The 115,343-nt window shown below is 49.9% G+C and carries 101 protein-coding genes and 1 rRNA gene (1 of these 102 running past the window's edge); 45 read left to right on the forward strand and 57 right to left on the reverse strand.

The annotated features are described in order from the left end of the window. Nucleotides 1–107: ribosomal RNA gene (locus KD147_RS09915) — 16S ribosomal RNA — on the reverse strand; the annotation flags it as partial. A 688-nt stretch (nt 108–795) separates the two neighbouring features. Then, nucleotides 796–1,653, reverse strand: coding sequence for a tetratricopeptide repeat protein (locus KD147_RS09920; protein WP_105255626.1), 858 nt, complete (start codon nt 1,651–1,653; stop codon nt 796–798). Nucleotides 1,654–1,728: 75 nt separating this feature from the next. Here KD147_RS09920 and KD147_RS09925 point away from each other — a divergent pair, with 75 nt between their 5' ends. Beyond that, nucleotides 1,729–3,048: a M20 metallopeptidase family protein gene (locus tag KD147_RS09925; protein ID WP_502710227.1), complete on the forward strand. Its 1,320-nt coding sequence runs from the start codon at nt 1,729–1,731 to the stop codon at nt 3,046–3,048. On the opposite strand, the gene KD147_RS09930 is transcribed toward KD147_RS09925, so the two are convergent. The 4 genes from KD147_RS09930 to pomA all read right to left on the reverse strand — a co-directional run bounded on the left by KD147_RS09930 (nt 3,045) and on the right by pomA (nt 7,485). Continuing rightward, nucleotides 3,045–4,991, reverse strand: a complete 1,947-nt coding sequence (locus KD147_RS09930; RefSeq protein WP_212547738.1) for a DNA topoisomerase III — start codon at nt 4,989–4,991, stop codon at nt 3,045–3,047. The two genes, KD147_RS09925 and KD147_RS09930, sit on opposite strands and share 4 nt — an antisense overlap. 66 nt (nt 4,992–5,057) lie before the next feature. After that, the gene (locus tag KD147_RS09935) at nt 5,058–5,546 is read right to left on the reverse strand and encodes a hypothetical protein (RefSeq protein WP_212547739.1); all 489 of its coding nucleotides are present in this window, start codon (nt 5,544–5,546) and stop codon (nt 5,058–5,060) included. Nucleotides 5,547–5,783: 237 nt separating this feature from the next. Beyond that, a complete protein-coding gene (locus KD147_RS09940) occupies nt 5,784–6,710 on the reverse strand; it encodes a flagellar motor protein MotB (protein ID WP_212547740.1) in 927 nt (308 codons plus the stop codon). A 13-nt stretch (nt 6,711–6,723) separates the two neighbouring features. Next, entirely contained in the window at nt 6,724–7,485 is a 762-nt protein-coding gene (gene pomA, locus KD147_RS09945) for a flagellar motor protein PomA (protein WP_212547741.1), read from the reverse strand. Nucleotides 7,486–7,884: 399 nt separating this feature from the next. Between pomA and KD147_RS09950 the strand changes: the two genes are divergently transcribed. The 3 genes from KD147_RS09950 to dxs all read left to right on the forward strand — a co-directional run bounded on the left by KD147_RS09950 (nt 7,885) and on the right by dxs (nt 10,951). Further along, the gene (locus KD147_RS09950; protein ID WP_212547742.1) at nt 7,885–8,124 is read left to right on the forward strand and encodes an exodeoxyribonuclease VII small subunit; all 240 of its coding nucleotides are present in this window, start codon (nt 7,885–7,887) and stop codon (nt 8,122–8,124) included. An 8-nt stretch (nt 8,125–8,132) separates the two neighbouring features. Then, nucleotides 8,133–9,020: a (2E,6E)-farnesyl diphosphate synthase gene (ispA, locus tag KD147_RS09955; RefSeq protein ID WP_212547743.1), complete on the forward strand. Its 888-nt coding sequence runs from the start codon at nt 8,133–8,135 to the stop codon at nt 9,018–9,020. Between the two features lie 68 nt (nt 9,021–9,088). Further along, nucleotides 9,089–10,951 carry a 1-deoxy-D-xylulose-5-phosphate synthase gene (gene dxs, locus KD147_RS09960; RefSeq protein WP_212547744.1) on the forward strand — a complete coding sequence of 621 codons (1,863 nt, stop codon included), beginning with the start codon at nt 9,089–9,091 and terminating at the stop codon, nt 10,949–10,951. 71 nt (nt 10,952–11,022) lie between these two features. On the opposite strand, the gene KD147_RS09965 is transcribed toward dxs, so the two are convergent. The 15 genes from KD147_RS09965 to cobO all read right to left on the reverse strand — a co-directional run bounded on the left by KD147_RS09965 (nt 11,023) and on the right by cobO (nt 28,395). Continuing rightward, on the reverse strand, nt 11,023–14,136 hold the full coding sequence (locus tag KD147_RS09965) for a diguanylate cyclase domain-containing protein (RefSeq protein WP_212547745.1): 3,114 nt from the start codon (nt 14,134–14,136) through the stop codon (nt 11,023–11,025). Nucleotides 14,137–14,145: 9 nt separating this feature from the next. Continuing rightward, nucleotides 14,146–14,631, reverse strand: a complete 486-nt coding sequence (locus tag KD147_RS09970; RefSeq protein WP_212548054.1) for a phosphatidylglycerophosphatase A family protein — start codon at nt 14,629–14,631, stop codon at nt 14,146–14,148. A gap of 2 nt (nt 14,632–14,633) precedes the next feature. Then, nucleotides 14,634–15,611, reverse strand: a complete 978-nt coding sequence (gene thiL, locus KD147_RS09975; protein WP_212547746.1) for a thiamine-phosphate kinase — start codon at nt 15,609–15,611, stop codon at nt 14,634–14,636. Between the two features lie 45 nt (nt 15,612–15,656). After that, complete coding sequence (gene nusB / locus KD147_RS09980; protein WP_105188119.1) at nt 15,657–16,067, reverse strand: transcription antitermination factor NusB; 411 nt, start codon at nt 16,065–16,067, stop codon at nt 15,657–15,659. A 9-nt stretch (nt 16,068–16,076) separates the two neighbouring features. Further along, nucleotides 16,077–16,541, reverse strand: a complete 465-nt coding sequence (ribH, locus tag KD147_RS09985) for a 6,7-dimethyl-8-ribityllumazine synthase (protein WP_105188120.1) — start codon at nt 16,539–16,541, stop codon at nt 16,077–16,079. Nucleotides 16,542–16,641: 100 nt separating this feature from the next. After that, nucleotides 16,642–17,748 carry a bifunctional 3,4-dihydroxy-2-butanone-4-phosphate synthase/GTP cyclohydrolase II gene (ribBA, locus tag KD147_RS09990; RefSeq protein ID WP_212547747.1) on the reverse strand — a complete coding sequence of 369 codons (1,107 nt, stop codon included), beginning with the start codon at nt 17,746–17,748 and terminating at the stop codon, nt 16,642–16,644. A gap of 17 nt (nt 17,749–17,765) precedes the next feature. Further along, nucleotides 17,766–18,422, reverse strand: coding sequence for a riboflavin synthase (locus tag KD147_RS09995; RefSeq protein WP_105188122.1), 657 nt, complete (start codon nt 18,420–18,422; stop codon nt 17,766–17,768). 2 nt (nt 18,423–18,424) lie between these two features. Beyond that, nucleotides 18,425–19,570: a bifunctional diaminohydroxyphosphoribosylaminopyrimidine deaminase/5-amino-6-(5-phosphoribosylamino)uracil reductase RibD gene (gene ribD / locus KD147_RS10000; RefSeq protein WP_212547748.1), complete on the reverse strand. Its 1,146-nt coding sequence runs from the start codon at nt 19,568–19,570 to the stop codon at nt 18,425–18,427. A gap of 1 nt (nt 19,571) precedes the next feature. Next, complete coding sequence (gene nrdR / locus KD147_RS10005; protein WP_212547749.1) at nt 19,572–20,021, reverse strand: transcriptional regulator NrdR; 450 nt, start codon at nt 20,019–20,021, stop codon at nt 19,572–19,574. A gap of 91 nt (nt 20,022–20,112) precedes the next feature. After that, nucleotides 20,113–21,369 (reverse strand): serine hydroxymethyltransferase, encoded by a 1,257-nt coding sequence (gene glyA / locus KD147_RS10010; RefSeq protein WP_105188125.1) that lies wholly within the window; start codon nt 21,367–21,369, stop codon nt 20,113–20,115. 194 nt (nt 21,370–21,563) lie between these two features. Further along, entirely contained in the window at nt 21,564–24,665 is a 3,102-nt protein-coding gene (locus KD147_RS10015) for an error-prone DNA polymerase (protein WP_212547750.1), read from the reverse strand. Further along, nucleotides 24,665–26,074 (reverse strand): Y-family DNA polymerase, encoded by a 1,410-nt coding sequence (locus KD147_RS10020; RefSeq protein ID WP_212547751.1) that lies wholly within the window; start codon nt 26,072–26,074, stop codon nt 24,665–24,667. Before KD147_RS10020 ends, KD147_RS10015 begins: the two co-directional genes overlap by 1 nt. Further along, complete coding sequence (locus KD147_RS10025) at nt 26,075–26,782, reverse strand: hypothetical protein (protein ID WP_212547752.1); 708 nt, start codon at nt 26,780–26,782, stop codon at nt 26,075–26,077. Between the two features lie 180 nt (nt 26,783–26,962). Next, nucleotides 26,963–27,799, reverse strand: coding sequence for a cobalamin-binding protein (locus tag KD147_RS10030; protein WP_212547753.1), 837 nt, complete (start codon nt 27,797–27,799; stop codon nt 26,963–26,965). Beyond that, nucleotides 27,799–28,395, reverse strand: a complete 597-nt coding sequence (gene cobO, locus KD147_RS10035; protein WP_105199726.1) for a cob(I)yrinic acid a,c-diamide adenosyltransferase — start codon at nt 28,393–28,395, stop codon at nt 27,799–27,801. Before cobO ends, KD147_RS10030 begins: the two co-directional genes overlap by 1 nt. Nucleotides 28,396–28,688: 293 nt before the next feature. Between cobO and KD147_RS10040 the strand changes: the two genes are divergently transcribed. From KD147_RS10040 to KD147_RS10060, 5 genes are all read left to right on the forward strand, one after another. Next, entirely contained in the window at nt 28,689–29,945 is a 1,257-nt protein-coding gene (locus tag KD147_RS10040; protein WP_212547754.1) for an SAM-dependent methyltransferase, read from the forward strand. Between the two features lie 3 nt (nt 29,946–29,948). Beyond that, nucleotides 29,949–30,917 (forward strand): methionyl-tRNA formyltransferase, encoded by a 969-nt coding sequence (locus KD147_RS10045; RefSeq protein WP_105255643.1) that lies wholly within the window; start codon nt 29,949–29,951, stop codon nt 30,915–30,917. An 11-nt stretch (nt 30,918–30,928) separates the two neighbouring features. Then, nucleotides 30,929–31,522 carry a phage tail protein gene (locus KD147_RS10050; protein WP_105255644.1) on the forward strand — a complete coding sequence of 198 codons (594 nt, stop codon included), beginning with the start codon at nt 30,929–30,931 and terminating at the stop codon, nt 31,520–31,522. Between the two features lie 77 nt (nt 31,523–31,599). Continuing rightward, nucleotides 31,600–32,445, forward strand: a complete 846-nt coding sequence (locus KD147_RS10055) for a sulfotransferase family protein (protein ID WP_105213193.1) — start codon at nt 31,600–31,602, stop codon at nt 32,443–32,445. After that, entirely contained in the window at nt 32,432–38,974 is a 6,543-nt protein-coding gene (locus KD147_RS10060) for an Ig-like domain-containing protein (RefSeq protein WP_212547755.1), read from the forward strand. The genes KD147_RS10055 and KD147_RS10060 overlap by 14 nt, the downstream gene beginning before the upstream one ends. A 40-nt stretch (nt 38,975–39,014) precedes the next feature. On the opposite strand, the gene KD147_RS10065 is transcribed toward KD147_RS10060, so the two are convergent. The 8 genes from KD147_RS10065 to KD147_RS10100 form a co-directional block, all read right to left on the reverse strand. Beyond that, nucleotides 39,015–40,010, reverse strand: coding sequence for a FecCD family ABC transporter permease (locus KD147_RS10065; protein WP_105255648.1), 996 nt, complete (start codon nt 40,008–40,010; stop codon nt 39,015–39,017). After that, the gene (locus KD147_RS10070; protein ID WP_349304690.1) at nt 40,007–40,822 is read right to left on the reverse strand and encodes an ABC transporter ATP-binding protein; all 816 of its coding nucleotides are present in this window, start codon (nt 40,820–40,822) and stop codon (nt 40,007–40,009) included. Before KD147_RS10070 ends, KD147_RS10065 begins: the two co-directional genes overlap by 4 nt. A 67-nt stretch (nt 40,823–40,889) precedes the next feature. Next, the gene (locus KD147_RS10075) at nt 40,890–43,715 is read right to left on the reverse strand and encodes a DUF2339 domain-containing protein (RefSeq protein WP_212547757.1); all 2,826 of its coding nucleotides are present in this window, start codon (nt 43,713–43,715) and stop codon (nt 40,890–40,892) included. Nucleotides 43,716–43,799: 84 nt separating this feature from the next. Further along, nucleotides 43,800–46,214, reverse strand: coding sequence for an ATP-dependent helicase HrpB (gene hrpB / locus KD147_RS10080; protein ID WP_212548055.1), 2,415 nt, complete (start codon nt 46,212–46,214; stop codon nt 43,800–43,802). A gap of 63 nt (nt 46,215–46,277) precedes the next feature. After that, on the reverse strand, nt 46,278–47,309 hold the full coding sequence (locus KD147_RS17020; RefSeq protein WP_212547758.1) for a GGDEF domain-containing protein: 1,032 nt from the start codon (nt 47,307–47,309) through the stop codon (nt 46,278–46,280). Nucleotides 47,310–47,461: 152 nt separating this feature from the next. Next, nucleotides 47,462–50,086, reverse strand: a complete 2,625-nt coding sequence (metH, locus tag KD147_RS10090) for a methionine synthase (RefSeq protein ID WP_212547759.1) — start codon at nt 50,084–50,086, stop codon at nt 47,462–47,464. Nucleotides 50,087–50,098: 12 nt separating this feature from the next. Then, entirely contained in the window at nt 50,099–51,154 is a 1,056-nt protein-coding gene (locus tag KD147_RS10095; protein WP_105199715.1) for a homocysteine S-methyltransferase family protein, read from the reverse strand. Further along, entirely contained in the window at nt 51,144–52,091 is a 948-nt protein-coding gene (locus KD147_RS10100; RefSeq protein ID WP_212547760.1) for a homoserine O-succinyltransferase, read from the reverse strand. The genes KD147_RS10095 and KD147_RS10100 overlap by 11 nt, the downstream gene beginning before the upstream one ends. Nucleotides 52,092–52,241: 150 nt before the next feature. Here KD147_RS10100 and KD147_RS10105 point away from each other — a divergent pair, with 150 nt between their 5' ends. Further along, a complete protein-coding gene (locus KD147_RS10105) occupies nt 52,242–53,129 on the forward strand; it encodes a DMT family transporter (RefSeq protein WP_349304691.1) in 888 nt (295 codons plus the stop codon). 294 nt (nt 53,130–53,423) lie between these two features. Here KD147_RS10105 and KD147_RS10110 read toward each other — a convergent pair whose 3' ends face one another. Together KD147_RS10110 and KD147_RS10115 are read right to left on the reverse strand one after the other, a co-directional pair. Continuing rightward, complete coding sequence (locus KD147_RS10110) at nt 53,424–53,855, reverse strand: anaerobic carbon-monoxide dehydrogenase catalytic subunit (protein ID WP_212547762.1); 432 nt, start codon at nt 53,853–53,855, stop codon at nt 53,424–53,426. A 111-nt stretch (nt 53,856–53,966) separates the two neighbouring features. Further along, complete coding sequence (locus tag KD147_RS10115; RefSeq protein WP_212547763.1) at nt 53,967–54,617, reverse strand: response regulator transcription factor; 651 nt, start codon at nt 54,615–54,617, stop codon at nt 53,967–53,969. Between the two features lie 187 nt (nt 54,618–54,804). Here KD147_RS10115 and KD147_RS10120 point away from each other — a divergent pair, with 187 nt between their 5' ends. The 3 genes from KD147_RS10120 (at nt 54,805) to KD147_RS10130 (ending at nt 58,487) form a co-directional block, all read left to right on the forward strand. Further along, nucleotides 54,805–56,451: an MASE1 domain-containing protein gene (locus KD147_RS10120; protein ID WP_212547764.1), complete on the forward strand. Its 1,647-nt coding sequence runs from the start codon at nt 54,805–54,807 to the stop codon at nt 56,449–56,451. A gap of 150 nt (nt 56,452–56,601) precedes the next feature. Beyond that, entirely contained in the window at nt 56,602–57,756 is a 1,155-nt protein-coding gene (locus KD147_RS10125; RefSeq protein ID WP_212547765.1) for a hypothetical protein, read from the forward strand. A 68-nt stretch (nt 57,757–57,824) separates the two neighbouring features. Then, complete coding sequence (locus tag KD147_RS10130) at nt 57,825–58,487, forward strand: hypothetical protein (RefSeq protein WP_212547766.1); 663 nt, start codon at nt 57,825–57,827, stop codon at nt 58,485–58,487. A 49-nt stretch (nt 58,488–58,536) separates the two neighbouring features. Here KD147_RS10130 and KD147_RS10135 read toward each other — a convergent pair whose 3' ends face one another. Continuing rightward, on the reverse strand, nt 58,537–58,845 hold the full coding sequence (locus KD147_RS10135; RefSeq protein WP_212547767.1) for a DUF6626 family protein: 309 nt from the start codon (nt 58,843–58,845) through the stop codon (nt 58,537–58,539). A 227-nt stretch (nt 58,846–59,072) separates the two neighbouring features. Between KD147_RS10135 and KD147_RS10140 the strand changes: the two genes are divergently transcribed. Further along, complete coding sequence (locus KD147_RS10140) at nt 59,073–59,594, forward strand: hypothetical protein (protein WP_212547768.1); 522 nt, start codon at nt 59,073–59,075, stop codon at nt 59,592–59,594. Between the two features lie 338 nt (nt 59,595–59,932). Here the strand turns inward: KD147_RS10140 and KD147_RS10145 are convergent, their stop codons facing one another. Continuing rightward, nucleotides 59,933–62,527 carry a DEAD/DEAH box helicase gene (locus KD147_RS10145; RefSeq protein ID WP_212547769.1) on the reverse strand — a complete coding sequence of 865 codons (2,595 nt, stop codon included), beginning with the start codon at nt 62,525–62,527 and terminating at the stop codon, nt 59,933–59,935. Between the two features lie 5 nt (nt 62,528–62,532). After that, a complete protein-coding gene (locus tag KD147_RS10150) occupies nt 62,533–63,480 on the reverse strand; it encodes a Hachiman antiphage defense system protein HamA (protein WP_212547770.1) in 948 nt (315 codons plus the stop codon). A 548-nt stretch (nt 63,481–64,028) separates the two neighbouring features. Here KD147_RS10150 and KD147_RS10155 point away from each other — a divergent pair. After that, nucleotides 64,029–64,616 (forward strand): hypothetical protein, encoded by a 588-nt coding sequence (locus KD147_RS10155; protein WP_212547771.1) that lies wholly within the window; start codon nt 64,029–64,031, stop codon nt 64,614–64,616. Between the two features lie 92 nt (nt 64,617–64,708). On the opposite strand, the gene KD147_RS10160 is transcribed toward KD147_RS10155, so the two are convergent. Next, nucleotides 64,709–65,281: a tyrosine-type recombinase/integrase gene (locus tag KD147_RS10160; RefSeq protein ID WP_212547772.1), complete on the reverse strand. Its 573-nt coding sequence runs from the start codon at nt 65,279–65,281 to the stop codon at nt 64,709–64,711. Between the two features lie 191 nt (nt 65,282–65,472). Here KD147_RS10160 and KD147_RS10165 point away from each other — a divergent pair, with 191 nt between their 5' ends. After that, nucleotides 65,473–65,760, forward strand: a complete 288-nt coding sequence (locus KD147_RS10165; protein ID WP_212547773.1) for a hypothetical protein — start codon at nt 65,473–65,475, stop codon at nt 65,758–65,760. A gap of 130 nt (nt 65,761–65,890) precedes the next feature. On the opposite strand, the gene KD147_RS10170 is transcribed toward KD147_RS10165, so the two are convergent. After that, on the reverse strand, nt 65,891–66,793 hold the full coding sequence (locus KD147_RS10170) for a hypothetical protein (RefSeq protein ID WP_212547774.1): 903 nt from the start codon (nt 66,791–66,793) through the stop codon (nt 65,891–65,893). A gap of 149 nt (nt 66,794–66,942) precedes the next feature. Further along, the gene (locus KD147_RS10175; RefSeq protein ID WP_212547775.1) at nt 66,943–68,673 is read right to left on the reverse strand and encodes a recombinase family protein; all 1,731 of its coding nucleotides are present in this window, start codon (nt 68,671–68,673) and stop codon (nt 66,943–66,945) included. A gap of 17 nt (nt 68,674–68,690) precedes the next feature. Here KD147_RS10175 and ettA point away from each other — a divergent pair, with 17 nt between their 5' ends. From ettA to KD147_RS10200, 5 genes are all read left to right on the forward strand, one after another. Further along, on the forward strand, nt 68,691–70,367 hold the full coding sequence (gene ettA / locus KD147_RS10180) for an energy-dependent translational throttle protein EttA (protein WP_212547776.1): 1,677 nt from the start codon (nt 68,691–68,693) through the stop codon (nt 70,365–70,367). A 112-nt stretch (nt 70,368–70,479) separates the two neighbouring features. After that, nucleotides 70,480–70,848 carry a PilZ domain-containing protein gene (locus tag KD147_RS10185; RefSeq protein ID WP_212547777.1) on the forward strand — a complete coding sequence of 123 codons (369 nt, stop codon included), beginning with the start codon at nt 70,480–70,482 and terminating at the stop codon, nt 70,846–70,848. 25 nt (nt 70,849–70,873) lie between these two features. Beyond that, nucleotides 70,874–71,278 (forward strand): DUF350 domain-containing protein, encoded by a 405-nt coding sequence (locus KD147_RS10190; protein ID WP_105188148.1) that lies wholly within the window; start codon nt 70,874–70,876, stop codon nt 71,276–71,278. 12 nt (nt 71,279–71,290) lie between these two features. Continuing rightward, the gene (locus tag KD147_RS10195; protein ID WP_212547778.1) at nt 71,291–71,878 is read left to right on the forward strand and encodes a DUF1190 domain-containing protein; all 588 of its coding nucleotides are present in this window, start codon (nt 71,291–71,293) and stop codon (nt 71,876–71,878) included. Next, nucleotides 71,879–73,036 carry a glutathionylspermidine synthase family protein gene (locus KD147_RS10200; protein WP_212547779.1) on the forward strand — a complete coding sequence of 386 codons (1,158 nt, stop codon included), beginning with the start codon at nt 71,879–71,881 and terminating at the stop codon, nt 73,034–73,036. Between the two features lie 48 nt (nt 73,037–73,084). Here the strand turns inward: KD147_RS10200 and nqrM are convergent, their stop codons facing one another. The 11 genes from nqrM to KD147_RS10255 all read right to left on the reverse strand — a co-directional run bounded on the left by nqrM (nt 73,085) and on the right by KD147_RS10255 (nt 82,916). Next, complete coding sequence (nqrM, locus tag KD147_RS10205) at nt 73,085–73,297, reverse strand: (Na+)-NQR maturation NqrM (RefSeq protein WP_105199703.1); 213 nt, start codon at nt 73,295–73,297, stop codon at nt 73,085–73,087. Nucleotides 73,298–73,372: 75 nt separating this feature from the next. Next, a complete protein-coding gene (locus KD147_RS10210; protein ID WP_442792669.1) occupies nt 73,373–74,404 on the reverse strand; it encodes an FAD:protein FMN transferase in 1,032 nt (343 codons plus the stop codon). A gap of 89 nt (nt 74,405–74,493) precedes the next feature. Then, a complete protein-coding gene (nqrF, locus tag KD147_RS10215; protein ID WP_212547780.1) occupies nt 74,494–75,720 on the reverse strand; it encodes an NADH:ubiquinone reductase (Na(+)-transporting) subunit F in 1,227 nt (408 codons plus the stop codon). A gap of 17 nt (nt 75,721–75,737) precedes the next feature. After that, nucleotides 75,738–76,346, reverse strand: a complete 609-nt coding sequence (nqrE, locus tag KD147_RS10220; protein WP_105188154.1) for an NADH:ubiquinone reductase (Na(+)-transporting) subunit E — start codon at nt 76,344–76,346, stop codon at nt 75,738–75,740. 10 nt (nt 76,347–76,356) lie between these two features. Then, nucleotides 76,357–76,986, reverse strand: coding sequence for an NADH:ubiquinone reductase (Na(+)-transporting) subunit D (locus tag KD147_RS10225; RefSeq protein WP_105199699.1), 630 nt, complete (start codon nt 76,984–76,986; stop codon nt 76,357–76,359). Then, nucleotides 76,986–77,753 (reverse strand): Na(+)-translocating NADH-quinone reductase subunit C, encoded by a 768-nt coding sequence (locus tag KD147_RS10230; protein ID WP_212547781.1) that lies wholly within the window; start codon nt 77,751–77,753, stop codon nt 76,986–76,988. The genes KD147_RS10225 and KD147_RS10230 overlap by 1 nt, the downstream gene beginning before the upstream one ends. After that, on the reverse strand, nt 77,746–78,945 hold the full coding sequence (locus KD147_RS10235) for an NADH:ubiquinone reductase (Na(+)-transporting) subunit B (RefSeq protein ID WP_212547782.1): 1,200 nt from the start codon (nt 78,943–78,945) through the stop codon (nt 77,746–77,748). Before KD147_RS10235 ends, KD147_RS10230 begins: the two co-directional genes overlap by 8 nt. Nucleotide 78,946: 1 nt before the next feature. Then, nucleotides 78,947–80,290 (reverse strand): Na(+)-translocating NADH-quinone reductase subunit A, encoded by a 1,344-nt coding sequence (locus tag KD147_RS10240; RefSeq protein ID WP_212547783.1) that lies wholly within the window; start codon nt 80,288–80,290, stop codon nt 78,947–78,949. A 437-nt stretch (nt 80,291–80,727) separates the two neighbouring features. Beyond that, nucleotides 80,728–81,918 (reverse strand): enoyl-ACP reductase FabV, encoded by a 1,191-nt coding sequence (gene fabV / locus KD147_RS10245; RefSeq protein WP_212547784.1) that lies wholly within the window; start codon nt 81,916–81,918, stop codon nt 80,728–80,730. 87 nt (nt 81,919–82,005) lie between these two features. Continuing rightward, nucleotides 82,006–82,320, reverse strand: coding sequence for a BolA family protein (locus KD147_RS10250; RefSeq protein ID WP_212547785.1), 315 nt, complete (start codon nt 82,318–82,320; stop codon nt 82,006–82,008). 35 nt (nt 82,321–82,355) lie between these two features. Next, on the reverse strand, nt 82,356–82,916 hold the full coding sequence (locus tag KD147_RS10255) for an alpha-ketoglutarate-dependent dioxygenase AlkB family protein (RefSeq protein WP_502710229.1): 561 nt from the start codon (nt 82,914–82,916) through the stop codon (nt 82,356–82,358). A 125-nt stretch (nt 82,917–83,041) separates the two neighbouring features. Here KD147_RS10255 and KD147_RS10260 point away from each other — a divergent pair, with 125 nt between their 5' ends. The 4 genes from KD147_RS10260 to KD147_RS10275 are packed head-to-tail and all read left to right on the forward strand — an operon-like array spanning nt 83,042 to nt 86,848. Then, nucleotides 83,042–84,178: a methyltransferase gene (locus tag KD147_RS10260; protein WP_212547787.1), complete on the forward strand. Its 1,137-nt coding sequence runs from the start codon at nt 83,042–83,044 to the stop codon at nt 84,176–84,178. A gap of 2 nt (nt 84,179–84,180) precedes the next feature. Then, the gene (locus KD147_RS10265) at nt 84,181–84,753 is read left to right on the forward strand and encodes a YajG family lipoprotein (protein WP_212547788.1); all 573 of its coding nucleotides are present in this window, start codon (nt 84,181–84,183) and stop codon (nt 84,751–84,753) included. After that, nucleotides 84,750–85,379: a peptidylprolyl isomerase gene (locus tag KD147_RS10270; protein ID WP_212547789.1), complete on the forward strand. Its 630-nt coding sequence runs from the start codon at nt 84,750–84,752 to the stop codon at nt 85,377–85,379. The genes KD147_RS10265 and KD147_RS10270 overlap by 4 nt, the downstream gene beginning before the upstream one ends. A gap of 56 nt (nt 85,380–85,435) precedes the next feature. Beyond that, entirely contained in the window at nt 85,436–86,848 is a 1,413-nt protein-coding gene (locus KD147_RS10275) for an AmpG family muropeptide MFS transporter (protein ID WP_212547790.1), read from the forward strand. 45 nt (nt 86,849–86,893) lie between these two features. Here KD147_RS10275 and KD147_RS10280 read toward each other — a convergent pair whose 3' ends face one another. Beyond that, nucleotides 86,894–87,127, reverse strand: a complete 234-nt coding sequence (locus KD147_RS10280; protein ID WP_105188164.1) for a helix-turn-helix domain-containing protein — start codon at nt 87,125–87,127, stop codon at nt 86,894–86,896. A 301-nt stretch (nt 87,128–87,428) separates the two neighbouring features. Here KD147_RS10280 and KD147_RS16865 point away from each other — a divergent pair, with 301 nt between their 5' ends. Next, nucleotides 87,429–87,608 carry a hypothetical protein gene (locus KD147_RS16865; protein ID WP_105255675.1) on the forward strand — a complete coding sequence of 60 codons (180 nt, stop codon included), beginning with the start codon at nt 87,429–87,431 and terminating at the stop codon, nt 87,606–87,608. A gap of 59 nt (nt 87,609–87,667) precedes the next feature. Here the strand turns inward: KD147_RS16865 and erpA are convergent, their stop codons facing one another. Beyond that, a complete protein-coding gene (gene erpA, locus KD147_RS10285) occupies nt 87,668–88,006 on the reverse strand; it encodes an iron-sulfur cluster insertion protein ErpA (protein WP_105255676.1) in 339 nt (112 codons plus the stop codon). Nucleotides 88,007–88,211: 205 nt separating this feature from the next. Between erpA and KD147_RS10290 the strand changes: the two genes are divergently transcribed. The 7 genes from KD147_RS10290 to KD147_RS10320 all read left to right on the forward strand — a co-directional run bounded on the left by KD147_RS10290 (nt 88,212) and on the right by KD147_RS10320 (nt 97,363). Beyond that, nucleotides 88,212–89,894: a chloride channel protein gene (locus KD147_RS10290; RefSeq protein ID WP_212547791.1), complete on the forward strand. Its 1,683-nt coding sequence runs from the start codon at nt 88,212–88,214 to the stop codon at nt 89,892–89,894. A 12-nt stretch (nt 89,895–89,906) separates the two neighbouring features. Continuing rightward, nucleotides 89,907–90,341, forward strand: a complete 435-nt coding sequence (locus KD147_RS10295; protein ID WP_212547792.1) for a CopD family protein — start codon at nt 89,907–89,909, stop codon at nt 90,339–90,341. Between the two features lie 126 nt (nt 90,342–90,467). Then, the gene (locus KD147_RS10300; RefSeq protein ID WP_212547793.1) at nt 90,468–91,484 is read left to right on the forward strand and encodes an aspartate carbamoyltransferase; all 1,017 of its coding nucleotides are present in this window, start codon (nt 90,468–90,470) and stop codon (nt 91,482–91,484) included. A 24-nt stretch (nt 91,485–91,508) separates the two neighbouring features. Next, nucleotides 91,509–92,789: a glutamate-1-semialdehyde 2,1-aminomutase gene (hemL, locus tag KD147_RS10305; RefSeq protein WP_212547794.1), complete on the forward strand. Its 1,281-nt coding sequence runs from the start codon at nt 91,509–91,511 to the stop codon at nt 92,787–92,789. 410 nt (nt 92,790–93,199) lie between these two features. Continuing rightward, on the forward strand, nt 93,200–94,567 hold the full coding sequence (locus KD147_RS10310) for an agmatine deiminase family protein (protein WP_212547795.1): 1,368 nt from the start codon (nt 93,200–93,202) through the stop codon (nt 94,565–94,567). 29 nt (nt 94,568–94,596) lie between these two features. Further along, nucleotides 94,597–95,904, forward strand: a complete 1,308-nt coding sequence (locus KD147_RS10315; protein WP_212547796.1) for a phosphatidylserine decarboxylase family protein — start codon at nt 94,597–94,599, stop codon at nt 95,902–95,904. Between the two features lie 52 nt (nt 95,905–95,956). Further along, a complete protein-coding gene (locus KD147_RS10320) occupies nt 95,957–97,363 on the forward strand; it encodes a C69 family dipeptidase (RefSeq protein ID WP_212547797.1) in 1,407 nt (468 codons plus the stop codon). Between the two features lie 98 nt (nt 97,364–97,461). On the opposite strand, the gene mrcB is transcribed toward KD147_RS10320, so the two are convergent. From mrcB to KD147_RS10340, 4 genes are all read right to left on the reverse strand, one after another. Then, nucleotides 97,462–99,756: a penicillin-binding protein 1B gene (gene mrcB / locus KD147_RS10325; protein WP_212547798.1), complete on the reverse strand. Its 2,295-nt coding sequence runs from the start codon at nt 99,754–99,756 to the stop codon at nt 97,462–97,464. A gap of 174 nt (nt 99,757–99,930) precedes the next feature. Continuing rightward, nucleotides 99,931–100,092, reverse strand: coding sequence for a YqaE/Pmp3 family membrane protein (locus KD147_RS10330; RefSeq protein WP_105199678.1), 162 nt, complete (start codon nt 100,090–100,092; stop codon nt 99,931–99,933). 89 nt (nt 100,093–100,181) lie between these two features. After that, on the reverse strand, nt 100,182–101,411 hold the full coding sequence (locus KD147_RS10335; RefSeq protein WP_105255684.1) for an ammonium transporter AmtB: 1,230 nt from the start codon (nt 101,409–101,411) through the stop codon (nt 100,182–100,184). Nucleotides 101,412–101,423: 12 nt separating this feature from the next. Further along, entirely contained in the window at nt 101,424–101,762 is a 339-nt protein-coding gene (locus tag KD147_RS10340) for a P-II family nitrogen regulator (protein WP_105188177.1), read from the reverse strand. Nucleotides 101,763–102,159: 397 nt separating this feature from the next. On the opposite strand from KD147_RS10340, the gene KD147_RS10345 reads away from it, so the two are divergent. The 6 genes from KD147_RS10345 (at nt 102,160) to serA (ending at nt 107,919) form a co-directional block, all read left to right on the forward strand. Beyond that, the gene (locus tag KD147_RS10345) at nt 102,160–103,041 is read left to right on the forward strand and encodes a dTDP-4-dehydrorhamnose reductase family protein (RefSeq protein WP_212547799.1); all 882 of its coding nucleotides are present in this window, start codon (nt 102,160–102,162) and stop codon (nt 103,039–103,041) included. Between the two features lie 60 nt (nt 103,042–103,101). Further along, entirely contained in the window at nt 103,102–104,640 is a 1,539-nt protein-coding gene (locus KD147_RS10350) for a S10 family peptidase (protein WP_212547800.1), read from the forward strand. Nucleotides 104,641–104,815: 175 nt separating this feature from the next. Next, nucleotides 104,816–105,361: a hypothetical protein gene (locus KD147_RS10355; protein WP_212547801.1), complete on the forward strand. Its 546-nt coding sequence runs from the start codon at nt 104,816–104,818 to the stop codon at nt 105,359–105,361. 12 nt (nt 105,362–105,373) lie between these two features. Continuing rightward, nucleotides 105,374–105,973: a 5-formyltetrahydrofolate cyclo-ligase gene (locus KD147_RS10360; protein ID WP_212547802.1), complete on the forward strand. Its 600-nt coding sequence runs from the start codon at nt 105,374–105,376 to the stop codon at nt 105,971–105,973. Nucleotides 105,974–106,022: 49 nt separating this feature from the next. After that, nucleotides 106,023–106,676, forward strand: a complete 654-nt coding sequence (gene rpiA, locus KD147_RS10365) for a ribose-5-phosphate isomerase RpiA (protein ID WP_212547803.1) — start codon at nt 106,023–106,025, stop codon at nt 106,674–106,676. A 13-nt stretch (nt 106,677–106,689) separates the two neighbouring features. After that, nucleotides 106,690–107,919, forward strand: coding sequence for a phosphoglycerate dehydrogenase (gene serA / locus KD147_RS10370; protein ID WP_212547804.1), 1,230 nt, complete (start codon nt 106,690–106,692; stop codon nt 107,917–107,919). A gap of 68 nt (nt 107,920–107,987) precedes the next feature. On the opposite strand, the gene yghU is transcribed toward serA, so the two are convergent. After that, nucleotides 107,988–108,827, reverse strand: coding sequence for a glutathione-dependent disulfide-bond oxidoreductase (yghU, locus tag KD147_RS10375; protein ID WP_212547805.1), 840 nt, complete (start codon nt 108,825–108,827; stop codon nt 107,988–107,990). A gap of 210 nt (nt 108,828–109,037) precedes the next feature. Here yghU and KD147_RS10380 point away from each other — a divergent pair, with 210 nt between their 5' ends. The 5 genes from KD147_RS10380 to KD147_RS10400 all read left to right on the forward strand — a co-directional run bounded on the left by KD147_RS10380 (nt 109,038) and on the right by KD147_RS10400 (nt 111,382). Next, nucleotides 109,038–109,418 (forward strand): VOC family protein, encoded by a 381-nt coding sequence (locus tag KD147_RS10380; protein ID WP_105255692.1) that lies wholly within the window; start codon nt 109,038–109,040, stop codon nt 109,416–109,418. Nucleotides 109,419–109,459: 41 nt separating this feature from the next. Continuing rightward, entirely contained in the window at nt 109,460–109,750 is a 291-nt protein-coding gene (locus KD147_RS10385; RefSeq protein ID WP_212547806.1) for a helix-hairpin-helix domain-containing protein, read from the forward strand. Between the two features lie 63 nt (nt 109,751–109,813). Continuing rightward, nucleotides 109,814–110,074 carry a hypothetical protein gene (locus tag KD147_RS10390; protein WP_212547807.1) on the forward strand — a complete coding sequence of 87 codons (261 nt, stop codon included), beginning with the start codon at nt 109,814–109,816 and terminating at the stop codon, nt 110,072–110,074. Nucleotides 110,075–110,160: 86 nt separating this feature from the next. Then, nucleotides 110,161–110,520, forward strand: coding sequence for a hypothetical protein (locus KD147_RS10395; protein ID WP_105255694.1), 360 nt, complete (start codon nt 110,161–110,163; stop codon nt 110,518–110,520). A gap of 100 nt (nt 110,521–110,620) precedes the next feature. After that, nucleotides 110,621–111,382 carry an NYN domain-containing protein gene (locus KD147_RS10400; RefSeq protein ID WP_212547808.1) on the forward strand — a complete coding sequence of 254 codons (762 nt, stop codon included), beginning with the start codon at nt 110,621–110,623 and terminating at the stop codon, nt 111,380–111,382. A 99-nt stretch (nt 111,383–111,481) separates the two neighbouring features. Here the strand turns inward: KD147_RS10400 and KD147_RS10405 are convergent, their stop codons facing one another. Together KD147_RS10405 and radA are read right to left on the reverse strand one after the other, a co-directional pair. Next, nucleotides 111,482–112,390: an aq_1923 C-terminal domain gene (locus KD147_RS10405; RefSeq protein WP_212547809.1), complete on the reverse strand. Its 909-nt coding sequence runs from the start codon at nt 112,388–112,390 to the stop codon at nt 111,482–111,484. Between the two features lie 51 nt (nt 112,391–112,441). Continuing rightward, nucleotides 112,442–113,812, reverse strand: coding sequence for a DNA repair protein RadA (gene radA / locus KD147_RS10410; RefSeq protein WP_105255696.1), 1,371 nt, complete (start codon nt 113,810–113,812; stop codon nt 112,442–112,444). 125 nt (nt 113,813–113,937) lie between these two features. Between radA and KD147_RS10415 the strand changes: the two genes are divergently transcribed. Then, a protein-coding gene (locus KD147_RS10415; protein WP_212547810.1) for a PilZ domain-containing protein crosses the window boundary here: on the forward strand, nt 113,938–115,343 show its 5' portion. The gene runs 1,072 nt beyond the window's last position; the window shows 1,406 of its 2,478 coding nt (coding positions 1–1,406); it begins with the start codon at nt 113,938–113,940; its stop codon lies off the right edge, out of view.

Genomic DNA, 115,343 nt, shown 5'->3' on the forward strand with positions numbered 1-115,343 from the left:
TCCGCCGCTCGTCATCTTCTAGCAAGCTAGAAATGTTACCGCTCGACTTGCATGTGTTAGGCCTGCCGCCAGCGTTCAATCTGAGCCATGATCAAACTCTTCAATTAAAAGTTTTTTGAAACCGAAGATTCGGCGCTCAATGAATACTGTGATGATATCTTTCGATATCGAATTGACTGTGCTGAAACAAGTAAACTTGTTTCCGTTGGTCACTCACTTTCCATTTAAGGAAAAAACATTGAGACTCTAAATTTGTTTGCCTCATCTAGCGAACTAGAATCGGCTGTTAGAACTCAATCTGTACGAGTGCCCACACAGATGATTGCTTCATATTTTTAAAGAACAGTCCGGTTACCCGGTTTCGAGCTGCTTTCGCGTCTCGAGGGCTGTGCATTTTACTCAACCCTGATTTGTTGTCAACACTTAATTTTGAGAAAGTTTAAAGCTTCTTAAAACTCAGTTTTACTTGACTCCCTGAGTCGCTAGCGCCTCGCTATGCGTTGCTGCCTGCCGTCTCAGTGGGGTCGCATTATAGGGAGAAACGATTTCAGCGCAACCCCTTTTTTAAAGAAAATTGCGAAAAATAGCCTTTTGCGTATCAATTGATTAATAAGCACCCAAAACCGGATGTTAAGTAGCCAAATTCTGGCCTTGTTATGATTCTTCCGTGGCAGGACTACTAAGTATTGAACAACTGCGGTAAAGATCAAGGTAGGAATCTAAAAATAATAACGGCGAGTCTAAGCTCGCCGTAGTCATATCTATACCTATATATGTAGGCACTCAAAAATAGCCCTAGTAAAGAATGCTATATAGTTTTCTACGCGATGCCGCCGCCAAGGCATCCCCCTCTGGTAGGCTGGCGATAATATCAAGATAGAACTTCTTCGCATCGGCAAAGTTAAGATCTTTCTTTAGCACTAAAAATAAAGTTTCGAGCGCTTCAGCTTTACGGCCGGCATCATTAAAAGCCACCGCCAGTTTCACCTTAAGCTCTAAATTATCGCCTTGCTGCTCAATTTCCTGCTGCAACGTGCGGATCTCTGGAGAGTCTTGTGCTTGCTCTGCTTGCTCTAGCTTTGCTTTGATATTGTTGTAGTAGGCATCCTGCTCCGCCAGCGCTATGGTATCAAGCAAGGCTTTTGCATCCTCTAACTTATGTATTTGAATACAGATATCGGTCAGCACCAGCTTGATTCGGGCGTTCTGAGGATCTATTTCATAGGCTTGCTTCGCATATTTAAAGGCATCATTCAGGTTGTCTGCCGCTAACGCCGCTTTAGCCTGCTGTAATAACGCATCTTCCGGCTGTGGCAGGTGCTTTTGCAATGCTTCTTTTATTTGTTGCTCACTTTGCGCTCCTGGCAACATATCTACCGGGGCCCCACCTTTTAATAGCACTAGGGTAGGTAATGCCTGCAGACCAATTTGCTGTGCCAACTGGCTGGCCAATGCTTGCTGAACGTCACAATCCAGGGTAGCAACAATAAGGTGCTGCTGATATTGCTGCGCTAAGCCGTCTAAGATACGTGCCTGCTCTTGGCATTCGGGGCTCTGCGCCGAGTAGAAGCTCAAGGCAACGATATTATCTTCGGAAGTTTGTCCTAAAACCTGCTGAATATTTTCCGCAGTAAGTTGAATTTGATTCGTCATGGTTAAGTTGCCATCTATTTAGAATTAGGCTTTGATATGGAGTCAAAGATCACAATTACAAGTGTAAGGAATATTATGGGTTTTCTGCAAAATATGACAATAGCCAGCACGGCCTTATTATTAACCACGGCATTACCCGCCAACGCCGCAATTGAGGTTAGCAAGCGCCTACCCGAGTTGGAGAAGCTCTACTTAGACTTACACCAATCCCCAGAGCTATCCTTACAAGAACAACAAACCGGTAAAAAAATCGCAAAACAATTAAAGCGCCTAGGCTTTGAGGTCACCTCTGAGGTGGGTGGGTATGGCGTGGTTGGACTGCTGAAAAATGGTGATGGCACTACTATTATGATCCGCACCGACACCGACGGTTTACCCATTACCGAACAAACCGGTGTTTCCTATGCTTCTAAGGTGAAGGTACTAAATGAAGACGGCACTCAGGTCGGCGTGATGCACGGCTGTGGTCACGATATTCACATGACCAGCTTTATTGGCACCGCCGAGCACCTGGTCGCCCACAAAGACCAATGGCAAGGCACCCTAATGATGGTGGCTCAACCCGCTGAGGAGGTCGGTGCCGGCGCCAAAGCCATGTTAAACGAAGGACTCTTTAGCCAATTTGCCAAGCCGGATCATATTTTGGCCTTGCATGTCAGCGCGAGTGTTCCTGCTGGCAAAGTGGCGCTGAAGCCCGAATACACCATGGCCAGCGTCGACTCCGTTGATATTCATGTCAAAGGCAAAGGCGGCCACGGTGCTTACCCGCATACCACTATCGACCCTGTGGTGCTCGCTTCTCGTATCGTGCTGGCCTTACAAACCATCACCAGCCGCGAGCTCTCTCCTCTTGAGCCTTCGGTAGTCACCGTAGGTTCAATTCACGGTGGTAGTAAACACAATGTTATTTCCAACGAGGTCAAACTCCAGCTGACATTACGCAGCTATAACCCAGCGGTACGTGAACAACAGATTGCGGCGATTAAGCGCATTACCGCGGGTATTGCCGCCAGTGCTGGGCTTGAAGAATCACTTTACCCCGAGGTGGTGGTTCATGAGGCCGAATCCATCCCTTCGACCTACAACAATCCGGAGCAAACCGCGCGCGTCACCCAGGCCATTAAAGCGGCCATTGGCACCGATAATGTCGAGTTGACCGAGCCGGTCATGGCCGGTGAAGACTTTGGTTTGTATGGCCGTACCGAAGACGACTTACCCATCACCCTATTCTGGTTGGGGGGTGTCAACCCGGATACATACAAGGAGGCAATGAAAAACAATACGCAGTTACCGTCATTACATTCAAGTAAGTTTGCCCCGGATTACCAAAAGGCAATTCCAACCGGGGTGCGCGCCATGAGTAATGCGGCATTGGCCTTGTTTAACGAAAACTAAGCCTTGGCTTTGCCGGAGGCTGTGCCATAGGCTTTACCGCTTTTGGGGCGCGGGCTTTTTCTTCTCGCGCCCTTAAACTTCCTTTTCACCTGACTCTTGATATGCGAAAACTGGCGACTGTCGCAGGTTTTTGCTTCCTCAATTAACGACCCTAACTGTCCAACAAGTGGTTGCATAAAATCATCATATTTCAGCTGCTTCTCTGCAATTTGCGCCAAGGCCATTTCCCAATGGGCGGTCATATCCGGTGTCGCTAAGGTCGCAGGCAAGGCATTGATCAGCGCTGCTCCCGCCTCGGTGGCAACGATAGTCTTGCCAGTGCGCGCTAAAAATCCCCGGGTAAACAATAACTCGATAATGCTGGCGCGCGTCGCTTCCGTGCCCAGGCCATCGGTTTCCCGCAGGACCTTGCGTATCTCCGGGTCTGTTACAAAGCGGGAAATGGCGGTCATCGCCGCAAGCAAGGTGGCATCGGTAAAGTGCGCCGGCGGGGTGGTGTTTTTATCTAAGCGACGCGCATTCTCACACAATACCTGCTGACCAAGAGTTAATGGCGGCAAAGTCTGCACTTCTTTATCTTCTTTATTGGGCAATAATACCTTAAAGCCGCGTTCGAGTTCCTCTTTGGCCTTGGTAGTGAACTTGCCGCCGGCTATCTCTGCTTCCACATCGGTTTGATGGTAGCGGTAGGCCGGCATAAATTGCATCACGTACTGGCGACAGATCAGCTCATAAACACGGCGCTCCGTCTCGGAGAGCTGCGCCGACGTCTTTTTATTGGTCGGCACTATGGCATGGTGAGCGGCGACCTTGGCATCGTTAAAGCAACGCGCTTTTCTAAACGGATCCACTGTGGCCAGCTGCTCTTTAGAAAATACGCCATTGGCAATCACGCTATCGATAATGTGCGGCGCCTGCTGAAAATGATCCTTAGGCAAATACCTATTATCCGAGCGTGGATAGGTGATCAAGGTGTGTTTTTCATAAAGACTTTGGCACGTATCAAGTACCGCTTTGGCTGGCAACCCGAAACGCTTGGCGGCATCGATTTGCAGTGCCGACAGGTTATAAGGCAAGGGCGCCTGCTCTTGTTTTTCAGCCCTTTTGACCTGAGTGATCAATCCATGCTGCCCCTTGATACGGGAAACAACGTTATCGGCCAAGGCCTTGACTAATACCCGACCCTGTTCGTCCTGATAAGGTTGGCAGGCTTCGCTGGGTTGCCACTTTAAGGTAAAGCCTTGTTGCTCTTGAGTGCGCATCAGGGCTTCTACTTCATAGAAGGGCTTGCTGACAAATTCTTTAATTTCTTGATCCCGCGCTACCACCAAGCCAAGGATGGGCGTTTGCACCCGACCAACGGAGAGCACCCCCTTATAGCCACCTTTTTGACCCGCCAGGGTATAGGCCCGGGTGAGGTTCATGCCAAACAACCAATCGGCTCGGGAGCGCGCCAAGGCCGAAACGCTGAGTGGAATAAATTCCGCGATGGCACGCAATTGCCCAAGGGCTTTTTTCACCGCAGGTAAGTTTAAGTCGCTGATCAACAAACGCTGGATGCTTTGCTTTTGAGCCGCGCTCAATTTAACTTGAGAAATGACCTCATCGACTAAGAGTTGCCCTTCCCTGTCGGGGTCGCCGGCATGAACAATTTGCGAAGCTTGCTTGATCAGCTTTTTAACCAAGGTAAGTTGTTTGCGGGTTTTGCTCTTGGCCTTGAGTTGCCATTGCTGTGGCACTATGGGTAGATGCTGTACTTGCCACTTTTTATAGGCGGCATCATAGTCATCGGGCTCTGCCTGCTCGAGTAAGTGGCCAATGCACCAGGTTACGCAATCGCCGTTGCCCAGCTCAATATAGCCGTCTTTTTTGTTATGAGGTTTAGGCAAGGCGGCGGCAATGGCACGCCCCAGGGAAGGTTTTTCAGCGATATAAAGCTTCATAGCAAAAATAACTGTTCATCCATACAGTGAAGAACAGTGTAGTGCAAAACCCTTGCTGAAGAAAGCTTAATTGGCGACGGGAGGCTTAGCGCGAGCTTTTAACCAATAAACGATAGGTAAATAGCAAAGCACTATGGTGGCAATATTGATTACGGGGATAATCGTTTTGAACAGGTAAGCACTGTTGTAACTTAAATCCCAAAGGTGTCGGTCGGCTAATCGCCACATTTGCAAAAAAGGCACCGCAACAACAATCAGCTGGCCCATGATGCTTTGCCACAAGTGGACCTTACCGCGTACGCCCCAATAAGCAATGATGGCCATCCAGGTTATGTCATTACCTGCCCAAATAACATAGCGCCAGAACTTTTGCGTATCCCAGGAGAATATCCATTCGTGGATCAGCGCGCCGTATAAGAAAAAGCCAGCGGTCAGCAGCGCAAAGCGTATGCCTCTGACATCTTTAATAATGGCAAGAACAACAATCGCCGGCACTATCAGTGCCGCCGAACTGTTATTGAGAAGCAGAAGAAAGTCTTCGAACCAATCTGGCATAGTTAGGCCTTAGGTAAACCTTAGGTACACCTTAGGTACACCTTTGTTAACCCTGAGGCTGCTTTTGTTCTTGATCCTGGCCCTGACCGTCTTCGTGGTCGGTTTTGTCATCAGAGCCACCGCCATTACCCGGCATATAAGCAAACTTGTTTAAAATAGTCATTCCTTCTCCTACTGTTTGTTTCTAAATCGTAAACTAGGCATAAAATAACGAATTTTTTCAACAAGTGCCAATACTTACTGCACAACTTCTATCGGCTCCGACTCTTTCGCCTTACCCTGCATAATGGATATTTCTACGCGACGGTTACGCTTACGGTCTTCATCAGTTTCATTGGGCACCAAGGGCCGGGTATCGGCATGACCGACCACCACCATGCGGTTTTTATCAAAGCCCTCTACCTTTTGCATCTCGGTGGCAACGGCTACCGCCCGCTTGGCACTGAGATCCCAGTTATTGGTATAAAGCTCATTAGCGACCTGAAAATCATCGGTGTGGCCGGAGACGGTGATCTCCCCGGGCACATCTTTGAGCAAGCGGGCAATGTCATGCACTATGGGCTTAAATTGCGGCTGCAAAAACGCACTGCCGGATGGGAAAGAACCATTTTCACGAATACGAATGATGATCTGTTGACCAAGGGATTCCAGCTCGATGGCACCATCGATAATTTGTTGCTCCAGCTGCTGGGCTATTTTCTTCACCAGCTCATTGACCCTTTCTTGATCCGCCGTGGCAATCGCCTGCTGTTGTTCTTGTTGCTCTTCTGTGCTCGAAGATTCACCGCCACGCTGATCGCCGCGTTGTTCCTGGCGACCACCGGCCGAGTCTTCATCACCGGCCTGGAACTCCAGCATTTGCTGGGTCATCTCCGTGGTTTGCTGCTGAATGGTCTCAATGGGGGTAGGTTCCGGTCGCCCGGGCTTAAACTCCATGGCGATCACACTGGTGCCCTTGGGGATATCTTTGACTTCCAGCTTGTTTTGCACCCCGAAGGCAAACTTCATCGAGCCGGCAATCTGCTTAAATTTCAGTACATCCATTTCCGAGAAGGCCAGCAGCAGCACGAAGAAGCACATCAACAGCGACATCAAATCGGCAAAGGTCCCCATCCACTGGGGTAACCCGGGAGGAGGACATTTACAAGGTTGCTCGTCGGACATACTCATTCCTCGCTCATGCCTCTGTATCTAACTGACGCTTAGACTCGGCAAGGTAATTCTTTAAAATGCCCTCGATCACCTTGGGGTTTTGACCGTCTTGAATTCCCAAAATCGCATCGAGGATCAGGCGCTGATTCAGCTCTTCTTCGTCTTTACGCAGCTCCAGCTTAGACTGGATGGGGATGGCTATGACGTTCGCTAAAAAGGCACCATACAGGGTTGTTAACAAGGCCACCGCCATGGCCGGGCCAATGGCCTTGGGGTCATCCATATTCGAAAGCATGGCCACCAGACCGATAAGCGTACCTATCATGCCCATGGCGGGGGCGATATCCCCGAGTGCTTTAAATAAACCGGCGCCCTGCTGATGGCGCGCCGAGGTCAGCATAATGTCTTTTTGTAAGGTGGCACGCACCACGTCGGCATCGTGACCGTCAACCAGCATGTCGATGCCCTTACGCATAAACTTATTGCGGATATCCGCTTCTTCCAACGCCAAGAAGCCACCTTTACGGGCCGAATCCGCCAGCTCTACGGCTTTTTCAATCAACTCATCCGGCGACTCTATCTTAAACATAAAGGCCTTGCCGGCCACCTTACCTATGGCAAAGAACTGCCCCATGGTGTAATTAGCAAGAACGATAAACAGCGAGCCACCAAAAACAATCAGTACCGATGGGGTGTTGTAAAACATACTTACATCGCCACCAAGTACCATAGACATGACTACAAAGCCTATCGCGCCGAGAATACCAATAATGGTTGCTAAATCCACACGTCCTCCACCCACAGTTACTGCATTTCGCACCTCTTTGAGCCTGGCTCGGGTGCTTAATACCAATTTTATTAATGCCTTGCCCAATCTAGCGAACCAAACACCGGACTATCTGCGTTAAAAATCATTCATACAGAGCGACTGTATGTCATCATTTTCGCCTTGTTATCCCGAGTGTTTATCTGTCGCTATCATTGCTCATTTCATCAATGCAATTGGTATAAAAATTTGCCGCTATTATAAATACTCTTAGGCTATCGGCAACTGATGCAATTACTTAACCCTTTTATTTAAAATTCTGCGCATTAGAGCAGGCTAAAATCATCACCTCCTTTGACCTAGTCACGGAATACCCCTAAAATTGGCGCTCTTAGCAATTCAGTAACGAGAGCGCAGGCAATGGCACAAAAAAAACCAGAAAACCTCACCTTTGAGGACGCAATCAACGAACTGAGCCAAATTGTCACCGAGATGGAACAAGGCGATATGCCGCTTGAACATTCTTTAAAGCAGTTTGAACGCGGTATCAGCCTGGCCAATGCCTCGGCGCAAAAACTGGATCATGCGCAGCAAAAGGTGAGCATGCTGATGAGCAATGATCTCGACGGCGAATTAACGCCTATGGACCCTCAAGAGTAATAGTCACTGTGGAATTAAAACAAGCCTTAGCACAAGCGCAACAAGACGTAGTACACACCCTAGAAAGCTATTTCCACAGCCAGCAAGACGCTCAACCTCGGATCCTCGCGGCCAGCCAGTACAGCGTACAAAATGGCGGCAAACGATTGCGCCCATTTTTGGTTTATTGCGTCGGCACCATGCTCGGTGCCAACAAGAGCGATCTCGATAAGGCCGCCGCGGCCATCGAGTGTATCCACAGCTATTCTCTTGTGCATGATGACCTACCGGCCATGGACGACGATGAATTACGTCGCGGTCGACCCACTTGCCATATTGCCTATGATGAAGCCCATGCTATTTTGGCCGGTGACGCACTGCAAAGCATCGCCTTTGAATTACTGAGCGCTAACGACTTTAACATTGAGGCGGGCGCACAAATCCGCCTGGTACAAAGCTTAAGCCGCGCAGCCGGTCTACTCGGTATGGTGGGTGGCCAGGCCTTAGATATCGCCGCCACCGGCAAAAGCATCAGTCTCAATGAGCTTGAGCAGATACATAATGCCAAAACTGGGGCCCTCTTGAGCTGCGCCATCGAACTTGGCTATTTATGCGCCCCTAAAGGCGACAATAAGACCGAAACGGCATTACAACAGTACGGTAAGGCCATTGGCCTGGCGTTCCAGGTGCAGGACGACATTCTGGATATTGAAGGCGATACCCAGACCTTAGGCAAACCGCAAGGCTCGGATGTGGCCGCCAACAAAGCAACCTACCCGGCTCTGCTCGGTTTAGATGGCGCTAAAGCCAAACTGAAGCAGCTCTATGACGAGGCCATTGCGGCCCTCGACAGCCTGCCCTATGACACCAAGATGCTGGCGCAACTGGCGCAATACATCATCGCCCGAGATCATTAAAAATTACTACAGATGGCCGTGCCCATTTTGATATACTCGGGCCATCGCAGTGAAGGATAATAAAACGCATGAATTTGGATAGTAGCAAGTATCCCCTTTTAAATCAGGTTGATGAACCTGCACAACTGCGCGACCTAGCACAAGATAAGCTCGGCGCGTTTAGCTATGAATTGCGGGATTACCTACTGAACTCCGTATCACAAAGCAGTGGTCACTTTGCCTCGGGTTTAGGCACGGTGGAACTGACTGTGGCGTTGCATTATGTCTATAACACGCCGTTCGACCGCTTGATTTGGGATGTGGGTCACCAGGCGTACCCGCATAAATTGATCACCGGTCGCCGCGAGCAAATGCACACCATCCGCCAAAAAGATGGCCTACACCCCTTCCCTTACCGAGGTGAAAGCGAGTACGACACCTTTAGCGTCGGTCACTCAAGTACCTCTATCTCTGCGGCACTGGGCATGTCCATTGCCGCGCAAAAAGAAGGGAAAGGACGTAAAACCGTGGCCGTAATCGGCGATGGCGCCATTACCGCTGGCATGGCATTCGAAGCCATGAACCACGCCGGTGATGTAAAATCGGATATGCTGGTTATCCTCAATGACAATGAGATGTCTATCTCGGAAAACGTCGGCGCCTTGAACAATCAATTCGCCCGTATTCTTTCCGGTAGCTTTTACACCAATATTCGTGAAGGCGGCAAAAAATTGCTCTCCGGACTGCCACCGGTAAAAGAGCTGGCCAGTCGCATGGAAGAACACCTCAAGGGCATGGTGATCCCAGGTACCTTCTTTGAAGAATTAGGTTTTAACTACATCGGTCCTATCGATGGTCATGATGTTAACATGCTGGTCGACACCCTGCGCAATATGCGCAACCTTAAAGGACCCCAGTTACTGCACGTAAAAACGCAAAAAGGTAAGGGTTATAAGCCCGCCGAAGCCGATCCCATCGGCTATCATGCGGTGCCTAAATTCGATCCCAGCGAAAGCGAGCTGCCCAAGTCTAAACCCGGTGCGCCAACCTTTTCCAAGGTCTTTGGCGACTGGCTATGCGACATGGCCGCCGAGGACAGCCGCTTAATGGCCATCACTCCGGCAATGCGTGAGGGCTCGGGCATGGTGCGCTTCTCGAAGGAGTACCCACAGCAATATTTTGATGTTGCCATTGCCGAACAGCATGCGGTGACCCTGGCCGCCGGTTTTGCCTGCGAGCAGTTAACCCCCGTGGTGGCGATTTATTCGTCCTTCTTACAGCGCGCCTATGATCAGCTGATCCATGACGTGGCACTGCAAGAGTTACCGGTTTTATTCGCCATCGACCGTGCCGGTGTGGTCGGCGCCGATGGTGAAACTCACCAGGGCACCTATGATTTAAGCTTCTTGCGCTGCATTCCCAATATGGTGATCATGGCTCCGGCCAACGCCAATGAATGCCGTAATATGCTTTATACCGGCCATAAGCTAGATAAACCCGCCGCGGTGCGCTACCCCCGTGGCAGTGCCGGAGAGGGTGAATTCGATGCGCAAATGCAGCAGCTGGAAATAGGGAAAGGTCGTGTTCTGCGTCAAGGCAAGGGCGTGGCCATACTGTCTTTCGGTACCCTGTTGGAATATGCCGAGCCGGCCGCGGAAGCCCTCGATGCCACCTTGGTGGACATGCGCTTTGTTAAGCCGCTGGATACGGCGCTTATCGATGAACTCGCGGCCACCCATGAGCACCTGGTGACTCTGGAAGACAACGTTATTGCCGGTGGTGCAGGCTCCGCAGTGAGCGAGTACCTGGCGCAAAGTAAGCAGCTTAAGCCGGTACTGCACTTAGGCCTGCCCGATGTCTTTATCAAGCATGGGACGCAGCAGGAAATGCATGCCGAGCTCGGCCTGGATAGCGCCGGCATAGAGCGACAAATTAAAGCCTGGTTGGCTTAACTAATACAAAGTCGAAAAAGGAGCGATATCGCTCCTTTTTTATGTCTTTTTCTAGAACTAGCTAAACCTAGCTAGCGCATCCAAATCTTTATATCCGCCAACGAGGTACTTTGCAGGGTCGCTATCTGCTCATCGAGGTTCTCGCTTTGCTCGAACTCGAAGGCATCAAGCTGATCATCGAACTCGATATAGGCACAGCCATCACCGCCGCGCTTTTTAACCTGGTGTAAGGCGATATCGGCAAGATTTACCGATGTTTCCCAACCGATCACCTGGCCGCCCAGTAAAGGCATGGGGTAGCAAGACCAGCCCAGCGAGGCGCTGAGGTTAATCTTTTTCCCATTGGGGAGCAAAAAGCCCTTGTTAGCGATAGACTTACACAAGTTTCGAGCAAACAGATTGACCTGATCCAGTTCGAAGTCACGAAGCAGCAATAAGAACTCATCGCCGCTCCAGCGCGCCACATAGTCCGATCCTTGCGTACAGGAGTTAAGCAAGGTAGCCATTTGCTGCAGGCAGCTATCACCGCTCAGTGGCCCATAGGCATCGTTGATCCGCGAGAAGTTGTCGATATTGACGATGACCAGTACCAAGGCTCGGCCCTGCTGTTGCAAGGATTCCGCATTGCGCTGATAGTGCTCAATATCCTTAGGCAGCTGGTCGAATAAGAAACGACGGCTGCGCAGTCCGGTAAGCTCGTCGGAGTGGCTCACCAGCTTTAACTGAGAGTTCACCTGATTCAGCTTGTCGTTGGCTTCGCGCAGCTCTATGGTGCGCTCTTCAACCAGGCTTTCCAACGCCGCCTGCTTACGGCGCTCCTGCGCCCTAAAGACCCACAGCAGCAGATACAAGATAAAGAAGAAGCAGGAAACGATCAGCAAACGGAAATAAATGGTTTCATCGAAACGACGCGGCACGGTAAAGGCGTACTCGGCGCTGCTGGCCTCTTGCCAATTGCTACTGGTGCGCTTGGCCTCGAGCTTAAAGGTAAAGGGCCCGGGTGGTAAATTGGTATAAATGGCCTCGCGACGATGGTTAGCATAGCGCCAGTCATTGTCCAAACCCTGCAACTGATAGCGAAATTCCACTTCCGCCGGCGCATAAAAATCGATGGCGGTGTAACTGATGGTCAGGTCGCGCTCATCGGTATCAAGCACGGGGTTTTTACCCAAGGCACCGGTAAACAGAGTGCGTCGTGGCGTGGCGATGCTTTCCACCTGAGGCGCCAATGCATCCTGGCCAAACAACTGCACGTTCTTCGGAATTTCCACCACCCCTTGCAGGCTGGGGTACCAAATCGAGCTGCCGTTGTCGGCGACCGCATCATGACCTAAACCGGCACAACACTGACTGGCCTTACCGTCTAATTGGCGGTCATAAGAAGAGATCACCTGCTCCACCTGCAAGTTGCCAATCTCATCGGAGAATTGGCCCACCGGCATGCGGTACACCCCTTTCATGGTGCTGACCCAGACCCTTTCTAGGTCTTTATCGTAGTGCAAACTAAAGATGGAACCGTAGGGTAAACCGTTGGAGACATCAAGCTGATGCCAGCGCCCCTTGGTACTGCGGTAGAACAAGCCGTCATTGAGTGAACCAACCAAGGTGCCCACCCCATCGATTTCCAGGATACTGGTGACATAAGCGCTCTCCAGGGCAGTATTATCACCGGCACGCTCTATGCCTTTATCGGAGAAGATATAACCGCCCTGACTGGTACCAATCAAGCCATACTTCCCCTTATCTACGACAAAGGTAATAAATTTACTGTCGAGTACCGCATTATAAGTAAAGGGAGTCAGGCCATTGTAGCCGAGGCGATACATGCCCCGACCGGTACCAAACCAAAGCCCACCGGCGCTGGCCTCGCTAATGGCGAACACTGGATTAAGGCGCAGCTCACGGGCATCTATATTGAAGAGTTCTTCATTTTCAAAATACAACACGCCGCGGTCGGTGGCGATATACAGGCGATCGCCGACAAAGTGCAAATCGTGCACGGCACTGCGTCTGAGCTTGGCGCGGGGGATGCGATTGACGAAGTTATTGTCCTGATCGAAATAGCCAACCCCGGAGCGGTTGGCGACCCAAAGTTGCCCCTTGGGAGAGAGCGTCAGCGCCATCACCGCTTCGGTCATGCTTGACAGTGCATTGTGGCGCTCTACCCGTCCGGCATGAGCTAACCACAGGCCTTCGCTAAAACTGGCGAGCCAAATATTGTTTTGATCGTCGCGGTAAATATCGGAAAACCAGATACTCTGATCCAACGCCGCCGGCTCCACCCACTGCCACTCTTTGGAATTATCCCGATACAAAAGTCGGCCATAGGTGGAGATCCAAAGCGCCCCATCGGAGTCGCTCATAAACTTATAAACGGCTGCGTTACTGGCGTTTGGCAAAGCAAAAGGACGTAATTCGTCATCGATATCGAGGAAGTAAGCACCGAGCTCGGACGCCAGATAAAGGGTGCCTTCAAGCCAGGCCATATCATGAATAATGGTTTGTGCCAGGCGCTCGGGCAAGGTCACCCGGGCGGTGATTTTTAAGCGCAGTCGAGATGACGAGGACGACATATTGGTTAAACGTAACAGGTAGTTTTCACTGACCAGCCAGACCCCTTGCGGCGCCAGCGCCATCTTGCTCACCGAAATCTGATTGATGGCGGTTAGGCGGCTTTGCATACGGCCGCTGCGGCGGCGCTGCTCTTCATCAAGGTGAAAGGCAATTTGGTTACGTTCGATATAAAACAGTTCATTGGCGGCGACCCAAATATTGCCCTTGTCGTCTTGCAATATGTCGCGCACCGGACCGCCGATACCAAACTGAAAGTAGTTCATGGAATCCGGATCCAGTACCGAAACCCCTTTTTTGGTGCCGATCCACAGCAGACCTTCTTTATCTATCAGCAGCTTGTTAATGGCATTGCTGTTTAAAAAGTTACTGTTTTGTTCGTTAAAGTTGGTGAAATGATCGCCATCAAAGCGGCTGAGACCGAATTGGGTGCCGACCCAGATATAACCCTGGTTATCCTGGGTCACACTCTTTAAGGATTGCGACGGCAAACCATTACGGGTATTCCACTGTTTAACGACATAATCGGTAATCGATGCCGACGCCGTTGACGTGATCAGCGTCGCCGCCAGCAGCAAAAGTGACTGTAAAAACCGCAGCAATGTCACACCCATGTTCAAAACTTATAGTCCAGGCAAATAACCTACTTTAATTAACGCCTGTAGGCAAATGAGAGAGCAGATCCCGGCCAAAATATCATCGGCCATGATCCCCAATCCGCCATGCAAGCGCTTATCCAGCATGCGAATAGGGCCAGGCTTGGCAATATCAAAGAAGCGGAACAATAAAAAGCCAACCACCAGGGTTTGCCAATTCAGCGCCGCGCCTATCATGGTGATATAAAAACCGGCCACTTCATCCCAAACGATCGCCGGGTGATCGTGTACACCCAAGTCATCGGCGGTTTTACCACAGGCCCAGATTCCCAGCACAGAAATGACCACGGCAAAGACCAGCTGTAGCCACAGCGGAAAGTTCATGGTCATAAATATAAACGGCAAGGCGGCAAAGGTGCCTACCGTGCCCGGCGCCTTCGGGCTTAAGCCAAGACCAAAGCCAAGACCAAAGAACTGGTGGCCGCGGCGCAGATTATAGGTGTTACTGGTCATGCTTAACATGCGTCTTCCTCGGCAAAGTGTTCAAACCCCATGGCGCTGATATCGAGCTTGTGCTCGCCATCAAAGACGTCGATTTTCCCTTCGCCACCGCGGATCTGACCTATGCACACGGCATCGATACCATATTGATTGAGCTTGTTATCAAGCATGGCCTTGTGGTTTTCCGGTACCGTATACAGAAGTTCATAATCGTCGCCGTACGCCAATAGATAAGGCCACTTAGCCTCGCCTTGGATACTTTGACGGAACGCTTCCGTGGTCGGGATCTTATCGGCCTGTATGGTGGCACTGACTTGTGACATCTCGAGGATGTGTTTTAAGTCCGCCAGCAAACCATCAGAGATATCGATGGCGGCACTGGCATAACCGCGCAATACCTGCCCCGCGGCAACGCGCGGCGTTGGGTACTCAAGCTTATGAGTTAATTTTTTTTGCCACTCGGGGTCGATGTCGAGGTGTTGCTTACGCGCTTCCACCGCCAGCCCAGCATCTCCGAGCGGACCGGTGACATAAATCCAGTCACCCGGTTTGGCACCGCTGCGAGTAATGGCCTTACCTTTAGGAACCGTACCCTTGGCGCAGACGGTCACCGTAAGTGGCCCTTGGGTGGTATCGCCACCTATTATCTGCACGTTGAAATACTCGGCAATTTCATGCATACCCGCGGTGAACTCTTCCAGCCATTGCATATCGGCATGGGGCAAGGTTAAAGCCACCGAGACCCAAGCCGGCTCGGCGCCCATGGCGGCCAAGTCGCTGAGGTTCACGGCGATGGCGCGATGCCCTAAAGCCCGTGGAGGAATGTCCTCAAAGAAGTGTACGCCACAAACCATGGTGTCTGTGGTCACCGCTAATTGGCTGTTCTCCGGTACGGTGACGATAGCGCAATCATCCCCTATCCCCAAATTGACGTCGCGACGAGTGATGCCACGGCCTTTGAAGTAGCGATTAATTAATTCAAATTCTTGCATACACAAAAAAGCCGGCCTGGGCCGGCTCTCCTTGTTGTCAGGTACTTAACTACGCAGTTCCTTGACCGCCTTATCAAGCACGCCATTAACGAATTTATGGCTGTCATCGGCACCAAATGTTTTTGCCAATTCAATGCCTTCGTTAATCGCCACTTTATAAGGTACGTCTTCACGGAATTTTAACTCGTAAGCGCTCAGACGTAGAATGGCTTTCTCTACCATATCAATGTCTTCGTATGGACGTGTTAGGTGCGGAGCTAAAATGGTGTCCAACTGTTTAAAGTTAACGGCCACGCCACGTGCGAGATCTTTAAAATACTCCACATCGACCTTAGATACGTCGTTCTCAATCAACATATTCTGTTCGATGTCGGCAATGGCATTGCCACTCATTTGCCAAGAGTAAACGGCCTGGAGGGCCAATACGCGCGCTTTGCGTCTAGCTGCTGGTTTCACTGTGAACCCTTAAATTTTGTCTAAAACATTAACCATTTCTAGGGCACTTAGTGCAGCTTCGCCACCCTTGTTGCCCATTTTTGTACCGGCACGCTCAATGGCCTGCTCGATGCTTTCCGTGGTTAATACCCCAAAAGCAACCGGTACATCGTATTCTAGCGATACTTGCGCCAGACCCTTGTTCGACTCACCGGCAACCAGGTCGAAATGTGGTGTGCCACCACGAATAATTACGCCCAGAGCGATAATGGCATCGTGCTCGCCTTTAGCGGCAAGGCGTTTAGCCACAAGCGGTAACTCAACGGCGCCCGGTACATAAACCACGGTGATGTCGTCGTCACTGACGTTGCCAGTGCGCTTTAACTCATCCACCGCGCCATCAAGTAGGCTGCTGCCAATGAAGTCATTAAAACGTGAAATCACGATGGCAAATTTTTTGCCCGGTGCAAACTTGTTACCTTCAATAATTTTCATCTATAAACCTTAATTGATATTGCCAACGCGTGATGCGGGGCGAACTAGGGGTATCGCAAAATTGCCGCGCATCATACCATAACTGAAAAAAAATAGCTGCTTATTCTGGCTGTACGTAATCAACCACTTCAAGGTGGAAGCCCGACAGCGCGTGATACTTCTTCGGCATACTCATCAAGCGCATCTTGGTAATGCCCAAATCCGCTAAGATTTGTGAGCCAATACCTACGGTACGCGATGTGCCTTGAATCTTACGATGATTCGCCTGCTTACCCTCGTCTTCCATAGCAAACGCCTTCACCATGGCTTCGATGTCTTCGCTGCACTCTTGTTTGCCTAAGATCACCAAGACCCCGCCCTGCTCGGCGATATACTTCATGGCCTTGGAAAGCGTCCAGCTGCGATCGGCACCGCGATCGGAAAGCAGAATATCGTTAAAGGTGCTTTGCAGATGTACACGCACCAGAGTTGGGTCGGTAATTTCGCCCTTCACCATAGCGTAGTGCAACTGGCCGTCGATGGTGTCCTTGTAAGTCACCAGCTCAAACTCGCCATGTTCAGTCGGCAGCTTACACTGCGCCACCTTCTCTATGGTGGTTTCATTAAGGTTACGGTATTCAATCAGATCGGCAATGGTGCCCATCTTAATGCCGTGCTCTTTGGCGAACACTTCCAGTTCCGGGCGACGAGCCATGGTGCCATCCGGATTAAGGATTTCCACAATCACGGACGAAGGCTCAAGACCCGCAAGACGAGCTAGATCACAGCCTGCTTCGGTGTGACCGGCTCGAGTTAATACGCCACCCGGCTGCGCCATAATCGGGAAAATATGACCTGGCTGAACTATGTCTTCAGCAACCGCGCCTTTGGCCACGGCGGCCTGTACGGTACGGGCACGGTCGGCGGCGGAAATACCGGTTGTCACACCCTTGGCTGCCTCGATAGACATGGTGAAGTTAGTAGAGAACTGAGCGCCATTGTTTTTAACCATCAGCGGCAGGGCCAATTGCTCGCAACGCTCCTGTGTCAGCGTCAAGCAAATCAGGCCTCGGCCATAGGTCGCCATAAAGTTAATCGCATCAGCACTGATGTGCTCGGCGGCAATAATCAGGTCGCCTTCGTTTTCACGATCTTCATCGTCCATCAAGATGACCATTTTGCCATTTTTAATGTCTTCGATGATCTCCGCTGCGCTATTCAAACTCATATATTGCCCATTATGTGTTATTTGATAAATCCAGCCTGAATGAGCAGGCTTTCGGATACTGTTGATTCTGCTTTCGGAGCTTGCGCTCCTTGAATAAGGCGCTCCAAGTAACGCGCTATTTGATCGACCTCGAGATTGACCTTAGTGCCAACCTGAAATTCGGCGATCGTTGTTTGTGCCAGCGTGTGCGGCACAATCGTTAATTTAAACTGGTTACCGTCGATTTCATTGACGGTCAAACTGGCGCCGTCGATGCACACCGAGCCCTTGTAGGGAATGTACTTCATCAGCGCTTCTGGCGCCGCCAGCCAATATTCGATGGCGCGGGCATTAGGGCTGACCTTAACCACCTCGGCGATGCCATCCACATGGCCGGAAACCAAGTGTCCACCCAAGCGCGAAATCGGCTGTAGAGCCTTTTCTAAATTGACCCGCTGGCCACGCTGATAGTGCGCAAAACGGGTCAGTGACAATGTCTCTTTTGACACATCGGCACTAAAGCCATCGCTGAATTTTTCGGTGACCGTTAAGCAGACGCCATTGGTGGCGATGCTATCGCCAAGCGCCACATCACTCATGTCTAAGTTGTCACTTTGTACGCGCACGCTAAGGTCGCCATCAACCAAGGTGAGGGAGCTGAGTGTGCCCGTTGCTTCAATAATGCCTGTAAACATGGCTATTCTACTCTAAGTTGCTCTAAGGTAAGGCGAATATCCTCACCAATTGGGGTCATATCGCTAAAGTGCATGGTCGGCACCTGCGCCATTGCCGTAAATGGGCCCATATTTAACAGCCCTTTGGCATCGCTGCCCATTAATTTTGGCGCAATATAAACAATGTAGCTATCAATGAGTTGCTGCTGTGCCATGGCACCAGCCAGGGTCGCGCCCGCCTCTAGCCAGACGGAGTTAATTTCGCTCTGCGCCAGCTGTGCAAGCAAGGCATCGAGATTGACCTGGCCATTTTCAAGGCCATCGCACACCAACTCGGTTACATTGTTGGGCCACACGGGCGGTTTATCAAGCTCTTTGGGGTTAACACCTGCTGTGCTTGAGCGCACTAATAATATCTTGCCTGGCTGTTGAAAAAGCGCAAGATCCGGAGTCAGCCGATAACGGCTATCTAAGATCACCCGCAGCGGTTGACGCACCTGTGGCAACACATATTCGCTACGCTGGCTGTCGTCTAGGCGCACATTAAGCTTGGCATCGTCCATCAACACGGTATCGGCACCACTTAAGATGGCACAGTGCTGGGCACGCAATAGGTGAACATCTTTACGCGCCTCGGGGCCGGTGATCCATTTACTCTCACCATTGGCCAGAGCGGTTTTACCATCGAGGCTGGCGGCCAGCTTACAGGTGACATAGGGACGTCCGCTGCGCATGCGTTTTAAAAAGCCCAGGTTTAACTTCTCGGCTTCTTCACCAAGCAAACCGGATGCGACCTCTATGCCCGCCTCGGCGAGCATCTTCATGCCGCGGCCACTGACCTGCGGATTAGGGTCTTGCATGGCGCAGATCACTTTCGCGACCTTGGCCTTGATCAGGGCGCCGGCACAGGGGCCGGTGCGACCGGTATGACTACAGGGCTCAAGCGTAACATAGGCGGTGGCGCCTTGGGCATTATCACCCGCCGCCGCCAAGGCGTGCACTTCGGCGTGTGGAGTACCCGCCTGTTGGTGAAAACCTTCCCCTATTACTTGGCCATTTTTAACCAGAACACAGCCGACATTGGGATTGGGTGTGGTGGTGAATCGACCTTGATAAGCAAGCTCAATGGCTCGGCGCATATAGCGCTTATCGTCCGCACTGAAGGTCATCTTAATCTCCTAGGCGGGCGATTTCTTCACCGAATTCACGGATATCTTCAAACGAGCGATAGACGGAGGCAAAGCGCACATAAGCAACCTTATCTAAACCTTTCAGCGCTTCCATAATGCACTCGCCAATCAGTTGTGAACTGACTTCACGTTCACCGGTGGCGCGAATTTGTGACTTGATTTGATGCACCACTTCATCGACTTGTTCTGTTTTTACTGGTCGACGCTCTAACGCGCGGTGCAGGCCATTTTGCAGCTTGTCTTCATTAAAAGGCTCACGGGAACCATCACGCTTGATCACGCGCGGCATCACCAACTCGGCTCCTTCGAAGGTGGTAAAACGTTCGTGACACTCATTGCATTCGCGACGACGACGAACTTGGTGGCCACCACCGACCAGGCGTGAATCAATAACCTTGGTGTCTTTAGCGCTGCAGAAAGGACAATGCATAGTGAATGGGATTCCTGTAGATAACAAAAAGGCCGCAAAAATTGCGGCCTTTATCATACACAAATGTTTGTGTAATAGCTATTTCACACTGTTATGCGTAAACAGGGAACTTAGCGCAAATCGCTTTCACTTTTTCTTTCACTTGTGCCTGAACATCTGTGTTGTCGATGTTATCAAGTACGTCACAGATCCAGCCCGCTAGCTCTTTCGCTTCGGCTTCTTTGAAACCACGACGAGTGATAGCCGGAGAACCGATACGTAGACCCGAGGTTACAAACGGTGAACGTGGATCGTTTGGTACCGAGTTTTTGTTTACCGTGATGTTGGCATTGCCAAGAGCGGCATCGGCATCTTTACCCGTGATGTCTTTATCGATCAAATCAAGAAGGAACAGGTGGTTGTCGGTTTTACCCGATACTACCTTGTAGCCGCGCTCTTGTAGTACTTCAACCATGGCTTGAGCATTAGCAACAACTTGCTGCTGGTATGCTTTAAATTCAGGCTGCAGTGCTTCTTTGAAAGCAACCGCTTTAGCTGCGATTACGTGACATAGAGGACCACCCTGGCCACCTGGGAATACGGCGCTGTTTAGCTTTTTGTAGATCTCTTCATCGCCACAGTTAGACACGATTAGACCACCACGAGGACCGGCTAGCGTCTTGTGCGTTGTGGTTGTTACCACGTGTGCGTAAGGCACTGGGCTTGGGTATACGCCAGCGGCAATAAGACCGGCAACGTGAGCCATATCAACAAACAGGTAAGCACCTACTTTGTCGGCGATTTCACGGAAACGTTTCCAGTCAACGATACCTGAGTAAGCAGAGAAACCACCGATGATCATTTTCGGCTTATGCTCAAGCGCTAGCGCTTCAACCTGATCGTAATCGATTTCGCCGGTTGCTTCGTTAAGACCGTACTGGATTGCATTGTACATCTTACCTGAGAAGTTTACGTGTGCACCGTGAGTAAGGTGACCACCGTGCGCCAGGCTCATGCCTAGTACCGTATCGTGTGGCTGAAGAAGTGCCTGGAAAACAGCAGCATTTGCTTGCGAACCGGCGTGCGGTTGTACGTTTGCGTACTCGGTGCCGAATAGCTCGTTAGCACGGTCAATGGCCAGTTGCTCAACCACGTCAACATGCTCACAACCACCGTAGTAACGCTTACCAGGGTAGCCTTCTGCATATTTGTTGGTTAGTTGTGAACCCTGCGCTTCAAGTACGCGTGGGCTACAGTAGTTCTCAGAGGCGATTAGCTCGATGTGCTCTTCTTGGCGAGCTACTTCTGCGTTCATCGCATTGGCTAATTCTGGGTCAAAGTCTGCAATGTTCATGTTACGTTCTAACATGCTGTCTCCTAGGTGCAACGTGATTGTCGATATGAAAGGCCGCTATTGTACGCGTAAACGGCGCGTTTGCCTATTGGCTAAGGGTGAGGTTATTTAAACAGGGATTGAATTTTTTTCACAGCCCTAAAAGAATGATATTTTTTAATCTCACACATAAATATTTTAAATAAAAAATAAGAAGTCCATTTTTATTACTAATGAAAAAAGCGACTCTTTAGAATTAAAGCCGGTAATTTATCGCTGTGATCGATTAAGCGCCCGGCAATCACATGGACTACCCCCTGATGATGCTCCACCACCCCTTTGACCTCCAACAGACGCGCCGTTAAAAACGCCTTCTGCTGTGCCTTGGCGGTGGCCAGCCAAACCACCACATTAATATTACCGGTATCGTCTTCCAGGGTTAAAAAGGTCACCCCCGCGGCACTGCCCGGCGACTGGCGTCCGGTAACCAAACCGGCGATGGTGACACTGGCGCCATTGCGACATTGGCTTAATTCGGTGGCCTTCTTAGCATTGATAAACATCCCTTGTTGGCGTAAATAGGTTAACGGGTGCGCTCCCATGTTCACGCCCATGCTGGCGTAATCTTCCAGGGTATCCTGTATGCCACTGGGCGCCGCTAAGGCAGCCTGTGTTTCTTTCCCTTCGACGGCTTCCTGCTCAGCAAAAAGAGGTAAACGCTGCTGCTTATCCATTATGTGCCAGCGGCTGTTAAACCTGTCCTTGGCAATGGCCGCCAGGGCATTGCTGCTGGCGAGCGTTTCCAGCTCCCCTTCGAGTAAGCCATGGTGATACAGCTCGCTAATGCTGTGATAGCCCGACTTGGGGCGCTGCGCAATCAACTTGGCTGCACTTTGCGCACTGAACCCCTTGATACAGCAAAAACCCAAACGCACGGCGAAGTGCTCGCCCTGGCGTATTACCTGGTGCTCCCAGGCGGAGTGATTTACATCCACTGCCAGTATGTTTATATCGTGACGCCGAGCATCCTGCACCAGTTGGTCGAGAGAATAAAAGCCCATGGGTAAACTGTTGGCCAAGGCGCAAAAAAACACCTCAGGATAGTAGTATTTAAGATAGGCCGATACATAGGCCAAGACCGCAAAACTGGCGGAGTGGGATTCGGGAAAGCCATACTCGCCAAAGCCGCAAATTTGCTGGTAGATGCGCTCGGCAAATTGATAATCATAACCGCGCTGCAGCATGCCATCGATCAGTTTTTGTTTGAACTGGGTGAGCTCGCCGTCACGTTTCCATTTGGCCATGGCGCGGCGAAGTTGATCGGCTTCGCCGCCACTGAATCCGGCGGCGACCATGGCCACCTTGATCACCTGCTCCTGGAAAATAGGCACCCCGAGGGTGCGTTTTAACACCTGCTCCACCTGCTTGGAGGGATATTCCACCGCTTCATCACCATCGCGTCGGCGTAAATAGGGATGCACCATGTCCCCTTGAATCGGCCCGGGACGGACGATGGCAATTTGGATCACCAGGTCGTAATAACAGCATGGCTTTAAGCGCGGCAGCATACTCATTTGCGCCCGCGATTCGATTTGAAACACGCCAACGGTGTCGGCCTTTTGCAGCATTGCAAACACCTGAGGATCATCCCCTAGGCGGGTAATATCGGCAATGCTCAGTGTATGCTGATAGTGCTTTTCTAATAGCTTAAAGCTACGTTGAATGGCGCTCAACATGCCCAAGGCCAGCACATCAACCTTAAGCAGCTTCAGGCTTTCTAAATCGTTTTTATCCCACTGGATCACGGTCCGTTCGGCCATGGCGGCATTCTCAACGGGCACCAGCTCATGCAGTGGTCCTTCGGAGATCACAAAGCCACCCACATGCTGCGACAGGTGCCGAGGAAACCCTTTGATTTCATCCACTAAACGGAAAAAGTGTTGATTGATGGTCGCCTCCGGGTCGAGACCAAGCTGGATCAGCTGCGCCTGCCATTGCTCGCCACCATGGCGGCGATTGAGCTGCTTAATGTAGTAATCGAGCTGAGTATCACTAAAACCAAGGGCCTTACCCACATCGCGCATGGCACTTTTTAAGCGATAGGTGATCACGGTCGCGGCCAGGGCGGCGCGCTGACGACCATATTTTTGATAAATGTATTGGAACACTTCCTCTCGCCTTTGGTGTTCAAAGTCGACATCAATATCCGGCGGCTCGTTACGCTCTTTGGAAATAAAGCGTTCGAACAAAACATCTATCTGCCTTGGGTCGACGGCGGTAATTTCCAGGCAATAGCACACCACAGAATTCGCCGCCGAGCCGCGCCCCTGATACAAGATGTCACGGCTTTTGGCGAATTGCACTATATCGGCAATGGTCAGAAAAAAAGGCTCATACCCCTGCTCGGCGATAAGCGTTAGCTCTTTATCTATGGTGGCTTGAATCGCCGCCGGCGGCGCGCCATTGAAGCGTTGCCGTGCCCCTTGCTCAACCAAAGATTTGAGATGTTCGCTGGCACTGATGCCTGAGGGCACCAATTCGTAAGGGTACTGATAACTGAGTTCATCCAGGTTAAAGGTGCAACTTTTAGCGATTTGTTCGCTCACTGCCAACTGGGCCGGACTAAAGAGCTTCGCCAACTTGTCCTGAGTGCGCAAAGCCCGCTCGGCATTGGCCAATAACGCCTGACCTAACGAGGATACGGTTTGCCCTTGCTTAATGGCACTGAGCACATGCTGCAAAGGCAGACGCTCTGGCGTGTGCATTAACACGGCACCAAGCGCCACTTCCTTGATCTGCCATTGCCGGCTCAGGGTTCGTACATAGGCCAATTGCTCAGGTTCAAAGCCATTGAGCTCGCGGCGCACGCCTAAGTAGAGGTGTTCGCCGTAATGACGTTGCAGCCAGGGTCCCCACTTTTTATCCGCCGCTTTCGCTGCTTCACTGCGCCCGTGTACAAGCCAGATCAGGATGCAGCCCTTCAGGGTTTTTAAATCCCATTCACTGAGTTGGTAGCGGCCTTTTTCACAGCGCCTGCGAGCATTGGTGATCACCCGACAGAGCTGGCTGTACGCCGACTTGCTGGGGCACAGCACCACGAGCTCTAATTGCTCATAACAAAGGTAACTGCCAACAATCAGCTTAATGGGCAATTGATGCGCTTTGATGTGACTGTGTGCCCTGACCACCCCCGCGACCGAGCATTCATCGCATAAGGCCAGGGCACTGTAACCCAGCTCTGCCGCCCTGCCTACCAGCTCTTCCGGGTGTGAGGCACCGGTTAAAAAGCTAAAGTTGCTTTGACAAAATAGTTCACTATACGAGCCAGCCATCAGGCAAAGTACCCCTGTATAAACCAGTCCTTGTGTTTATCCCTAAACACCCAGCACAACTGGCCGCGACTGTTTTCAGCGATATAATAATCGCGCTCTAACTGCTCCCGCTGCCACCAATGACTTTGAATCCGCTCCGGGCCGCGTAATAAACATAATTGCTCCTGCAAAGGCGTGGGCGTGATCATAAAATTGGGTCGCAATAGGGCCTGCGCCGATGCCGCCATATCTTCTTGATAAGGATGCAAGGTGTCCTCCTGCACCTGAGTAAATTCGGGAATATGAGCGCGTCCCGGTTGCAGACGATAGCAGTGCTGCTGCCCTAAACGGGCATTGAGCATATTCAGCAATTGCTGTTTAGCCAGCCCTTGCTGGCGTTTGGCAAAAAGGTTTTCGCTGTGGCCGTCGGCGCTGACTAATTCCTCGCACTGTAAACGGGTGGCGATGACCGGCGCTGCTAAGTGTAAAGCCGCCAACTTAATGTCCAGCAAGGCCAGCCAGGGAGCCAATTGCCCTTGAGGCTCAACACTGTCTAACAATAATTGCTGTGTTGGTTGCTCACGAAAAAACAAGCTAAAAGTGAGGCGTTGAGTATGCAATTGATGCTGACGCAAATAGCGACACAGGCGCTCGCATAACTGAGTTAACGGCAGCAATAACCGCGCACAGTCATCGATTTCAAAATTCAGCTCCTGACTCTCGCTAAAGCTCTGTGTCGGTTGGTACAAGCGATAATAGCCCGACTTTTTCGCCAGGCTCGCATGGGGCAACTGCCCCTGTAGGCGAGTTAAATAATCCACCACTTCATAATGAAAGCGCTGACGCAACTGATGTATGGGTAAGGCCTGAAGCTGCTGTACTTGCTCAATTCCTAGGCGCGCCAATTGCTGTTTATACTCGGCTCCAAGCAAGAGACTCGATATCCCAACCCGAGCCAGGTGCTGCTGGCAAACGCTTGCATCATCACTAATAAAGTTCAACCTTTCGCGGGCCAGCACCTCAGCCGCCTCCATGCTCGCCCCCGAGGCATAATAAAAGTGCGGTACAAAAGCACGAATGACTGGCTCTAAGGCGCGAAAAAGCTGTTCACTGCTAGGGTAGAGCGCCCGCATACTGGTGGCCACAAAGATCAGGCAATCACTGCTGGCAAATATAATATCGCCACAGACTTGATAGCAGTGCGCCGCGAGCTCTTGCAATAATTGCCGCTCCAACTCAGGCTCATAGGGATACACTTGCAAGGTGGCGCACAGCGCTGCGGCACTGGCCAGCCCCATGCCCAGGCGCACACCCAGACGCTGCGCCGCAGCATTTACTTGCACCACATGCTCTTTGGCCACCAAGACCGCCGGCTCCTGCAACTGCCGACGCTGCAATTGCAAGTGCGCACAATACACAGCCAAATACATTTACCCTACCTCACAGTGCTGGGCAGCCGGTTGCAGCTGTGCCATAGATGATGCCATTTTTTTGTGGCTATGGCGGAGAAAGGGCCAGAGTTGCACCTTGCTCAGGGTCACCTCGCCACGGGCAAAACGACCCTGTTGACGCAATAAGGTAATCTGTAACCCTTGTTGCTGCTGTTGTAAACGCATGCTTAATTGCACCGGTAAGGCCGAGCTTTGACATTGATAATCCACCAGCACCAAGAGCGCCTGCGAGCGCTGGCACGCCAGGCTAAAACGACGCGCCTGAGTAAAAGACAAGCCCTGATGCCACAGCCAGACCAAGGCGCAACTGCTGCTGCGGCTACATTGTTCGGCGGCCCACAGCGCGTGCGCCGTGCTTTGCGGGCGTAAAATCAGTAAGCGAGCAGGAGCAACACCTTGGGCAAGCAACCATTGGATACAGGGCTCCGCCGGCGGATTAATGAGCACCACTAGGCCTTGCTCACGCGCCTTCACCAGTGCCCCCTGTAGCAGGGTAAACTCACCGATGGCCGGCTCACTGCTCAGATGGATCACCCCACTGTGCGGCCACCCGCCGCCGAGCAGCCGATCCAGGGCCGAAAAGCCACTGCTCAGGCACGGCTCATCTTTCTCCGACACACAGCCACGCTCTTGATTAGCGCTGAAGATCAGTCCTTGATGGTGCATCGCTGCTAAAGTTGTGTTCATCCACACCACCTGAAAAATACTGTATATAAATACAGTATAAATGATTTTCGCGGATGCACAAAGGATCGATTTTATTCGAGCAAAAAGACAGGTGCAGAGGCTTGCCAGGAGGAGGAAAACAAAAAAGCCCAGCGTGTTGGGCTGGGCTTGTAAGAAACTGAAGAAGCTAAAAACACCTTATTACGAATTAATAGCCAGGCATAGTTTGCTAATACCGTCGAGTATTCGGGTGCTGTAGCGATGCAGCAAATCAGCGTCGATGGCGCGGATCGCTTTATTTTGTACCGCCGGGATCATGCCCCATTGTTGCCAATGCTGGGTCTGTTCAGCGGCATTTTTTTCACTGCTTAAAACAATAATATCCGGCTTTGCCAGAGCGACATTTTCGACGCTTACCTGCGGATAGTCGGTGCTGTTATCGGCAAACACATTCTCGCCGCCACACAGGGTAATCGCCTTGCCAATCAAGGTGTTGTTATTGACCGTCATCATGGGCGCCGACCAAAGCTGATAAAACACCTTGGGTCTTTGTTCCTCGGAGCGCTGATAATCGTGTTGCAAGCGCTCATAACCTTGCTCGAATTGTGCGGCCACCCACTCGCTCTGGGCCACATTACCGGTGAGCTTTCCTAGTTGTCGCAACTCGGTGGCAATGTCCTCCACCCCTTGTATGTTACTGATATACAAGGGCACCCCTAAGCGTTCCAGGGTTTCCACATCGGCGGCCTTATTGCCGCCTTGCCACACCACTACCAAGGTGGGTTTTAATGCCAGTATTTTCTCTATTTGCACCCCGTAATAGCCGCCGACACGAGGCAAGGCCTTGGCTTGCTCCGGGTAGTCGGCATGATCGACGCTGGCCACTAGGTGCTCGCCGGCGCCTATGGCATAGAGGTTTTCCACTATATGGGGAGAAAGGGCGACAATACGCTGCTGTACCGCCGTAGGCTCTTCACTTGCAGCCGTACTGGCAAAAAAGAACACCGTAAAGGTCGCTAACCAGCGAGAAATGGCCATTAGTAATCAAACCCTGCGCGTGCCTTAATCCCGGCATCGAAGGCGTGTTTCACATTGCGCACCTCACTGACGGTGTCGGCAAGCTCCACTAAACGACGATGGGCACCGCGCCCGGTGACGATCACAGATTGCATTTTCGGTCGATTTGCCAGCGCCTCCAGTACCTCATCTAAATCGATATAGTCGTAGGTCAACATATAGGTGAGCTCATCAAGCAGGACCAGATCTAGGCTCTCATCGGCAAGAAATTGCTTGGCCTGTTGCCAGGTTGCCTGCGCCGCCTGAGTGTCGGCCTCACGGTTTTGCGTCTCCCAGGTAAAACCGGTTTTCATCACCGCGAAGGGCACCCCCACCTGCTCCAGCAGGTTGCGCTCGCCACACTCCCACAGGCCCTTAATAAACTGTACTACCGCCGCTTTTTGCCCATGACCGACACAGCGTGCCACGGTACCAAAGCCCGAGGTCGACTTGCCCTTGCCATTGCCGGTGATCACCTGCAATATGCCCTGCTCCGTTTGCGCCTGCTCAATACGCTTATCCACTTCGGCCTTTACTTTTTGTTGGCGCTTTTGATGCTGCGCATTTTTATCCGTCATGCTACGACTCCATGAACTAAATTATATTACTGATATCAAGGTGCTACTCTCACCTGCTCGACACCGCCATGCAACCGATTCACCCCACGCATAGTTAATTGCGGGAATAATGACAATATCGCAATGGCCAAGGTGCCCATATTCTACCCCGTTTTATGAATGCGGGCGGCAAATATCAAAAAATGGCAACTAAGTCTTTATTATTAGGTGAAATATTTCATCTGATTACAAATAGTGGTAATCCCGCAACTCGCGACTAGGCTTGATTAAAGGGCAATAAACGGAACCTTGTCATGCACGCCTATAAAGATCAACAATCCACAGCCAATAGTAATCAATCTCCCCTGTCAGACGGCAGTATTGCCGGCTTGTTCGCCCACCAGCAACAACGCAGTTTACTAAAGCAACAGCTCAGCACCCAAGTTTTACCAACACTCACAAAAAAAGAACTACAAACACTTAACGCCGGCACCGCTGCCACCATTTTGCAAGCACATAAACCAAGCCGCGAGTTGGTTACCCCGCTTTTTAATTCGCTTTTTACGGCCTATAACGCCGTCTATCAACACGCCGATATTGCCAAGGCCGAGCGCAGCCAGCAGTTTATCAGTAAGCACGGCCTGGTGATGGCGCCGGATCACTGTATTCACACCATTAAAGATGGCTTACGGGTGAGCGCCTATATGCGCGCCATTGACAAGGCCATCACCGCCTTATTTGGTGGCGGCCAGGAAAAAATCTTTATCGCCTACCCCGCCTGCGGCCCCTTTGCTCCTTTATTGTTGCCGCTGTTAAGTCACTATCAACGCCAAGGCATAAGTGGCGAGCGGCTGCGCATCACTCTTATCGATATTCAACCCGGGGCCATCGCCTCACTGCATAAGCTGATCACCGAGTTGGGGCTGCAAGAATACATACAGCAAATGTATTGTGGTGATGCCTGTGCTTACAACGCCCCAATGCTCTTCGATCTGGTCATTGTCGAGGCCATGCAACATGGCTTTAGTCGGGAAGGACACTTCGCCATTGCCCATCATTTTGCTCAGCAGTTAAGTAACAATGGTTACCTTATTCCGCAGCAGGTCGATGTTCACGCCATGCTCAATATAGCCCAGCTTGAGTATGTGGAGCAGTGGCGCAATGAGGGTCTCAGTGCCCAGCAACTCAGTGAAAAATTGGCGGCCATTAGCCAACAACGCACCGAGCTCGGCGTGGTCATGTCGATCACGGCACAAAGCCTCAGGGCCATAGCTCCTAGCCAGATTGAACAACAAGCACTGCTTGGTGCCGCTACCTTGGTTCTGCCTCAGCTCGCCGAGCATGCCAATAAACAAACCCTGAGTCTGTACACCCAGATCAGCTTATTCGCCGATGAGCGACTCGGGCTGTATGACTCGGGGATCACCCATCCGCTTCCAGATCTCAGTGTCTGCATCAACTTTATCCCACGCGATCCGCAGGCGGATGACACCTTGGCAAATTCTGGCGACACCCTGAAGTTTTACTACAGTTTAAGCGGTCTTCCCGGCTTTTTGGTCATTAAGGAATAGGCAATGAAGGAACAACCCAGGACTCTTGTGTATGCCAGCAGCCTGTTTGCCTGGCCCTGTATTGAGGCGCTATTTGCCACTGAGCAGCTTGTCGGGGTGATCACCCCGGACCCGCAAACATTGGGGCACAGACAAGAGCCTTTGCTGCAGCTGTTGAATCAACTGCAAGCCAATGGCATTCCCTTTGAAGTGGTATGCAAGGAGAAGCTGCATTTAATTCCCAGCCACTTACCGCACTTTAACGCCGATCTTGCCCTGTGCCTGGGCTTTAGTCATTTATTACCGCAACCGGTACTCGAACATTACCGGTTAGGAATTTATAACTGCCATGCCTCTCCATTGCCCGCTTACGGGGGAAGCGACCCCATCTATTGGCAGCTGCGCAACCAAGAAACCCACAGCGCCCTGACCTGGCATGCCATGAACGAGCACTTCGATAGCGGCGACATTCTGCTGCAGCTGCCGCTGCCCCTTAGCAATCAAGATACCTATGCCAGTTTGGTTCAGCGCTTCGCTTATTTGGCTCTTAGCAGCCTGGAACAGCTTTTTCACCAGCTCACAACCGCTATGGTCGCACCGCCGCCACAGGGACAAAGAGCAGACCAAACAAGTGCTGTGCCGGAATTTATCGCACTGGATTTTAGTGCCCTCACCGCGGCGCAAATTGAGGCGCTCACACGCGCTCATAATGGTCACTATGGTCGGGTGCTGCTCAATATTAAAGGTATGGCGGTCGAGCTTATTCAAGTCAGCCTGGCCGATTACCCGGGCTATGGCACGGCACCGGGCACCATAGTGATGATTTCCTCGACGCAGGGACTGGTCGTTAATACGCAGGATGGTTGTATCCGCCTGGATATTGTCGCCTGCGAATTAGGCGTTATGAGCGCCGAACGTTTAGCACAATTAATTTACCTCGATGCCGGTGAGCAGCTGCAACGCCCACCGCACCCAATACAACAGCAAGTATAAGGACAACTACCATGGACCCCTTTATCGCTCAAATTCAGCCCTTTGGTTTTAACTTTGCACCAAGAAACTGGGCCACCTGTGATGGGCAATTGCTGCCTATCACCGAGTACACTGCGCTCTTCTCGTTAGTAGGCACCAACTTTGGCGGCGATGGTCGCACTAACTTTGCACTGCCCGACCTGCGCGGCAGAACCGCGGTGAGCCAAGGCTCTGGACCGGGTCTTACGCCTTGGACCATGGGCCAAAAGCGCGGTGCGGAAACACATATCTTATCGGTGAACGAGCTTCCAGCTCATACCGCCGAGGCTAACCTTAACGGCGTAACGGGAACCCTGAGCGCCACCACGGATGGCGGCACCACGGAAACGCCGCAAGCTGGCTATGTACTTGCAACGACCGTAGCCGGAGATAGCCGCAGTGATACCCCGGAAAAAATCTATGCCCCCAGCAACAGCGCTACCGAGGTCGCACTAGGGGGGGTCACCCTCAGCGGCAGCGCCCCGGTACAGAGCCCGGGCAATAGCCAGGCCTTTAATATCAGCCAACCCAGCCTTGGAGTGAATTACTCCATGGCGTTAGAGGGTATTTATCCATCCAGAAGCTAGACTGTTTTATCAACAGGAAGTAACTCGGTGGCGTCACAAGGCGCCACCCTTTTGCGTTTATAAAGGTAGGAACAACAATGACGCAGTATCATTTTATTTCAGGCTTGCCCCGCTCCGGCTCCACGCTGCTGGCCGGTTTATTAAGACAAAATCCCGCCTATCACGCCGCCATGAGTAGCCCGGTGGCCCCACTGATGGCCGGATGTTTGGAGCAAATCGGTGCCGGCAGTGAATTCGCTCCTTTTTTTAGCGAGCAAAAACGCCGCGCCCTGTGCCAAAGCCTGGTGAATAGTTACTACAGCGAACACGCCGATAAGCAGGTGATCTTCGATACCAATCGTATCTGGACGGCACGCATGCATCAGCTGGTAGAGCTGTTTGACGATTTTAAGGTGATCTGCTGTGTTCGCAACCCTGCCTGGGTGATGGACAGTTTTGAGTGCATCTATCGTAAAAACCCCTTTGACTACAGTCGCATGTATTCCCCGCAAAGCCGGCAAACCGTATATACCCGCTGCGAGTCCATGGCCCATCATCAGGGGGTGTTCGGCAGTGCCTGGACGGCCTTGAAAGAAGCTTACTATGGCGAATATTCGCAGCGCTTATTGCTAGTGGATTACGACTTACTTACCCAGCATCCGGCGCGCACCATGGAGCTGCTCTACCAGTTTTTAGACTTGCCGACGTTCGATCACGACTTTAATCATGTGGAATATGAAGAGGGTGAATTCGATAGCAATATTGGCGTCAAAGGCCTGCATACGGTCAAAAAAGAAGTCAAATTCACCCCAAGGCGCAGCATTCTTCCGCCCGAGTTATTCAACAAATACAGTGACATGGCATTTTGGCAAGACACGTCGGGCACACAAGCCAGTCTTATCTGCGCCACAGCCCCCCAAGGAGACACCTATGCATCATTTTAAACTCAATAAGGCCGCCGCCTTGCTGATGCCCTTGGGCTTGAGCGCACTCCCCGCCTTAGCCGGGGCCTACGGCGGTTATATTCGTACGCAACAACAGCGGCACACGCCACCGGTATCAAAAACGCATGGTCTGAATGACGATAACGCCTTATTGATCAACACCATGCAGGGCAAACAAAAGCCGGCGACACCAACGACCTTAAAGCTGCAAAAAGGCATCCTCCTTCCCGAGCCCAGTGCACAGCCCTCCTACGCCAAGGTCGAGCTAGAAAAAGGAACAATTAGCCATGAGGTGATGATCATTGACGCCTCGCTGACCGACAAGTCCACCTTTTACAAGGCCCTCAAACCGGGCATAGAAGTGATCGAAATTGATGATCAGACGCCGATTTTTGCCCAGCTCAATCTCAAGCTGGCTGCCTATAAAAGCCTCGATGCCTTACATTGGGTAAGCCATGGCTCACAGGGAAGCATTCATGTTGGCCAACAACAAATCAGTGCCGCCAGCCTCAATGATTATGTGGCCGATATAAAACGCCTCGGCGCAAAACTGAGCGCCGGCGCCGACATTCGTTTTTATAACTGTAATCTGGCCCAAGGCGAACAAGGTATTGAATTTATAGAACTCCTCAGCGCCCAGACCGGTGCCGACATCGCAGCATCAAATGACCTAACCGGAGCCAGCGATAAGGGTGGCGACTGGCAACTGGAAATCGTTCAGGGCGATATCGACAGCGAATCGCCCTTTGATGCCCTGGCCTTGCGGGATTTTAGCGATGTGCTGGCCGCCTATGATGCGGACAGCTTTTGCCCTAATGTCGACCCAGATGACTCCGAGTGCAATAAGCCGGCTCTCTCCAGTAATGGTAACCTGGCAGCCACGGGGTCGGGACCTTATATCAACCAGTTTGGCGCAACCAAGTCCCTTTATTCCCCTTCCAACCCGGCATTGGCAACGGCCTACATAGAATTTACCAAGGCCGCCAGTTACACCAACTTTGACCTGGATAACCTGACCTTGGAGGTAGATGGCACCTGCGATGTAGTGGTGACCAATAACGCTGGCAATACCCTGTTCTCGGGCAATATTTCCACCGGTGTGGTGCCAATCACACTCTCTGGTAACACAAGCAATCTGACTTCTTTTAGAGTCACCAGCAGCAATTGCTCAAACAATACCAATTATCTGGGGGTGTATGCGTTCAATACTACGCCCTCCAATAGCGCGCCAAGCATCGCCAACCTAAATGGCGATAGCCTCAATACTTTTTCAGGCAGTACGGTACTCTTGGATCAGGGCACTAATGCCACGGTCAGCGACAGTGACAGTGCGGATTTTAATGGCGGCAACCTTACTGCCACCATTACCTCGGGTGAAGATGCCGCCGAAGATCTGCTCAGTGTCGATACCTCGGGCGCAGTATCCCTGTCGGGCACAACGGCGGGCAGTAACCTGTCGGTGTCGGGAACGGTGATCGGCACGCTCGCGAATAATATCGCCGCCGGCAACGACTTTGTCACCAACTTCAACGCCAACGCCACCCCGGCTAGAGTACAAACCCTGTTACGGGCCCTCAACTATGAAAATACCGACTCAGTCAGCCCCACCACGGGAGCTCGAAATGTACGTGTGACGATCAATGACGGCGATGGTGGCACCTCGGCGAACCAGGATATAACCGTTACCGTATTAGCGGCAAATAGCGATGGTAATTTAAGCGCCGCGACTGGCGTCATTGAACCGGTCGCCCTGTCCAGCACGGTCGACACCAGCGGCGAAGCGGCTAACCTCTTTGACTTTACCTTAAGTGATGGCGGCAGTGGCGATAACCTGGCCATGGCTGTGTCGGCTATCCGGGTGCATGTCATGGGCACATCCACCGACAATGATCGCGCTAAAGTGACCTGGCGATTAAATGGGCCCGATGCCCCCAATGTTTCCGGCGTATACAATGCCGCTACGGATGTGATTACCTTCCCCGGTTTGAGCATTTCCATCGCCGATGGCGGCAGTGAAGTCTATACCATCAACGGCTATTTCAATGACAATACTAACCTGGTGGAAAAGCGGAACTATGTGCTCACTATCGATGGCGATACCGATGTCACCTTAGGTGCCGGTACACGCATGGGGGTAACCAGCCCAATCAACAATGGTACCGGGTCACCCATAGAGGTCTCGGCCACCCGGCTGCGCTTCAGTACTCAGCCGTCGGGCAGTGTCTCGGGCAGTGCGCTTATGACACAGCCCGTTGTGACAGCCACCGACGCATTTGGAAATACGGATACCGACTTTAGTGAAACCATTACCCTGAGCGAAGGCTCGGCCGGTGTACTCACTAATGCCAGCGCCAGCGCCAGCAGTGGTATCGCTACCTTCAGTGGCCTGACCTATACCGCCACCGCCGACCAGCAAGCCTTTACGTTAACGGCCAATGACCAAGACGGCGTTGGCAGTGACCTGCCCAGTGTCAACGCCAATGCCGTTACTGCTGATGTGGTGGCCACTAAACTGGTGTTTAGTACCGAGCCCGCCCCCACCTCAATACCCGCATGGCAAAGCACCAGTTTTACCACTGTGCCCGTGGTGCAGGCGGTGGATGCAATTAACGTGGTGGATCAGGGCTATAGCACCGACATCACGCTCAGTGAGGTCAATGGCCCAGGCACCGCCATAATGACGGCAACTGGCGATAACGATGCCAATGGCAGCACGGTTTCCCTCACCCCGAGCTCAGGGACGGCCACCTTCACCTCTTTGCAATTAACCTACAGCCCCGCCGGAGCGGATTCGGAGGTCTTTAACCTGCAGGCCTCATCGGGGAGCTTGGCCAGTGCCAACAGCACCGCGCTCACCGCCTTGGATACCATACCGCCGCGAGTCACCGGTATTGCACTTGTTGGTACTCCCCCAGCTAATGCCACGCAAATCAGCTACCTAGTAAACTTTGACAGTCACGTCCAAAATATTTCCAGCGATGATTTCGCCCTGACCACCCTCAGTGGCGATGCCAGCGGCTCCGTGGCCATGGTGTCGGCATCAAGTGGTAGCAGCGTTACGGTTACGGTCAACAATATGGCGGGCAGTGGCACTTTACGCTTGGACCTGAAAGCCAATACAGACATAACCGATGATTTGGGCAATGGGAATGGCAACAACGGTTATACCCCGGCCTTTACCGGGGGCGAGGTGCATCAGCTTGACCTAGCTGGGCCCACCATCAACACCCTGAGTATTGCCGATACCGCGCATAAGGTCGGTGATACGGTCAGCGTCAGTATTAACGCCTCCGAACCCGGCGCCAGCCTGGTTTCGGGTACGGTGAACGGCTATGCCCTAAGCGGCTTTAGCGATTTAGGCGGTGGTAACTACAGCGCCGAGTTTACTGTTGTTGATGGCGGTCAGGATATTGCCGCCTCTGCCGACGTGCCCGTAAATCTGGTGCTGGCCGACGGCTTAAATAACCAAAGCAGCTATACCACCCCAATCAGCCAGGCCAATGATGCCATTTATGCCAACCTGCCAGCCATTAGCCTAAGCAGCGATACCAACAGTATAGATGAGGCCGGGGGCGTGGCGCAGTTGACCGCCACTATAGGCAATAGCCTGAATAATCAGTGGCCGGAAGATATTGTCGTCTCCTTAAGTTACAGCGGCACCGCGGCTGTGGACACGGATTACAGTCGCTCGCCGAGTATCACCATTGGAGCCTTAACAAGCTCGGCAGATATCGCCATTACCGCCATCGACGATGCCATCACCGAGGACGAAGAAACCATTATTGTCGATATCGCCTCCGTCGGTGGCGGGGGCGTTGAGGACGCAACGCAACAAGTCATTATTAGTATCATGGATGATGAGAACCTGGCACCTGTCATCAATACCACCAGCCTGAGCACCGAAGAAGACACCACGCTCACGATGGAGCTTGATATTAGTGATGAAACTCCCGAAGCCATAGAATTAAGCGTCAGTACCGAGCCCGCACACGGCCAGATCACCATTAATGGCATAACGCTCAGCTATACGCCGGATGCCAATTTTAATGGCCAGGACAGTGTCACCCTGATCGCCAGTGACGGTCAGCTGCAAAGTCAGCCAACCAGCATACTGATCACTGTCACCGGCGAAAATGATGCGCCCGTGGCCGAAGATGACGTTATTTCCTTGGCCCGCGCCGAATCCGGAAGTTATTTCCTCGATGTATTGGCTAATGACAGCGACCCGGATAGCGAGGATCAACTGACCATCACCTCGGCCAATGCCGAACTCGGCGAGGTCAGCATCAATGATAACGGCCTGCTTTACACCCCAATCGCCGGACTCAATGAAACCGTCACCCTGAACTATCGCGTGGTCGACAAAGCCGGGGCGGCAGACAGCGCCACGGTGCGCTTTACCCTCTCGGGAGAGTTACCTGCGGATACGCCGCAACTAACGGTGCCCGCCGATGTGGAGACCAATGCCACCGGTCTCTATACCAAGGTGAATCTAGGCATTGCCACGGCGGTGGACAGCACGGGGCAGTCAATTCCGGTCCAGCTGCTTGAGAACCCGATGTATTTTACCTCCGGTGAGCACAAGGTGTATTGGCAAGCCACGGACAGTGAGGGCCGCAGCGCCCTGGCCGCCCAGCATATTCGAGTCCATCCGCAGATCAGTTTTGCCGCCGACAGCACCGCCAGCGAGGGCGGCAGCCATAAGGTTCATGCCTATCTGAGCGGCTCTGCGCCCAGTTACCCCCTGGTGATCCCTTATAGCGTCGGTGGTAGCAGTGACAACAGCGATCATTCCCTGATCGATGGCGAGCTGGTATTTCATTCCGAGCACAGCACCCTGAGCATGGATATTTACGATGACAACCTGGATGAAGGCGATGAAACCATCATTATCAGCCTTTCAGAGCAAAGTAACCTTGGTGCCCGCGGTGAACACAGGGTCACCATCAGCGAAGCCAATCTTGCCCCTGGGGTCACCATAAAGGCGCAGCAAGGGCAGCAAGCCCGCACCCTGTATCGCCAGGATGAGGATATTCAGTTACATGCTCAGGTGACAGATGCCAATCACGACGATAGTCATACCTACTCCTGGCAGGTGGAGCCGGCTCTGACCCTGAGCGATACCCATAGCGCCGAGGTGACCCTGGCCGCCAACAACCTTGTCGAAGGGGTGTATAAAATCACGGTGACGGTCAGTGACAATGGCAGTCCAGCCTTGAGCACCACAGTACTGGGGCAACTGGATATTCGCGCAACTGTGCCGCCACTCGATGAGGGCGACAGCGATGGGGATTTACTGCCGGATCAGGAGGAAGGTTTTATCGACCTCGATGGCGATGGCGTCAGTGACCACCTCGATGCCCTGACGCCATGTCATCTAATGGCGGCGGTGGCGGGTCAGGAGCAAGACTTTATCCTCGCCAGCGAGCCGGGAACCTGTCTGCATACTAGCCCCTATGCCGACAGTGCCCAGGCCGGTGCTCGGTTAAACCCAGAAGCTCTCAGCCCGGACCCAGATGGGCGTCATGTAGGTACCCTCTATGGCGTAGTGGTGTCTGCATTAGCCACGCAGGGCAGCAGTGTCCAATTGGTCTTGCCCCAGCATCAGCCGGTGCCGGGCAATGCCCAGTACCGCAAATTCGTCTCCTCGCAATGGCAGGACTTACACCTCGATGAGCGCAATGCGGTGGCCTCGGCCTTAGGGAGTCGCGGTTATTGTCCGGCGCCAGGCAGCGAGCAATGGCAAGCCGGGCTTAACCTTGGCCACTGGTGCGTGCAACTCACCCTTGAAGACGGGGGCGCCAACGACGGTGACGGCATGGTTAACGGCTATATAGACGACCCCGGGGTGATAGCCCTGAGCGTACAGGGTAACCAAGCACCGGTAGCCAATGATGATGCCTATCGGGTACCGCAAGACAGCGATACGTCATTGAATGTACTGAGTAACGACACCGATGCCGATGGCGACGAACTGCAACTACTCAATGTGGAAAGCACTCTGGGTCAGGCGGAGATCCTCGATAATCAGATACTCTATCGCACTCCAAGTCAGTACCTGGGCATGGATACCCTGCTCTACAGCATTGCAGACAGCCAAGGCAATACACACAGCGCCAAGGTACAGGTGAACATAGCCGCCAATCAGGCGCCAATTGCCAATGATGACGAGGCCGAAACCTGGTATCGCACCACGGTGACCCTGGATGTGCTTAGCAACGACAGCGATCCGGAAGGGCGCGCCATCAGGGTGGTCGAGGCCAGCAGCGAACAGGGCGAGGTCAGCATCAATGCCGACTACAGCCTGAGCTTTACGCCTATGGATCAATTTAGTGGCACCGCCACCGTCGACTATGTGATTGCCGATGAATTTGGCGCCCAAGCAGCGGCCAAGGTCATGGTGAAGGTGGCCGAGCCACAACCGCCCGTCGAGCCGCCCAAGCGCAAGCTTAGTAGCGGCACGGTCAATCTTTATTGGCTGCTGTTACTAGCTGGACTGCTGGCCACTCGCCGCACTAAACGCAGTTGAGCCCTGGTGCCCCGCCTAACCGCGGGGCCCTATTAAGTCTCTACTGACGTTGACGTTGCTGTATGTATAGCAGGGCAAAGAAAAACGCACTGCCAAGGGCCGCGGTGATCACCCCTATGGGCAACTCCTGATTGGTCAAGGTGGTCCGAGCCAAGACATCCACCCAGAGCATAAACAAGCCTCCGCAAATAAAGCTCAGCGGATAGACTTGGGTGCTGCTAAAGCGCCCGCTAAGACGCACCAGATGGGGGATCATCAAACCGACAAAACCGATACCGCCGCAGACACTCACCAGCACGGCGGTGATTAATGCGCTCAGCAACAACATAATAATCCGCAGCATGGGCACATTCACGCCCAGGGTATGGGCACTTTCATCGCCCAACAAGAGGGCGTTTAGGGCACGGCGCAGCACCATCACCAGCGCCAACACCAGCGCCAACAACAGGGCAAGAGGTAACAGCATGGCAAGGTTGGCGCGGGAAAAACTGCCCAAGGTCCAAAACACCACGGCGCTGATCGCCTGCGGATCGCTAAAGTACAGCAGTAAGCTGGTGAGGGCGCTAAAACCAAAGGACAGAGCCACGCCGCACAGCACCATGATGGAGTTTTGCATATAGCGCAGCGATAAGGCCACGGACAGCAACAAGGCGGTGGCCAACATAGCCCCCACAAAGGCACTGAAGGTCAGCATAATACCGGCACTGATCCCAAGCAAGGTCATGGCCACCACCACACCCAAGGCCGCACCGGAGGAGATGCCAAACAAATAGGGATCGGCCAAGGGATTACGGGTTACCGTTTGCAACATGGCGCCGGCCAAGGCTAATCCGGCCCCGGCCATAAAGGCCAAGGCCACCCGCGGCACCCTGAGCTGCCAGATAATCTGCTGCCACAGGGGGTCGCCCTCACCGCCGAGCACCGCCAGTAACTGCGACCAGCTGATATTAACTGCGCCCAGTTTCAGGGCCCACAAAGCGCTCAGCGGCACAATAAAGATGAGCGCGGCGATAACGAAATTACGCTGCCTGTTCATGACTTCTGACGCTCATATCTGTTGTGCCTGTCACTGTAGTAATAATGCACCAGGGGCCAGTGCTCGGGGTTTTGCGGATGGACGCCAACCTGGGTACAGACGCCGAACACCTCGCTCAATAATGACTCGGTGATCACCGTTTTCGGCGTGCCATTGGCAACAAGCTGGCCACCATTGAGGACCAGCAGCTTGTCACACATGGCGGCTGCGAGATTTAAATCATGGAACGAGGCCAATACGGTTAAATTTAATGAGCGCACCAGCTCCATCAGTTCGATTTGATATTTGATGTCTAAATGACTGGTGGGCTCGTCCATTATCAACAATTTGGGCTGCTGTACCAAGGCCCGGGCAATATGCACCCGTTGCTGCTCACCACCGGACAGTTGCGCCAGCAATTTGTGCTGCTGCGTCGCCAACCCCACATCGGCAATGGCCTGCTGGACCCGCGCCTGTGCCTCAGCGCCCGGCCCCTGCCACGGCGCCAGTGCGGGCAACAGACCCAAGGCGACGACCTCGAGCACAGTCAGTGACATATCGCTTGGCGCTTGCTGCAACACCACGGCGATATCCTGCGCTAAGGCACGCGGTGCCATGTCTTGAATGCAGCGACCATTGAGGCGTATGGCATCCTTGGCACTGGCGTAATAGCGATAAATACAGCGTAATAAGGTCGATTTGCCGGCGCCATTGGGGCCAAGTAAGCCAATAAACTCGCCTTGCTGCAAGGTAAAACTGATGCCATCGAGCACCTGCCGCCCCTGCAAACGACACAGCAACTGCTCCACGGTCAGTAAAGAATGATCAGACACAACACCCACTTAGGTAAACTGGCAAAGCGACTATTATGAGAGCATTGCCAGATAAAGTAAATTTTGTCTATCCAGACGTCCGCTCTAGCTGTGTATGTTGGCGCTGTAACCATTTAAACAAGGCGCCCAAACCAACCAGGGCCAAGCCAAGACCGATAAAGGATAAGGCCCGCAATAGTCCGGTTAGATTAGCCATATCGACCAGAAACACCTTGGCGATCACCAGGGCTAATAAGGCCACACCCACACGCTGAAGGCTCAACTTGTTAAGCGTCAGACTCACGGCCACTAAGGCGGCGCCGAGCAGTAACCAGATCACCGAATAGCTATAGAGCTCCGCATCTTCGACGCCAGCAGAGAGCTGGATAAAAGGCCCCTGCCAATATTGCCGCACCAGGGCATTAATAAAGACGAACAAGTACAGACCCGCAGCGCCTAACAACACTCGGCTTAAGCTGGCTTGAGTAGGTGGCAACAGATAACTCAGCCACAATCCAACCGCAGCGGGCAGGAAGTAATACAGCCAGGCGTAACTGGTAAGCAGCGACTCGCCCATGGGCACGGCACTGAGCCAAGGGTTGTACTCAAGCCATAACTGACTCTGCAACAGTGCCGCAACAGCCAACAGGATACAGCCAGCTATGGTATAAAACTGCGCCATGGTTTGCGCCGCCCTGGCACGATACAGATAGACGCAACCGAGTAGTCCCCAGTTGATGCTGAGCACCAGTTTCTCGATTAACGACAGATTGTTTAAATCAATGCTATGACCCACCAGTGCATAACTGGTCAGTGTACTTATCCACAGTGCCAGCACATGCAAAATAACCCCAAGCAACCAGGGCCTTAGGCTTTCACTGGCAAAGAAGCGATAGCTGATGGCGAACAAGGCGGCCACACTCGGGTATAACCACAAGGAAGGCTCACTCAGCTCGGCGCCAAGCGGGGGCTCAATAAACAACAGGGTTAAGCGCGCCGCCACCAGGGTGACCAAGGCTTTAAGCAGCCAGGATGGGATGGGCTGCGCAAAGCGCTTGCTCAGATAACTCATCAACACCACCTGAAGCGCCAGTGCCAGGGTCAAGGCGTGGGTGCCGAGCACCAGGGTCGCCGCAAACGCCAGATGAGCATTGATGGCGCACCAGTAAATCATCTGCTGCAGGGTATTGCGAGTACGGTTGGCAAGAAACACCAAAAAGGCGCCGGCCAGCAGCAGCTCGAACACCCAGAACCATTTCACGTCATCCAGCCAGGCCTGTGGCAAGACCAAATAAGCCAATACCAGGGGCACCAACACGGCACCTCCGGCAATAAAGCTAAAACCCATATGCTGAGGTGAACGACTGGCAAAGACCGAGCCAAAGGCTAAAAACGCCACCATGGCGATTTGGGCCTGCCCCAGCGCGCCATGAAACATCAACAGACCATCATGGTTCAAATCGACCCCGACCGGATAAGGCTGATCCAAGAGCAGCGCCAACAACACAGCACTGAGAACCGGCCAAAGCTGCCAGCGGGTATTCAGCAAGGCCGCCACCGCAAACAGGGCGCTTAGCAGCCAAAACTGCATACTTAATACACTCATATCCTGGCCATTTGAGAAGATCAGGGTGGCGCCAAAGATCGCCAGCAACAAGATATGATCCGGCTTTTGCAGCACCAGGGATTTAAACGACCAAACCCTGTGTTCAAGTTGCGACAACAAGAAACCTAGGCGCGGGATCATGATCAACAGCACCACGCTGATGGGTACAAAAACAACCATGGCCATGGCATGCTCACGAGGAATATCCAGGGCGATAAACAATAGCCACAATAGATGGAGCGCCCAGATGCTGTACCACAGCCACATGCGCCTGACCTTGCGCACCACAAAGGTTAAATTCAGGGTCAGCACAGTTAAATAAATGACCAGTTCCAGGTAATTAGCCGCACCGGTCGACACCCACAGCGGCACACTGTAGGCACCCAACATGCCGACAACGGCCAACAGCGGGCCATAACGCAGCGCCGTCCAACTGGCCGCCACCGACACCAGAGTCAACATCACAAAGGCGCTGCCGGGTGTAAGCAGCTTATAGCTCACCAGCGCCAGGGCGGTCAGCGCAAATAAACTGATATAGCCACCCGCTGCCAGCGCCGCCGGCACATAGGCAATCATGGCGTATTGCGCCTCGCTGTCGCGATAGAATTTACGGTGTACATACTCGGCGCTAGCCAACAACAGCAGGCCAAAGGCGGCACCTAATGCCAGGCGCGCGGTGACCGACAACAGGCCCGCTTCAAGGGAGTAAGAAACAAAGAAAATACCGCCAAAGGCCAGCGCCAGGGCGCCAATCCAGACCATCCAGTGCTCTTTAAACTGGGCGCTAAAACGCTGCCATAAACTGGGGGTGGCCGGACCCGCCGGCAGGATTGGAGCCGCTTTTTCGGGTGCAGGAGACATACCTTGAGAAGTAGGAGCCGAAGGCGCGACCGTCTTTTTTGTTGAGGGCTTGGTTGAGGGCTTGGTCGAGGACTCGGTCGAAGATTCGGTCTGTGACGTTGTCGAAGACTTTGTCACAGACGTTGTCACAGACGTTGTCAATGACTCAGCTTTAGCGCTTACAGTCGCGCTTGCAGCCGCAGCGCTGCTTCGAGCCGTTGCAACCGAGTCGGGTGATGCCTTCGATGATGCCTTCGGTGGCACCTGTGATGACACCTGTGGTGATGCCTGAGGTGCAGCTTCCTTGCCACCGACGGCGGCCGCACCTGGGGCGGATTTGAGTTGCTGTTGTAGTTGCGCCAGTTGACGCCTGAGCTCACCTATTTGTGTGAGCGCGATTAACCCGCACACACTGCCGATCACTACAACCAGCATCAGCAAGCCTATAAAAGCGATCATTGTATCCATGGCCTAGCCTTAAGTTATTGACTAGTTTAACTATACTCACAAAAACGAAAAAGAAAAGCTCGCCGCGCCAGGCCTTATTTTTAGCTACATTCGGCTCTTTACTCTGGTCGTTGCCTGGGCATTGGCCGGATCATCGGGCCAAAAATGTTTCGGATACCGCCCCTTCATCTCCTTTTGCACCTCGCGATAACTGCCCTGCCAGAACTGCGCCAAATCCTGGGTTAATTGCAGTGGGCGCTGTGCCGGCGACAGTAACTCCATTAATATCGGCAGCTTGCCCTGTGCCAGCTTGGGGCTTTCGGTGAGGCCGTACACTTCCTGCATACGCACGCTAAGCTTGGCCGGACCATCAAGTTGATAGTGGATTCTATGGGTGGCGCCGGAGGGCACGGTTAACTTGCTAGGTAACAGCTGCTCGAGCTGCTGTTGCGCCGGGTAATCCAGCAAACTCAGTAAGGCGGGACGATAATCGAGTTGCTGCAGTTGGGCCAGCGACTGCACCTCACTCAGATAGGGGGCCAGCCACCTAGGCGCCGCCGCCAATAAGCTCTGCTCATCGCTATAGGTAAAAGGCGCGCCCAGCAACTGCCCGGCCAGCAATAGGCGCGTTCGCAACTGCTGCGATTGTGGGTGCTTAAACAAGGCCCAGCCCTGCTTTTGCACCTGCCCGAGCCAGGCCTGACACTTCATTTGCGGACTAATGGCTACCGAGGAGGGCTGACTGCGCAGGGTAATGGCACCCAGTTTAAAGCGGGTTTCATTGGTGAACTGCGCCGCCTTGTCGTTAAACTCACACACCTGTTGCTCGCTAAATAAATGCGGCAACTGCTCCTGTAATTGCTGGGGGCAAAAAGCGGTGGCAGAAAAGATCCGCTGGCCGCCTTGGCCGCCGACCTCGGCAATGGCCAGATAGTCTTCATCGAGCCAGTGCTCAGCGGATGCCTGCACTCCGGCGCCATTACTCATCAGCATGCCCTGACCACGGCGCTTGGCCAGACGATCCGGGTACGCCAGCGCCACCACCAAGGGCAATAAGGACATAGGCAGGGATTGGCACTGTGCCAACTTGAGCCTTTGCTGCCAATACCTGAGTTGCTGGCGAAATGCCGGATGAGGTCGATGCAGCTGCGCATTGAGCGCGGTGCTGAGCTCGGCGGCTGTGTTAATGCGCGCTTCCATCAGGGCGACAAAATGGACGGCCAGCTGCAAAAAACCCGGCCACTGATATTCAAACTTCTCGGCCTTATATAAAAGATGGGCAAAACGCAGTTCGGTGCCCATGGCATGCATGGCGCGCGCCTGGGACGATAATTTGTCGCCCTCAAGTACCTCCAGCATCTGCAATAAGGCCTGCGCCTGTTGTTGTTGTGCCTGGGTTGGCGGGTCCAGCAACTGCAGCTCGCCAAGACTGGCGCCCCACAGCTTGGCTTCGAGTAACAAGGGGCTGATATCACTGGTGAGCATCTCGGGCGCATCGTGACTGGCGCGGCGTTCAAGCTGCTCTTTGGCACCGAGGCGATAGACCACGCCGGGTTGCAAGCGCCCCGCTCGTCCGGCTCGTTGGGTGGCGGAGGAGCGGGAGATATTCACGGTTTTGAGCTCGGTGACCCCGGTTTTTAAATTAAACTCGGCGGCGCGACGTTTGCCGCTGTCCACCACCACGCGAATGCCGTCTATGGTTAAACTGGTTTCCGCCACATTGGTGGTCAACACCACCTTACGCTTACCCTCGGGTGCCGGGGCTATGGCCTCTTGCTGCGCCTGTTTATCCAGCTCACCATAGAGCTTACGCACCTCGATGTCGGCCGCTAAATCCGCCAGTTGCTCGCCCACGCGGTTGATCTCGCGCTGACCCGGCAAAAACACCAACACACTGCCCTCTTGCTCGCTCAGCGCCTTCTTCACCAGCGGCGCCATGGCCTCTAACCAGCGCTCGCTTTGCGCCAGGGGTTCATAGACCTCGTCGATGGGATAACTGCGTCCCTCGGCAGACACCATGGGACAATCGAAAAACTGCTGATAACACTCGCCATCCAGGGTTGCCGACATGATCAGAATTTTAAGGTCTTCCCTTAACAGCTGGCTTTCCAAGGCAAAGGCCAGGGCCGTGTCGGCGGCCAGGGAGCGCTCATGGAATTCATCGAAAATCACCAGGTCGACGCCCGCTAACTCGGGATCGCTTTGCAACATGCGGGTGAGCACCCCTTCGGTGACGATTTCCAGGCGCGTGTCGGCACTCACCTTGGTTTCCTGACGCAACCGCAACCCCACGCTTTGCCCCACCCGCTCGTTTTGTTGCGATGCCAAAAACTGAGCAATATTGCGCGCCGCTAAACGCCTGGGTTCAAGCATAATAATGCGTTGAAAGTGGCCATCGCGCAGCAATTGCAGCGGCAGCCAGGTTGATTTACCGGCACCGGGTGGCGCTTGTAATAAACACAAGGGGTGAGTACTGAGTTGTTCGATTAGCTGAGGGTAGCTTTGTTGTATTGGTAGCACGACGGTCACACTGAGCGATTCATGGCGGCTATTGTATGCCATTGTCCGCTTGGTTTCACGACCCTAATCGATAGCCACATCGTCGTCGAATACGACCCGGTTTTTACCATTGCTTTTGGCCAGGTATAAACGCTTATCAGCAATGTTCAGGCAATGATCTATGCTCTCACCGAGCTGACGTTGGTGAGCACCTATGCTCAGGGTCATATGCAAGCTGTGGCCCTCTGTGTGCAGGGCGTTGTCCTGCAGATGTTGCATTATCTGTGCGGCAACCCGTTTGGCACTGCGCGCCGCGGTGTTATGCACCACCAGCAAAAACTCTTCACCGCCCCAACGAGCGACAATATCGTCGGGCCCGGCCTGCTCCTTTAGAGTCGTGGCGATAAAGCGCAACACCTGATCGCCCACCTGATGCCCATAGCCATCATTGATCTGCTTAAAATTATCGGCATCGAGCAGCATATAGACGGCACCGGCGCCGAAACCGGGCTGAGTCAGGCATTCCAGGGCATAACGGCGGTTACTGAGCTCGGTCATGGCATCGGTGCGCGCCAGTCGTTCATTAATCTGCAACTGCTGCATCAAAGCGCGGCTGTATTTATTGCGGTAGTACTCGTAAAAGCCAGCCAGCACACAGAGAATGGCGAAACACAGCATCACACGCGCGGGAAAATGGTAATTATCGTATTGGTACAGGCCTAGGTTTGGCGTAAAGACAAACAGCAGCAACACCACCACGGCCAGCAAAATAAGGTCCACCACCCCTTGCTTTAAACCGCGAATAAAAAAGGTCACCGGCGAGACGATAAATAACCACAGCGGTCCGGTACCATGGCTGCCTCCGGACACCACCAGGTATGACATCAGCGCATAAAGGGAGTACAGCATCAGCACCGAGATAAAGGCATCATGCTTTTTTATCACAAAGGGCAAGGCAAACACGACTACGGCGCTGGCCAACAGCAGGCTGAGAAGCAGGTAGCCATCGAGGTAACTGTTGATGGCCATGATCAAGGAGGTACAGGCGCCAATCGCGGCAAATACACGTAAAAAATGGGCCTTATCGGCATCGGCGGCATTAAAGGTATCTTTCACTGATCCGTACTACTTTTCCCTGTTATTCGATAACTTACTGTATCATAAAAACATTAATGCCCAAGTTCTGGGTTGTTAATATTTGTTCAGGGCGCATTGATGGCATAAAAAAGGCGACCTAAGCCACCTTTGTTTATTCGCTGTGAATCATCCTAGTAGTCGTAGCCCAGATTAGGCCCGAGCCATCTGTGCGCTTCGTCCAGCGTCATACCCTGGCGCGCGGCGTAATCTTCAACCTGGTCGCGCTGAATGCCCGCCACGGCAAAGTACTTGGAATCAGGATGGCTGAAATACCAACCGGACACCGCCGCACCCGGCCACATGGCGTAAGAAGAAGTCAGCTTCATGCCGATGCGCTCTTCGACATTCAACAAATCCCAAATTTTGGACTTTTCCGTGTGCTCCGGACAGGCCGGATAACCGGGTGCCGGGCGAATACCCTGATAATTTTCGCGAATAAGCTCATCGTTGCTGAGCGCTTCATCCGTGGCGTAGCCCCAATGTACCTTTCGCACCTGCTCATGCAGATATTCGGCAAAAGCCTCGGCAAGGCGATCGGCCACGGCCTTAACCATGATCTTATTGTAGTCGTCGCCCTTTGCATCGAAGGCTTCGGCCAGCGCGTCTTCTTCCAGGCCACCGGTGACGGCAAAGGCGCCAAAATAATCCGGCGTGCCCTTGGGTGCCACATAATCTGCTAAACAATAGTTGGCAAAGCCCTTTTTCTCGGTTTGCTGACGCAACTGACACGAGCGTAACAGCACCTCGGTACGGCTTTCATCGCGGTATATTTCGATGTCGTCACCAACCCGGTTGGCCGGGAACAAACCTATCACGCCTTTTGGCTGTATGCTGCGCTCACGGGCAAACTTATCGAGCATGGCATTGGCATCGGCAAACAGCGACTGCGCCTGCTCGCCCACCACCTCGTCATTAAGAATGCGTGGATACTTGCCCGCCAGCGACCAGGTCATAAAAAACGGGGTCCAGTCGATATAGTGACGCAAGGTGTCTATGGCCACATCGTGGAACTCCTGCACGCCCAGCTTACTGGGAACCGGTGGCACATAGTTTTGCCAGTCCAGCTTGGCATGGTTGGCCCGTGCCTGCTGTAAACCAATGGGCTTGGAACGTGGCTTTTTACGTGCCTGTTGCTCACGCACCTTCTCGTACTCGGCCTTGGTTTTAGCCAAGAACTCCGTTTTGGCGGTTTTGCTCAACAGGCTGGAGGCCACGCCCACGGCGCGGCTGGCGTTATTCACATAGATCACACCCTTGTCGTATTGGGGCTCAATTTTCACCGCGGTGTGCGCCTTGGAGGTAGTGGCACCGCCAATCAGCAGCGGTATCTCAAAGCCGCGACGGGTCATTTCCTTGGCCACATGCACCATCTCATCAAGGGACGGGGTAATAAGGCCGGATAAACCGATAATATCGGCGTTTTCATCGATGGCGGTTTGCAGAATTTTCTCCGCCGGCACCATCACGCCCAGGTCTATCACCTCATAGTTATTACATTGCAGTACCACGCCGACGATATTTTTGCCTATGTCGTGCACATCGCCCTTTACCGTGGCCATGATGATTTTACCGTTGGTCTGCCCTTCTTCCTTTTCGGCTTCAATATAGGGGTCGAGATAGGCCACTGCGCGCTTCATAACCCGTGCCGATTTCACCACCTGAGGCAGGAACATCTTACCGGCACCAAAGAGGTCACCGACCACATTCATGCCATCCATCAGCGGCCCTTCGATCACCTCAATGGGCTTGGCAAACTGCTGGCGACAAGCCTCTGTGTCTTCTTCAATGTAGTCGGTGATGCCCTTCACCAGGGCGTGCTCCAGGCGTTTTTCCACCGGCCAGGTGCGCCATTCAAGGTCTTCCACCTTTTCGGCCTGCGCCATGCCCGAGTATTTGGGCGCCAGCTCAACCAAGCGCTCGCCCGCCCCCGGGTCTTTATTGAGAATGACATCCTCAACCGCATTGCGGAGCTCTTCGGGAATATCGTCATACACCGCCAGCTGGCCAGCATTAACTATGCCCATGTCCATGCCCGCTTGAATGGCGTGATACAGGAATACCGAGTGAATGGCTTCACGCACCGGGTTATTACCACGGAATGAGAAAGACACATTCGATACGCCGCCGGACACCTTACAGTACGGCAGGTTTTCTTTGATGCGGCGGGTGCCCTCAATAAATTCCACCGCATAGTTATCATGCTCTTCGATGCCCGTGGCCACGGCAAAAATATTGGGGTCGAAAATAATGTCTTCCGGCGGAAAGCCGAGCTCGTCTACCAAAATACGGTAAGAGCGCTCGCAGATTGCAAACTTACGGTCGGCGGTTTCCGCCTGGCCGGTTTCATCAAAGGCCATCACCACCACGGCGGCGCCAAAGCGTTTCAGAATTTTTGCCTGCTTGCGGAACGGCTCTTCCCCTTCTTTGAGGGAAATTGAGTTCACAATGGCCTTACCCTGAATACACTTGAGGCCCGCCTCAATCACCTCCCATTTGGAGGAGTCGACCATGATCGGCACCTTGGAGATATCCGGCTCCGAGGCGATCAGATTAAGAAACTTTACCATTGCCGCCTTGGAGTCCAACATGGCTTCATCCATGTTGATATCGATCACCTGAGCGCCGCTTTCTACTTGTTCGCGGGCCACATCCAGGGCGGTTTCATAGTCTTCTTCCATGATCAGGCGCTTAAAACGCGCCGAGCCGGTGACATTGGTACGCTCACCGACATTGGTAAAAATGGCTGTATTGGTCATAGCTAAGGCCCCTTAATTCAAGTTACAGGCTTCAAGGCCACTGAGACGCATGCGCACCGGCAGCTCGGGGAGTGCTCGTGGTGCGGTGTTCTTTAAGCCGTCGCTAAATGCTTTGATGTGCTCGGGCGTGGTACCACAGCAACCACCGACAATATTGATAAAGCCCTGCTCGCCCCAGTCGATGATCTCCTGAGCCATTTCTTCGGCTTCCAGGTCGTACTCGCCGAACTCGTTAGGCAAACCGGCATTGGGGTGCACCGAGGTAAAGGTTTCGCAGACGGTGGATAACTCCTCCACGTATTGGCGCAGCAGATCCGGGCCTAAGGCGCAGTTAAGGCCGATGGAAAGCGGCTTAATATGACGAATGGAGTTATAAAAGGCCTCGGTGGTTTGCCCCGACAGGGTGCGGCCCGAGGCATCGGTGATGGTGCCGGAGATCATCACAGGCAAACTGGTGCCAGCCTGCTCGAAGGCCTCTTCCACAGCAAAGGCCGCCGCCTTGGCATTGAGGGTATCAAAAATGGTTTCGATCAAGATCAGGTCGGCACCGCCTTCCATCAGCGCCAAAGTCGACTCGATATAGGCCTCAACCAGTTTATCGAAGGTAATATTACGATAACCCGGGTCGTTCACGTCCGGCGAGATGGAGCAGGTCTTGGACGTGGGCCCAAGCACACCGGCCACATAACGCGGTTTATTCGGCTCTTTGGCGGTAAATTCATCGGCCACCTTGCGGGCTAAGCGCGCCGACTCGAGATTAATCTCGCGGCTAAGGCTTGCCATGTCGTAGTCTTCCATGGAAATGGTGGTGGCGTTAAAGGTGTTGGTTTCAATGATATCCGCACCGGCCTCAAGGTATTCGCGATGGATTTGCGCGATCACCTCGGGTTGCGTCAGGCTTAACAGGTCGTTGTTGCCCTTCACCAGCACATGCCAGTCTTTAAAGCGCTCGCCGCGATAGTCGTTTTCCTCAAACTTATGTTTTTGGATCATGGTGCCCATGGCGCCATCGAGAATTAAAATACGCTGCTTGAGGGCCGCTTCGAGGGCGTGACGTTTATTCGGCATAATTATCTGTCCTTACATCCTGGCTCACCAGATTAATATCATAGGGCGTGGTTTGATACACGTAGTAGTTTAGCCAATTGGAAAATAACAAGAAGGCATGGCTTTGCCAGGTTTTCGACGGTTTTAGCGCCGGGTTATCCTCGGGAAAATAGTTTTTCGGCTTAGCCACATCCAGGCCCTTGTCGACATCCCGTTGATACTCTTTTTGCAAGGTATCGGCGTCGTATTCCGGGTGCCCGGTCAGGTACACCTGCGAACCGCTTTGGTTTTTAAGTAAGTAGGCACCCACTTCCTCGGAGCCTGCAAGCACCACCAGCTCTTCACGTTCGGCAATTTTATTGATATCGATATGACCATAACGGGAATGCGGCACTAAAAAGCGATCGTCAAAACCACGGGTGAGCGCGCCATGGTCGAAATAACACTGGTGCTCAAACACCCCACATAATTTGTTGGCCTGGAGTTCGCGTTTCAGGCCATGATGATGGAACAAACCTGCGTGAGCCGCCCAGCAGCTAAACAGGGTGGAGGTAACATGGTGCTCGGCCCACTCGAAAAACTCCTGTAATTCCTGCCAATAGCCCACCTCATCGTACTCAAGATGAGCCAGCGGCGCGCCGGTGATGATCACGGCATCATAGTTAGTGTCTTTCACATCGCTGAAATAGCGATAAAACATGTCCAGGTGCTGCTCGGAGTTGGCGCTGGATCTATGGGTATCAAGACGCAGTAAGTCTACATTGACCTGCAAGGGGGTATTGGCCAGCAGGCGAATAAACTGCACTTCCGTTTCCACCTTATTCGGCATCAGGTTCAATATGGCCAAACGCATGGGCCTGATCTCCTGTGTGCTGGCACGACTTTTTGGCATCACAAAGACATTTTCTTGGCGCAATTGCGAAATCGCCGGCAACGCATCCTGAACCGTAATAGGCATAGTCAACTCCAATGCAAATACTAGAAGGGCTATTATGACCGTCGCGCTGGAAATATCAACCTCTAGATGTTTAGACGTCTATATAAATTTTACAGCGCGCTTCTCCCTTGCCATAATGCCGCGCGTCGAAATAAGTATAAGGGGCTCAAGGTGGGATTAGGAGAATTAGCGGCAATCAGTGCCGCCATAGTTTGGGCGTTTTCTACCCTGCTCTACAAAACCTTTAGCCATCACCTTTCGCCCTTACAGCTCAATGTCAGTAAAGGCTTACTTGCCTCGCTGATGATGGTCGCAGCCATTGTTATCACCGCAGACTCTAACATCCCCCAACAAGTCGCCGCCTGGGGTTGGTTGATTGCCGGCGGCATTATTGGTATCGCCATCGGCGACAGCGCCTACTTTGGCGCCCTGCGCAATATAGGTCCGGCGCGTACTCTGGTCATAGAGTCTCTGGCCCCCGCCTTGGCGGGCATACTCAATATCCTGTTGCTGGGACACTACCTGTCCACACTGGCCTGGGTCGGTATCATCGTCACCACGGTCGGAGTGGTGATTGCCATTCGGCCACAGCATGCCTTACCCAATGTTGATAAGCGTCACTACTTTATCGGCGTGTCCTTGGCGCTGCTGGCGGCGCTGTGCCAAGCCACCGGCATGGTAATGTCCAAAGGAGCAATGAACCTCGAGTCCATGAGTAGTTTGTGGGCGGCGATGATACGTCTGGTCTCGGGCACCCTCACCGTGGCCTTGGTGGTGGCGCTGGTCAAACACTCGGACCTGTATCAGGCAATCCGCCTTAAAGGCATAGATAAGAAGCATTGGTTATTAGTAGCGGTATTCTTCGGCACCTTTATCGGCCTGTGGCTGCAATTAGCCTCGGTAAAATACACCGACCCTGCCATAGCGCAAACCCTCTTTGCCACCGCCCCGTTAATGGTGATGACCTTCGGCTTTTTTAAACGCGAGCCGGTGAGCGCAAACATGATCCTTGGCGGTATTTTAGCCCTGGCCGGCGTCGGTATTTTGCTGGCAAATTAGACGGCTAAAAACGCGGCCTTTCGTTGACGCTTTTACCCTAGAGACTCTACAATAGCGGCTGATAATTTTAGTCATATTGCAAAGGCTCCTTTCATGGTTTTACCTGATAAGTTTATTTTCTCGATGAGTCGAGTGTCTAAGGTTGTGCCACCAAAGCGCACACTTTAGGAAGCTAAGTAAACATTTAAAAATAAACTGCGATTTTTCACTTAGCCCTTTGTTTTAATTGTTATTTTTAATTTTTTCATTAAAGACCGCCATTTGTTAGATAGCGGCACTGACTCGACTTGCATATTACTTTTTCTGTGAGTGCTGCTTGATATCCATCAGCTGCGCGTCAAGCTCTCCAGCTTTTACGGCATCAATCACAGTGTCTATCACTACCAACAGCTGATCTTTAGCGCCAACAGAAATCGCAAACTTGCTCTTTGCAAGCTCTAAAGCTTTATTGCCGTATCTCACTTCAAAAAAGTAATCACCTTTAAGGCTATAAAACCATGGACGTACCTTCCTTACCTGCTTTACCTTAGTTTTGTTCCCCTGCTCGTCAGTTTGGAGCTTTTCTCTGTACACGGTAAAAACTTCATTCTCTAATTCACATCGAGCAAACTCTCGCTGCTCTTCAAGACGTGTAATCAGCTTATTTTGCCGCAGCACGACAGGATCTTTAAGGTTGGAAATTGGGCTAGCGGTAATATTCAGTGTGCTTAATAGAGCTTTGGTCATCTCGGACTCCTTTGGTTGGTATTTGTGCAAGCTTAATGTCTAACCGTGGGATAGAGCGACCTCATTCAGGCTTTTGGTAGTAAAAAGCCATCTATTCTCAATGCATTACGATTATTCCTTTAACAGTTCTTCGAATTTTATAGAGTGGCTTTTGATCGCCATTTTAAGCAACTCGTATGATTCTGTTATCTGTAATTTGTCATAGATATTGCTTTTATGGGCATGTACTGTTTTCGCGGCAATATTCAATTCCTTAGATACTGAAGTAACCGAGTATCCAATTGCCAAAAGGTTAAAAACGTCCCTTTCCCGCTTCGTTAACAGTTGCATCTTAGTAGCAGCAGTACTGTTTAAGTTGAAACGGATGTTTTTAATGATGTCGGAACCTAAATAACTACCACCACTTAGGGTATTGCTAATTGCCTCAAGGATTTCATCAGATGCATATTGCTTTGATAAGTAAGCGTCAGCCCCGAGGTTAATTGCTTCGCTGACATATGGGTCGTTGTCGTACATGCTGACAACGATTACCTTTGCCTTGGGCGAGAAATGCTTAATCAGTGGAATGAGTTCTAATCCGTTTTTATCCGGTAGAGATATGTCGATAATGGCAACATCAAATGTGCTTTGCGCAATGACTGATTCGGCTTGTGAAAAACTGGAAGCTTCTAAGGTAACCGTATAAGAGTCATTCAACTCCAGTAAGCGTTTGAAACCTTCCCTTACGATAGAGTGATCGTCTACTAATGCTATCTGGACCATCAGTTCTAACAAATCCTTGTACGTTAAAACTTCTATTAAAGCGCATACATACGAGCAAAACAATCTGAATTGCTCTACGGTGCGATTGGCTTTATTGTAGTACCCCCGTCTTCACTTATAGCTCATTCGAGAGCAGGACATACTGAACGCGGTTCTAAGTTCCTGGCAACATTCAGGTAAGTTGGACTTGCGCAAGCAACAAGGACGATTCGCACAACAAATGAAAAATATTAGTTACAGATATCTTAGCCTTTCCGTGATTATCTCGGTTAGCTATTCAATGCTTTGGTATCACTCTTGGTACTTACCTGTAAACTTTGCAGTGATCGACAATACTGCGAGTTGGTTTCTGCCCGCAGGCTACCGTCTTGCAGCCTTTTTATTTGCCCCACGAAAATATTGGCTCGCTATAATTATTGGGGAATGGAGTGCTATCAGGCTAATAACCGCCCAACGCGGTGAGATTGATATTCTAAGCGATATGATCGCAACTACGCTTCCGGCGTTAATCTATTTATGCGCCGCACATCTGTATTTAAAGGTTTATAAAACGCCCTCATTAAAAACCACGAAACAGGCGACTGGTTTACTATTAGGTAGCGTTCTTTCTGCAACTTTCACATCGGCAATTCTGAGTACGAGCATGATATACCACGGTGAGCTTGCAACGATCCCATCAAGTGAATTGTTCACTCAAAAGCATGTACTCAACATCATGGCATTTGCATTTGGTGATATCATCGGCGTACTCCTCATTTTGCCGCCAGTGATCCTATTCTTTGAGTATTTTCGTAGCGAAAAAAACCCCATTCGACAAATCAGCTTCTCTCTGACTTTTCAGCTTCTCATCGCACTGATTTTTGCTTTTGCTGTCGTCACTAACCTTCACCAAATCCCTTTGTACTACGTCAAGATTCTTTCTGTGACGTTAGTCATTGCTTCAACTCACAAATGGGGTTGGAAAGGCGCGGTGCTAAGCGTACTTATCATGTGCATTCTTATCGTATATACATCACTGCTATCGACTGAGGCTATCTCCGTCATTGAAAACCAAGTCTACTTAATCACAATCGCATTTACCTCCCTCGTTCTGGGGGCATCCATTACCGAGCAAAGCAATTTAAATCAGCAATTACAAAAGCAGAACTCGGTACTTAACCACCTGAATAACAGTTACAAACAACAAGCCAAAAAAAATCAGCAGTTAGCTGCAAAGGTTGTTGAGATTCAAGAAAAAGAGCGCAAGAAAATTTCAACAGAACTCCACGATGACATTGGACAAACGCTGACAGCGATAAGGACTGAAATAACCATATTAGAGCATGTAACGAACGATGAGAAAGTACGTCTGTCTGCGTCGCATTTGCGAGAGCTATCAAATAAAGTTTATAACGTGACCCGTAACTTAATCACATTGCTGCACCCAAGGGAACTGGATGAATTAGGGTTGGAAAAAGCATTGAAAAGCAAACTGTTAACCCAATTGCTTAGTCTTGCTCAGGTAAATTACCACTTGAATATCGAAAGCGATCTAACGGCTTTGTCTGACGAAAAAAAAATCGCCGTTTACCGCATCGTTCAAGAATCCTTTAACAACATTGTTAAACATGCCGATGCAAATAACGTATACGTTGATATTTCAATTCACCAGCACCAACTAGCACTATCCATCAAGGATGACGGCAAAGGCTTTGAAGCTGATAACAAAGCATTGTGGAACGACCGATTTGGCCTACTGGGTATCGAAGAAAGAGCTTTAGCATTGAAAGGAAACCTCTGTATCAAAAGCTCTGCGCAAGGAACAAACCTCCAGCTAAGCATCCCAATTTCCTAGGAATTATTCCTAGCCAGACTAGGAATTTCGGGGCTTCATTTAGTAGCATCAAGCTGTGAAAATAATAACCAATTTATGTTTGAAAAAATAAATTTTAAAAACTTTTCAATTGGTTATGCAACGCCTACTGAATGCACAGGGAGATATAATATGAAGAAGCTTTTACTGGCAAGTGCAATTACCCTTGCTCTTACCGGCTGCGGTGGCGGTACAAATTCAAAAACAACCCCGCCTGTTGAGTTACCCCCAACCACTCCCCCACCAGTTACAGTTACTCCCACGCCACAAGAAGTTTTTTCAGCGATTGCAGAAACAGTGGACGGCAGTAATTATCAGTATGCTCGATTCGACATAGTCGGTGATTCCAAAATGATCATTTATCGTGCGACAAATCTGAACACCATTACTAACGGTGTGACTGATGCTGATATAGAAAACGCTGTCCTAGTCGATTACAGCGACCCGAACAACATTCAGACAACGAATATGGGTATAGGAACCATTGCACGCGGCACTGTGGTTGCGGACTTTGACGGCGATAGTGTTAATGATTACTACGCATACAGCCATGGTCACGAATTCGGGGCTGGTGAAAATCACGCTTCGGAAGGTAACAATATTGTCTACCTAAGCTCACTTCAATACCAAGGTAAAGTCGTTGGCAATGGATATACTCACGGAGCTTGCGCCGGTGACTTTAACAGCGATACTTTTGTCGATATCCTTGATGTAAATGTATACCGCAGCAGCCCATTAGTACGTTACAACGATGGCAACGGTAACTTCACAGCTTACGATACGCCACTTGAACTCCGTGAACCGATACAAGAAAACTTCACTTCATGCGTAGCAATTGATACTAACAACGATACCATCGACGATGTGGTGCTTGGTCGTAATGCAGATAACAACCAAGATGTAAACGGCCATACAGTATTGCTTGGTGGAACCGATAGCCTCACATTCGGCTACGAAACAGACGTTATACCATATGATCACGCTGTTCCTGATGGGGCACCTTCTACACTAAAAATGTTTAATGTAAGCGACCATTATGTGATTGCGTTGGTGTCAGACTACCGTACCGATTGGGCTGACTTACTTGAAGTAACAGATAATGGACTGTTGTTGATAGACTCGGTTACGCTTAGCTCCGATGCTACATCACACGATGCAGAGTTGATTTATGGTGAAATGGTCATATTCAACTCACATACATCAACATTGGAAAACTACTATACGGAAGCGGTATCTCATATATCGATAGTAGATAGCAAACTAGTAGAAGCTATCAAAACCCGTTAATCATTACCATAATGACTGGCTATCGAACGCCTTTCATTGAATATAAGTTAACAAATCGAGTAACCAACATGAGATTAGTTCTATTCGCAACATTCGCTGTAATTGCATTAACTGGGTGCCAGATCACTACCGGCCCTTACTCTGAGCAAGTTTATAAAGATGGAGTGTACGAGTTCAAAAACGATTATACAGGAACTCATAAAATGGACTTGTATCTGAGTCCAAACAACAAAAATTTCATAGGTGAGTACGAGTTAAACAATAACACACCTTATAATGTGCAATACAATGAAGAGTTTGTATGTTTTGGAGAGAACGGTAAGTTTTTACCGTACAACTCAGAACGATATCTGCCTAGTGATAATAATTGTTACCGCATTGAAGAACGACATCATAAAATGATTATATCATCTGAAGAATATCAAATAAATTTAGCCAAACGTGAAGCAAAGCGTAAAGCAAAAGAAGAAGCTGAAAAAGCGAAACGAGCTAAATATGCAAACGTGAAGTTTGATACATTTAAGCCAGCTGACCCAACCGACCATTACTGCAAAACACTAGCTAACAACGCACAAACTATATATCAAAACAGAATGCGTATAACCCATATCGATGCGATACGCGCCGCTTCAACAGCTCACTACCAAATGATAATTAATGCTATCTACTATCGAGGCTATGTACCAAATAAAGATGCTGACCTGCGAGACTGTTTATACTATTCGAAGTGAGCCCCTAATAGACCAATCAAAGGGTGCTAGAGGCTCAAATAAAAGATCGTCAAATGACTTTTTGCACCCTATTTTTACAAAATTCGTTAATACTAAATCGCACCTGCTCCGCTAACCACAACAATTTATCTCTCACGCTCAATACCGCAAGATGCTCTTTACTGTTAAGCAAAGCAGCAAGCCATTTAAGCGCATATTCCAGTGTTGACAATACACTGATACTAGGCTGCTCGTTACGGGCTAATATTACGCTGCTGTAATAGCTTTTGCTCATCCCTAAAAACTCAGAGCTAAATTGATATTTTGATTTGCATAAATTCATCGATTTCAACTGCAAATAAACGTTCTGTAATTGCATAGTTCCTCCTTTACACAGGGCTCTCATACCCTGTTTTAGCTATTTACCTAAATTTCGTTATTGCAGCAGCTAAAAGATTCGTTTCCTGAACGAACAGAATAAGTCTTATCTACCCATTCCTCGAAGCCTAATCGGACTCCAGTTAAAACAACGACTCTTGCACAGTTTTTCGCTACTGGAATAGCGAATAAAGATAAATAGATGCATGTATAAGTACGGAGAAATGCATGTATAAAAAAACACCAGCCAATTTGAAATTACAGCAAGAACTTATCGCACAAGTCACCCAAGCTAAGTTTGAACCTGATTTAGCTTTAAATTTAACGCTGTGCAGCGTACCTCTAAACGAACAAACCAACCTTCACGACAAGTCAGTCACAGAAAAACAGTTTGAAATACTGGAAGACAATTTTAAGCGATTCATGTGCCACTTAAACGAGAGTTGTTACGGCAGAAACTGGTACAGGCTGAAACAACGAAACCCTGATAAAAGCGTGCAAATAATCGCCTTTATTGAAGTCAAAAATCATCAGTTTCATTTCCACGGCGCAGCGCAAACGCCACCCCACATAGCCCAAAACGACTTTGAAAATCAGATTTTAGAACATTGGGCTAAAACAAAATATGGTAGCAAGCATGAGAATCTTGTAGAACCGATTTATGACGTTAACGGATGGCTTAGCTACATCACTAAAGACTTACAAAAACACAATAACCTAGGCTACGTTTCCTACTCCAATTTTCGCTAAGCTCGCTGCTGAAGCATACTTCCTACGACAAGGCGAAAATTCACAAGATGAACTGTTTTTACTGAACTTGATGTTTAGTAGCGAAGCGTGTCTGTTTCACAATGATTAGTAAGCAAGTCAAAGATTACAATTATTTGGTTAAATAGCCCTTAAAAAGAAAGCAATGATACAAAAAGACAGATATGCGCAGTTTACGAAGCCTATCTGTCTTGCAGTAGCACTTGGCTGGCTTGCTAGACAGGCAGTGAATCATACTAGTTAAAGCTTAAACTGAACCTCAAGCTACTAAATGCCTTACGTTATGCCTTGTTCAATTAAGACGAGCATTATTTTGCTATCTAGTATCCCGCTTTCATCAAGTGCCTTTTAAAAATGTTTGGAAGTATTTCTTTGTTGATAGCAGCAAGCGCTTTTTCGGCAGAGGTATCCATTTTCTTGACCTTGTTAGAAATAGAAAGGGCTACAGACCTGTTAATTCCACAGCTCATCAATTCTAGAACAACAGGGTCGTAACTACCCAATTCAAGCATAGATGGTAGATTTAGAATGTAGGCATTCTCTTCGATTTCTTCTTCACTAAGGAAGTAGGAAATCATGTCAGACCACAGCATGAGGTACTTCACCGCAATAAAGGTTAAATTTTTACTGATGTGGGTGGTTATATTCCGCGCCGCTTTATCAACTGCATTTTCATCACGACTATTTTCGCCGATAAGATCAATAATAAAAAATTTGTGTTTCTTGCCAGACATCCAGCGATGTGCATCTCTTACAAGACGTCCGATATTAACATAATCGTCCTGGGAAAAACCGTTGCTATTGAGCTCATATTCGATATTGAAAATATCGTTTAGCCTTCTAAAAACGCTTAAGAATTGGTAGTAGTAGCTTTTTTCGGAGAAGGCAATATTCTCCGAATTTTCGCCTCCTTTGCTCATAGGTTTTCTACTAATGAGCCAATTGGCAACCCCTTCCCTCTCTAATGAGCAAAAGAGCTTATTCTGAAGCATAGGATCAATAAATGGGTTGTTTGCTATAAGTTCTTGTGGTATTGACATACCACAATACATTGATTCTAATTTACTAGTGAATTCTTCGATCTTTTTAGATGTAATTCCAGAAGTTGAAAGAATTCTATCAAAGTGACTTCTGTCTGTTTTAAAAATTGACCTTAAGTAAGACAGATTCCCATGGATATTTTTATCCCCAGTCATCTCACGAATCTGTTCACTAGACATATCAGCAATGACAGAAAGGTGATCTTCATTCTTCTTCAAGAAAAGATTTGAAGATGTATCAACCTTTTTGTTTACATCTGTTTCAAGCCTTTTGCTTCCCCACTCATCATCTACAACATCTATACAATAAATTTCTCCGTAGAGATTGGTGCTTGCCCTCCCTGCACGACCAAGAAGGTTTAAGAAATCAAAGTCAGGCATATCGTGCTTATCAACTTTGGGGCTTATTACAATAAGTCTATCTGCGGGCAGATTCACGCCTTGTAGCAAAGTGGATGTACAAACAATATTCTTGATAACCGATTCCGAATAGAGCTCCTCTACTTCTTGTCTCGCAATATCTGGAAGTCCCGCATGGTGATATGCAACTCCAAGCCTTAGGGTTCGTATGAGTGAATAATCTGGATGTACTTCTTCTGATAGAAAATCAATAAGATCTTTAACCCTAGAATCAGCTGCATCGATAATTTTTGAGTTCTTTGAGGCTATGACAGGGGCAATTTTGCTTGCCCATTTTTCTGCACTACTTTTCCTTGGTGCATAATAAATATTGTGCTCTTCTGGAGAAAACATATCTGCAATAACCTCTAGCGCTTCTCCTTTGTTTGTTTTTATCTTCGAGTATAGGGATTTTTTCAGCTTTATCTCGCCCGAGATAATTCTTTGAGTTGGACTAGAAATCTTATAACGGGCTACCTTTTTACTTGGATAGAAAGTGAGAGCAGAGCGAACCTGAAACACTGGAGAAGAGAGTGTTTGGTGGTCAATAATAGAGATATTACAAATTTTCTTAATGCTGTCGGAAAGTGAGCGTATAAATGGTCCAGCAACGACCAGCTGTGTAGAAGCCCAAGTAGAAATTACTCTATATAAAATGTTCTCAAAGACCACCCCCCTAGAACCAGCTTCAATATTATGTACTTCATCCATGAATATCAGTTCTGGTGGGGTAACATTTTTATCTTGTAGAAGCTTTAGGCTCCTCTCAGGTGTTAGCACATAGATCGTGGCTAGATCATCTTCTTCATTAGCTATGTAGGTTGTATATACGTGCGCCTTTTCATGGAGCTGGGTCTTCAGCACGTTACTCACTTGGTTTATCAGTGCTTTTGTGGGTACAATGAAAACTATATTCTTCGCGCCACCTTCCACCAGTTCGAGAATATATTTTTTAATGATGAAAGATTTGCCCGCTGATGTTGGGGCAGAGATCGCAATGTTCTCGCCAGAATTAAGAGACTCCCAGAGTTTTTTTTGAAACTCAGTAAAGAATATTTTTGTGTTATCGGAAAACTCGTGCTCTAGCGTAGCTCTGTGTGCTGCAAGCTCAAAATTTAGAAGCGTTCCATAATCACTGAGAGTGTTTTCTTTATGAAAGAGTCTGGGTATATGGCTGCTGGTAATCAGATTTCCAGCTCTTGACTGCAGGATATAGCACGCACGTTTGTATATTTCATTTTCTTTGTCGGTCAGATGAAGCAAAGCACCAAACGCATTAGCCATATTACGTTCTTTATCATCACCACTAAGAGCAGCTATCGAAGCGAGCCAAGTGGCTTTCTTTATTTCATCACTACCAAGATCAATTTGTACGCTATCTGTAATTTTGTCTTCGAGAAATAGCTTTTCCAATAGCTTGTCAAACACTCGAACAAAGTCTTCATGATTTGCCGCTTGAGAATATATCTGTGTCATATTATTTAGTTACCAGATGATACATAGTCTACTCCGTGAATTTCCCTGTAGAGCGCGTGTTTGAACTTGGATACATTAGTTAACGGCATAAGAAATACGTCGATGTATACCTTCCTGAGTTCTGAATAGTTATTTAACTTCTCACTGAGAAGTTTTTGTATCTCTTTTGACCTACCAGTTAGCCAGTCGCTAAACATCTGCTCTGCTTCATCTTTGTTCTTTGCACTTTCTTCGATCGAACTAATTTTACTGGATTCGAAAACAAGAAGGACTGGATGTGCTTTGATGCACCCCTTGTACTGTTCAGTTCCCGGGGTGAAAGCGTGATAAAGGCTTTCAGCATCATCTAGTGATGAGAAATTTTCTGAAATATTCGAACGAGCGATGAACATCTCATGACCTAGTTGGCCTGCACTATAGTTATCGTAAAATCTATTCAGTGATTCTAAGGCATCATCCATTGCACCTGCAGCCCCTTGATGAATCTTGGATTCCCCGATCAAAATAGCCAGCTCATCTTTGTAATCACCAAAAAAAATACCATCCCCACCTTTAACTTGGTCATTCGTATTAGTAATGAGAGATAGTTTATGGCTCACAAGAGGGGTATTGAGAAATTTCTCTGTCAAAAGATATAAGAGCAGTTCTCCGTACTTCCCATCCATATCTGGGTTTGTCTTTCCGAAAAATTTCATTGCTTTTTGGAATGGAGTTTTCCCTTCATCGCGAAGGTTTGCTAACTGTTTTTCATCAAAAACATAATGCTCTATTGATTGAGCCATAGCTTCAGTTAAAGAAAGGATTTCTTGTTGAGTACCTGAAAAGTCTAAGGAGAAGAATCGACAAACAGTTTTCTTATCCTCAAGAACAGAGTGAACGTTAAAATGATCATCAATCCATGAATGCTTGCCAGTTACAAGACTTGGCCAATTAATTGCCTTTAATTTATCCATATTGTTCGCTTAAGATATTTACGAGTACTAGCCCTTGCCTCGTTACAACAGAAAGTCTAATCGGTTACTTAGCGCGAACTCCCTGTTAAGGAGCTGTCCATAGCCAACTTTTTCTCGCGAATACATTTTTATTCACTAATAGCAATAAGCTATCAGGTGTTTTACCCATAAGCAATCGTGGGATCTTCTAAAAAACAAGCCGTTATTTACTCAAACCAAGATCAACAACTAGCGCAGAGACAACTAACTGATTTTATTGTGCTTGAATTAAGAAAGGGTCAGTTCGTGCGCCCATGCTTCTGACTGCTAAAAATGATACGGAAAGCTCATCCGCGATTGACAGAGTTACTTTTTGTGGTACGATATTTGCCTGTTGGTCATTTATTAACTTTGACTTACTACAAAACGATCATTTACCGAATGCCTCTACAAGCAGCGGAAACCTACATATAGGTTTTAATTTTCTCTTGTGCCTCTTCAAAAAGAATCAAATGCATTGAACTTAAAACTTAAGTTTTGCTTTTTATTAATTTTTAAAAGGTACAAATATGAAAATATTTTTATTAAACGATTTAAATTCCGCCTTACGCACATCCGTTAAAATCACACGCTCATTCAATGTTGATAATAGCTACGACTGCCATCAATTTAACCTTGAATTTGAGCCTGTTCAAAGCAAAGTGGTTGCTCAAATTTCATCAATCCTAGCTTTTGGTTTCTTAGCTATTGAAAGAAATTTCTTTGACTGCACCTCGAACCCGACACTAAACGAACTTATAAAGAACAAACCAGATCCATACGAAGTATGCTCTAGTGTTTTAGATAATGTACTTAAAGATCTTGCAAGCAATATCAGCGCATCAGGCTCCATTAGCACGAAAGAAGCATTGGAAGATTATTGTGACGAGATATCGTGGGATGCCTGTTTGATACTTGCTATCAACGACTACGAATACAAATTCAAGATCTGCATCGACTACCCAGATTTTTCAACCAGCCCCAAGCAGATTGCCAGCAAATCCAACATAAGTATTGAGTTGAATGAAGTAAAGGTTCTTTCTGCTACAGATCCGAACAGCGATTGCATCACGGCTTTAAGCCAACTTCACTCTTGCCTAGTTTGCTTATTCGAGTAAACGACGGGGTATCAGATCTAAGATTGGCAATGTAAAGCTGCCAATCTTACAGCAAAAAGCCTTGGCTTTACCCAATAGCAATTGCTACATCCTCATACCAATTCAACAGCCGCTTTCAGCATAGCATCATTAACATCAATATAGCGCTGCGTTGTACTCAAATTCTGATGCTCAGCCAAAGTCATCAACACCTTAGCTGATACGCCACGATGAGCCAGGTTAGTAATAAATGTTCTACGTCCGCTGTGACTTGATGCGCCGTTAATGCCCGCTGCTGCATAAAGCTTTAAAAATACCTGACACAAAGAGTTACCTGAAAACGCTTTGCCTTTTTGAGATCGTATCAACGGCAGCTCAGGGTTTACAGACGATAGATTATTTTCACGGTAATAAAGCTCAAGTGCGGCAATCAGCTTTTTGTTAAACACAACGGTTCTGCTTTTTCGGCCTTTCGTTTGATTGGCACTAAGCATCACAAAATTATTGACCATCCCTGATTCACTGAACACATTGTTAATTTTTAAAGCTGCAATCTCTTTGACGCGCAACCCTGCAAAATACGACAAGCTCAGCGACATAACATTGCGACTAGCATGACGCCCTGCATTTGTAACAGCAACTACCCTTTTAAACTCTTGTTCACTTAATGTCTTAGCCTGCTTCATTGTATCCCTCTCAAAAATATCACTTTTTGTTGTTTTAAGTATATTTTCTGATGTTCCGCTTGGACGACCAAAAAAGATCTAGGCTTTAGACATTAAAAATCAATTGGTTAGCAAAAAATATAATCTTTCATATATTTGACTATATTTTTGAGTAGCGAGCTACCGGTGATAAATAAAGTAAAAGGAACACCATGCGCTTTTATGAATTGGATCCAAAGCACCGGCTTTACGAAACTGGCGATCTCAAAGAAGAATTTTATGCTGCGATTGCACCTACTTGGCGGCCTTACGACGATAGTTCGCGCCCACGCTTGACTTTACGCAAGTTAAGAGCTATGAGACGCCAGCGCGATAAAAATACAATTGCCGACATAGAGCACAAACAGCTAATAAGGCAAATGTATGGTCTCGATAACTGCGAATCACCTAAACAGCGTGACAGGCATGACTTGCTCAACGGAACTCGTGACGCTGGTTAAATAAGCCTTACATGGATTCATATTAGCTTTAAAGGCAGATCAGCAGAACCTAGCCAATTTGTAAACCGCGCCTCATGAAGGGCGATTTACACCAGCTATGTCGAGTCAGAAATTGAATTTAAAAGATAGGTTAGGAGCTAAGCCGCAAAGTAATAAACTCGGGATGTGGCTCTAAAAGAGTAAGGAAGGGTTTACCTGAGCTACGACTTTTATTGTACCAGCCATACAATAAAAACCAGCTACCATTTAATTCTTTACATGGGTCATCGTAAGAAAGCTTACACTTTGTTTTGAGGACTTTAAAAATGTCCTTTGGTATCTTTATTGATAGATCTAAGGAATCTTCACCTGTATTTAACCAAACTGTCCCATCAATACCTTCATTAGCATCCCAAATAGGCCCCCAAAAGAAGGTAGGGAATTTGCCTGGAGTTAACTTCTCCATATAGTTGGAGAATTTTTCAGTATTGTAAAATGCATTTCGAATCGGCTTTGGTACCCCAAAAACTTTGATATGGGCTGTACTTCGTGCAAATTGCGGATCTTCCTTTAAGGTCTTGAGTAGTGTACTTAAACGCCTAGACCATTCACTTTTACCTTCACCTGAAGCTTCACCATACTTACGGTATGCACCTCTTTTTTTCTTTTCGATATCGCTGTCGTCTTTTGGCTTGTGTGGATTTACCGGCTTCTCGCCTAACTCAAAGTTAAAATCGACAACGTAAACATCGCCTTCATTCTTTAAGGCTTGGACAGATTCATAACCTTGTGTACTGACCTTTTCACTCTCAGCGCTTCTTTCTGGACAGATAGATCCGTCAACTAATTGATGGACACTTCTACAATGCGGTGCTCGTCCATTGGACGAACGTGCCACATAGGCTGCTTTTTCGAAACAACCCGAGCAGTATAGTTTAGTTCTGACTCTTGCTAATTCAGTTCGTTCGAGTTTCTCTAGCCGTAAAGCACTGTAGTGGTTATCCTTGGGTTCCGTGTGCGGTGCGCCACTTTTAGAATAAATAACAACTTCCATTCAATTCCCTATAACTTGGTTTTAAATGCTTCAAGCTAAAGTCGATTAATAAATAGATTTCAGACCTGAGCACTACTTGTTTTTTAGTGCATATTACAACCAAACTACCATGGATTTAAGACCTGTTAGAACCCCAATGCGAACTTAATTTAATTCATTTGCTTATGTAATATGCCTTCATTGTCGCTTTTAGAAATCCAAGTTTCGGCTTTTGTATCAAACCAAATAGCTCGAAAATAGCCACTCTTAAATTTCAATCCATATATTATGACGGCACGGCTTTTACCTGTTCGCAACTCCAAATGTTCAATAATCTTCTTTGCATTACTGTCACCTTTCAGATTTTGCTTCATTTGGTTGAATTTGGCGGGTGAAAGCCAGTCACCATATCTATAGATAGTGATCCGTTCAACAAACCTTGGTAGTAAGTCTCGCAACTTCATGCGTATATCATCGGGTATGGAGTTGTCCTTTTGCATTTTTAGCAACTTAGCAAACTCTATTTCATCGGTTGTTTGAACGTGCGTATTGGCATCGATTTCCCGTTTAACGGCATCAAGCTGCACCTTCGCAACTGCCAACGAGTTTTCAAATTCGTTTTTGCGCTCTATATACCGCCCTTTTGAAATCTCTTCGTCGAGGTACAAATCTTCAATTTTAGTCAACTTTGACAGCAAGGTAGTTACTTGATTCTCTAATGAATTGACCTCAACATTCAGAGCTGTCATATCTGTCACACTGGGTTTGAAAATAGCGTCAAAGTTAATTTTATCTTTGCAAAATTCAATTATCACACGCTCTAAAAACCTTACGGGTGCAGAACCGCCAGGACAGATATCCCCACTAACTTCATTTTTAGCATACGCAGTACACCGAATCGCTGAGCGCCTACCTGTATTGAAATTTTGAATACCGCACTTAGAGCCACAATAACCGCAAAAACAAAGCCCTGAAAAAATATTAAGTGGGTGTTTATATCCGCCAGTCGTTCCTTTGGGTCGGTTTTTTCTAACCTCTTGGGCAAGATACCATTTCTCCTTGCTGACAACTGGAGGATAGTAGTCTGAGCGACGGGATTCGTTGTCTCTACCGATATTAAATATGCGCTCACCAATTACTGCGGGATTCACTAAAATTTTGGTGACGTAAGACTCTCGCCAGACGCGGTTAGTTTTATCTTTACGCCTATGATCAAATTCAGGCCATGGCTCTACATTTTTATTCAACCATGCCGTAATAGCAGTAGCGCCTTCCCCTTGAATGTACTTATCAAATATCACCTCAATTACTTCTTTACGGTCAGGCATTATTTCAAAACCGACAATTTTGGGTTTGTTCCCAGATGTGTCGTAAACTTTCTTTATCCAATTTGGTAGCGCGCCAACGGCAACAACTTCGCCCTTTGCTATTTTATTAGCATAGCTTGCTAGTGTTCGCTCTGATCTTGATTTTGATTCTTTATTCGCAGCTTCGGCTTTAGCTGCCGTTGCTATAAACCCACCAAAATCTCCAAGCATTTCACTGGTCAATGTTTCATTACTTGAGCTGTAGTGCAATTTGACGCCAGTATCCAGCAGCTCTTTCATCTTGCTTAGTGAGCCAAAAAAGTCTGTTCGACTAAAACGGGTCTGATCAAACATAACTATCACCGACCCTTTGGGATAAAGCCCAGCCTTAGCATTTTCGATGATGGTTGAAAGGTTATTACCTTTATAAGCAGAACCAACCTCAACAATATCGTCTAACCGCCTAAAGTTGTCGCTCTTCTGAAACCTTTCTATTGCTTGATTATTGACGTGCTTTTGGTTCTCTAAACCAGCTCCATCCGTTGACTGTTCGCTAGTCGAAACCCTACAATACGACAATATAATTTTTTGCATAATTAAAAGGTTCCTTCATGGTCTTACCAGATAAATTTATATTCTCGATGAGTAGAGTATCAAAGGTAATTTCTACTTCCAAACGCACCATCCTTAAAGACATTTCTCTACACTTTTTCCCTGGCGCAAAAATTGGTGTACTTGGTCTAAACGGCGCGGGTAAATCTACCCTGTTGCGCATCATGGCCGGCGTTGATAAAGATTTTGAAGGTGAGGCTCACCCTCAACCGGGCGTGAAAATTGGTTACCTGCCCCAGGAGCCTCAGCTTGATGAAAGCAAAACCGTGCGTGAAGTGGTTGAAGAAGCGGTCAGCGAAGTTAAAAACGCCCTGACTCGCCTTGATGAGGTATATGCCGAATACGCCATGGAAGACGCGGACTTTGACGCCTTAGCCAAAGAGCAAGGTGAACTCGAAGCCATTATCCAGGCCCATGACGGTCACAACTTGGACAACGCCCTGGAGCGTGCCGCCGATGCCCTGCGTTTACCTGCGTGGGATGCGAAAATTGAACACCTTTCCGGTGGTGAGCGTCGCCGTGTAGCGATTTGCCGTTTGCTACTTGAAAAGCCAGACATGCTTATTCTCGACGAACCAACCAACCACCTAGATGCAGAATCGGTAGCCTGGTTGGAGCGCTTCCTACACGATTACGAAGGCACAGTAGTGGCGGTAACCCACGACCGTTATTTCCTTGATAATGTAGCCGGTTGGATCCTTGAGCTTGACCGTGGTGAAGGTATTCCATGGGAAGGCAACTACTCGTCTTGGCTAGAGCAAAAAGATGCCCGTTTGCAACAAGAGCAAAAGGCAGAAAAAGCACGCCAGAAGTCGATTGCTCAAGAGCTTGAGTGGGTGCGTTCAAACCCTAAAGGTCGCCAAGCCAAGTCTAAGGCGCGTATGGCCCAGTTTGCCGAGCTACAGCAAAGCGATTACCAAAAGCGTAACGAAACGAACGAGCTGTTTATTCCACCGGGTCCACGCCTGGGCGATCAGGTTATCGAGGTTAAAGGTCTGAACAAGAGCTTTGGCGATCGCCAGTTGATCGACAACCTGGATTTCAACGTGCCTAAGGGTGCCATCGTCGGCATTATCGGTGCTAACGGTGCCGGTAAATCGACCCTGTTCAAAATGCTAAGCGGTGAAGAGCAGCCGGATAGCGGTGAAATCACTATCGGTGAAACCGTGGAGCTGGCCACCGTGGATCAGTTCCGTGGCAATATGGACGAAACCAAGACCGTATTCCAAGAAATCGCCGACGGCCAGGACGTGCTAAAAGTGGGTAACTTCGAGTTCCCAAGCCGTGCCTATGTGGGTCGCTTTAACTTTAAAGGCAACGACCAGCAGAAGTTTGTTAAAGACCTCTCTGGTGGCGAGCGCAACCGTTTACACCTTGCCAAACTGCTTAAGGCCGGCGGCAACGTCTTGCTACTGGATGAGCCTACCAACGACCTGGACGTAGAAACTCTGCGCGCCCTGGAGAATGCGATTCTAGAATTCCCGGGCTGTGTGATGGTAATTTCGCACGACCGTTGGTTCCTGGACCGCATCGCTACGCATATCCTGGATTACCGTGACGAAGGTCAGATCAACTTCTTCGATGGCAACTACACAGAGTACGAAGCCTGGTTGAAGAAAACGCTGGGCGCCGATGCGGCACAGCCCAAGCGTATTAAATATAAGAAAATTGGTTAATTAACCAATTGCAAAAGCCCCAGCAATGGGGCTTTTTTGTGCTTAGGTCCCATAGACAAAATTACTCGGCGCCAGCTAAACTGAACAAATACCCTGCTTTTTAGGAATGCTTATGCACGAGCGTCGCCACTTTACCCGGGTGCTGTTTCACCGCCCAGCCCTAGTTACCGACCATCAAGAACACTATCACTGCCAATTACTCGACCTCTCTCTCAAAGGTGCCCTGATCAGCCACCCGGAGAACTTCCACCCCGCCCCTGGGGCAGAACTGCGGCTGAGCTTTACCCTCGCCGACACGGATATCGACATTCAGATGAATACCGAAGTCGCGCATATCGAACAGCAGCATATAGGTTTACGCTGTACTCTCATTGACTTAGACAGCGCCACTCATCTCAAACGTCTTATTGAACTTAACGTTGGGGATGATAAGCTATTGCACCGAGAGCTGGTACAGCTGGCCTCGGTGGAACAACAATAAAATAGACTCAGTGAGAGCAGCAATTATGATCATGGAATCCATGCAAGGGTTTATTCCCTTTTTGATGTATTTTGGCCTTGGCTACCTGTTGGTTTTGGCGTTTTTGTTTTTATATACCCTAGTCACCCCCCACTGTGAGTGGACCCTGATGAAGGAAAACAATGCCGCCGCCGCAACCGCCTTTAGCGGTGCCTTTATTGGCTTTACCCTACCGGTTGCCAGTGCCGCCGTGAACTCGGTATCCATTATTGACTTCGCCATCTGGGGTGTCATTGCCGGTGTCATGCAGCTTATTACCTTTTTCTTAGTGCGCCTTTATATGCCTAAATTATCGGAGAAAATTGCCGACGGTCATATGAGCGCCGGTGCCTTCTTAGGTATTGCGTCACTTGCGACCGGGATCCTTAACGCTGCTTGTATTACCTACTAAGGAGCAGTGATAATGAAAAGGACTAATAAGTTAAAACTGACCCTGATGCTTGGCGCCACGGCAGGACTCAGTGGCTGTGGCGATCCGGACGAGTCGGCCTTGCTCTTTAGCGATGCCGACGACTGCATGAGCTTTGGTGTTGAGCAGGACGTGTGTCAGGCACAATACCAGGAAGCCCTTGCAAATCATGCCATTGAAGCACCAAAGTACGTCAACGAAGGCCTCTGCGAGAATGACTTTGGCTTTGACCAATGCGAGCAGGAAGGCAGTATCTGGCGCCCCATTATGGCCGGCTTTATGATAGCCGCGGTGGCCGAGGCGGTCGATGAAGGCCTCGACCTGATGAAAAAGAAAAAACGTAAAAAATACGCCTATCTGGGTGGCGGCTACTACTCGGGCGCCAAGCCCCTGTACCGCTCACGCGATGACTTTTTCAGTTTTCGTAACGCCAACAACGACTATATCGGCTCGGTGAATAATCGCGGCACCACCATGGTGAAAAAATCTAAAATCCACTATACCAGCAAGCCAAAATCGGTCACCCGCTCACGCGGTGGCTTTGGTCGCCGTGCCGCATCACGCAGCAGCTTTGGTGGTTAGATGTTTCGCCAACCCATCACTGAGCGGCCAGACCTGGCCGCTCAGGCCGCTTACTTCGGCTTCGAGTTCTGTAATATCGATGGCGAAAAATACTGGGACGAAAGCGCCTACTATCAATTTACCCTGAAGCAAATTGAAAACGACCTGGAAGACCCGACCAACGAACTGGAGCAAATGTGCCTGGAATTGGTCGACAAGGTGGTTCGAGACGAATACTGGTTAAAGAAATTCGCCCTGCCCGAGCGTTTTTGGGATCTGATAGCCACAAGCTGGCACAATAAAGAACCCAGCCTCTATGGCCGCATGGATTTTAGTTACCACGGCACAGGCCCGGCTAAACTGCTGGAATACAATGCCGACACCCCCACCTCCATTTATGAGGCCGGCTTTTTCCAATGGTTGTGGCTGGAACAACAGGTGGACAGAGGCGTGTTGCCAAGGCGTGCCGATCAGTTCAATAGCATTCAAGAAGCGCTGATCAACCGCTTCAACCATTTTAGTAGCCAGGATGCCATCCACTTTGCCCACAGCCGCGACTCCATCGAGGACAAGGGCACAGTGGCATACCTACAGGACTGTGCCTATCAAGCCAGTATGCCGACGGTCAGGATGGCCGTGGAAGACATAGGTATCGATACCAAAGGCCAGCTCACCGATCTCGAAGACACGCCAATCGCCCAGTTGTTTAAGCTATACCCCTGGGAGGAGCTGTTTTTAGATGAATTCGGCCCCCAACTGTTAAGCTCGGACACCCTGTTTGTGGAGCCACCCTGGAAGGCCGTGCTCTCAAATAAGGCCATTTTGCCGCTGCTGTGGCAAATGTTCCCCGGCCACCCCAACTTACTGCCTAGCTATTTTGCCGGGGAGGAAGGTGATGGGCTTGAGCAGGGCTATGTCAGCAAACCCTTATTCAGCCGTGAGGGGGAAAACATCACCTGGGTACACCCCAGTAAGGGTCGTGTTCATCAAGGCGGCAGCTACGGCGGTGAAGGCTTTATTACCCAGGCCTTAGCGCCCCTGCCCGTGTTTGCCGGCAACCACACCTTGATCGGCTCCTGGGTGGTAGGTCATAAAAGCTGTGGCCTGACGATCCGCGAGGACAATGGCCCCATTACCAAGGACACTTCGCGCTTTGTACCCCATATTATTTTGGGCTAAATATCGGACACAAAAAAACCGCTTACTAAAGCGGTTTTTTTATCGACATTAAAGAATCTGATTCTCTTTCCAGGCCTGCTCTTTGGCCATGCGCTTTTTACGCTTGTCGCACGGGTCGTCGCAGTCACAGGCTTTTTCAATGCCTACAGAGCCCAGGCCACCACAGCTGCTGGCCATTGATTTGCGTTGAACGATAACACCCACCGCCATCGCCGCGATAATAATCAAAAGCAGACCAAAGGTAAGAAGAAATAGCTGCATTGTCTGTGCCCCTTAAAAATGACAATCAACGGCTGAGTCAGCCACGGGCGCTATTATACGCCCGCTTTAACCTGACTACAAATATGGCTTAAACGCCGGACTTGAATAGGTTTTTAAACCTTCTGGCGTTTTGCTGATCAAATACACGGGTAAGTTATTGGCCTCGGCATAGGCTTTGGCTCGCTCCGTACCCATTACCGTTAGCGCCGTCGCCAGGCCGTCGGCGGTCATGGCGCTGGGGTGTAACACGGTCACAGACACCAGGTCGTGCTTGATTGGCATACCGGTTTGCGGGTCGATCAGATGGGTGTATACCTCACCGTCCATCTCGTAGAAAATACGATAATCACCGGATGTGGCCACACCTATAGAGCCTAATTCAAGTGCGCGATGCATTTTGCGTTCACCCCTAGGCGCATCCGGCTGCTCAATGGCAATCACCCAGGGCTTGTTACCGGGTTTTTGCCCGGCTATACGCATCTCGCCGCCAATCTCCACCATGTAGTTGGTGATGCCCTGCTGCTCAAGTAAGTCTGCCACCTTATCGATACCAAAGCCTTTAGCGGTCGCCGAAAAACTCAGCTCCAGGCCGTCTACCGACTTAGCTAAGCCCTGCTCATTGAGAATCAGCTTATCGACGCCGATATTGGCAATCATGGCATCGAGTTCGGCTTGCGTTGGTCTCTGCGTTGGGCGCTTATCCGGACCAAAGCCCCAGAGATCAATCAAGGGTCCCATGGTCACATCCAGGGTCTTGGTAGAGAAGCCCAAGCGAATTGACTCGGCCGTCACGGTGCGAAAGTCGGGGCTGATGGCCATCACCTCACCGGCTTTCAGGCGATTAAACTGGTTGATTTCCGAGTCGGGAATATAGGTCGACATGGACTGGTTTACGGCTTTTAAGGCCTGCTCTATGTCACCATGCAGGTTAAGAGTCGCCAACTGCTCGCCTGGGGCATAAAGCTTGATGTTATAGGTGGTGCCCATGGTTTTACCGTGCAGCAGTAACTCTTGCTGCTCGGGCTCACCGGCCTTATCACAGCCGCTTAGTAAACCCAGGGTAAGGGCAAAAAACACCAGGGTCATAACACGAAGAATAGGTTTCATCTGCAATACTCGCGTGAGAAAAAGAAAAGGCTCCCTAACCTTAGCTAGGAAGCCCTTATACCTAATGTTAACGACTATACATCGTTAAATTAGCCGCCGAAGTCATCCAGTAGGATGTTCTCGTCTTCAACACCTAAATCTTTAAGCATGTTGATAACGGCCGCATTCATCATCGGTGGTCCACACATGTAGAACTCACAATCTTCAGGCGCATCGTGGTCCTTCAGATAGTTGTCATACAATACGTTGTGGATAAAGCCAGTGTAACCTTCCCAGTTGTCCTCTGGTTGAGGATCTGAAAGAGCTACGTGCCATACGAAGTTATCGTTTTCAGCAGCTAGGCCGTCGAAATCTTCTACGTAGAACATTTCTCGCTTAGAACGTGCACCGTACCAGAAGCTCATCTTACGCTTAGAGTTAAGACGCTTAAGCTGGTCGAAAATGTGTGAACGCATCGGTGCCATACCTGCACCACCACCTACGAATACCATTTCTGCGTCTGTGTCTTTGGCGAAGAATTCACCGAATGGACCAGAAATAGTGACCTTGTCGCCTTCTTTCAGTGACCAGATGTACGAAGACATCTTACCGCAAGGCAGGCTTAGGTTGTTTGGCGGCGGAGTCGCAATACGTACGTTAAGCATGATGATGCCGAACTCTTCTGGGTAGTTAGCCATTGAGTACGCACGGATTGTTTCTTCGTCAACTTTTGACTCTAGGTTAAAGAAGCCAAAACGATCCCAGTCTGCACGATATTCTTCAGGAATATCGAAGTCAGCGTATTTAACATGGTGAGCAGGCGCTTCGATCTGAATGTAACCACCGGCACGGAAAGGTACAACCTCACCTTCAGGGATAGCTAGTTTCAGTTCTTTAATGAAGGTTGCCTTGTTATCGTTAGAGATAACAGAACATTCCCACTTCTTGATACCGAAGATAGACTCTTCAAGTTCAATTTCCATGTCGCCTTTAACGGCAACCTGACACGCAAGACGACAGCCATGACGGGCCTCACCTTTTGAGATGTGGTCAAGCTCGGTCGGTAGGATATCACCACCACCCGATTTCACATCTACGCGACACTGGCCACATGAGCCACCGCCACCACAAGCAGACGATACGAAAATACCGGCATCCGCTAGTGCACCAAGTAGCTTACTACCCGGTGAAGTTTTAATTGCTTTCTCAGGATCGCCATTGATCCCGATGGTGACGTCACCTGTGGGTACTAGCTTAGATTTAGCTGCGATAATAACTAAAACCAAGATAACCACGATAGCGACGAATACACCTACGCCTAAATATACCTCAAGCATGATTTCTCCTCGCTACCTTATAGTGAAATACCAGAGAATGACATAAAGCCAAGACCCATAAGACCTACGGTGATAAAGGTAATACCTAGACCACGTAGACCGTCTGGCACGTCTGAATACTTCATCTTCTCACGGATACCAGCAAGCAATGTGATTGCCAGTGCCCAACCTACACCTGAGCCCAGGCCGAAAACCACTGACTCACCGAAGTTGTAGTTACGCTCTACCATGAAGGATACTGCACCGAAAATCGCACAGTTTACCGTGATCAATGGTAGGAAGATGCCCAGCGCGTTGTATAGCGGCGGGAAGAACTTATCCAGAGCCATCTCTAGGATTTGTACTAGGGCAGCAATAACACCGATGAAGGTTAGGAAGCGTAGGAAGCTTAAGTCAGCTTCAGGGAAGCCTAACCACTCAAGTGCGCCTGGTGCCAATACCGCATGATAAACCACTTGGTTTACCGGTACCGCAATACCCAGTACGAAGATAACCGCAATACCTAGGCCTAGAGAGGTTTTTACTTTCTTAGATACAGCTAGGAAAGTACACATCCCCAAGAAGAAGGCAAGCGCAAGGTTTTCAATGAAAACCGCTTTAACAAATAAGTTAAGATACTGTTCCACAACTCGCCCCTTATTTCGCTTCTACTTGGTCTTTCTTATAAGTACGAAGTACCCAAATGAATAGACCGATGATGAAGAATGCACTTGGTGGAAGGATCAATAGACCCATAGGCTGGTACCAGCCACCGTTTTGCACCAGTGGAATGATTTCCACATCGAATAGTGAACCTTTACCGAATAGCTCACGAATGAAACCAACAGTCAGTAGTACTACCGAGTAGCCAAGACCGTTACCGATACCGTCTAGGAAAGACATCAGAGGCGGCGACTTCATTGCGTATGCTTCGGCACGACCCATTACGATACAGTTGGTAATGATTAGACCAACGAATACCGATAGCTCTTTTGCAGTGGCATAAGAGAAGGCCTGTAGCACCTGGTCAACCACGATTACCAATGAAGCGATAATCGTCATCTGTACGATGATACGAACGCTTGATGGGATCTGGTTACGGATCATCGAGATAAACAAGCTTGAGAATGCTGTTACCAAGGTCAATGCGATTGACATGATCAAGGCATTTTTCAAGCTTGAAGTAACCGCCAGCGCAGAACAAATACCTAGTACTTGCAGGGCGATTGGGTTATTGGCGAAGACAGGTCCAAATAGAACCGACTTCATTTCTTTAGTATCAGCCATTATTTCAACGCTCCTTCACGTACTTTCGCAAGGAAAGGACCAAAGCCATGATCGCCAGTCCAATAGTCAACCGTGTTATCAACACCGTTTGACGTCAGTGTTGCACCAGATAGACCATCAACTTGGTGAGCATTCTTGGCGCCGTTTTTCACTAGGTCAACAGGCAGCTCTTTTTCTTTCCACTGTGCAGTCCAAGTTGGGTTTTGGATTTCACCACCCAGACCTGGCGTTTCATTGTGCTTGTAGAAGATGATGTTTTTAACAGTTTCACCGTCGTTTTCTAGCGCTAGGAAACCGTACATTACACCCCAAAGACCGTAGCCCTGGATAGGTAGAATGATAGAGTTTACTGAGCCATCTTCGGCGCGGCTAATGTATACCGGCGCTTCAGTAGTACGACGTTGAATACCCGCTTTATCTTGATCTTTAGTTAGCTTGATGCTCATTGCCGCATCGAACTTACTTTTCTCAAAATCGTAGGCTTTAATCCAAGCGCTGCGAGCGTCTTCGTTGTCAAACTGCACCTGTTGGCCATTTTCAACATTTACAACCAGGGTTTCGATGTTTTCATCGAACGTAGATTGAATGTTTTTAACGCCGTCAAAACCAGCTGCGGCTAGGATATTGCTTTGAATATCTTTAAGCTTGTTTTCTTGCTGTAGTGGACGCAATTGTACTGATGCAACCGATACGATAACCGCACACACCAAACACAACGACACTACTACACCAAGCGTTTTACCGATTGATTCGTTATTACTAGCCACGTGCCAATCTCCTCTTGATGTTTGACTGCGCTACGAAGTGGTCGAATAGCGGCGCGAATAAGTTAGCAAACAGGATTGCTAGCATCATGCCTTCTGGGTACGCCGGGTTCACTACGCGGATCATTACCACCATGAAACCGATTAACGCACCGTATGCCCACTTACCTTTATCAGTGAATGACGCTGAAACCGGATCGGTTGCCATAAAGAACATACCGAACGCGAAACCACCTAGCACCAGGTGCCAATGCCAAGGCATAGCGAATGCTGCGTTAGTTTCAGAACCGACGAAGTTAAGTAGCATTGCCGTTACCACCATACCTAGGAAAGTACCTAGTACGATGCGCCACGAAGCAATACGCACATAAATAAGGAATAAACCACCGATAGCGATAGCCAGTGTCGAGGTCTCACCTACAGAACCTTGAATGAAGCCGTAGAAAGCGTTCAACCAAAGATCCATGTTGGCATAATCCAGTGCACCAGTAGCCGCTTGGCCTAGGTAAGTTGCACCAGAGAAACCGTCAACCGCTGTCCATACCGTGTCACCTGAAATCTGCGCAGGGTATGCGAAGAATAGGAAAGCACGACCCGCTAGTGCCGGGTTTAGGAAGTTACGGCCAGTACCACCGAATACCTCTTTCGCAATGACAACACCGAAGGTAATACCTAGGGCTACTTGCCAAAGTGGAATAGTCGCCGGCAGGATTAGCGCGAAAAGAACAGAAGTTACAAAGAAACCTTCGTTTACTTCGTGCTTACGAACCGAGGCGAATATCACTTCCCAGAAACCACCCACGATAAAGGTCGTGGCGTAGATAGGTAGGAAGAAACAGGCGCCGTAGAACATCTTCGCACCCCAACCCGACTCAGCGGTTAGTTCACCACCGAACAGTTGGAATAAAGCTACTTGCCATGAATCGCCAAGTGCAAAGCCGTTCGCTAGTGCGTCAGCCGCTTGGTGACCAATGTTGAACATGCCAAAGAACATGGCAGGGAACGTTGCCATCCACACTAAAATCATAATACGTTTTAGGTCGATGTTATCGCGAACGTGAGTACCGCCTTTGTTTACATAACCTGGGGTATAGAAAATAGTCGCAACTGCTTCATACAGGGCGTACCATTTTTCGTGTTTACCACCGGCTTCAAAATGCGGTTCGATATCTTCTAAAAATTTCTTCAAGCCCATTTTAGCCTTCCTTCTCGATTGTTGTCAGGCAGTCACGAAGGATTGAACCGTACTCGTATTTACCCGGACAAACGAAGGTACACAATGCTAAATCTTCTTCGTCTAGCTCCAATGCGCCAAGCGTAATTGCGCTGTCTAGATCACGTGAAATAAGGTCACGTAATAGTAGCGTAGGCAAAATGTCTAGCGGCATTACACGCTCATAGTTACCGATTGGTACCATGGCACGCTTTGAACCACCCGTAGAGGTAGTCATGTTGAATAGACGACTTGGTGCTAGGTGACCAAGGAAGGTACGCGTTACTGAGAACTTGTCGCTACCTGGCGCAATCCAACCAAATAGTTCTTTCTCACGGCCTTCAAGCAGTACCGACACTTGCGTGTGGTAGCGGCCAAGGAACGCGTGTGGACCGATGGCGTTAGTACCAGAAAGCACCGAACCAGAAATAACACGGTTGTCACCGTCTTCTAGCTCGCCCGCTACTAAATCGTCTAGTGCAGCACCCATGTGGGTCTTAACTAGGCGCGGGTTCTTAACGCGAGGACCGGCTAAAGAAATCACACGATCGGTGTAAATTTCGCCACTTAGGAAAAGGTGACCGAAAGCAATCACGTCCTGGTAGCTTAGGTGCCAAACCTGCTTAGCAGCAGATACTGGATCTAGGTGATGGATGTGAGTACCAACAAGACCAGCTGGGTGCTTACCACCAAACTCATGGACTTCAACAGAAGCAACCGATGAGCTAGGTACTTGCGCGCCTGCTTTCTTACATACGTACACTTTACCTTCGGTTAGGCGTGAAACCACGGCCAGACCGGCTTCGAAAGCGTCAGCATTTTCGGCAATCACAACCACTGGATCAGCGGCTAGCGGATTGGTGTCCATGGCAGTTACGAATACTGAGCTAGGCTTAGCATCTACCGCAGGAACTTTGCTGAAAGGACGAGTACGTAGTGCGGTCCATTGACCAGACTTAACAAGTTGATCGACAACTGTGTCGCGATCTAGGCTTGCTAATTGGCCTTGGTCGAACTTGGCAAACGTTTCTTGCTCAGTGCCATTGACTTCAATAACAACTGATTGCAGTACACGTTTTGCACCACGATTGATTTCTTTAACTACCCCGGCGGCCGGTGCAGTGTAGATTACGCCAGGATTCTTTTTATCTTCAAAAAGAACTTGGCCTTTCTTGACTTGGTCATCCACACGAACTCGCATGGTTGGACGCATGCCGATGTATTCTTCACCTAGCACAGCTACTCGTTTAACGGGTTGACCGTCATGAATAACTTGCTGAGGTGCGCCCTCTATCGGTAGATCCAGACCTTTTTTTATGTTGATCATACGCACTTGCATTACATTAAAGGAAAGAAACTTAAAATCTTACCAACCACGCTGCTTAGCATCGGCCGACTGGCGCCAACCCGCGTTGTCAATGTAAGGCCGATTTCCCCTTTGCGATGCAAAAAACATCAAAAATGAGCAATCAACAACCTACATCATTAATACAAACGGTATAAAAGAGCACCTATGTCGGTCAGTGTTCCAAGCAACGCAGCGAACTTGTCACATATCTGCCGAATTTTAACATCATTCACGGCGACTATGCGAGTTAAAAAGTAAAAATTATCCACGGATCCCTGGTGCTCTCGAATGAATAAACTTCAATATAGACCAAAGTCTTAATTTCGCGTGTTCATTTGTAACTAATTACTTAGTAGCACCACCGGGATACAAAAAAGCCAGTCTTGAGACTGGCTTTTTTAGCAGATACAACCCAATTAAAGCAGGTTGTTGATGGCTACGTCCGGGTTTACATCCGCGTCATAGTCAACGCCGGCTAAATCAAAGCCGAATAGGTGTAAGAACTCTTTGTGGTAACCCACGTAGTCGGTTAGCTCGTCGATGGTATCGGTATCAACCGTATCCCAAATTTTCTGGATGCGCTGTTGCACGTCATCTTCAAGCTCTTTGTAGTTTTGGAACAGGTGACCGCCGTCATCAAAGCGTGGCGTTTCACCGTATAGGTTTTCTTTGAATAGCGCTGTAATTTGCTCGATCGTGCCCTCATAGGTACCGTCTGCCTTCATCACTTTGAATAGTGCTGAAATGTACAGTGGCATAATTGGAATGGCCGAGCTTGCCTGCGTCACTACTGCGTTTAGTGAACTTACATAAGCTTCGCCAGACAGGGCTGCGGTCGATGCTTTGATCTCTTGTGCCGCACGGTCCAGGTCTTCTTTGGCTTTACCGATAGTCGCATGACCATAGATTGGCCAGGTCAGCTCTTTACCAATATAGGTATAAGCGGTTGTTTTGAAGTTATCGGCTAATACGCCCGCTTCGTTAAGAGCATCGATCCATAGCTGCCAGTCTTCACCACCCATCACTTTAACTGTGTTGGCGATTTCTTCTTCGCTGGCCGCTTCAACGCTCACTTCGTCGATAACACGCTTTGAGGTATTCAGGTTCTTAGTCGTTACACTCTCGCCGATAGGCTTAAGCGTTGACGAGTAAGTTTCACCGGTTTTCGGGTCGGTACGACGCGGTGATGCCAGTGAATAGATAACCAGGTCAACTTTACCCAGTTCATTCTTAATGGTGTCGATGGTTTGTGCTTTGATCTCATCAGAGAAGGCATCACCATTGATGTTCTTAGCCCAGATACCGGCTTCATCGGCTGCCTGTTGGAAAGCGGCGGTATTGTACCAACCTGCTGATGCTGTCTTTTTCTCGGTACCTGGCTTTTCAAAGAACACGCCCAGTGTTTTTGCGCCATGGCCAAAGGCCGATACGATACGAGATGCTAGGCCGTAACCTGTTGATGAACCAATAACCAAAACATTTTTTGGACCCTGGCCCAAGTCACCTTGGCTTTTTACATATTCTATTTGTTGTTGTACATGTGCCGCACAGCCTGCAGGGTGTGCGTTGGTGCAGATAAATCCACGGATTTTAGGCTTAATGACCATGATAAAATTCCATATCGTTGCCGAAAAATTAGCGCTAGTGTAGCGACTATTCTCCACTACACAGGTCTGATGACTCGCGCCGAGTGTTTAATTATCAAATTTAGAACCACCTAAACAGCGCGGCGACTCTGGGGCTTGCCCTTGCTTTTCGCTGAACTCTTCAGGGGTATAGGCATGAATAGCCAGCGCATGAATGTGCTCGCGCAGCTCCTCGGCCAAAATTTCGTTAATGGTGCGGTGACGTTGCAACAGCCGCTGACCGGCAAATTGCTCGCTGACTACCACCACCTTAAAGTGTGATTCGCTGCCGCGGGCATGCATATGGCTTTCATTTTCAACCCGCAGGTGTTTGCAGGGGAGCCCTGCACTGAGCTTTTGCTCGATACGCGTTTGCATAGACATAAATAACGTACCTGCCAAATAGTTAGGTGCCGCTACTATAGCAAAGTCGAATCAATGTGGCGAAAGGTTAAATTGATACGCCCCTGGGTGACCTTACGTTGCTTTGGCAGGCTATGGGCGTAGTAGCGCTGACTTTGCCCCTTCATTATTAGCAAGCTGCCATTGATCAAGGCCAGGTCGGTCACCTCGCCACTGTCCCTACGGCGTAACTTAAACTTACGCAACGCCCCCAAGGACAAAGATGCTATCACCGGCTCGGGCCCCAACTCGGGCTCATCGTCACTGTGCCAGCCCATGCAATCGAGGCCATGGCGATAGTAATTAATCAACACCGCATTAAAGTGACACCCCAAGGCGTGATTCAGTCGCTGGCGCATGGCATCAAGCTCAGGCAACCAGGGCACAGGCTCAAAGCGCTGCTGGGAATATTCATAGGCACTGTCGGCATCACCCATATAAACCTGTAAGCGAGGAATAGGGTGCCACTTGCCAAACACTTGAATGCTAGGTTGCTGCCAGGGTAAATTGTCACGTAAATGGGTAAACAAGCGCTGTGCCTTAACCTCATCAAGGGCCTGAGGCTGATAGCTAAACATGCCTGCTGGCAAGCTCGCCGGTAAGCCAGTCGGTAGCAAAGAGGCCAATTTGCCGCTGTTTTGGGGGTGGGTGTTGGCACGCATCGTGATAAACTAGCGCCATTGTCAGTTAAACCTAAGTGCTCATGATAACATCAGCTCAACTAGGTGGTAATACCTACCACTTACATCGCTTGCCTTTACAACAGAAAAACCGCAGCCTGCAGGCGTGGGACGCGGCCGATGAATACCTTATCGACTATATTAACGAGCATCATACTGATGCCAAGCGCTTGCTGATCCTCAATGATGACTTCGGTGCCCTGGCCTGTGCCTTTAATCAATTAACTTCAGATTCAGTTAGTGATTCGTACATTGCTATGCAAGCATGGCAGCATAATCTGAAAGAAAATAACTTGAATACCGCGCAACTTACGCCGCTAACCAGCCTTGAGCCACTTGCCGACGATTACGATCTGGTGATCGGCAAAATACCGAAAAACAGCGGTTACCTTCAGCATCAATTGGCGCAACTGTCGCACACACTGAAACCGGGGACCCCTGTGGTCCTCGCGGGTAAGACCAAAGCCATTCATACCTCGACCATTAATTTGGTGGAGCGTTATATCGGTCCCGCCAGCACCACCTTGGCGCAAAAAAAGGCGCGCTTGATCACCGCCAATATGCATAATAAGGCGCAGCAAAGCCCGTTTCCCAAACGCTGGCAACTTGAAGGCAGCGACTTCACCTTGGTCAATCATGCCAATGTCTTTTCCCGTGACTCACTGGATATCGGTGCGCGTTTTTTCAGTAATTACCTGCCACAGTCGAAAAAGCCAATTCGCATTATCGACCTTGGCTGCGGCAATGGCGTAATAGGCCTGCAAACCCTGCTAAAATGCCTCGAAGCGCAGGTGACCTTTGTCGATGAGTCGGCCATGGCGGTGGCCTCGGCACGCCAAACCATCCTAGAGAACCTGCCCGATGAACTGCATCGCTGTGAGTTTATTCATAACGATTGTCTGTCTGGCTTTGCCGCCCAAGGCTATGACCTGGTGCTCTGTAACCCGCCCTTCCATCAGCAAAATGCGGTGACCGACCACATCGCCTGGCAGATGTTTAACGACGCCAAAAAAGTATTGCGTCCCGGCGGTGAGCTTCGTATCGTAGGCAACCGACACCTTGATTACCATGAAAAACTAAAGCGCTTATTCGGCGGCTCCAAGCTCCTTGGCTCAAACAAGAAGTTTGTCGTGCTAAGCGCAAAAAAAGTAATAGGATAATTATGTTTAACCGTTTTTCACTGCTGGCCATTCTTGCTTTGAGTACGGCACTTACAGGATGTAGCAACCGTTCGGCACAGGCCATCTTGGACCCGTTCTACCAAAGCGGCCAGCTTACCAGCTATAACCAGACGCTATCGCTCCAGGTGATTGACCAAAGAGCGAAAGCACCGACCATCTCCATCGCCCAGGGCGATAAGCGTTATTTAATGTCCACCCCGGATTTAAATAACAAGATGCAACAGGTCTTTACCCAGGCACTGCAGGCCAATGGCGCCCATATCAGTGCCATGGCCAGCACCCAGATGCAGGTGGCAATTCACACCTTAAACGCCACCGTGATGCAAAATACCGTGGACCACTACAGTGAGGCGCAAATCGCCCTGCAGGTGTTCGTCGAGCGTAATGGTAGTCAGTTCAATAAAATGTATAATGGCCAAAGCCAGTTTCGCGGCCCCTTTGGCTATGATCAGGCCAAGGTCGAGGCGCAACTAAATAAACTAATCGAACAGCTTGTGGCACGCATTATGAGCGACCCCGAGCTTAACTCATATATGCAAAAGGGAGCGATATGAACACTCGCCTCATCAGTGCCTTTTTTACCCTATGCTTATTGCTGACGCCGCTGGCGCACGCGGCGGTGCAGGGTGAATTTGTGCAAAAGAGCAATTTATTTCCCCGCGTTGAATTTACGACCAGTTTAGGCAAGATCGTTGTTGAGCTCGATCGCTCACGCGCGCCGCTGACGGTGAATAACTTTCTGACCTATGTACAAGACGGCAGCTACAAGGGCTCGGTATTTCATCGTGTTGAGCGCGATGAAGAAAACGAACGCGATTTTGTGATCCAAGGCGGCGGCTACGACAAAGACTATGACGGCCTGCATGAAAATGACCCCATTTTCAACGAAAGCGGCAGCGGCCTTAAAAATGATATGTACACCATTGCCATGGCCTATCAAGACCGCAAACCACACTCGGCCACACGCCAGTTTTTCTTCAACATGGATAACAATGACCACCTTAACCCGGGCAGCGACTGGGGTTTTTCGGTATTCGGTTCCGTGGTAGAAGGCTTTGAAACCTTGGATAAAATCATGCGTGTTGAAACCGATTACCAAGAAAAGATCGGCTACTCCTATGTGCCCAAGCAAGCGGTGATTATTTATGATATCAAGGTGCTAGAGGCACAGCCGTACTAACTCTATCAGGGCGAGTCTAATCGCCCTTTTTCTTCTCGCTAATAATAAGAATAAACATGAGCCACACAGCCCTCTCTTTACGCGATTTCACCCAACATTTTCGCGACCGACGCCTGGTCACCGTGTTTATTTTTGGTATCAGCAGCGGCTTTCCCTGGGTGTTGATTGGCTCGGTCATGAGCGCCTGGCTTAAAGACGAAGGCCTAACTCGCTCGATGATCGGCCTGTTTGGTATGGTGTTTGGCGCCTACTCCATTAACTTTTTATGGTCGCCACTGGTTGACCGGGTGCGCATTCCACTGCTCACCGATTGGCTGGGTCAACGCCGCAGCTGGATTTTGTGCTGTCTCTGCATTGTGTTTGCTGCCACCCTGAGCATGGCGTTTGTCGATATCAGCGAGCAACTCTTTGTTATAGCTCTGCTGGCACTGATTATTGCCATCGCCTCTGCCACCCAGGATATTGCCATTGATGCCTACCGTATTGATATACTGGCCGAAAATGAAAGTGAAAAAATGTCGGCGGCGGCGGCCATGGCAACCAGCGGATGGTGGACCGGTTATGCTCTGCTCGGCGCCATGCCCTTTTATGCCGCGGATATTCCCGGGGTGGATTGGCCGGATGTGTATTTGGCATTAGCGATTATTGTCGCCCTGTTGATCGTCTATGTATTCTTTGCCCAAGAGCCCGAGTCGAATCGCGAACATGTGCATGCTCAATTAGAGCAACAGTATCAGCAACAACTCGGTAAACACGCCACCGTTTTACCACATTGGGTGAATATCGTAATAGCCTGGCTTGGGGTGACCATTATAGAGCCGCTGCGCAGCTTCTTTACTCGTAACGGGGTTAAAACCGCCCTAGCCCTGTTGGCCTTTATCTTCCTCTTTAAGATTGGCGAAGCCTTTTTGGCGCGTATGTCCATCGTCTTTTATAAAGAAGTGGGCTTTAGCAACTCGGATATCGCCACCTTTTCCAAGCTCGGCACCGCGGTGCTGACCATTATTTTTGCCTTTTTAGGCAGCCTCTTTAACAGTCGCTTCGGCATCGTAAAGGGCTTATTTATCAGTGGCGTCGCCATGGCGGCGTCAAACCTGATGTTTTCGTGGATTGCCGTTGCGGGACCTAAACTCTCGCTCTATGCGATGGCCATAATTCTTGATGGTTTTACACAGGCTTGGTCTTTGGTGGCCATGGTGGCCTTTATTTCCATGCTTTGCGACCGTGCATTTAGTGCTACTCACTATGCCTTACTCGCCTCTTTGGGCAATCTTGGCCGCACCCTGCTATCGGGGTACAGTGGCGTGATAGTCGATGATTGGTTGCACGGTGACTGGTCGATGTTTTTTATTCTCACGGCACTGATGGTGATACCGTCGTTGATATTTCTGTTTTTGATACGTAAGCGCTTGTATCAGCTAGAGCGGCAGTTTCATGAAAATGGAAGGAAATCTAAGGGGCAGGAATAAAACTATAGAGCCCTTCCTGGGCTCCAGAAAATAGGCTTTCAATGCTTATTTAAGTAGCGCTAACCCTTCATAAGGATCCACATCCAGCGCTTCACAGTAACGGATGAATTCAATCACGTCTAAACGACGCTCTTGGTTTTCAATTTTACCGATAAATGAATGTGGTGTGCCCAACACCTGCGCCAAACTGCGCATGGTATGGCCTTTCTCATGGCGTTTATCTTTAAGCCATTTGGTTAGTCTTCCATTTTCCTCGGAAGAAACGGTTTTACCCATCATAATTACATCTCCTACTAGATGAATCGATTGCTGTAAAGTTTCTATAATTATTAGTGAATGAAATTTGCCCGTCTCATTCAGCCAGTATTAAAGCACATGTCCCATTTTAGGTATAGCGTATGTACAAAAGTTTACCTAATTTCGGCGCGAAATAGTTTACATACCTTATAACAATAAAATACTACTGATAAATTAGATAGATAGCTCTAATTTATACGGCGTTCGCTAAGTCTTTAATTTTTCTTTAGAGGGTAGGAATTTTGCGCTAAGATTGAGTTAAATCATCATTTTTGGGGAAAAGATGTTTCGCTTGCTGTTTTTGTTGCCGGTAATTCTGTGCGTCGCCTGGTGGCTGTTTCTTAATGCCAACAATATTCCCCTAAAACAGGGCCGTAAGGGTTTCTTTTATATAATTATTTTCTCAATGTTCGTGTTAGGGTTCTTTACCTTTATGGTGTATATAACGAACAGCGATTTATAATCATCAAAAATAAAAAATGCCGCATAAGCGGCATTTTTTATTTTATCTTTGCACTGCGGTTATACGCTAAAGCTGGCACCACAACCACACGTAGTGGTGGCATTGGGGTTGTTTACGAAGAAACGCGAACCTTCCAAGCCCTCGGTATAATCCACTTCACCATCGACCAGGTATTGCAAACTCATGGGATCCACCACCAAGGTGACGCCATTTTTCACGATTTGCATATCGCCCGGGTTGGCTTCTTCGGCGAAAGTAAAACCATATTGGAAACCAGAACATCCGCCGCCGGTGACATAAACACGCAGCATTAGCGAAGGATTCTCTTCCTCTTCGATCAACTGCTTAACGCGCGCCGCTGCGGCATCGCTGAATTTAATTGGAACTTGCTCGGACATACCGTCTCTCTCACTACCTATTTGCCCAAATTATCTAATACCCGACTAAGTTAATCAAGTATTGGCTGCACCGCCTTCGTTAATCTCGAGCACGGGGGTCACAATACAAAGAAGCAAACCCTGATACTAAACAAGGATTTATTAGGTAACGTTTGATAAACTACTGATAATATAACTTCCCCCTTATTCAGCCTGAGGAATTGGTATGCATCTAGAGGCGCTGAGACGTCGCCTTGCCCGACCAAAAACATCGGCGCAACTGTGCTTATTAGGTATCGCCGCCGGCCTTATCGCCGCGGGTCTGATCATCATGTTTCGCCTCACTATCGTCATAGCGCAAAACCTGTTTCTCGATGATTTTGACGACTTTACCACCATGGGCGAGCTACAACGCTTTTTGCTCCCGGTCGGCGCCGCCTGCGTGATTGCCTTTTTTGCCTACCTTACCGGCTTTAAGCACTACCGCCTGGGGATCCCCTTCGTGATCCACCGCATGAAAATGCATTATGGACAAATGCCGTTTTACAACACGGTCAACCAGTTCTTTGGTGGTGCTCTGGCACTGATCAGCGGCTTTTCGGTGGGCCGCGAAGGCCCCTCGGTCCATATGGGTGCAACCGGTGCCAGCATACTCGCCAATCAATTGCATTTGCCCTATAACGCCATGCGCACCCTCAGCGGCTGCGGTGTCGCCGCCGGTATTGCCGCCTCCTTCAACACGCCGCTGGCGGCGGTAATTTTCGTGATGGAGGTGGTTATTCGTGAATACAAGGTGCATATTTTCGTGCCCATCATGCTAGCGGCGGTAACAGGCGCCCTAGCCACACAATTTGTCTTTGGCGCCGACTCCGAGCTGGCGCTGATAAGCGTAACCCCCTTAAGTTTTTGGCATTATCCGTATTTGGTGATCTGCGGCATGACCTTGGGCGCCGTGGCCTATGCCTTTAATAAAAACCTGATGCTGATTATCCGCACCTTTAAACCCCTTTCCATGTTGCCGCGACTGCTGATTGCCGGGGTTATCGCCGGCGGCATAGGCTATCTGGTGCCCCAGGCCATGGGCTCTGGCATGAGCGCCATCACCATTGCCATGAACTCCCCGGATAATGTGCAACTGCTGCTGACCATATTAATCGCCAAACTGCTGGCCACCTTATTCGCCATCGGTTTGGGGATCCCAGGCGGTATTATCGGCCCAGTCATAGGGTTGGGCGTGGTGATGGGCACCCTGATGTCCTTCTTTGCCCACCTTGTGGCACCGGGCACGGATGTGGCCGGTACCTATGGCGTTTTAGGCATGGCCGGCTTACTCGCCGCCACCTTACACGCTCCCTTAGCGGCGTTAACCGCAGTGATGGAGCTCACCTCCAGCCCGCAAATTATCGTGCCCGCCATGTTGGTGATAGTGACCGCCTATGTCACCGCACTGCAGGTCTTTGGTAATCGCTCCATTTTCTTGCAGCAGCTTGATTTTCAAGGACTTACCTACCAGGTTTCCCCCGCCAAAGAGGCACTGCAAAAGGTGGGGATCATGGCGGAAATGAATGAAAACTTTAAGCTGCTCTACTCCGCCGACAAGGAGCTGATCAAGGAGTCTCTGGCGCACCTTGATGGGCAAACGCCGCTTATCGTCTACGACGAAGACAATGGCTACCGCCTGGCGGAATACGATTTGAACCTGATGTCACAAGAGAACATCAATATTCTCTATGTGGAACTCGATGGAGTAAGCTCACAGGCCACCTTGGCCGACGCCTTTGACATTCTTAAAGACAAACGCAGCGGTGCGGTCTATGTGTATGATATGCACGATGAAAAGGAAATCGTTGGCATTTTACGCTGGGATCAAATTCGCCACATTCTCACCATTCGTAACGCCCTATTATAAAAAGGAAGCACCATGACTTTAGTGTTAGTTTACAAAGCCCTGCACCTGTTTTTTATGGTTGCCTGGTTTGCCGGTATTTTTTATTTACCCAGGCTCTTTGTTTATCACGCCCTAAACGAAGAAAAGTCCTGCAGCGCCATGCTAAAGGTGATGGAGCGCCGCCTGCTTTTTTTCGTCACCCCCTTTGCTATTTTGACCGCGGTATTTGGGGTACTGGCCATCATGGAATATGGCCGTGACTGGTTCCGCGCCAGCATGTGGCTGCACTATAAACTGGCGCTGGTTCTGGTGCTCTATGCCTACCACGGCTATTGCTTTAAGTTGTTGGCCGACTTCAAGCACGATCGCAACACCCGCAGCGACCGTTTTTACCGTATTTTTAATGAATTTCCGGTACTGATCCTCGCGGCCATCATCTTTTTAGCAGTATTGAAACCAGTACTCTAAAAATACCGAAAAATTTGCTATAGTGCGCAGCCAAACGCGGTGGCGTTTAAATGTCGGGGGCGCACATGCAAATTCGCCCCTTGACAGGACACCGAATTATTTACTTTAACGTTTGGGACGACCTCCATGCTACGCTTTCAAGGTGAACACATTCTCTCTGTAAATCAACTCGATAGAGACAGTATCGAGCATATATTTGCAGTCGCAAAACGGATGGAACCTTATGCCAAAAAACAAAAACGCACTAAGGTGCTCGAAGGCGCCATTCTTGCCAACCTGTTTTTTGAACCCAGTACCCGTACTCGCGTGAGCTTCGGCACCGCCTTCAACCTACTTGGCGGTTTGGTACGCGAAACGACCGGTATGCAGAGCTCGGCGCTGGCCAAGGGCGAATCCTTGTACGACACCGCCCGTGTTATTTCAGCCTATGCCGATGCCGTAGCCATGCGTCACCCGGATGCCGGTTCGGTCGCCGAGTTTGCCACCGGCTGTAGCGTCCCCGTTCTTAACGGTGGTGACGGCCCCAACGAGCACCCGACTCAGGCCCTGCTTGACCTTCTAACCATAGACCGTGAGCTGGCCCGTTTTGGCCAAAAGGTCGATGGCATGCACATTGCCCTGGTGGGTGATTTAAAATATGGTCGCACCGTGCACTCTTTGTCTAAGCTGCTTTGCCACTACAAAGATGTTCGCTTTACCATGGTGGCGCCGGATGGCTTGCAAATGCCACAGAGCATCCTCGACACCGTGACCAATGCCGGTCACCAAATCGAACTGGTGGATAAAATGGAAGGCAATCTGGCCGCCGATATCGTCTACCAAACCCGTATTCAGGAAGAGCGTTTCCCCAGCCAGGAAGAAGCCAATAAATATCGCGGTGGTTTCCGCATCAGCCAGGCGATTTACAACGCCCACTGTAAGCCAAGCTCGGTATTGATGCACCCATTGCCGCGCGATAGCCGCAGCGATGCCAATGAGCTGGATAACGACCTAAATAGCAACGACAACCTGGCCATCTTCCGTCAGGTACAAAATGGCGTGCTGATCCGCATGGCCTTGTTTGCGCTAACCCTGGGCGTCGACAACCTGGTCGAGAAACATGAGACCACTGTGCCCTGGTTCAGCCGTAAACGTGAAGATTAATTTGCCAACCTAATAGGAAGCAACATGAGCAAAAGCCAAGATTTATTTACCCGCGCCCAAGCCTCGATCCCCGGTGGCGTGAACTCTCCAGTCCGTGCTTTCAACGGCGTTGGCGGTACCCCATTGTTTATCACCCATGCCGAAGGCGCTTACACCTTTGATGCCGATGGCAACAAATACATCGACTACGTGGGTTCATGGGGACCTATGATTTTGGGTCATAACCACCCGGAAATTAAACAGGCCGTACACGAAGCGGTTGAGCGCGGCCTAAGCTACGGCGCGCCCACTGAAGCGGAAATCGAGATGGCCGAGAAGGTTAAAGAGTTAGTACCTTCCATCGACTCGGTACGCATGGTGAACTCGGGCACCGAAGCCACCATGAGTGCCATTCGTCTGGCACGTGGCTACACGGGTCGCGATAAGATTTTAAAATTTGAAGGCTGTTACCACGGCCATGCCGACTCACTGCTGGTTAAAGCGGGCTCGGGTGCCCTGACCTTGGGCGTACCAAACTCACCGGGTATTCCGGAAGATTTCGCCAAGCACACGCTGACCGTGTCTTTCAACAACCTGGAAGAAGTGAAAGCGATTTTTTCCAAGTACCCAGAAGAGATCGCCTGTATCATCATCGAGCCGGTTGCCGGCAACATGAACTGTATTCCACCGGTTGAGGGCTTCTTAGAAGGCCTACGTGCAATCTGTGATGAATATAAGAGCGTGCTGATCTTTGATGAAGTAATGACAGGTTTCCGCGTCGCCCTAGGTGGCGCCCAGGCTTATTACAATATCACTCCGGACTTGACCTGTTTAGGTAAGGTGATCGGCGGCGGTATGCCGGTAGGTGCCTTCGGTGGTAAGAAAGAAATCATGGATTACATTGCCCCGGTAGGCCCTGTGTATCAAGCTGGTACCCTGTCTGGCAACCCAATCGCCATGGCCGCAGGTCTAAAAGCCCTTGAGCTTCTTAGCAAGCCAGGTTTGCATGAAGAGCTGGAAGCGAAAAGCAAGGCCATCTGTGAAGGTTTCCAAGCCGCTGCAGACAAGGCCGGTATCCCACTTACTACCAACTATGCCGGTGGTATGTATGGCTTCTTCTTCACCGATGCCGACAAGGTAACCAGTTATCAGCAAGCCACTGAGTGCGACTTAGAGCGCTTTAAGCGTTTCTTCCACCTGATGCTTGAAGAAGGTGTATACCTTGCTCCTTCTGCGTTTGAGGCGGGCTTTGTGTGCCAGGCACACGATGACGAAGCCATCGCCCAAACCATAGCTGCGGCCGAGCGTGCCTTCGCTAAGTTATAAGTTGGCAATGAACACTGAAACCGCCCTTGTGGCGGTTTCACACTACTGCAAAGACTTTTGCTTTACCTCTCATCCCAGCCTCTCGCTTGTAGCTCAAAAACCTTACAATCGCTTACAGACAACAACCCACCCGAGATTACCCATTTCAACCCTGTGAGTGCAGCCATAGCATAATGCCAGCGCCCGCACCCTGATGCCAAATCCAACATAATCCTACGTTCCCCAATGGCAACCAGCAAAAATAATTAACTAAAAATTAACATTTGAAATTGCGTTTTGATAATCCGTGGCTATGGTTTAAGTGCTGTACGAACGTGATCAAATTCAAGGGACTTTGTTATTCGCCTTGTTGGCGAAAAACGCCTTTGCTTCGACCTGGTTTTTATAAACAAATCACACGGAGAGTACCTATGACTACCCCCAAAAAACGCCCTACGTTAGTTCCTGCTTCCCTGGCATCCGAAGTCAGCCTACTTGTTAAAGAGTTACCGAATACCGTCTATCATAACGACACCCCCAGCTGCGTGAGTGCCATCGCCGAATTTGCGCCTATGGGCGGTGTGCTCATCGCCTACCCAGGCACCGTAGCACCAAGCCAACCTCAGTTTCCGCCCTCTGGACCGCGCTCATTCGGTATTCCGAATGAGTTGATTGTCCGCATGCAGCAAAATGATACCTCAAACCCCGTCCATATTTTTGTGATGTGTGGCGATGTAAGCCAAAAACAAATTATCGATCAAGATCTAAGCGAAACGGCATCGGCACTGGGTTTAACCTACAACCCTGAGCACCTGCATATAGTTCCCTGGGATACGGATACCTTCTGGACCCGGGATTTTGGACCTTGGTGGGTCCACAACAAGGACTCCGATTATTACGGTATTGCCAAGCATACCTATACCACCTTAGGCGGCGGCGAAGTGGGGTTAGTTGAAGGTGCGGAAAATGTCTCACCCAAGGAAGGCTTGGGGATCTTTAGACCCAATGATGATTACGGCGCCGTCAAATTTTCAGATTTTCTCAACAACCCTATTCGTCAGTGGAATAAGGCCCGCTGGCATAAAGAAGAGCCAACCAGGTTGACACCCATCAAGGTGCATAATTTCTATTATTCCGGCTTACTCGATGTGGGCGGTAACTACATGGTTGATGGTAAGGGCAACATAGCTTCTACCTATCTGGTAGCAACGCAAAATGAGCTACCCACCCACAATGAGGGGGACCTCTATAAAAATGCGCCGGAGATCATCGAGAAGCGAATGCACTATATCCTCGAGCAACTTAATCGATTTATGGGTATTAGCTCTTATCGCGTGCTCGATGACCCCACAGGCACCTACATCGGTCACATTGATTGTTGGGGTAAGTTTTTATCAGAGGATAAGGTACTGGTTGCGCAATCTGAAAATACCGAGATTAATCAAAAACTTAATGACATTGCCGATAACTTCGCACAGGAATATCAGGTCTATCGTGTACTTTGCCAAAACATGTATATTCCTAACGCCGACGAGCCTGCGACAACGGCTGCCTACACTAATAGCCTGATATTAAATAACTTTGTATATGTTCCTCTCTCTGGGAAAGGATACGAAAAATACGATGAGGACGCATTGGCTGCCTATCAAGCTGCATTACCGGGCCATACGGTTATTGGCATTGACAGTAAGCCTGAATTTCCCTGGCTGGGTACCGATGCCATGCATTGTCGCACCCGGGGCGTACCCAGACAGGTGGTCGATAATTGGTTAGCCAGCCTTAAACCAACTCACCCTTAAACCTAACCCTTATAGATGAGGACACTAGTATGAATAGCAGTCACACCCCATATCGAGTTGGCGAATGGCTTCCGCAAGACCAGGAAACCTTAAATGATTGGCTGCGCCAGTTAGCCGCCAAGACCAAGCAGGCGGACTTGCCTTTACAGCCATGCATTCAAGCCTTTAAAGACTACATTGAAGGTGACGCCGGCGCCTTCATGCTCTTTACGCGCATGTTTAATGAACAACCTAAACGCCACAACACACCAATACATGGTGGTGATAGCGGCCCTGAGCCAGCGCCTATTGTCGAAAATTACCAGCAAATGCTGGCCATGTGTAACTACGTGCTCAGCATGGCGCCTGAATTTAACGAAACAGGTCTGGTGGGATTTCCAATTAATGCCATCGTGGATCGGGTGATGGCGACGGAAAGTGGCTACTGCGCCTTTCGGGATCCCACGGTGAACAAGCACTTCAAACAGATCCTTAATGACTGGGGCAACTTTTTAAAATCCAGCGAATCCGTGTCGGTCTTGAATGACTCCCCCACGGGCTGGTTAAGCGACGCCGCCATGGAGAAAATGGCGGGTTCACGTGAGGCATTTATTAGCACGTTTGATTGTGACCCGACGCTGCCTCACTATGGATTTTCATGCTGGGATGACTTTTTTACCCGTGTATTTAAAGCGGATCAGCGCCCGGTCGCCGCGCCCGATGATAACAATGTCATCGCCAACGCCTGCGAGTCTGCACCTTACAAATGGGCAACCAATGTGCAGCTTCAAGATACATTTTGGATTAAAGGTCAGCCCTATTCCTTGCAACACATGCTCAATAACAATGCCGATTACTACCCGGAATTTGCCGGTGGTACCGTCTACCAGGCATTTTTGAGTGCCACTCAATACCACCGCTGGAATAGCCCCGTCGATGGCGTCATTGAAATGGTGGAATTCGTAGATGGCAGCTATTACGCAGAGGCACCGGCAATAGGTGAAGATCCCGCGGGGCCCAATGAATCCCAGGGCTACATCACGGAAATGGCAACCCGGGCCATTATTTATATCAAGGCCGACAACCCCGACATTGGCTTAATGGCGTTTATGGCCGTGGGTATGGCCGAAGTATCAACCTGTGACGTCACGGTGAAACCGCAGCAAGTCGTTAAAAAAGGCGATGAACTGGGCATGTTCCACTTTGGCGGTTCAACCCATTGCTTATTGTTTAGAAAAGGCGTCAATCTCAACTTTAACTTCCATGGCCAGGAACTCAATGAAGGGCAAAATTACCTGTTAACTTCGCCGATTCACGTCAAATCTGAAATTGCCACAGTGGTGCCTAATAAGCACTGAGTAAGTCACAACAAAGGAAGGGCAACCTTCCTTTTCTCTTTAAGGATTGATTATGTGTACGAGTGTAATAGTGGCTGCAAATGCAACGACACACCGACAAAATATTGTCTCCCGAAACGAGGATTGCGAGCGTGATATCTGGAACAAGTATTTTGTCTATCGCCAGCAACCGGAATATGCCAATGAGAAAGTCATTGACGATGGCCTGTGGCACCTGGGTAACGGACTCAAAGTACCAAAACCAACACAGGCATTTAGCTATAGTGCGGCACCAGACTTTGACGCCAATAACGAAGCAAGCAGCCTAATGCCCGCAAAGTTTCTCTATGAAGAACGCGGCATCAATGAGAAAAATGTCGCCATGTCGGCCACCAACACCCTGGCCATGAATGACAAGGCGGCGCTGGCCGATCCCTTGCTTAAACAAGGTGGGATCACCGAGGCCGTTATTCCAACCTTAATTTTACCCCAGGCCGAGTCTGCCCGGCACGGCATTCAATTGCTGGGACAATATATTGAGCAATACGGCAGCGCCGAAGTAAATGGTGTCACCATCGCCGACGTCAATGAAATTTGGTATTTTGAAAATGGCTCCTGTCACCATTGGCTTGCCGTCAAAGTGCCGGCAGACAGCTACCTGGTTGTGGCCAATGCCATGCGCATTCATGATATCGACCTGGACTCACCCGAGGTTCTGCATTCACCTGGGATATACGAGTTTGTTTGCCAACACCAATTATTAGCCGATGCGGATAAACATCATTTTAATTTTGCGAAGGCCTTCGGTGTAACGGGCCAGCCTTATAATGTCGATCGCATTTGGCTTGCTCAGCTTAAGCTCACCCCTTCGTTAGCTCAGCCACCCCGGCAGCAACAATATCCGCTCTTTCTCAAGCCCGACGCCTTGGTGTCTGTTCCCGACGTCATTAGCGTGTTAACGGCCACCTATGAGGGCACCGAGCTTGAGGGTAAGGCAAACCGACCCATTGGTTATGACAAAACCGCTGAAAGCCATATCATTACCTTAGATAAGCAACAACCTCATGAGCTTCAGGGGATGATCTGGCAGGCCGTTAGCACCCCATTGTGTGCCATGTATCTGCCTTTCTTTGGTGCGGTTCAGTCTTTCCCCGCCAGCTACCATAGCGGCACAAATAACTTTGATGCGCACGGCGCCTACTGGGCCTATCGCACCTTGTTCACTTTGGCTTATGCCCATCAACAAGGCGCCGTGTCAGGCATAGGCAATGAAATAAGGGCTCAGGAAGTTGCCCTCTATAATGAGCTGACTCAATTACTGCCAAACCTCGCGGCCATGATGGCAAACTCGACGACGCAGACAATTTCTTTTCTTAATCGCTATACCCAGGGCAACTGCGAGTTGATGCTGCAGTTTGCCTACCAAAGAAGGAATCAATTGATGAATGAGTTGGCGACCCTCGCTCCTGCCACCGAGTAACGGTATCACACTCGCGCCTTCGCTAAGCTCTAAGTACGCTTAAAGCGAACATAAAAAAACCGCCCAGGGGCGGTTTTTTCTACATCCGTTGCACGCCCTTAAGGACGCACACAACTGGGTCTGGGGTTAAATTCGCTGGCCCGTATCGGCAGTTGAATCACCTTGCCACACCCTGGCGGGGCCTGCATACCTGTTTGCTCATTGATAAAGGCCCAACGGATACCGTCGGGACGCTCATCGGCAATGGACTGCGGATTAAGCTGGCGCAGATAACGAATATACAGCTCCAATGCGCCCACCGCGCCGGTCAGGCCGGTGCTTTGGTTATCATCGCGCCCCAGCCAGGCCACGGTCACGGTATTTTGGTCAAAACCGCCATACCAGCTATCGCGCAGATTGTTACTGGTGCCGGTTTTACCCGCCAGCTGTATGGTGGGAAAATGCTTATTCAAACGCTTACCTGTGCCGTCTTTGGTCACTCGCTTCATGCCATATTTAGTCATATACATGGCATCCTTAGGGAAGCGCTGTTGCCACTGCGGCTTGTGCTGATACAGCAGCTTACCAGCGTTGTCGGTCAACGCCGAGATGCTGGTTAAGCGGGTATAGGCACCGTCGTTCGCCAAGGTGGTATAGAGCTGTGCCACCTCGTAACTGGAGAGCTCCAAGGCCCCCAGTAACAGGGAGGGAAACTGGTTAATATGACTTTCCACACCCAGGCCTTGCAAGGTATTGGCCACCTTGTCGACACCAATATCCAGGCCCAGATTCACCGCCGGAATATTGATACTGTTGCTAAAGGCCTTATACAGAGGCAAGGCACCGCGGAATTGGTGGTCAAAATTATCCGGACTCCAGACTTTGCCGCGCTCATCGGTCAGCTCCAGCGGCTCATCATGCAGCAAGGTGCCGAGATTATAACGGGGCACCTGCAAGGCGCTCAGATACACAGCCGGTTTCACCAAGGAGCCGATATTACGCTTGGTATCAAGCACACGGTTAAAACCCGAATAGCGCATATCACGACCGGCAACCAGGGCGGATACCCCGCCTGCCCGGCGATTCACCGAGAGCATGGCCGCTTCAAGTTGCTCGGTTTTAGGACGTTTCTCTAAATAAGGCAAGGACTTGGCAATGGCGTCTTCCATGGCTTCTTGCTTTTGCAGGTCTAGGTAGGTGAATACCCGCACCCCGGCATCCAGGGTTTCCTTATCTGTGAGCAATTCCTTCAACTGACGGTTAACCAGCTCCAAATAGCCCGGATAGGTTTTATCGATATCCCGGCGCATGGGCGCAATGTCCAAGGGGCGATTTAAAGCGGTACGATATTCGGTGGTGCTGATCAAACCATCTTCAGCCATCAGCCTGAGTACCAAATCACGACGCTCCATGGCACGCTCTTCATAGCGTCGTGGGTTGTAGTAAGACGGCCCTTTCACTAAGGCCACCAGCAAGGCAATTTGATCAAACTCCAGCTCGTCGATGGGCTTGGAGAAATAAAACTCCGCCGCCAGACCCATGCCATGCACACCCTTGGTGTATGACTGTCCTAAATAAACCTCGTTTAAGTAGGCTTCAAGGATCTCGTCCTTGGTATAGCGGTAATCAAGGATCAGCGCGATCAGCGCCTCATTGATTTTACGCACCAAAGAGCGCTCTCGGGTCAGATAGAAGTTCTTCGCCAACTGCTGAGTCAGGGTGCTGCCGCCTTGCACCGTACGTCCGGCGCGAATATTGGCGTACAGAGCGCGCATAATGGACCACAGGGAGACCCCGTGGTGCTTATAAAAGTTGCGGTCTTCAACCACCAACAAGGTGTCTTTGAGCAGCTCGGGGAATTTATCGAGCGGCACAAATTCGCGGTCCTGGGTTTCGTCGTTACCGATACGGGCAATTTGCACCGGCTCTAAACGGGCGCTATCAAGACGCTGGCCAATGTTATTTTTTACGCTGGCAACTTTATTGCCGCTAAAGCGCAGTTCAATAATATGGGCTTGTTCATTAGTGTCGGCAAACTCAAAGGCACGGCGGTAAATACGCAAGCGGGTTTTACTTTGCTCATACTGACCGGTGTGGTTGAGTTTGGTCACCTGGGTGTAGTTAAGGCGTTGCAGCTCCCACTCCACCTCGGCCATAGACAGGTATTGTCCAGGGTAAAAGGTCATGGCGCGGGCGTAGACCTGCGCTGGCAACTGCCATTTATTGCCCTCGAATTGTCGGGTTACCTTGGCATCAAGGTAGATCATATACAGGGCCACACTAATCATGGTGACCAAGGCAACTTTCCAGGCAATGGAAAAGAGTCGCTTACCCAGGCGCTTCATTGTTGAAGGCGGTGCGGCCTTGGGCTTTTTCTTACGTTGTTTCTTCGTGGGTGTCTTTTTTGTCGCCATAGGATTGCTAATGCGTGGCTTGAATGAAAAATTGGTGGAAGCTTAGCATACTCACGAGCAAAATTAATTGCTCACGAGTATGCCAAGACAGGGTGCAGGTTAAGGCTAGCGAAGGCTAGCTTAACTGATACTGACTTTTGTTCACGCCCAAGCGCGGGGTTGCGCCCGGTTTGCCTAACGGGTTGATACCCAAAGAGCGTGAATAACCGCGGGTAAGAAGAATAAGAAGCACAGAATAATGTTGATGATTAAATGCTTACCTGCACCGGCTTTGAGAAATACGGCAACGGGCGGGAGAAAGATTGAAAGTATGATCAGCAGTAATTTATTGTCCATGTTCGGAACCTTTTAAAGGGACTGAAAATGAAATTATAGTCATAAAAAACGGCGAGATAAACTCGCCGCGTTAGCCAATATCCTGATATTTAACTCGAACGTACCGAGACAAACTCCGGATAGGCATCGATTCCGCAGTCATGCTGATCCATACCGCTGAGTTCCTCTTCCTCGCTGACGCGGATCCCAACTGTGCTCTTTAAAATTGCCCACACAATCAAAGATGCGACAAAGACAAAGCCGAAGATACAGAAGATACCGATAAACTGGGTGGTATAGCTGGCCTCACCGTTAGACAAAGGCACCAGCATCAGACCTAGGGCACCGCATACGCCATGCACCGAAATAGCTCCCACCGGATCATCGATATGCATTTTATCCAAAGCAACGATGCTAAACACCACCACCATGCCACCGATGGCACCCAGCAGCAACGCCAGTAAAGGTGAAGGCGATGCCGGATCGGCGGTGATCACCACCAAACCCGCCAAGGCACCATTGAGCACCATGGTCAGATCGGCCTTGCCCCAGTAGGTCTTACACACCAATAACGAAGCAATGGCACCGGCCGCCGCTGCGGCATTGGTGTTAAGCATAATTTTACCCACCGCACTGGCATTCTCAGCATCGCTGATCAACAACTGCGAGCCACCGTTAAAGCCAAACCAGCCCATCCACAGGATAAAGGTACCCAGGGTCGCCAGCGGCAGGTTAGAACCTGGGATAGGATAGATTTCACCGTTTTTACCATATTTGCCGCGACGAGCGCCCAGCATTAATACCCCGGCCAAGGCCGCTGCGGCACCGGCGCCGTGTACTATGCCCGAACCGGCAAAGTCGACAAAGCCCATGGCCGATAAGAAGCCGCCACCCCAGGTCCAGTAACCCTCAATGGGGTAAAGCAGGCCGGTCATCACCACGCAGAATACCAAAAAGGCCCAGAGTTTCATGCGCTCGGCTACCGCCCCGGAGACAATCGACATCGCCGTGGCCACAAACACCACCTGGAAGAAGAAGTCCGACTCCAGCGCATGATCGGCGTCACTGGCCTGACTGCCAATCAATGTGCCAAAACTGGGCACGAAACCGCCCTCGCCGTTACCCACATACATGATGTTGTAACCAATCAGCAAATACATGGTACAAGCTATGGCATAGAGGGCAACGTTCTTGGTCAGAATTTCGGTGGTATTTTTTGAGCGCACTAAGCCAGCCTCAAGCATGGCAAACCCCGCCGCCATCCACATGACAAGTACGCCGGAGATCAAAAAGTAAAAGGTGTTCAATGAGAATTGTAATTCAACTATGGTGTTTTCCATGAGTGCGTCCCCCTAAATCGCTTCTTCATCAAGCTCACCCGTTCGGATGCGCACGATTTGCTCAAGATCGAAAACAAATATTTTGCCGTCACCTATTTTGCCGCTGCTGGCAACCCGGGTGATCAACTCCACCACTCGCTCCACATTTTCGCTGCGCGTGGCAATCTCGATTTTAATTTTGGGAATAAAGTCCACCTGATACTCGGCACCGCGGTAGAGTTCGGTATGGCCACGCTGACGGCCAAACCCTTTAACATCCACCACTGTCATTCCCTCGATCCCCAGCTCTGCTAGCGCTTCTCGCACTTCATCAAGCTTAAATGGCTTGATGATGGCACTGATCATTTTCATATAGCCCCCTCGTAGGCGATTCGGTTTATTATTGTCCTCTAGGTAATTTCAACCTTTGTGCCAGAATATTTTTTCTTTAATTAACAAAAAGATAACTTTTTGGGCGCACAAAAAACGCACCACATTGGTGCGTTAAACAAGGGTTTTTGCCAAAGCTGTGCAAGGCACAAGGCCAGAGCCTGTTGACTATGAGGCAATGGGAATAAGCATGGCTACTTTTCCAGCCTCAGACGCCGTCAGCAATACACCATAGGCTTGGCTGCCGCCAAACGTGGGGCTGCTTAACTAGTTAACTTTTAACGTAAACATACGCATTTTCAGGCCAAAATGGACACTTTGACTTTACCCTTCACCACAGTTACGCTGCCGCTTTCCCCTGCCATTAGAGAGCAAAGTTATGGCTAAAATCATCGTCTCCGGTGCCACCGGACTGCTCGGCCGCGCCCTGTTCGCGCGTCTCAACCCAGAACATCAGGTAATAGGCCTTGGGTTTTCTCGCGCCCAGCCGCCCGTAATCAAAGCGGATCTGTTTGATAAAGAGGCTATCAGCGCCCTGTTTGCTGCGCACCGACCGGACTTCTTTATTCATAGCGCCGCCGAGCGCAACCCGGATAAGTTCGATAATGACCCAGAGCACAGCATCCAGTTCAACTGTGCGGTCACCGAGCACATTGCTAAGTGCTGTGCGCAATTTAATTGCACGCTGATTTTTATTAGCACCGACTATGTATTCGATGGTCGCAACCCACCCTATGCAGAAGACGCCGAAACAAGCCCCTTAAACCTCTATGGTCAATCCAAGGCACGCAGCGAAGCCCTGTTGCAAACAGAGTATCCGCACGCAGCCATTATCCGTATCCCGGTGCTGTATGGCGAAGTGAGCCATCTCGGTGAGTCTGCGGTGACCGTCATTGCCGAGCAACTCAAAAACGGCGTAACCCGCTTCGATGATGAGTGTCAGCGTTTTCCCACCGACACCGCGGATATCGCCACAGCCTTGGCCGGCGCCATAGCCACATTGGGTACCGAGCTAGAGGGGATATATCACCTCAGCGCCAATGAGCGTTTAACCAAACTGGGTATGGCCAAATTGATGGCACCGCTGCTAGGTCTGGAGCCGAGCATCCTAAGTGCGGCGGCGGCAGACACAAGCGCTAGCGCAACGCGTCCGCTGGACTGCGCCCTTAAAGACACCCGACTTGGCAAACAGGGAATTGAAATAAAAAGTGATTTTGCTACTCGCATCGCCGAGGTGCTGACACCCCACTTATCGCAATAACTTGTAGTTTCCACTGCAAGCTCCTTTAATGGAGCGAGAAGAAAAAAGAAAAGGTGAATCATGTTTGCAACCCATCTAAAAGCCGTGGCCCTGTCTTTGGCCGTGGTAATCGCCCCATCGGCTCTGGCCGAGGTAGACCAACATAATGCCGCGGCCCACAGTCGCCAAATCGATATCGACAGCAAGGTTATAACCGAGCATAAGGCACGCATTAACGGCGAACGTATTTCTTATCGCGCCGAGACCGGCACTCAGCCGGTGTGGAATGACAGCGGGGATGCCGTTGCCACCTTGCACTATACCTACTACAAGCGCAGCGGTGTGGATGACGATACCAAACGCCCGTTGCTGATTTCATTCAACGGTGGCCCGGGCTCAGCCTCGGTCTGGATGCACCTGGCCTACACCGGCCCCAAGGTGCTAAAAATCGACGATGAAGGTTACCCGGTACAGCCGTATGGCGTAAAAGAAAACCCCTATTCGGTACTTGATGTGGCGGACATTCTTTATGTGAACCCGGTGAATACGGGTTACTCACGCGTGCTGCCAGGCGCCGATGGCAAACTGCCTAGTCGCGATCAGCAAAAAGAGATGTTCTTTGGCGTTAACGCCGACATTAAATATCTGGCCGAGTGGTTAAATACCTTTGTGAGCCGCCACAACCGCTGGCGCTCACCAAAGTTTTTAATCGGTGAGAGCTACGGCACCACCCGCGTTTCCGGCCTGGCATTGGCGCTGCAAAACAGTCAGTGGATGTACCTCAATGGCGTGGTCTTGGTATCGCCTACCGAGATTGGCATCAAGCGTGAAGGTCCGGTAGAAGCGGCCAACCGCCTGCCCTACTTTGCCGCCACCGCCTGGTATCACAAGGCGCTGGACAGCGAGCTGCAAGCCCTGGATCTGGATGAGCTATTGCCTCAGGTTGAGGAATTTACGGTCAACGAATTGATCCCGGCCATCGCTAAAGGCGGCTTTATCGGCGCCGACGAAAAACAGCGTATCGTCGCGCAAATGGCACGTTATGCCGGTGTCTCTCCGACCTACGTAGAAAACAACAACCTGGATATTCCTACCTCATCGTTTTGGAAAGAATTGCTACGCAGCCAGGGTAAAACCGTGGGCCGTCTCGACTCGCGCTACCTGGGCATAGACAAGCGTAACGCCGGTGATCGCCCCGACTATTGGGCCGAGCTAACCTCTTGGTTGCATTCGTTTACTCCGGCCATCAACTACTATCTGCGTGAAGAGCTCAATTATAAAACCGACGTAAAATACAATATGTTTGGTTCGGTGCACCCTTGGGATCGCAGCAACAACAACACGGGTGAAAACCTGCGTTTGGCCATGGCGCAAAACCCTTATCTGAATGTGCTGGTGCAAGCGGGATATTTCGATGGTGCCACCAACTATTTCGATGCCAAATACACCATGTGGCAACTGGATCCAAGCGGCAAGATGAAAGAGCGTCTGAGCTTTAAAGGCTACCGCAGCGGCCATATGATGTACCTGCGTCGCGCCGACTTAGAAAGCTCAAACAACGACCTGCGCGACTTTATTCTCAATGCCCTACCGGCAGAAGGGGAAGCCGCTAAGTACTAATCCCCTGTACTAGGTGTCCCACACACAAACAGCGCCGCACCGAATCAGTGCGGCGTTTTTTTTCGCCATAGACGCCCACCGCGAGGTTTTTTCTTTTTAAATAAAAGGATTTATACTCAAGCCTACCTGTAATCGAGTCGCCGCTGGCACTCCCACCGATCACCATAGGATAGATATGAGTGAACAATATCGTCTGCTCTTTGCGCACCTAGATAAAGAGCAGGACATAGAGCAAGCAGCCCTGGCCCTGCAGCAAAGGCTTAAATTAGCCGAGCAACAGGTAGAGGCGTTTTTTGCCGGTGAGGCGATTTTCCCCGCCAGTGATAAGGCTAAAGCGCTTAAGCAGGCCAAGGTGCTGGCCAGTTTGGGAGTACGAGCTCGTCTAAAGCGCATTGTGGCGCCGGCGCAAACACCCGCAGCCGCGGCGGGCCAAGCCGATGAGCAGGTGCTGGCGGCCCTGGATTACATCACCAGCAGTTTGATCCGCCTTGAAGAGCGCTTAGACGACATGGATCAGCGCTTTAGCGAACACCTGCTGCACCAGCAACAAGGCAATGACGGCGACGAGCTGGCACTGGATCTCAGCCTGGATGAGGAGCTCGACCTTCCCGCTACGTCAGCCACCCGCCATCCGCTGCTAAGCGTGATCCTGGTGCTGATCACATTACTGCTGGCCATACTCGGGGTGAGCTATTTCTATCCCGATCTGTTTAATTTTTAATGTAAGACCGCTATGCAATTTGACGAGCAACGTGTTGACATTCGAAAGCGAATGCGAAATTTACGCAAAAAGCTTACTCCAGAAGAACAAAAAAGTGCCGCAAACGCGCTGAAAATTAATATTTCTCAAGTTATAAAAGACCCTAAAAGCGCTCGAGTAGGCACCTATTTAAGCAATGATGGTGAACCCAACCTAGACCACGTATTTCAATGGCTATGGCAAAATAAAGCAACACCATTCCTACCCATATTACACCCCTTTACCGGGGTGCATTTGCTCTTTCAGAGGTATGAAGAAAATTCACCCATGACCACAAACCGCTATGGTATCTTGGAGCCCGAGTTGAATTGCAGTCATGTAAGCCCCGTTGCGGCGTTAGATTTTATCCTAACCCCCTTGGTGGCCTTTGATAGCCAGGGTAACCGCTTGGGAATGGGGGGTGGATATTACGACCGCACCTTTGCCCAGATACCGCCGGATGCGTCCCATCGCCCTAAATTAATTGGCGTGGCGCACCAATGTCAGCACCTAGATGTGCTGCCGGTGGCCAGTTGGGATGTGCCATTAGATTACATTGTCACCCCAGAGCGAATTTATTGCCCTCACGGGTAGTGGTACAATAGTCCGCAACCTTAGCTATTAACTCATTTGCGAGCACAACATGACTCAAGACGAAATGAAAAAGGCGGCCGCCTGGGCCGCACTCGATTATGTAAAGAAAGACACCATTGTCGGTGTTGGCACCGGTTCAACGGTTAATCACTTTATTGATGCCCTGGCAACAATGAAAGACGATATCCGCGGTGCGGTATCAAGTTCGCAAGCTTCAACCGAGCGTCTTAAGGCTCTGGGTATCGAAGTATTTGAATTAAATGATGTTGATACCTTAGACGTTTATGTTGATGGCGCCGATGAAATCAATGCCGGCAACGAAATGATCAAGGGCGGTGGCGCCGCGTTAACCCGCGAAAAAATCGTGGCCGCCGTGGCTAAACAGTTTATTTGTATCGTCGATAGCAGCAAATTGGTCGACACCCTGGGGGGTTTTCCATTGCCCGTAGAGGTGATCCCTATGGCCCGCAGCTACGTGGCCCGTGAAATCGTCAAACTGGGCGGCGACCCTGTTTATCGACAAGGCGTAGTGACGGATAACGGCAATGTGATTTTAGATGTGCACAACCTGCAGATCACCGATGCCAAGTCACTGGAACAAACTTTAAATCAGGTTGTTGGTGTGGTTACCAACGGTCTATTCGCTCACCGCGGCGCCGACACCGTAATCATCGGCACGCCGGAGGGCCCAACTACACGTTAGAGGAATGAGGAACATGAGTAAGGTATCGTTAGCAAAAGATAAAATTAAGATTCTCTTGCTGGAAGGCGTACACCAGAGCGCAATTGAAACACTAAAGCGCAACGGGTACAGCAACATCGACTATGTCAAAACATCGTTACCTGAAAGTGAGCTCATCGAGCGTATCAGCGATGCCCACATTGTGGGTATTCGCTCACGCACGCAACTCACCGATGCGGTACTGGACGCGGCACAAAAACTCATTGCCGTGGGCTGCTTCTGCATCGGCACCAACCAGGTCGACCTGCAAGCGGCAAAAAACCGTGGTATCACCGTATTTAATGCCCCCTTCTCCAACACCCGCTCGGTTGCCGAACTGGTGCTAGGTGAAATCCTGCTGCTATTGCGCGGTATTCCTTTGCGCAACGCCATGGCCCACCGTGGTCAGTGGTTAAAGACCGCCGAAGGCTCATTCGAAGCCCGCGGTAAAACCTTGGGTATTATCGGTTACGGTCATATCGGCACCCAGCTTGGTATCATGGCTGAGAACATCGGCATGAAGGTGCAATTCTTCGATATCGAAGACAAACTTTCTTTGGGTAATGCCCAGCAGATCCAAAACCTGACTCAATTATTACAAAGCTCGGATGTGGTGAGCCTGCACGTACCGGAAACGCCGCAAACGAAAAACCTTATCGGCACCGCCGAGCTTGCGGTGATGAAAAAAGGCAGCATACTGATTAACGCTTCACGCGGCACCGTTGTGGATATCGATGCCCTGGCCGAAGCATTAGAAGATAAAAGCCTGTCTGGCGCCGCAATCGACGTCTTCCCGGTGGAGCCCAAATCAAACGACGAAGAGTTTGTGTCGCCGCTGCGCCAATTCGATAACGTGATCCTGACACCTCACGTGGGTGGTTCAACACAAGAAGCACAGGAAAGCATTGGCGTTGAAGTGGCCGGCAAACTAGCCAAGTACTCGGATAACGGTTCAACCATGACCGCGGTGAACTTCCCCGAGGTCGCCCTACCCGAGCTGGCTAACCGCAGCCGCCTGCTGCACATTCACCACAACCGCCCAGGTGTGCTCACACAAATCAACCAAGCCTTTGCACAGCACGGCATCAACATCGCCGCTCAGTACCTGCAAACGGATGAAAATATTGGTTATGTGGTTATTGATGTAGACAGCGACCACTCGGAAGTGGCGCTGAAAGAATTGAGTGCCGTGGACGGCACCATTCGTGCCCGTATTTTGCACTAAAGCATCAATGCTCTGATTTGAAAAAGCACAGCCAAGGCTGTGCTTTTTTGTGCCTGTAGATTGATTAATTAGTCCAAGTCGGCGGCGCTATGGCGCTCGCGCAATTGCTCACCTTCGTCGCCCCAAGTGCGATTAACGCGTCGGCCGCGCTGCACCGCCGGGCGTTGTTCAATTTTCTTAGCCCAGGCGAGCAGGTGACGATACTCATGCACGGATAAAAACTCCGCGGCATCGTACGCCTTGCCCAGCACCAGGGCGCCATACCAGGGCCAAATGGCCATGTCGGCAATAGAGTATTCATCCCCAGCCATGTATTCGTTTTGTGCTAGGTGCTTATCTAATACGTCTAACTGGCGCTTGGTTTCCATGGCGAAACGGTTAATGGGGTACTCCATCGGCTCCGGCGCATAAGCATAGAAGTGACCAAAACCACCTCCCACATAAGGAGCACTGCCCATTTGCCAAAACAGCCAGTTCATGCACTCGGTTTTAGCCTGCGCATCTTGGGGAATAAAGGAAGAAAACTTCTCTGCCAAATACAGCAAAATAGAACCCGACTCAAAGACCCGGGTTGCCGGTGAGGTGCTGGTGTCTAACAAGGCGGGAATTTTTGAGTTAGGGTTGATGGCGACAAAGTCAGAGCCAAACTGATCGCCTTCGCCAATTTCAATCAAGAATGCATCATACTCCGCATCGCTGATCCCCTTGGCCAGCAGCTCTTCAAACATAATGGTTACTTTTTGGCCGTTGGGGGTTGCCAGGGAATACAACTGAAACGGATGTTGCCCACGCGGCAAATGCTGCTCAAAGGTTGCGCCGGATGTTGGTTTATTCAGACTGGCCCATTTGCCGCCATTTTCACTATCAAACTGCCAGACCTTGGGCGGAGTATAGGGGGTTGTGCTCATGAATGCTCCTTTGCATTATTTTGCGCCATTGAGCTACTAGACCTATGGTCGAAGCAAAATATTACAAGGGGTAATAAATTCTGAGATTGAGTAAGTCACGGCCACCGCATAACATTGAGTGCGCTTGTATGTTAAAAATAAGTTAAGTGCAAATCACCCCTTTGGTTGCCCATTGGCGTGATAGTAAATTGTCATCTCCCTGGAGGATAAATGGAGCTTAACCAGGTCACCTTACCCGTTAAAAACATGGCAGACGCCGTACATTTTTATCTCACTCTGGGATTCACACAAATCGTCGATACGCCACATTATGCACGTTTTACTTGCCCAGACGGTGACGCCACATTTTCTTTATCTCTCGACGACGGTGAATTCGAAAACCCCACCGTAATCTATTTCGAGCATAAAGAACTGGATGAGCTATACAACACACTCTCGCAAAAAGGCATCCTCTTTGAACAAGCACCAACCGAGCAGCGCTACCTTTGGAAAGAAGCCATACTAAGAGACCCCTCAGGAAATAAAATTAAGCTGTATTGGGCGGGTGAGAATCGTTTAAACCCGCCGTGGAAGGTGGATAAAGGTGCATAACAGACGCAGCCCTCTCACCCCACATAAGCACTAGGCCCACTATGAATCCAACAAAAGTCGTGCGCAGTAAAACCATCAAGCTCACCGACCTACCTAATATAGGTCAGGCAAGCGCTGCCGATCTGCAATTACTCGGCATAGAGCGCCCCGAAGACCTTGTAGGGCGCGACCCCTATCAAATGTACGAAGAGCTCTGCGATATAACAGGCAACAAACATGACCCCTGCGTTATCGACATCTTTATATCCATTACGCGTTTTATGCGTGGTGAAGCAGCAAAGCCTTGGTGGGCCTATACCAAGGAGCGTAAAAATACCTTAGGGAGTTGCTAAGCATCAGCTTGGTATTCACCACACATCAATCGCCACGAATAGAACTGACAAAGAAATCTAGTTATGGAAAATAAAATGAATGATAACGACTCGATACAAATTCTCTCTGAAATTAGAGATGAAATGAAAGAAATAAATGCGCAGATTAAATGGTTGACTGCTAAAGCCGGTGAAGAAATGGCTGAAGATAAAGAACGCGAACAAGCCATGCTTAAAATTGCCGAGCTCGAACATAAGAAATCGAAAAAGGATTTGCTGACCTTTGTCGCCCTTATAGCTGTGCCCCTTGTATGGCTTGCCATTGCAAAACTAGATCTTTTATAAAAGCCACCAAAAATCTATAAATAAAATTAAATACAAACACTGAGCTAAATTCAATCTTAGCCAAGTCATAACCCAATGAGGTAAAAGTGGATCTATTCGATATATTTCAGCAGTACCGTCTTGAGCAAACGAAAACCGAAGCAGCCGAGCGAACGAGGCAGGTTGACCGCAAAGCTACAGATAATCAATACGATATCGTTGAGCTGCAAAGTAAAGTCGACCACCTTTCTCTGGTTTGCATGGCCATGAGTGAGCTCCTCGAAGAGGTTGGCTTTAACCGAGAACTGCTCCTTTCGAAAATGAAAGAAATTGATCTACGGGATGGTACATTGGATGGTAAATTTGCCCCTGCAAATGTATGCGGTAGTTGCGCACGGGTTGTCTCGGCTAGACACTATACTTGCCTTTATTGCGGCACCAAAATTGATAAAACAAGTGCGTTTTAGGGTTACACGATAAGCCGCTTAAAACTAGCGACCTAAGAATTCAGGAAACATAATAAGTTTTTCTCCCTAGAGACAAAGGGTTATTAGCAAGGAGGCAAAATTGAAAGATAAAGAAAAAATTGCGGTATTTATTGATGCCGATAATGCGCCGGCAAAGAAAATAGATAAAGTCTTATCTGAACTAGCACGTTATGGCGTCGTTAACATCCGAAAAGCTTACGGAAACTGGAAAAGCCATAACCTAAAGCCATGGGAAGATATCCTCCATGAGTTTGCTATTCAGCCGGTCCAGCAATTCGACCTGACTAAAGGTAAAAATGCTACCGATATGGCGTTAGTTATCGATGTGATGGATGTCTTATACACTAAAGATATTGATGTAATTTGTTTAGTTTCATCTGATTGCGACTTCACGCCTTTGGTTACACGCTCTTTGGCAGATGGAAAATTTGTGATTGGATTTGGAGAACGTAAAGCCCCCTTAGCCTTCGTAAATAGCTGTTCTCGCTTTTTGTACCTTGATGACGAAGTATCCCAAGAAATTCCAATTCAAAAGCAAAGTAAAAACATTAAAAGTGATACCAAGCTTATAAACCTTTTACGGCAAGCCATTGAAGCCGTAGAAGAAGACGATGGCTGGGCTATGCTTGGACCAATAGGAACTCATATATCGAATCACGCTTCCTTTGATCAGCGAAATTACGGGTTCAAGAAACTAAGTGATCTATTCACGGCGATAGATTTATTTGAAATGAAAAAAACTAATGGCTCTGTGCTTTGGGTCAGAGATAAGAAAAAAGCAAAGCAGCTTAACAAATCAAGGCCGGGGGCGCAGAAAGTTGCATCTTTAGTTAAGGCGTAGACAATTCCCAACATTTCTAATGCTAGCTACATAAAAAGCAGCTCTGAATTAAAAAAAGCCGGATTAATATCCGGCTTTTCCTAAACAAACCCTAAAAGGTTATTTACCCGAGGCCTTTAAATTAAAATACTTGGCCAACTCTTCTGGGTGACCCATCAAGGTCATCATCTGCTCATTAACCTGGGCCACGGTCGTGCCCTCGGGTAAAGACACGGAAACCTTAAACTGCTCGGTGCCTTCGATAAAGCCCAATGCCGCATCACGCAAAGTTTGTGGCGCTGGTGACATGCTTAGATGCTGCTGCGCCTGTTGCTGAAACTGCTCGTAGGTCAGGCCCTGCTCGGCAATCACCCTTTGTATCAGGTCCTTAAGTTTGCCGTTATTGTCCAGCTTAAAGCTGAAGCTTTTCGGCACCAACTCGGTCATGGCCGCCATCAACTGACTTTGCAGTGCCAGTTGCTGTTGCAAATTACCCTGCCCGCTTTGCTCCAGTTCTTCAAATTGCTGACGCAGAGCCATCAGTGCCTGAGAGTTGGTCATGGCAAAACTGAACTCGACATCGGCGAGCTTGCCGGCATTGATCACGGTCTTAGTGTCGGCATCGCCGTTATCGGCGCTGTAGTTAAACTCACTAACCACATTGATACGCTCGCCGTCGAGCTCCTGCATCTCGACCACGACCGGACCCATAAAGGTCATGTCATTAATAGCCATGCGCGCATAATCACTCGGCTGCACCGGGTTGAAGCCGTCTAATTCTATGCTGCCAATATCGGCGAACTGTACGCCATCGGGTCCCTTAACCGCGACCGAATTCAGCGCCAGGCTCTGATTGAAGAGGTTACTACTTATCTCCTTATAGCGTACATCCAGGCCGGTTTGGGCCTGCAGTTGCAATAAGTAGTCGTCGACGTCTTTGCGGGCTTCTTTACTGACATAATAATTAGCGTAGCTATAACCGCCAAATGCCATGGCCCCGAGGGCGGCAACAGTAAGTAGTTTTTTCATGCTAGATCCTTTGGAGCTGTCCGCGCTCCGAGTTAAATTAAGGGCGCAACCCTAAAACAATGCTTCGAGGGCGTCGCTGAGGCTGGCAACCGCCTGCACCTGCATGCCCTCTATCGGCTCTTTCGGTTTATTATCTACCGGTACTATGGCCCGTTTAAAGCCATGTTTAGCGGCCTCGCGTAAACGCTCCTGGCCACTGGGCACGGGACGAATTTCACCGCCTAGGCCCACCTCACCAAACACCACCAGCTCACGCTCTAAACTGTAGTTCTTAAAGCTTGAAACCAGGGCTACAATTAATGCCAAATCGGCACTGGTTTCCGACACCTTTACGCCACCGACCACGTTAACGAAGACGTCTTGATCCGCCACCTGCAGGCCACCATGACGATGCAGTACCGCCAATAACATGGCTAAACGGTTTTGCTCTAAGCCCACGGTCACGCGACGGGGGTTAGCCAACTGAGAATAGTCCACCAACGCCTGCACTTCCACCAACAGCGGACGGGTTCCTTCCCAGATCACCATCACCAAGGAGCCCGGGGTCTGCTCCTGAGAGCGGTTTAAGAAAATAGCGGAGGGGTTTTTAACCTCACGCAGCCCCTGACCCGTCATGGCAAACACACCGAGCTCGTTGACCGCACCAAAACGGTTTTTATTGCCACGCAGGGTACGAAAACGGCTGTCGCTGCTGCCCTCAAGCAAGATAGAACAATCGATACAGTGCTCGAGCACCTTAGGACCGGCCAGAGAACCGTCTTTGGTCACATGACCCACCATAAGTATGGCAATCTGGTTTTGCTTGGCAAAACGGGTAAGGTAAGCGGCGCTTTCACGCACCTGAGAGACGCTGCCCGGTGCCGACTGAATATCGGCCATATGCATCACCTGAATGGAGTCGATAACCATGATGCCGGGCTTTTCACGCAGGGCCAACTGGCAAATTGTTTCCACATTGGTTTCCGCCAAGGTTTGCAGCTTATCGGTAGGCAGGCCCAAACGCTTGGCGCGCATGGCCACCTGTTGCAGCGACTCCTCACCGGTGACATACAGGGTTTTCATGTTCTCGGCCAGGCCACACATGGTTTGCAACAGTATGGTACTTTTACCGGCACCCGGCTCACCGCCGATCAAAATGGCGCTACCCGGCACCACGCCACCGCCGAGCACCCTATCGAACTCGATAAAGCCGGTGGAAAAGCGCGGCAGGCTTTCCAGGTTAACTTCGTCCAGGGTTTGGATTTTAGCTTCTATTTGGCCGGCATAGCCGCTGGTTGCACTGCTGCGGCCGGTGCTTTTAACCGACGGCACACGAAATTCGGTCACCGTATTCCAGGCCTTACATTCACTGCACTGGCCTTGCCAGCGCGCAAACTCGGCACCACATTCATTACATACAAAGGCTGTTTTCTTTTTTACCATATTGGGGGCATAATTTTTGCTTTAATTAGACTTAAACCTTGCGCTTAAGCTTGCGTAACTAAAGAATAAACAATAATTTGACTCTCAGTATAACGGTTTTTCACCGCTGGGTAATGGTTTAATACATGGCTGAAGACATTCTCCAAAAACATCAACCTCTTGTGCAAGAGCTCAAGCAGCACCTTGGCGAAAAGGGTTTTAATACCGCCTTTGACAGCAAGACGGCTGAGCTTTCCAAGGGCGAGCAGTTCCTTATTAAAATGGAGTTAAACCGCCTGCGCCAACCCTGTAACCGGGTCTTAGATCTGCGTGGCCTCAGCAACGGTGAAATTCAAAGCTACGAATACAATAAGCAGCATCACTTTCTTGATGCCGAAGCCATTGCCGCCTTTGAACTGGGAGTTAAACGCTTTGGCGACTACACCTTGGCGGTGTACGAAATGGTCATGCAACAGGTGCAACAGCGGCGCCAACAACGCCAGCAAAAAGTCCAAGTGGAGCATGACGAGCATGAGGGAGGCCGCCTTATTCGCTTTGCATCCTACGAGTCGCGCCAGCAAGAGCGCATGAATTACGCCATCAAGATACGGGTTCTGGTAAACGAGACACACATCGAAGGCAAAACCAGCGATATCTCTATCGGCGGCGCAAAACTCAAATTACCACGCCACAGCCTGCTCGAACGCGGGCAAACCATCCGGGTGCGTTTTACCGGCCTGGAGGAAGACTTTGAGCTTGGCCTTAAAGACGGTGTGCAATACCAGGTGGTGGCCATAGAGCCCAGCGTCGACAGCGAATTTTACTATGCCCGTTTAAAGCGTGGAGAAGGCCAGGAGACACCGGGCTTCGATGCCTTCTTGGCACGCTTTATCGACGGCAATAAACGCCGTTACAAGGTCAATTTAGACAACACCCTGGATGCGGTGCTCACCAAGGGGTATGAACAATATTATTTGCCCCGTATTAATTCCCTGTTTGCCTTTGTCTGTGAGCAGCAGGGTAAGTTACAGCCGCGGCTGCTATTAACCACGGAAAACAACCTCGACTCCCACACCTATTTCTGTGACGAGGAGCGTCAGTCCGTTATCGCCAGATTGCTCAATGCCGCCCGACTTAATTCGGTACTGGCGCAGCCGCTGACGCAGTCGGGCCAGGTAAAGCACACTCTCTTGTATAGCTTTACCCACAGTCATCAGAATAAGATTTATTTCTACAGCGCCACCGAATTGGAGCTGGCCAGTCATCCTCATTTGCGCGCCTTATTTTTTGCCTTTGGCAGCCGCAAACCAAGTTGGCGCGTGCACAAATTGCAGCTGCTGCCGGTACAAGCTGATGACGCCCATATTCCCCTCTCCCTGCCCGACTCCGCTGGCGATGCCATTGCCAAGCTTAATAAGCCCCCCAGCGCCCGAGTATATAGCTACTTACGGGGTCTAACGTATCTGTGTCTGCTGACTCCGCTGCACAGCCCGGCGCTGACCCAGCGTCTGCGTCGCTATGAACTCGACCGCGCGGCGGTGAATCAATTAAA

Origin of the sequence: Pseudoalteromonas sp. BDTF-M6 (genome assembly GCF_018334135.1) — a bacterium.
In the GTDB taxonomy this organism is placed as follows: Bacteria; Pseudomonadota; Gammaproteobacteria; order Enterobacterales; family Alteromonadaceae; genus Pseudoalteromonas.

What these genes read in the sequence shown, in the direction of transcription:
- KD147_RS09920 (WP_105255626.1), bottom strand. Translation starts at nt 1,653, where the DNA reads ATGACGAATCAAATTCAACTTACTGCGGAAAATATTCAGCAGGTTTTA.
- KD147_RS09925 (WP_502710227.1), top strand. Translation starts at nt 1,729, where the DNA reads ATGGGTTTTCTGCAAAATATGACAATAGCCAGCACGGCCTTATTATTA.
- KD147_RS09930 (WP_212547738.1), bottom strand. Translation starts at nt 4,991, where the DNA reads ATGAAGCTTTATATCGCTGAAAAACCTTCCCTGGGGCGTGCCATTGCC.
- KD147_RS09935 (WP_212547739.1), bottom strand. Translation starts at nt 5,546, where the DNA reads ATGCCAGATTGGTTCGAAGACTTTCTTCTGCTTCTCAATAACAGTTCG.
- KD147_RS09940 (WP_212547740.1), bottom strand. Translation starts at nt 6,710, where the DNA reads ATGTCCGACGAGCAACCTTGTAAATGTCCTCCTCCCGGGTTACCCCAG.
- KD147_RS09950 (WP_212547742.1), top strand. Translation starts at nt 7,885, where the DNA reads ATGGCACAAAAAAAACCAGAAAACCTCACCTTTGAGGACGCAATCAAC.
- dxs (WP_212547744.1), top strand. Translation starts at nt 9,089, where the DNA reads ATGAATTTGGATAGTAGCAAGTATCCCCTTTTAAATCAGGTTGATGAA.
- KD147_RS09965 (WP_212547745.1), bottom strand. Translation starts at nt 14,136, where the DNA reads ATGGGTGTGACATTGCTGCGGTTTTTACAGTCACTTTTGCTGCTGGCG.
- KD147_RS09970 (WP_212548054.1), bottom strand. Translation starts at nt 14,631, where the DNA reads ATGACCAGTAACACCTATAATCTGCGCCGCGGCCACCAGTTCTTTGGT.
- thiL (WP_212547746.1), bottom strand. Translation starts at nt 15,611, where the DNA reads ATGCAAGAATTTGAATTAATTAATCGCTACTTCAAAGGCCGTGGCATC.
- ribH (WP_105188120.1), bottom strand. Translation starts at nt 16,541, where the DNA reads ATGAAAATTATTGAAGGTAACAAGTTTGCACCGGGCAAAAAATTTGCC.
- ribBA (WP_212547747.1), bottom strand. Translation starts at nt 17,748, where the DNA reads ATGAGTTTGAATAGCGCAGCGGAGATCATCGAAGACATTAAAAATGGC.
- KD147_RS09995 (WP_105188122.1), bottom strand. Translation starts at nt 18,422, where the DNA reads ATGTTTACAGGCATTATTGAAGCAACGGGCACACTCAGCTCCCTCACC.
- ribD (WP_212547748.1), bottom strand. Translation starts at nt 19,570, where the DNA reads ATGACCTTCAGTGCGGACGATAAGCGCTATATGCGCCGAGCCATTGAG.
- nrdR (WP_212547749.1), bottom strand. Translation starts at nt 20,021, where the DNA reads ATGCATTGTCCTTTCTGCAGCGCTAAAGACACCAAGGTTATTGATTCA.
- glyA (WP_105188125.1), bottom strand. Translation starts at nt 21,369, where the DNA reads ATGTTAGAACGTAACATGAACATTGCAGACTTTGACCCAGAATTAGCC.
- KD147_RS10015 (WP_212547750.1), bottom strand. Translation starts at nt 24,665, where the DNA reads ATGGCTGGCTCGTATAGTGAACTATTTTGTCAAAGCAACTTTAGCTTT.
- KD147_RS10020 (WP_212547751.1), bottom strand. Translation starts at nt 26,074, where the DNA reads ATGTATTTGGCTGTGTATTGTGCGCACTTGCAATTGCAGCGTCGGCAG.
- KD147_RS10025 (WP_212547752.1), bottom strand. Translation starts at nt 26,782, where the DNA reads ATGAACACAACTTTAGCAGCGATGCACCATCAAGGACTGATCTTCAGC.
- KD147_RS10030 (WP_212547753.1), bottom strand. Translation starts at nt 27,799, where the DNA reads ATGGCCATTTCTCGCTGGTTAGCGACCTTTACGGTGTTCTTTTTTGCC.
- cobO (WP_105199726.1), bottom strand. Translation starts at nt 28,395, where the DNA reads ATGACGGATAAAAATGCGCAGCATCAAAAGCGCCAACAAAAAGTAAAG.
- KD147_RS10040 (WP_212547754.1), top strand. Translation starts at nt 28,689, where the DNA reads ATGCACGCCTATAAAGATCAACAATCCACAGCCAATAGTAATCAATCT.
- KD147_RS10045 (WP_105255643.1), top strand. Translation starts at nt 29,949, where the DNA reads ATGAAGGAACAACCCAGGACTCTTGTGTATGCCAGCAGCCTGTTTGCC.
- KD147_RS10050 (WP_105255644.1), top strand. Translation starts at nt 30,929, where the DNA reads ATGGACCCCTTTATCGCTCAAATTCAGCCCTTTGGTTTTAACTTTGCA.
- KD147_RS10055 (WP_105213193.1), top strand. Translation starts at nt 31,600, where the DNA reads ATGACGCAGTATCATTTTATTTCAGGCTTGCCCCGCTCCGGCTCCACG.
- KD147_RS10060 (WP_212547755.1), top strand. Translation starts at nt 32,432, where the DNA reads ATGCATCATTTTAAACTCAATAAGGCCGCCGCCTTGCTGATGCCCTTG.
- KD147_RS10065 (WP_105255648.1), bottom strand. Translation starts at nt 40,010, where the DNA reads ATGAACAGGCAGCGTAATTTCGTTATCGCCGCGCTCATCTTTATTGTG.
- KD147_RS10075 (WP_212547757.1), bottom strand. Translation starts at nt 43,715, where the DNA reads ATGGATACAATGATCGCTTTTATAGGCTTGCTGATGCTGGTTGTAGTG.
- metH (WP_212547759.1), bottom strand. Translation starts at nt 50,086, where the DNA reads ATGACCAATACAGCCATTTTTACCAATGTCGGTGAGCGTACCAATGTC.
- KD147_RS10095 (WP_105199715.1), bottom strand. Translation starts at nt 51,154, where the DNA reads ATGCCGAATAAACGTCACGCCCTCGAAGCGGCCCTCAAGCAGCGTATT.
- KD147_RS10100 (WP_212547760.1), bottom strand. Translation starts at nt 52,091, where the DNA reads ATGCCTATTACGGTTCAGGATGCGTTGCCGGCGATTTCGCAATTGCGC.
- KD147_RS10110 (WP_212547762.1), bottom strand. Translation starts at nt 53,855, where the DNA reads ATGACCAAAGCTCTATTAAGCACACTGAATATTACCGCTAGCCCAATT.
- KD147_RS10115 (WP_212547763.1), bottom strand. Translation starts at nt 54,617, where the DNA reads ATGGTCCAGATAGCATTAGTAGACGATCACTCTATCGTAAGGGAAGGT.
- KD147_RS10125 (WP_212547765.1), top strand. Translation starts at nt 56,602, where the DNA reads ATGAAGAAGCTTTTACTGGCAAGTGCAATTACCCTTGCTCTTACCGGC.
- KD147_RS10130 (WP_212547766.1), top strand. Translation starts at nt 57,825, where the DNA reads ATGAGATTAGTTCTATTCGCAACATTCGCTGTAATTGCATTAACTGGG.
- KD147_RS10135 (WP_212547767.1), bottom strand. Translation starts at nt 58,845, where the DNA reads ATGCAATTACAGAACGTTTATTTGCAGTTGAAATCGATGAATTTATGC.
- KD147_RS10140 (WP_212547768.1), top strand. Translation starts at nt 59,073, where the DNA reads ATGTATAAAAAAACACCAGCCAATTTGAAATTACAGCAAGAACTTATC.
- KD147_RS10145 (WP_212547769.1), bottom strand. Translation starts at nt 62,527, where the DNA reads ATGACACAGATATATTCTCAAGCGGCAAATCATGAAGACTTTGTTCGA.
- KD147_RS10150 (WP_212547770.1), bottom strand. Translation starts at nt 63,480, where the DNA reads ATGGATAAATTAAAGGCAATTAATTGGCCAAGTCTTGTAACTGGCAAG.
- KD147_RS10155 (WP_212547771.1), top strand. Translation starts at nt 64,029, where the DNA reads ATGAAAATATTTTTATTAAACGATTTAAATTCCGCCTTACGCACATCC.
- KD147_RS10160 (WP_212547772.1), bottom strand. Translation starts at nt 65,281, where the DNA reads ATGAAGCAGGCTAAGACATTAAGTGAACAAGAGTTTAAAAGGGTAGTT.
- KD147_RS10165 (WP_212547773.1), top strand. Translation starts at nt 65,473, where the DNA reads ATGCGCTTTTATGAATTGGATCCAAAGCACCGGCTTTACGAAACTGGC.
- KD147_RS10170 (WP_212547774.1), bottom strand. Translation starts at nt 66,793, where the DNA reads ATGGAAGTTGTTATTTATTCTAAAAGTGGCGCACCGCACACGGAACCC.
- KD147_RS10175 (WP_212547775.1), bottom strand. Translation starts at nt 68,673, where the DNA reads ATGCAAAAAATTATATTGTCGTATTGTAGGGTTTCGACTAGCGAACAG.
- ettA (WP_212547776.1), top strand. Translation starts at nt 68,691, where the DNA reads ATGGTCTTACCAGATAAATTTATATTCTCGATGAGTAGAGTATCAAAG.
- KD147_RS10185 (WP_212547777.1), top strand. Translation starts at nt 70,480, where the DNA reads ATGCACGAGCGTCGCCACTTTACCCGGGTGCTGTTTCACCGCCCAGCC.
- KD147_RS10190 (WP_105188148.1), top strand. Translation starts at nt 70,874, where the DNA reads ATGATCATGGAATCCATGCAAGGGTTTATTCCCTTTTTGATGTATTTT.
- KD147_RS10195 (WP_212547778.1), top strand. Translation starts at nt 71,291, where the DNA reads ATGAAAAGGACTAATAAGTTAAAACTGACCCTGATGCTTGGCGCCACG.
- KD147_RS10200 (WP_212547779.1), top strand. Translation starts at nt 71,879, where the DNA reads ATGTTTCGCCAACCCATCACTGAGCGGCCAGACCTGGCCGCTCAGGCC.
- nqrM (WP_105199703.1), bottom strand. Translation starts at nt 73,297, where the DNA reads ATGCAGCTATTTCTTCTTACCTTTGGTCTGCTTTTGATTATTATCGCG.
- KD147_RS10210 (WP_442792669.1), bottom strand. Translation starts at nt 74,404, where the DNA reads ATGAAACCTATTCTTCGTGTTATGACCCTGGTGTTTTTTGCCCTTACC.
- nqrF (WP_212547780.1), bottom strand. Translation starts at nt 75,720, where the DNA reads ATGCTTGAGGTATATTTAGGCGTAGGTGTATTCGTCGCTATCGTGGTT.
- KD147_RS10225 (WP_105199699.1), bottom strand. Translation starts at nt 76,986, where the DNA reads ATGGCTGATACTAAAGAAATGAAGTCGGTTCTATTTGGACCTGTCTTC.
- KD147_RS10235 (WP_212547782.1), bottom strand. Translation starts at nt 78,945, where the DNA reads ATGGGCTTGAAGAAATTTTTAGAAGATATCGAACCGCATTTTGAAGCC.
- KD147_RS10240 (WP_212547783.1), bottom strand. Translation starts at nt 80,290, where the DNA reads ATGATCAACATAAAAAAAGGTCTGGATCTACCGATAGAGGGCGCACCT.
- fabV (WP_212547784.1), bottom strand. Translation starts at nt 81,918, where the DNA reads ATGGTCATTAAGCCTAAAATCCGTGGATTTATCTGCACCAACGCACAC.
- KD147_RS10250 (WP_212547785.1), bottom strand. Translation starts at nt 82,320, where the DNA reads ATGTCTATGCAAACGCGTATCGAGCAAAAGCTCAGTGCAGGGCTCCCC.
- KD147_RS10255 (WP_502710229.1), bottom strand. Translation starts at nt 82,916, where the DNA reads ATGTTTAGCTATCAGCCTCAGGCCCTTGATGAGGTTAAGGCACAGCGC.
- KD147_RS10260 (WP_212547787.1), top strand. Translation starts at nt 83,042, where the DNA reads ATGATAACATCAGCTCAACTAGGTGGTAATACCTACCACTTACATCGC.
- KD147_RS10265 (WP_212547788.1), top strand. Translation starts at nt 84,181, where the DNA reads ATGTTTAACCGTTTTTCACTGCTGGCCATTCTTGCTTTGAGTACGGCA.
- KD147_RS10270 (WP_212547789.1), top strand. Translation starts at nt 84,750, where the DNA reads ATGAACACTCGCCTCATCAGTGCCTTTTTTACCCTATGCTTATTGCTG.
- KD147_RS10275 (WP_212547790.1), top strand. Translation starts at nt 85,436, where the DNA reads ATGAGCCACACAGCCCTCTCTTTACGCGATTTCACCCAACATTTTCGC.
- KD147_RS10280 (WP_105188164.1), bottom strand. Translation starts at nt 87,127, where the DNA reads ATGATGGGTAAAACCGTTTCTTCCGAGGAAAATGGAAGACTAACCAAA.
- KD147_RS16865 (WP_105255675.1), top strand. Translation starts at nt 87,429, where the DNA reads ATGTTTCGCTTGCTGTTTTTGTTGCCGGTAATTCTGTGCGTCGCCTGG.
- erpA (WP_105255676.1), bottom strand. Translation starts at nt 88,006, where the DNA reads ATGTCCGAGCAAGTTCCAATTAAATTCAGCGATGCCGCAGCGGCGCGC.
- KD147_RS10290 (WP_212547791.1), top strand. Translation starts at nt 88,212, where the DNA reads ATGCATCTAGAGGCGCTGAGACGTCGCCTTGCCCGACCAAAAACATCG.
- KD147_RS10295 (WP_212547792.1), top strand. Translation starts at nt 89,907, where the DNA reads ATGACTTTAGTGTTAGTTTACAAAGCCCTGCACCTGTTTTTTATGGTT.
- KD147_RS10300 (WP_212547793.1), top strand. Translation starts at nt 90,468, where the DNA reads ATGCTACGCTTTCAAGGTGAACACATTCTCTCTGTAAATCAACTCGAT.
- hemL (WP_212547794.1), top strand. Translation starts at nt 91,509, where the DNA reads ATGAGCAAAAGCCAAGATTTATTTACCCGCGCCCAAGCCTCGATCCCC.
- KD147_RS10310 (WP_212547795.1), top strand. Translation starts at nt 93,200, where the DNA reads ATGACTACCCCCAAAAAACGCCCTACGTTAGTTCCTGCTTCCCTGGCA.
- KD147_RS10315 (WP_212547796.1), top strand. Translation starts at nt 94,597, where the DNA reads ATGAATAGCAGTCACACCCCATATCGAGTTGGCGAATGGCTTCCGCAA.
- KD147_RS10320 (WP_212547797.1), top strand. Translation starts at nt 95,957, where the DNA reads ATGTGTACGAGTGTAATAGTGGCTGCAAATGCAACGACACACCGACAA.
- mrcB (WP_212547798.1), bottom strand. Translation starts at nt 99,756, where the DNA reads ATGGCGACAAAAAAGACACCCACGAAGAAACAACGTAAGAAAAAGCCC.
- KD147_RS10330 (WP_105199678.1), bottom strand. Translation starts at nt 100,092, where the DNA reads ATGGACAATAAATTACTGCTGATCATACTTTCAATCTTTCTCCCGCCC.
- KD147_RS10335 (WP_105255684.1), bottom strand. Translation starts at nt 101,411, where the DNA reads ATGGAAAACACCATAGTTGAATTACAATTCTCATTGAACACCTTTTAC.
- KD147_RS10340 (WP_105188177.1), bottom strand. Translation starts at nt 101,762, where the DNA reads ATGAAAATGATCAGTGCCATCATCAAGCCATTTAAGCTTGATGAAGTG.
- KD147_RS10345 (WP_212547799.1), top strand. Translation starts at nt 102,160, where the DNA reads ATGGCTAAAATCATCGTCTCCGGTGCCACCGGACTGCTCGGCCGCGCC.
- KD147_RS10350 (WP_212547800.1), top strand. Translation starts at nt 103,102, where the DNA reads ATGTTTGCAACCCATCTAAAAGCCGTGGCCCTGTCTTTGGCCGTGGTA.
- KD147_RS10355 (WP_212547801.1), top strand. Translation starts at nt 104,816, where the DNA reads ATGAGTGAACAATATCGTCTGCTCTTTGCGCACCTAGATAAAGAGCAG.
- KD147_RS10360 (WP_212547802.1), top strand. Translation starts at nt 105,374, where the DNA reads ATGCAATTTGACGAGCAACGTGTTGACATTCGAAAGCGAATGCGAAAT.
- rpiA (WP_212547803.1), top strand. Translation starts at nt 106,023, where the DNA reads ATGACTCAAGACGAAATGAAAAAGGCGGCCGCCTGGGCCGCACTCGAT.
- serA (WP_212547804.1), top strand. Translation starts at nt 106,690, where the DNA reads ATGAGTAAGGTATCGTTAGCAAAAGATAAAATTAAGATTCTCTTGCTG.
- yghU (WP_212547805.1), bottom strand. Translation starts at nt 108,827, where the DNA reads ATGAGCACAACCCCCTATACTCCGCCCAAGGTCTGGCAGTTTGATAGT.
- KD147_RS10380 (WP_105255692.1), top strand. Translation starts at nt 109,038, where the DNA reads ATGGAGCTTAACCAGGTCACCTTACCCGTTAAAAACATGGCAGACGCC.
- KD147_RS10385 (WP_212547806.1), top strand. Translation starts at nt 109,460, where the DNA reads ATGAATCCAACAAAAGTCGTGCGCAGTAAAACCATCAAGCTCACCGAC.
- KD147_RS10390 (WP_212547807.1), top strand. Translation starts at nt 109,814, where the DNA reads ATGGAAAATAAAATGAATGATAACGACTCGATACAAATTCTCTCTGAA.
- KD147_RS10405 (WP_212547809.1), bottom strand. Translation starts at nt 112,390, where the DNA reads ATGAAAAAACTACTTACTGTTGCCGCCCTCGGGGCCATGGCATTTGGC.
- radA (WP_105255696.1), bottom strand. Translation starts at nt 113,812, where the DNA reads ATGGTAAAAAAGAAAACAGCCTTTGTATGTAATGAATGTGGTGCCGAG.